The 110,694-nt window shown below is 73.5% G+C and carries 102 protein-coding genes and 2 pseudogenes (2 of these 104 only partly in view); 55 read left to right on the plus strand and 49 right to left on the minus strand.

All coding sequences use genetic code 11. The features are described 5' to 3' along the window. Both DEJ51_RS35455 and DEJ51_RS02465 read right to left on the minus strand, forming a co-directional pair. On the minus strand, positions 1 to 1,161 hold the beginning of the coding sequence (locus DEJ51_RS35455; RefSeq protein ID WP_263411694.1) for a discoidin domain-containing protein. 1,395 nt of this gene lie to the left of the window's left edge; 1,161 of the gene's 2,556 nt are visible here — the first part of the coding sequence; its start codon is at positions 1,159 to 1,161; its stop codon lies beyond the left edge, outside the window. A gap of 165 nt (positions 1,162 to 1,326) precedes the next feature. After that, a complete protein-coding gene (locus DEJ51_RS02465; RefSeq protein WP_150255857.1) occupies positions 1,327 to 1,890 on the minus strand; it encodes a DoxX family membrane protein in 564 nt (187 codons plus the stop codon). A 122-nt stretch (positions 1,891 to 2,012) separates the two neighbouring features. On the opposite strand from DEJ51_RS02465, the gene DEJ51_RS02470 reads away from it, so the two are divergent. Next, positions 2,013 to 2,477 (plus strand): MarR family winged helix-turn-helix transcriptional regulator, encoded by a 465-nt coding sequence (locus DEJ51_RS02470; RefSeq protein WP_150255859.1) that lies wholly within the window; start codon positions 2,013 to 2,015, stop codon positions 2,475 to 2,477. Positions 2,478 to 2,532: 55 nt separating this feature from the next. Then, positions 2,533 to 2,829: a YkvA family protein gene (locus tag DEJ51_RS02475; protein ID WP_150255861.1), complete on the plus strand. Its 297-nt coding sequence runs from the start codon at positions 2,533 to 2,535 to the stop codon at positions 2,827 to 2,829. A 104-nt stretch (positions 2,830 to 2,933) separates the two neighbouring features. Here DEJ51_RS02475 and DEJ51_RS02480 read toward each other — a convergent pair whose 3' ends face one another. From DEJ51_RS02480 to DEJ51_RS02490, 3 genes are all read right to left on the minus strand, one after another. Continuing rightward, positions 2,934 to 3,569: an alpha-ketoglutarate-dependent dioxygenase AlkB gene (locus tag DEJ51_RS02480; RefSeq protein ID WP_150255863.1), complete on the minus strand. Its 636-nt coding sequence runs from the start codon at positions 3,567 to 3,569 to the stop codon at positions 2,934 to 2,936. 68 nt (positions 3,570 to 3,637) lie between these two features. After that, positions 3,638 to 4,003, minus strand: a complete 366-nt coding sequence (locus DEJ51_RS02485; RefSeq protein ID WP_150255864.1) for a VOC family protein — start codon at positions 4,001 to 4,003, stop codon at positions 3,638 to 3,640. A 66-nt stretch (positions 4,004 to 4,069) separates the two neighbouring features. Next, positions 4,070 to 5,353, minus strand: coding sequence for an MFS transporter (locus tag DEJ51_RS02490; RefSeq protein WP_223835629.1), 1,284 nt, complete (start codon positions 5,351 to 5,353; stop codon positions 4,070 to 4,072). A 366-nt stretch (positions 5,354 to 5,719) separates the two neighbouring features. Here DEJ51_RS02490 and DEJ51_RS02495 point away from each other — a divergent pair, with 366 nt between their 5' ends. Beyond that, positions 5,720 to 5,947 (plus strand): CbtB domain-containing protein, encoded by a 228-nt coding sequence (locus tag DEJ51_RS02495; RefSeq protein WP_030384356.1) that lies wholly within the window; start codon positions 5,720 to 5,722, stop codon positions 5,945 to 5,947. A gap of 12 nt (positions 5,948 to 5,959) precedes the next feature. Beyond that, complete coding sequence (locus tag DEJ51_RS02500) at positions 5,960 to 6,793, plus strand: CbtA family protein (RefSeq protein ID WP_150255866.1); 834 nt, start codon at positions 5,960 to 5,962, stop codon at positions 6,791 to 6,793. 149 nt (positions 6,794 to 6,942) lie between these two features. On the opposite strand, the gene DEJ51_RS02505 is transcribed toward DEJ51_RS02500, so the two are convergent. Then, positions 6,943 to 8,970: a HelD family protein gene (locus DEJ51_RS02505; RefSeq protein ID WP_150255867.1), complete on the minus strand. Its 2,028-nt coding sequence runs from the start codon at positions 8,968 to 8,970 to the stop codon at positions 6,943 to 6,945. A 219-nt stretch (positions 8,971 to 9,189) separates the two neighbouring features. Here DEJ51_RS02505 and thpR point away from each other — a divergent pair, with 219 nt between their 5' ends. The 4 genes from thpR to DEJ51_RS02525 all read left to right on the plus strand — a co-directional run bounded on the left by thpR (position 9,190) and on the right by DEJ51_RS02525 (position 12,024). Next, positions 9,190 to 9,774 (plus strand): RNA 2',3'-cyclic phosphodiesterase, encoded by a 585-nt coding sequence (gene thpR / locus DEJ51_RS02510; RefSeq protein ID WP_150255869.1) that lies wholly within the window; start codon positions 9,190 to 9,192, stop codon positions 9,772 to 9,774. Positions 9,775 to 9,913: 139 nt separating this feature from the next. Next, positions 9,914 to 10,918: a dihydroxyacetone kinase subunit DhaK gene (gene dhaK / locus DEJ51_RS02515; RefSeq protein WP_150255871.1), complete on the plus strand. Its 1,005-nt coding sequence runs from the start codon at positions 9,914 to 9,916 to the stop codon at positions 10,916 to 10,918. A 51-nt stretch (positions 10,919 to 10,969) separates the two neighbouring features. Next, on the plus strand, positions 10,970 to 11,584 hold the full coding sequence (gene dhaL / locus DEJ51_RS02520) for a dihydroxyacetone kinase subunit DhaL (protein ID WP_190620148.1): 615 nt from the start codon (positions 10,970 to 10,972) through the stop codon (positions 11,582 to 11,584). Next, entirely contained in the window at positions 11,581 to 12,024 is a 444-nt protein-coding gene (locus DEJ51_RS02525) for a PTS-dependent dihydroxyacetone kinase phosphotransferase subunit DhaM (RefSeq protein WP_150255873.1), read from the plus strand. Before dhaL ends, DEJ51_RS02525 begins: the two co-directional genes overlap by 4 nt. Before the next feature lie 57 nt (positions 12,025 to 12,081). Here DEJ51_RS02525 and DEJ51_RS02530 read toward each other — a convergent pair whose 3' ends face one another. Then, entirely contained in the window at positions 12,082 to 12,468 is a 387-nt protein-coding gene (locus tag DEJ51_RS02530) for an RNA-binding S4 domain-containing protein (RefSeq protein WP_150255875.1), read from the minus strand. Between the two features lie 134 nt (positions 12,469 to 12,602). Between DEJ51_RS02530 and DEJ51_RS02535 the strand changes: the two genes are divergently transcribed. From DEJ51_RS02535 to DEJ51_RS02545, 3 genes are all read left to right on the plus strand, one after another. Continuing rightward, the gene (locus DEJ51_RS02535) at positions 12,603 to 12,998 is read left to right on the plus strand and encodes a molybdopterin-binding protein (protein WP_030772813.1); all 396 of its coding nucleotides are present in this window, start codon (positions 12,603 to 12,605) and stop codon (positions 12,996 to 12,998) included. A gap of 157 nt (positions 12,999 to 13,155) precedes the next feature. Continuing rightward, positions 13,156 to 13,950, plus strand: coding sequence for a molybdate ABC transporter substrate-binding protein (modA, locus tag DEJ51_RS02540; protein WP_150255877.1), 795 nt, complete (start codon positions 13,156 to 13,158; stop codon positions 13,948 to 13,950). A gap of 143 nt (positions 13,951 to 14,093) precedes the next feature. Then, positions 14,094 to 16,073, plus strand: a complete 1,980-nt coding sequence (locus tag DEJ51_RS02545; RefSeq protein ID WP_150255879.1) for an ABC transporter permease — start codon at positions 14,094 to 14,096, stop codon at positions 16,071 to 16,073. Between the two features lie 175 nt (positions 16,074 to 16,248). On the opposite strand, the gene DEJ51_RS02550 is transcribed toward DEJ51_RS02545, so the two are convergent. The 3 genes from DEJ51_RS02550 to DEJ51_RS02560 form a co-directional block, all read right to left on the minus strand. Continuing rightward, positions 16,249 to 18,246: a SpoIIE family protein phosphatase gene (locus tag DEJ51_RS02550; RefSeq protein ID WP_223835630.1), complete on the minus strand. Its 1,998-nt coding sequence runs from the start codon at positions 18,244 to 18,246 to the stop codon at positions 16,249 to 16,251. Positions 18,247 to 18,485: 239 nt separating this feature from the next. Continuing rightward, entirely contained in the window at positions 18,486 to 19,154 is a 669-nt protein-coding gene (locus tag DEJ51_RS02555) for a response regulator transcription factor (protein WP_150255883.1), read from the minus strand. Positions 19,155 to 19,176: 22 nt separating this feature from the next. Then, positions 19,177 to 20,352, minus strand: coding sequence for a sensor histidine kinase (locus DEJ51_RS02560; RefSeq protein WP_150255885.1), 1,176 nt, complete (start codon positions 20,350 to 20,352; stop codon positions 19,177 to 19,179). A gap of 126 nt (positions 20,353 to 20,478) precedes the next feature. Here DEJ51_RS02560 and DEJ51_RS02565 point away from each other — a divergent pair, with 126 nt between their 5' ends. Continuing rightward, complete coding sequence (locus DEJ51_RS02565; RefSeq protein WP_150255887.1) at positions 20,479 to 20,736, plus strand: hypothetical protein; 258 nt, start codon at positions 20,479 to 20,481, stop codon at positions 20,734 to 20,736. 474 nt (positions 20,737 to 21,210) lie between these two features. Here DEJ51_RS02565 and DEJ51_RS02570 read toward each other — a convergent pair. Then, positions 21,211 to 22,455 (minus strand): annotated as a pseudogene (locus tag DEJ51_RS02570) (DUF6777 domain-containing protein); the annotation flags it as partial. Between the two features lie 93 nt (positions 22,456 to 22,548). Here DEJ51_RS02570 and DEJ51_RS02575 point away from each other — a divergent pair. Then, positions 22,549 to 23,844, plus strand: a complete 1,296-nt coding sequence (locus DEJ51_RS02575; RefSeq protein ID WP_150255889.1) for a streptophobe family protein — start codon at positions 22,549 to 22,551, stop codon at positions 23,842 to 23,844. A 46-nt stretch (positions 23,845 to 23,890) separates the two neighbouring features. On the opposite strand, the gene DEJ51_RS02580 is transcribed toward DEJ51_RS02575, so the two are convergent. From DEJ51_RS02580 to DEJ51_RS02590, 3 genes are read right to left on the minus strand one after another with little or no spacing between them, the layout of a single operon-like run. After that, positions 23,891 to 24,928, minus strand: coding sequence for a serine/threonine-protein kinase (locus DEJ51_RS02580; protein ID WP_411757375.1), 1,038 nt, complete (start codon positions 24,926 to 24,928; stop codon positions 23,891 to 23,893). Further along, positions 24,925 to 25,638, minus strand: coding sequence for a hypothetical protein (locus tag DEJ51_RS02585; protein ID WP_150255891.1), 714 nt, complete (start codon positions 25,636 to 25,638; stop codon positions 24,925 to 24,927). Before DEJ51_RS02585 ends, DEJ51_RS02580 begins: the two co-directional genes overlap by 4 nt. Positions 25,639 to 25,643: 5 nt before the next feature. Next, on the minus strand, positions 25,644 to 28,025 hold the full coding sequence (locus tag DEJ51_RS02590; protein ID WP_150255892.1) for an FHA domain-containing protein: 2,382 nt from the start codon (positions 28,023 to 28,025) through the stop codon (positions 25,644 to 25,646). Positions 28,026 to 28,204: 179 nt separating this feature from the next. On the opposite strand from DEJ51_RS02590, the gene DEJ51_RS02595 reads away from it, so the two are divergent. The 5 genes from DEJ51_RS02595 to DEJ51_RS02615 all read left to right on the plus strand — a co-directional run bounded on the left by DEJ51_RS02595 (position 28,205) and on the right by DEJ51_RS02615 (position 33,585). Beyond that, complete coding sequence (locus DEJ51_RS02595) at positions 28,205 to 29,266, plus strand: cation diffusion facilitator family transporter (RefSeq protein ID WP_150255894.1); 1,062 nt, start codon at positions 28,205 to 28,207, stop codon at positions 29,264 to 29,266. Between the two features lie 57 nt (positions 29,267 to 29,323). Then, a complete protein-coding gene (locus DEJ51_RS02600; protein ID WP_150255896.1) occupies positions 29,324 to 29,803 on the plus strand; it encodes an NUDIX domain-containing protein in 480 nt (159 codons plus the stop codon). A gap of 59 nt (positions 29,804 to 29,862) precedes the next feature. Beyond that, complete coding sequence (locus tag DEJ51_RS02605) at positions 29,863 to 31,116, plus strand: Tm-1-like ATP-binding domain-containing protein (protein WP_150261654.1); 1,254 nt, start codon at positions 29,863 to 29,865, stop codon at positions 31,114 to 31,116. A 145-nt stretch (positions 31,117 to 31,261) separates the two neighbouring features. After that, positions 31,262 to 32,887 (plus strand): serine/threonine-protein kinase, encoded by a 1,626-nt coding sequence (locus tag DEJ51_RS02610; RefSeq protein WP_223835632.1) that lies wholly within the window; start codon positions 31,262 to 31,264, stop codon positions 32,885 to 32,887. Next, the gene (locus tag DEJ51_RS02615; RefSeq protein WP_150255899.1) at positions 32,884 to 33,585 is read left to right on the plus strand and encodes a hypothetical protein; all 702 of its coding nucleotides are present in this window, start codon (positions 32,884 to 32,886) and stop codon (positions 33,583 to 33,585) included. Before DEJ51_RS02610 ends, DEJ51_RS02615 begins: the two co-directional genes overlap by 4 nt. Here the strand turns inward: DEJ51_RS02615 and DEJ51_RS02620 are convergent. Further along, on the minus strand, positions 33,582 to 33,905 hold the full coding sequence (locus tag DEJ51_RS02620) for a DUF6191 domain-containing protein (protein WP_150255901.1): 324 nt from the start codon (positions 33,903 to 33,905) through the stop codon (positions 33,582 to 33,584). The two genes, DEJ51_RS02615 and DEJ51_RS02620, sit on opposite strands and share 4 nt — an antisense overlap. A gap of 146 nt (positions 33,906 to 34,051) precedes the next feature. Beyond that, entirely contained in the window at positions 34,052 to 35,341 is a 1,290-nt protein-coding gene (locus DEJ51_RS02625; RefSeq protein ID WP_150255903.1) for an ATP-binding protein, read from the minus strand. A gap of 159 nt (positions 35,342 to 35,500) precedes the next feature. Between DEJ51_RS02625 and DEJ51_RS02630 the strand changes: the two genes are divergently transcribed. The 3 genes from DEJ51_RS02630 to DEJ51_RS02640 all read left to right on the plus strand — a co-directional run bounded on the left by DEJ51_RS02630 (position 35,501) and on the right by DEJ51_RS02640 (position 39,440). Continuing rightward, a complete protein-coding gene (locus DEJ51_RS02630; RefSeq protein WP_150255905.1) occupies positions 35,501 to 36,976 on the plus strand; it encodes a glycosyltransferase family 39 protein in 1,476 nt (491 codons plus the stop codon). A gap of 140 nt (positions 36,977 to 37,116) precedes the next feature. Further along, complete coding sequence (locus tag DEJ51_RS02635) at positions 37,117 to 37,887, plus strand: trypsin-like serine peptidase (protein ID WP_150255906.1); 771 nt, start codon at positions 37,117 to 37,119, stop codon at positions 37,885 to 37,887. Between the two features lie 326 nt (positions 37,888 to 38,213). After that, positions 38,214 to 39,440 carry a cytochrome P450 gene (locus tag DEJ51_RS02640; RefSeq protein WP_150255908.1) on the plus strand — a complete coding sequence of 409 codons (1,227 nt, stop codon included), beginning with the start codon at positions 38,214 to 38,216 and terminating at the stop codon, positions 39,438 to 39,440. Positions 39,441 to 39,532: 92 nt separating this feature from the next. Here the strand turns inward: DEJ51_RS02640 and DEJ51_RS02645 are convergent, their stop codons facing one another. The 4 genes from DEJ51_RS02645 to DEJ51_RS02660 form a co-directional block, all read right to left on the minus strand. Next, entirely contained in the window at positions 39,533 to 40,717 is a 1,185-nt protein-coding gene (locus DEJ51_RS02645) for an acyltransferase family protein (RefSeq protein ID WP_223835633.1), read from the minus strand. A gap of 126 nt (positions 40,718 to 40,843) precedes the next feature. Next, positions 40,844 to 41,326 (minus strand): NUDIX hydrolase, encoded by a 483-nt coding sequence (locus DEJ51_RS02650; protein ID WP_150255915.1) that lies wholly within the window; start codon positions 41,324 to 41,326, stop codon positions 40,844 to 40,846. Positions 41,327 to 41,363: 37 nt separating this feature from the next. Further along, positions 41,364 to 42,989 (minus strand): apolipoprotein N-acyltransferase, encoded by a 1,626-nt coding sequence (gene lnt, locus DEJ51_RS02655; protein ID WP_150255917.1) that lies wholly within the window; start codon positions 42,987 to 42,989, stop codon positions 41,364 to 41,366. A gap of 111 nt (positions 42,990 to 43,100) precedes the next feature. Further along, positions 43,101 to 43,616, minus strand: a complete 516-nt coding sequence (locus DEJ51_RS02660; RefSeq protein ID WP_150255919.1) for a hypothetical protein — start codon at positions 43,614 to 43,616, stop codon at positions 43,101 to 43,103. A 222-nt stretch (positions 43,617 to 43,838) separates the two neighbouring features. Between DEJ51_RS02660 and DEJ51_RS02665 the strand changes: the two are divergent. Further along, positions 43,839 to 44,069, plus strand: a pseudogene (locus DEJ51_RS02665) (TetR/AcrR family transcriptional regulator); the annotation flags it as partial. A gap of 53 nt (positions 44,070 to 44,122) precedes the next feature. Then, positions 44,123 to 45,049 (plus strand): ADP-ribosylglycohydrolase family protein, encoded by a 927-nt coding sequence (locus DEJ51_RS02670; RefSeq protein WP_150255920.1) that lies wholly within the window; start codon positions 44,123 to 44,125, stop codon positions 45,047 to 45,049. A gap of 180 nt (positions 45,050 to 45,229) precedes the next feature. On the opposite strand, the gene DEJ51_RS02675 is transcribed toward DEJ51_RS02670, so the two are convergent. After that, on the minus strand, positions 45,230 to 46,021 hold the full coding sequence (locus DEJ51_RS02675; protein ID WP_190620155.1) for a glutamate racemase: 792 nt from the start codon (positions 46,019 to 46,021) through the stop codon (positions 45,230 to 45,232). A gap of 231 nt (positions 46,022 to 46,252) precedes the next feature. Here DEJ51_RS02675 and DEJ51_RS02680 point away from each other — a divergent pair, with 231 nt between their 5' ends. The 5 genes from DEJ51_RS02680 (at position 46,253) to DEJ51_RS02700 (ending at position 52,517) form a co-directional block, all read left to right on the plus strand. Then, complete coding sequence (locus DEJ51_RS02680; protein WP_150255922.1) at positions 46,253 to 47,431, plus strand: glycosyltransferase; 1,179 nt, start codon at positions 46,253 to 46,255, stop codon at positions 47,429 to 47,431. A 246-nt stretch (positions 47,432 to 47,677) separates the two neighbouring features. Then, positions 47,678 to 48,187 (plus strand): DUF6643 family protein, encoded by a 510-nt coding sequence (locus DEJ51_RS02685; RefSeq protein ID WP_150255924.1) that lies wholly within the window; start codon positions 47,678 to 47,680, stop codon positions 48,185 to 48,187. A 47-nt stretch (positions 48,188 to 48,234) separates the two neighbouring features. After that, positions 48,235 to 49,059 (plus strand): MOSC domain-containing protein, encoded by an 825-nt coding sequence (locus tag DEJ51_RS02690; RefSeq protein WP_150255926.1) that lies wholly within the window; start codon positions 48,235 to 48,237, stop codon positions 49,057 to 49,059. 198 nt (positions 49,060 to 49,257) lie between these two features. Beyond that, positions 49,258 to 49,905 (plus strand): hypothetical protein, encoded by a 648-nt coding sequence (locus tag DEJ51_RS02695; protein ID WP_190620157.1) that lies wholly within the window; start codon positions 49,258 to 49,260, stop codon positions 49,903 to 49,905. A 146-nt stretch (positions 49,906 to 50,051) separates the two neighbouring features. Then, the gene (locus DEJ51_RS02700) at positions 50,052 to 52,517 is read left to right on the plus strand and encodes a right-handed parallel beta-helix repeat-containing protein (protein ID WP_150255928.1); all 2,466 of its coding nucleotides are present in this window, start codon (positions 50,052 to 50,054) and stop codon (positions 52,515 to 52,517) included. On the opposite strand, the gene DEJ51_RS02705 is transcribed toward DEJ51_RS02700, so the two are convergent. After that, entirely contained in the window at positions 52,459 to 54,897 is a 2,439-nt protein-coding gene (locus DEJ51_RS02705) for a hypothetical protein (protein WP_190620160.1), read from the minus strand. The genes DEJ51_RS02700 and DEJ51_RS02705 overlap by 59 nt on opposite strands. A gap of 260 nt (positions 54,898 to 55,157) precedes the next feature. Between DEJ51_RS02705 and DEJ51_RS02710 the strand changes: the two genes are divergently transcribed. Then, the gene (locus DEJ51_RS02710) at positions 55,158 to 55,646 is read left to right on the plus strand and encodes an SRPBCC family protein (RefSeq protein WP_150255930.1); all 489 of its coding nucleotides are present in this window, start codon (positions 55,158 to 55,160) and stop codon (positions 55,644 to 55,646) included. Positions 55,647 to 55,740: 94 nt separating this feature from the next. On the opposite strand, the gene DEJ51_RS02715 is transcribed toward DEJ51_RS02710, so the two are convergent. After that, positions 55,741 to 56,895 (minus strand): PLP-dependent cysteine synthase family protein, encoded by a 1,155-nt coding sequence (locus DEJ51_RS02715; protein ID WP_150255932.1) that lies wholly within the window; start codon positions 56,893 to 56,895, stop codon positions 55,741 to 55,743. Positions 56,896 to 57,094: 199 nt separating this feature from the next. Between DEJ51_RS02715 and DEJ51_RS02720 the strand changes: the two genes are divergently transcribed. Further along, a complete protein-coding gene (locus DEJ51_RS02720; RefSeq protein ID WP_150255934.1) occupies positions 57,095 to 57,643 on the plus strand; it encodes an ATP-binding protein in 549 nt (182 codons plus the stop codon). 212 nt (positions 57,644 to 57,855) lie between these two features. Here DEJ51_RS02720 and DEJ51_RS02725 read toward each other — a convergent pair whose 3' ends face one another. Both DEJ51_RS02725 and DEJ51_RS02730 read right to left on the minus strand, forming a co-directional pair. Then, positions 57,856 to 59,133 (minus strand): ROK family protein, encoded by a 1,278-nt coding sequence (locus tag DEJ51_RS02725; protein WP_223835634.1) that lies wholly within the window; start codon positions 59,131 to 59,133, stop codon positions 57,856 to 57,858. Positions 59,134 to 59,176: 43 nt separating this feature from the next. Beyond that, positions 59,177 to 59,836, minus strand: a complete 660-nt coding sequence (locus DEJ51_RS02730; protein WP_150255936.1) for an alpha-ketoglutarate-dependent dioxygenase AlkB family protein — start codon at positions 59,834 to 59,836, stop codon at positions 59,177 to 59,179. A gap of 38 nt (positions 59,837 to 59,874) precedes the next feature. On the opposite strand from DEJ51_RS02730, the gene DEJ51_RS02735 reads away from it, so the two are divergent. From DEJ51_RS02735 to DEJ51_RS02750, 4 genes are all read left to right on the plus strand, one after another. Next, positions 59,875 to 60,618, plus strand: a complete 744-nt coding sequence (locus DEJ51_RS02735; RefSeq protein ID WP_150255938.1) for a maleylpyruvate isomerase family mycothiol-dependent enzyme — start codon at positions 59,875 to 59,877, stop codon at positions 60,616 to 60,618. Positions 60,619 to 60,684: 66 nt separating this feature from the next. Further along, positions 60,685 to 60,936, plus strand: coding sequence for a DUF6332 family protein (locus DEJ51_RS02740; protein WP_150255940.1), 252 nt, complete (start codon positions 60,685 to 60,687; stop codon positions 60,934 to 60,936). 142 nt (positions 60,937 to 61,078) lie between these two features. Beyond that, a complete protein-coding gene (locus DEJ51_RS02745; protein WP_150255941.1) occupies positions 61,079 to 61,876 on the plus strand; it encodes an SDR family oxidoreductase in 798 nt (265 codons plus the stop codon). A 197-nt stretch (positions 61,877 to 62,073) separates the two neighbouring features. Further along, positions 62,074 to 63,606 carry an FAD-dependent oxidoreductase gene (locus tag DEJ51_RS02750; protein WP_150255943.1) on the plus strand — a complete coding sequence of 511 codons (1,533 nt, stop codon included), beginning with the start codon at positions 62,074 to 62,076 and terminating at the stop codon, positions 63,604 to 63,606. An 88-nt stretch (positions 63,607 to 63,694) separates the two neighbouring features. On the opposite strand, the gene DEJ51_RS02755 is transcribed toward DEJ51_RS02750, so the two are convergent. From DEJ51_RS02755 to DEJ51_RS02770, 3 genes are all read right to left on the minus strand, one after another. Beyond that, entirely contained in the window at positions 63,695 to 64,642 is a 948-nt protein-coding gene (locus tag DEJ51_RS02755; protein ID WP_150255945.1) for a spherulation-specific family 4 protein, read from the minus strand. A 208-nt stretch (positions 64,643 to 64,850) separates the two neighbouring features. Continuing rightward, on the minus strand, positions 64,851 to 65,099 hold the full coding sequence (locus DEJ51_RS02765; RefSeq protein WP_150255947.1) for a hypothetical protein: 249 nt from the start codon (positions 65,097 to 65,099) through the stop codon (positions 64,851 to 64,853). 133 nt (positions 65,100 to 65,232) lie between these two features. After that, positions 65,233 to 66,435, minus strand: a complete 1,203-nt coding sequence (locus tag DEJ51_RS02770) for an IS110 family transposase (protein WP_150255949.1) — start codon at positions 66,433 to 66,435, stop codon at positions 65,233 to 65,235. A 529-nt stretch (positions 66,436 to 66,964) separates the two neighbouring features. Between DEJ51_RS02770 and DEJ51_RS02780 the strand changes: the two genes are divergently transcribed. After that, on the plus strand, positions 66,965 to 67,690 hold the full coding sequence (locus DEJ51_RS02780; RefSeq protein ID WP_150255951.1) for a dienelactone hydrolase family protein: 726 nt from the start codon (positions 66,965 to 66,967) through the stop codon (positions 67,688 to 67,690). Positions 67,691 to 67,747: 57 nt separating this feature from the next. On the opposite strand, the gene DEJ51_RS02785 is transcribed toward DEJ51_RS02780, so the two are convergent. Continuing rightward, a complete protein-coding gene (locus DEJ51_RS02785) occupies positions 67,748 to 68,446 on the minus strand; it encodes a TetR/AcrR family transcriptional regulator (protein ID WP_150255953.1) in 699 nt (232 codons plus the stop codon). 157 nt (positions 68,447 to 68,603) lie between these two features. On the opposite strand from DEJ51_RS02785, the gene DEJ51_RS02790 reads away from it, so the two are divergent. Beyond that, complete coding sequence (locus DEJ51_RS02790) at positions 68,604 to 69,062, plus strand: nitroreductase/quinone reductase family protein (protein WP_150255955.1); 459 nt, start codon at positions 68,604 to 68,606, stop codon at positions 69,060 to 69,062. Between the two features lie 651 nt (positions 69,063 to 69,713). Here DEJ51_RS02790 and DEJ51_RS02795 read toward each other — a convergent pair. Then, positions 69,714 to 70,913, minus strand: coding sequence for a geranylgeranyl reductase family protein (locus DEJ51_RS02795; protein WP_150261658.1), 1,200 nt, complete (start codon positions 70,911 to 70,913; stop codon positions 69,714 to 69,716). Between the two features lie 352 nt (positions 70,914 to 71,265). Between DEJ51_RS02795 and DEJ51_RS02800 the strand changes: the two genes are divergently transcribed. Together DEJ51_RS02800 and DEJ51_RS02805 are read left to right on the plus strand one after the other, a co-directional pair. After that, positions 71,266 to 72,630 (plus strand): dipeptidase, encoded by a 1,365-nt coding sequence (locus DEJ51_RS02800; RefSeq protein WP_150255957.1) that lies wholly within the window; start codon positions 71,266 to 71,268, stop codon positions 72,628 to 72,630. 121 nt (positions 72,631 to 72,751) lie between these two features. After that, positions 72,752 to 73,456, plus strand: a complete 705-nt coding sequence (locus DEJ51_RS02805) for an MBL fold metallo-hydrolase (protein ID WP_150255960.1) — start codon at positions 72,752 to 72,754, stop codon at positions 73,454 to 73,456. 253 nt (positions 73,457 to 73,709) lie between these two features. On the opposite strand, the gene DEJ51_RS02810 is transcribed toward DEJ51_RS02805, so the two are convergent. Further along, a complete protein-coding gene (locus DEJ51_RS02810) occupies positions 73,710 to 74,747 on the minus strand; it encodes an NUDIX hydrolase (RefSeq protein WP_190620162.1) in 1,038 nt (345 codons plus the stop codon). Positions 74,748 to 74,936: 189 nt separating this feature from the next. Here DEJ51_RS02810 and DEJ51_RS02815 point away from each other — a divergent pair, with 189 nt between their 5' ends. Both DEJ51_RS02815 and DEJ51_RS02820 read left to right on the plus strand, forming a co-directional pair. Next, positions 74,937 to 75,923 (plus strand): LacI family DNA-binding transcriptional regulator, encoded by a 987-nt coding sequence (locus DEJ51_RS02815; protein WP_223836129.1) that lies wholly within the window; start codon positions 74,937 to 74,939, stop codon positions 75,921 to 75,923. A gap of 271 nt (positions 75,924 to 76,194) precedes the next feature. Beyond that, positions 76,195 to 78,429: a hypothetical protein gene (locus tag DEJ51_RS02820; protein WP_223835635.1), complete on the plus strand. Its 2,235-nt coding sequence runs from the start codon at positions 76,195 to 76,197 to the stop codon at positions 78,427 to 78,429. A 61-nt stretch (positions 78,430 to 78,490) separates the two neighbouring features. On the opposite strand, the gene DEJ51_RS02825 is transcribed toward DEJ51_RS02820, so the two are convergent. The 6 genes from DEJ51_RS02825 to DEJ51_RS02850 form a co-directional block, all read right to left on the minus strand. Further along, positions 78,491 to 79,789 (minus strand): DUF6986 family protein, encoded by a 1,299-nt coding sequence (locus DEJ51_RS02825; RefSeq protein ID WP_150255968.1) that lies wholly within the window; start codon positions 79,787 to 79,789, stop codon positions 78,491 to 78,493. A 183-nt stretch (positions 79,790 to 79,972) separates the two neighbouring features. Then, complete coding sequence (locus DEJ51_RS02830; RefSeq protein ID WP_150255970.1) at positions 79,973 to 81,496, minus strand: protein kinase domain-containing protein; 1,524 nt, start codon at positions 81,494 to 81,496, stop codon at positions 79,973 to 79,975. A gap of 245 nt (positions 81,497 to 81,741) precedes the next feature. Further along, on the minus strand, positions 81,742 to 82,704 hold the full coding sequence (locus DEJ51_RS02835) for an electron transfer flavoprotein subunit alpha/FixB family protein (protein WP_150255972.1): 963 nt from the start codon (positions 82,702 to 82,704) through the stop codon (positions 81,742 to 81,744). 58 nt (positions 82,705 to 82,762) lie between these two features. Further along, positions 82,763 to 83,548, minus strand: a complete 786-nt coding sequence (locus DEJ51_RS02840; protein WP_030012969.1) for an electron transfer flavoprotein subunit beta/FixA family protein — start codon at positions 83,546 to 83,548, stop codon at positions 82,763 to 82,765. A gap of 200 nt (positions 83,549 to 83,748) precedes the next feature. Then, entirely contained in the window at positions 83,749 to 84,333 is a 585-nt protein-coding gene (locus DEJ51_RS02845; protein ID WP_150255974.1) for a flavin reductase family protein, read from the minus strand. 279 nt (positions 84,334 to 84,612) lie between these two features. After that, positions 84,613 to 84,948 carry a thioredoxin family protein gene (locus DEJ51_RS02850; protein WP_150255976.1) on the minus strand — a complete coding sequence of 112 codons (336 nt, stop codon included), beginning with the start codon at positions 84,946 to 84,948 and terminating at the stop codon, positions 84,613 to 84,615. Positions 84,949 to 85,176: 228 nt separating this feature from the next. Between DEJ51_RS02850 and DEJ51_RS02855 the strand changes: the two genes are divergently transcribed. Further along, positions 85,177 to 85,899, plus strand: a complete 723-nt coding sequence (locus DEJ51_RS02855) for a lysophospholipid acyltransferase family protein (protein ID WP_030713622.1) — start codon at positions 85,177 to 85,179, stop codon at positions 85,897 to 85,899. 70 nt (positions 85,900 to 85,969) lie between these two features. Here the strand turns inward: DEJ51_RS02855 and DEJ51_RS02860 are convergent, their stop codons facing one another. Together DEJ51_RS02860 and DEJ51_RS02865 are read right to left on the minus strand one after the other, a co-directional pair. Beyond that, positions 85,970 to 86,380, minus strand: coding sequence for a hypothetical protein (locus DEJ51_RS02860; protein WP_150255978.1), 411 nt, complete (start codon positions 86,378 to 86,380; stop codon positions 85,970 to 85,972). A gap of 150 nt (positions 86,381 to 86,530) precedes the next feature. Next, complete coding sequence (locus DEJ51_RS02865; RefSeq protein ID WP_150255980.1) at positions 86,531 to 87,094, minus strand: CGNR zinc finger domain-containing protein; 564 nt, start codon at positions 87,092 to 87,094, stop codon at positions 86,531 to 86,533. An 81-nt stretch (positions 87,095 to 87,175) separates the two neighbouring features. On the opposite strand from DEJ51_RS02865, the gene DEJ51_RS02870 reads away from it, so the two are divergent. Then, complete coding sequence (locus tag DEJ51_RS02870) at positions 87,176 to 88,429, plus strand: MFS transporter (RefSeq protein WP_150255982.1); 1,254 nt, start codon at positions 87,176 to 87,178, stop codon at positions 88,427 to 88,429. Here DEJ51_RS02870 and DEJ51_RS02875 read toward each other — a convergent pair. The 4 genes from DEJ51_RS02875 to DEJ51_RS02890 all read right to left on the minus strand — a co-directional run bounded on the left by DEJ51_RS02875 (position 88,365) and on the right by DEJ51_RS02890 (position 92,316). Then, positions 88,365 to 88,964, minus strand: a complete 600-nt coding sequence (locus DEJ51_RS02875; protein ID WP_150255984.1) for a transglutaminase-like domain-containing protein — start codon at positions 88,962 to 88,964, stop codon at positions 88,365 to 88,367. The genes DEJ51_RS02870 and DEJ51_RS02875 overlap by 65 nt on opposite strands. A gap of 84 nt (positions 88,965 to 89,048) precedes the next feature. Next, on the minus strand, positions 89,049 to 90,143 hold the full coding sequence (locus DEJ51_RS02880; RefSeq protein WP_051773584.1) for a threonine aldolase family protein: 1,095 nt from the start codon (positions 90,141 to 90,143) through the stop codon (positions 89,049 to 89,051). Beyond that, positions 90,122 to 90,883, minus strand: a complete 762-nt coding sequence (locus DEJ51_RS02885; RefSeq protein ID WP_150255986.1) for an SDR family NAD(P)-dependent oxidoreductase — start codon at positions 90,881 to 90,883, stop codon at positions 90,122 to 90,124. The genes DEJ51_RS02880 and DEJ51_RS02885 overlap by 22 nt, the downstream gene beginning before the upstream one ends. Before the next feature lie 26 nt (positions 90,884 to 90,909). Then, positions 90,910 to 92,316, minus strand: a complete 1,407-nt coding sequence (locus DEJ51_RS02890; protein WP_150255988.1) for a DUF6421 family protein — start codon at positions 92,314 to 92,316, stop codon at positions 90,910 to 90,912. Positions 92,317 to 92,848: 532 nt separating this feature from the next. On the opposite strand from DEJ51_RS02890, the gene DEJ51_RS02900 reads away from it, so the two are divergent. Then, positions 92,849 to 93,523, plus strand: a complete 675-nt coding sequence (locus tag DEJ51_RS02900; protein WP_223835636.1) for a PadR family transcriptional regulator — start codon at positions 92,849 to 92,851, stop codon at positions 93,521 to 93,523. A 190-nt stretch (positions 93,524 to 93,713) separates the two neighbouring features. Next, positions 93,714 to 94,406 carry a glycerophosphodiester phosphodiesterase gene (locus tag DEJ51_RS02905; RefSeq protein WP_150255989.1) on the plus strand — a complete coding sequence of 231 codons (693 nt, stop codon included), beginning with the start codon at positions 93,714 to 93,716 and terminating at the stop codon, positions 94,404 to 94,406. 60 nt (positions 94,407 to 94,466) lie between these two features. Here the strand turns inward: DEJ51_RS02905 and DEJ51_RS02910 are convergent, their stop codons facing one another. Further along, positions 94,467 to 95,006 carry a GNAT family N-acetyltransferase gene (locus DEJ51_RS02910; RefSeq protein ID WP_150255991.1) on the minus strand — a complete coding sequence of 180 codons (540 nt, stop codon included), beginning with the start codon at positions 95,004 to 95,006 and terminating at the stop codon, positions 94,467 to 94,469. Between the two features lie 131 nt (positions 95,007 to 95,137). Between DEJ51_RS02910 and DEJ51_RS02915 the strand changes: the two genes are divergently transcribed. The 4 genes from DEJ51_RS02915 (at position 95,138) to DEJ51_RS02930 (ending at position 98,191) form a co-directional block, all read left to right on the plus strand. Further along, positions 95,138 to 95,692: a DUF5134 domain-containing protein gene (locus DEJ51_RS02915; RefSeq protein ID WP_150255993.1), complete on the plus strand. Its 555-nt coding sequence runs from the start codon at positions 95,138 to 95,140 to the stop codon at positions 95,690 to 95,692. A gap of 81 nt (positions 95,693 to 95,773) precedes the next feature. Next, positions 95,774 to 96,715, plus strand: a complete 942-nt coding sequence (locus tag DEJ51_RS02920) for a M56 family metallopeptidase (RefSeq protein ID WP_150255995.1) — start codon at positions 95,774 to 95,776, stop codon at positions 96,713 to 96,715. Between the two features lie 66 nt (positions 96,716 to 96,781). Next, entirely contained in the window at positions 96,782 to 97,441 is a 660-nt protein-coding gene (locus tag DEJ51_RS02925; protein WP_150255996.1) for a phosphatase PAP2 family protein, read from the plus strand. Between the two features lie 102 nt (positions 97,442 to 97,543). After that, the gene (locus DEJ51_RS02930) at positions 97,544 to 98,191 is read left to right on the plus strand and encodes a TetR/AcrR family transcriptional regulator (RefSeq protein WP_150255997.1); all 648 of its coding nucleotides are present in this window, start codon (positions 97,544 to 97,546) and stop codon (positions 98,189 to 98,191) included. Between the two features lie 2 nt (positions 98,192 to 98,193). Here the strand turns inward: DEJ51_RS02930 and DEJ51_RS02935 are convergent, their stop codons facing one another. Continuing rightward, positions 98,194 to 99,678 carry an LVIVD repeat-containing protein gene (locus DEJ51_RS02935; RefSeq protein ID WP_150255999.1) on the minus strand — a complete coding sequence of 495 codons (1,485 nt, stop codon included), beginning with the start codon at positions 99,676 to 99,678 and terminating at the stop codon, positions 98,194 to 98,196. 76 nt (positions 99,679 to 99,754) lie between these two features. Here DEJ51_RS02935 and DEJ51_RS02940 point away from each other — a divergent pair, with 76 nt between their 5' ends. From DEJ51_RS02940 to DEJ51_RS02955, 4 genes are all read left to right on the plus strand, one after another. Then, positions 99,755 to 100,447: a DUF305 domain-containing protein gene (locus DEJ51_RS02940; protein ID WP_411757279.1), complete on the plus strand. Its 693-nt coding sequence runs from the start codon at positions 99,755 to 99,757 to the stop codon at positions 100,445 to 100,447. 52 nt (positions 100,448 to 100,499) lie between these two features. Next, complete coding sequence (locus DEJ51_RS02945; RefSeq protein ID WP_150256000.1) at positions 100,500 to 101,864, plus strand: FAD-dependent oxidoreductase; 1,365 nt, start codon at positions 100,500 to 100,502, stop codon at positions 101,862 to 101,864. Positions 101,865 to 102,083: 219 nt separating this feature from the next. Further along, positions 102,084 to 102,710 carry a prealbumin-like fold domain-containing protein gene (locus DEJ51_RS02950; RefSeq protein ID WP_150256002.1) on the plus strand — a complete coding sequence of 209 codons (627 nt, stop codon included), beginning with the start codon at positions 102,084 to 102,086 and terminating at the stop codon, positions 102,708 to 102,710. A 252-nt stretch (positions 102,711 to 102,962) separates the two neighbouring features. Next, positions 102,963 to 103,562 carry a hypothetical protein gene (locus DEJ51_RS02955; protein ID WP_150256004.1) on the plus strand — a complete coding sequence of 200 codons (600 nt, stop codon included), beginning with the start codon at positions 102,963 to 102,965 and terminating at the stop codon, positions 103,560 to 103,562. Between the two features lie 173 nt (positions 103,563 to 103,735). Here DEJ51_RS02955 and DEJ51_RS02960 read toward each other — a convergent pair whose 3' ends face one another. The 3 genes from DEJ51_RS02960 to DEJ51_RS02970 form a co-directional block, all read right to left on the minus strand. Next, positions 103,736 to 104,083 (minus strand): ArsR/SmtB family transcription factor, encoded by a 348-nt coding sequence (locus DEJ51_RS02960; RefSeq protein ID WP_150256006.1) that lies wholly within the window; start codon positions 104,081 to 104,083, stop codon positions 103,736 to 103,738. Between the two features lie 138 nt (positions 104,084 to 104,221). Next, positions 104,222 to 105,322 (minus strand): NADH:flavin oxidoreductase/NADH oxidase, encoded by a 1,101-nt coding sequence (locus tag DEJ51_RS02965; protein WP_150256008.1) that lies wholly within the window; start codon positions 105,320 to 105,322, stop codon positions 104,222 to 104,224. Between the two features lie 74 nt (positions 105,323 to 105,396). Then, positions 105,397 to 106,719 carry a wax ester/triacylglycerol synthase family O-acyltransferase gene (locus tag DEJ51_RS02970; protein WP_150256010.1) on the minus strand — a complete coding sequence of 441 codons (1,323 nt, stop codon included), beginning with the start codon at positions 106,717 to 106,719 and terminating at the stop codon, positions 105,397 to 105,399. Positions 106,720 to 106,944: 225 nt separating this feature from the next. Between DEJ51_RS02970 and DEJ51_RS02975 the strand changes: the two genes are divergently transcribed. The 3 genes from DEJ51_RS02975 to DEJ51_RS02985 all read left to right on the plus strand — a co-directional run bounded on the left by DEJ51_RS02975 (position 106,945) and on the right by DEJ51_RS02985 (position 109,745). After that, on the plus strand, positions 106,945 to 108,036 hold the full coding sequence (locus DEJ51_RS02975) for a WD40/YVTN/BNR-like repeat-containing protein (RefSeq protein WP_150256012.1): 1,092 nt from the start codon (positions 106,945 to 106,947) through the stop codon (positions 108,034 to 108,036). 11 nt (positions 108,037 to 108,047) lie between these two features. Further along, a complete protein-coding gene (locus DEJ51_RS02980) occupies positions 108,048 to 108,725 on the plus strand; it encodes a uracil-DNA glycosylase (protein ID WP_150256014.1) in 678 nt (225 codons plus the stop codon). Between the two features lie 105 nt (positions 108,726 to 108,830). After that, complete coding sequence (locus DEJ51_RS02985; protein WP_150256016.1) at positions 108,831 to 109,745, plus strand: sirohydrochlorin chelatase; 915 nt, start codon at positions 108,831 to 108,833, stop codon at positions 109,743 to 109,745. A gap of 98 nt (positions 109,746 to 109,843) precedes the next feature. On the opposite strand, the gene DEJ51_RS02990 is transcribed toward DEJ51_RS02985, so the two are convergent. After that, a protein-coding gene (locus DEJ51_RS02990; protein WP_150256017.1) for a lactonase family protein crosses the window boundary here: on the minus strand, positions 109,844 to 110,694 show its 3' portion. It continues 214 nt past the right edge of the window; only the last 851 of its 1,065 coding nucleotides appear in the window; its start codon lies beyond the right edge, outside the window; the stop codon is at positions 109,844 to 109,846.

Raw genomic sequence — 110,694 nt, forward strand, 5'->3', positions numbered from 1 at the left:
GATCCGGCCCCAGGAGCCGTGGACGGCCGGGCTGGCCGGGCCGCTGAGCCGGATCTCACCGGCCGAGGTCCAGGGTCCGCGGCCGCCGGCCTCGCCGGTCGCGGTCAGCCGGACGAAGCGGGCGGACGTGGCGCGGGTGAAGGTGGCGGTCTTGACGGTGTCGTCGTCCCGCCAGGTGCCCGAGGCCACCGGTGCCCCGTAGGTGACGCCGTCGGCGCTGGTGGCGACGGTGTACGCGCCCGCCCGCCCGTTGGGGCCGTCGGGACGGGGATGGTAGACGAGGGCGGAGACGACCTCGGTGCGGTGCATGTCGATGGTGATGCTGTGCGGCAGCGGGGTGGGGGTGGGAGCGTATTTGCTGTGCCAGATGGTGCTGTCCTTGCCGTCGAGGACGTTGGCCGCGCGGCCGTTCTCGGCGCCGGTCTCCTCGTCGCTCGCGGCGGCCGTCCACCCGGCGCGGGACAGGTCGATGGTGGCCGCCGGGGTGCCGGGGTCGCCCAGCAGTTCGATCTCGGCGGCGGAGGACCAGGGCCCGCGGCCGCCCGCCTCGGTGAGCGCGGTCAGCCGGACGAACCGGGCGCCCTGGGGGGCGAATCCGAGGGTCTTGGGGCTGGCGTCGTCCGCGAGCGTGCCGGTGGCGACCGGGGTCGCCCAGCCCAGCCCGTCGGTGCTGAGGCTGATGCTGTACTCGCCGACGCGCCCGTTGGGCCCGTTGGTGCGGGGGCGGTAGACGAGGGCGGAGACGACCTGGGTGCGGTGCATGTCGACGGTGATGACGTGCGGCAGCGGGGTGGGGGTGGGAGCCCACTTGCTGTGCCAGATGGTGGCGGTGTTCCCGTCGAGGACGTTGGCCGCGCGGCCGTTCTCGGCGCCGGTCTCCTCGTCGCTCGCCGTGGCCGTCCATCCCGCCCGGTCCAGGGTCGGAGCCGTCGGCTCCATCGCGTTCGCGGGGACGATGCCGTGGTGCGGCGACCGTTTCGCCGTCTGCTGGTCGAAGGGCACGGGGGCGGGACGGGGCGCCGGTGCGCGGCCGGCCGCCGCGGTGCTCGTGACCACGAACCACGGGGTCAGACCGACCAACAGGGAGCCCAGGCCGAGGGCGATGAGCAGGTGGGAACGGCGTATCGCGCGATGAAGGGCGAGGAAGCGCCTGGACTGCAATCTGACCTCCTGGGGCGGACTGATGTGCCCCGTAGAAGATAGGTGAGCACAGCAGCAACTCGCCTGAGGTCAAAGAGAGTTGGCGCAAAACTGTCTGGCTGGTCGGAACGCGCCGGCGCCGGGCGGGCCGCGGCGGCCCACCCGGCGTGCGCACCGGCCCCCGGATCAGTCGCGCACGAGGAGCAGTACGGCGCCGAGGACCAGGCCGAGGGTGACGGCGAGGGCGCCGTGGGCGAGGCGGTGGCCCCGCAGGACGGGCAGGAAGCGGTCGACGGCGTACCGTCCGGGCCCGGTGAGGGCGAGGGCCGCGGCGCCCGCGGTCAGCAGCAGCTCGTACTCGATGCCCTTCGGGGCGAAGAAGGCTCCGGCGCCGTGGACGGCGATCGCGTTGACGAGGGTGCCGACGATGGCGGCTCCGGCGAGGGGGGTGAGCAGCCCGAGGGCGAGGCCGAGCCCGCCGAGGGTCTCGGTGAGACCGGCGAGGACCGCCATGGCGTCACCCGCCGGGTAGCCGCTGGCGGTGAAGAACTGGCCGGTGCCGCTGATGCCGCCGCCCCCGAACCAGCCGAAGAGCTTCTGCGTGCCGTGCGCCGCCATGGTCAGACCGAGGACCAGGCGCAGCAGGAGCAGGCCGGTGTCGTGACCCGGGGTGGAGGGGGCGGAGGGCTCGGGGCGTGCGGCCGGCGCGGCGGCCTGCGGCTTCGTCGCGGTGACGGAGGGGCTGGTCATCGGTGGGTCCTTCCGGTCGAGCGGCCCGATGGGGAGGCAGGGAGGGTGTTGTTCAAATTCGAACCGCTAGCCCCGACCCTAACCATTGATTCAAATTGGAACAACCCGTGTAGTCTGGGGTCATGGCTGAACCGAGATGGTTGGACGACCGCGAGATGCGCGCCTGGAGCGGATTCCTGGCGGCTTCGGCCCTGGTGAACCGCCGCCTCGACCAACAGCTCAAGGACGACGCCGGGCTCTCGCACCCCCAGTACGAGATCCTCGTGCGGCTCGCCGCGGCGCCCGGGCGCGAACTGCGGATGACCGAGCTGGCCAACGGCCTGATCAACTCCAAGAGCGGGCTGACCTACCAGGTCACCCAGATGGAGAAGGCCGGTCTGGTCCGCCGCCGCAGCTGTCCCTCCGACGTCCGCGGCGTCTTCGCCGTCCTCACCGACGCCGGCCGGGCCAAGCTGGAGGAGGCCGCCCCCGGGCACGTGGCGACGGTCCGGGAGATCCTCGTCGACGTCCTCACCCCCGGACAGCTCGACGCCCTCGCCGACGGTCTGGGCGAGGTCGGCCGCCGGCTGCGCGGAGAGGGCGCCTGAGCGGATCTCGGCGCCGGCGGGGTAGCGCGACCCGGTATCGGGGTATAGGGCCGCCATGGACGGAAAGGTCTGGCTCGTTCTGGGCACCCTGGTCGCGGTGGGACTCGCCGTGCTCGCCGCCGTGCTGCTCACCCGGGTCTTCGCGGCCCGGCGACTGCTGGTCGACGCGGGGATCCCGCTGCAGGACAAGGCTCTGTTCTGGGTCGCGGTCGTCTACACGATCTCGCCGGTGGACCTGATCCCGGACCCGGTATACCTGGACGACATCGGGATCCTGCTGCTGGCGCTGCGCGCGCTGCACTCGGCGGCCGGAGCCGCCCGCTCCTCGAAGGAGCCCGGCGCCCCCGCCTGAGCCCTCCGGGTCGGACGTGCCGGCCGAAGAGGACCGGATTCCCGTCCGGGTCGACCACGACGGCGACGGCCGACGACGGGCTGCGACGGGCGGGAAGCGGGAGGTCAGCGGACTCCGCGGGGGCGGAACTGGATGCTCACACGAGGGCCGACGGCCCGGGCCGACTTGGGTACCGCGTGCTCCATGGTCCGCTGACAGGAGCCGCCCATGACCACGAGGTCGCCGTGCCCCAGCGTCAGCCGCAGCCGGGTGGACCCGCCGTCCCGGGAACGGAAGGCCAGGTCCCGCGGATCACCGACGGAGACGATGGCCACCATGGTGTCCTCGGCCGAGGAACGGCCGGTCCGGTCCCCGTGCCAGGCGACGCTGTCGCGGCCGTCGCGGTACAGACACAGGCCGGCGGTGGTGAAGGGCTCGCCGAGCTCCGCGGCGTAGTGGCCGGTCAGCGCCTCGCGGGCCTCGGCGAGCGAGGGGTGCGGCAGGGGCTCGCCCTCGGCGTAGAAGGCGAGCAGCCGGGGCACCTCCACCTCCCGCTCGTACATCTGCCGCCGCTCGGCGCGCCAGGGCACGTCGGCGGCCAGCCGCTCGAACAGCGCGTCGGCGCCGCTCAGCCAGCCGGGCAGGTGATCGACCCAGGCCCCGGCTCCCAGGTGGATCCGCCGCAGGTCCCCGAGGGGGCCGAGCCGGATCTCGTCACCTTGGTCGAAGAGGGAACCCTGAAGGCCCTGGGCTGCGTGCATGGAGCCAGCCTAACCCCGAAACCGAACACCTGCACGAATCCACCGGGGTACGTACGCACGCTCCGCGGTCATGCCCCGGGTGGCGGCTGGTGCAGGCCGAAGGGCGTGCCCTGGTCGTCGTGGCACAGCTGGAAGCGCCCGAACCGGGCGATCGACTCCTCGCCGCCGCCCAGCTCGACGTCGTCGACGGAGCCTCCGAGCTCGCGGACCTGTTCGAGGGCCGCCGCCATGTCGTCGACCGCGAAGAACAGGTACGGCCTCGCGCCCGGGTCGTCGCCGTGCAGTCCGCCACGGACGTTGGGCGTCCGGATCGCGAATCCGCCGCCGTCGCTCGGGCCCGGTTCGAAGGTCCAGCCGAACAGGCCCCCGAAGAAGGTGCGGGCCCGTTCCTCGTCCCCCGCGCCCAGCTCGAAGAAGGAAACCTCACCGGCCATCGCCGACTCCCGTCGCCCGTCACCCGCCGCTGCCGCCGCACGTCCCGCCGCACGTCCCGTCGCTCCTCACGCGTCCGGCGTCGGCCGTGCCGCAGCCGTGCTCCCACGGTAGGTCCGCCCCCGTACGGCCGCACCCGGCCCCGTCCGGAGCGACGGCCGGCACAGCACGGTGACGGCCACGGAGACGCCCGCGACGACGGCCATCGCGGTGCCTGGGGCGACGAACTGGGCCAGGCCGCCGGCGAGGGCGGCGCCGATGCCCTGACAGGTCATCCGGCCGGCCGACTCGACTCCCTGGACCTGGCCTCGGATGGCTTCGGGGGTCTGTTCGAGGAGCTGCTCCTGCAGGGGCAGGGTGGCCGCGAACCCGACCCCGGCGAGGCCCACGGCGACGGCCGCGACCAGGACGGGCGGGTGCGCGGCGAAGAGCAGGAAGGGGGCGGCGAGCAGCAACCGCAGCGCGAAGGCGACGCGGCGGCGTCGTTCGGCGTCGAGCAGCCGGCCGACGATCAGGTCCCCGAGGAGCATGCCCGCCGAGGCCGCGGCGAGGAGGGTGCCCGCCCCTTCCGGGTCGTAGGAGAGGAACAGCGCCTCGCAGCCGACGATCAGGCCGTTCGGGACCCACAGGTTCAACAGCAGCGTCCGGCGGCCGGGGTGGGCGAACAGCTCGGCGTTCGTCGTCCAGGTCCGGCGCAGGCCGGGCCGGCGGGTGAGCCGGATCGAGTGCTCCCGGACGGTGGCGGCCACTACCACCGTCCCGAGGGCGGTCAGGGCCGCGGCGACGGCGAAGAGTTCGTACGGGCTCAGGTACCGCAGCAGTACGGCGCCGACCGCGTAGCCGAGGATCGCCGTGCCACCGGAGGTGACGTTCATCAGCGAACGGGCGGGCGCGTAGGCGGAGACGGGCACGACCTCGGCGAGGAGCCCCAGCCGGGTGCCGGTGCCCAGGGACTGGAAGAAGCCCAGCGTCAGCAGCAGGGCGAACCGGGCCACGAGCGGGAGACCGGGGACGGCCTGGGCGGCGACGCCCGCCAGGGAGACGAGTTGGAGCAGGAGGAGGGTCCGGCAGGGCCGCTTCCCGTCCGCGACGGACATCAGCGTCAGCGCGCCGAGCACCGTCGCGAACGTGGCGCCGTACATGCTCACGGCCGTCAGGAACGGGGATCCGGTCCGGTGGTTGACCAGTGCGCCGAGCGCGAAGCCGGACAAAGTGCTCGCCGCGACGGTGAGGGTGAAGCTGATGTACAGGCCGCTGAACTCCCTGTTGCGGAGCAGGGAGCGATAGCCGGTGGGGGTGTCGCTCGGGGCGGTCGGAGACGGGGCGGGGGTGACGCGTCGGGATGAAGGCATGAAAAAAGCCTCCGGAACCGTGCACGGGGCACGCGAACCGAAGGCCGACGGGTTCATTCTAGCAGGCGTACCAGCCCAGTTGACGGACACTTCGGGTCCCTGGGGCCGCACCGAAGACGTATTACCGCAGCGTAGGCGTGTGATCAGGGACTCACGGTCTTGGCCGCAGGCGCTGCGCGCGGTACGGTCACGGCGACATTTCCACATAGCGACGACGGCGAGACGGAAGCCCGGTGTGAATCCGGCATGGTCGCGCCACTGTGTGCTGCGGCGGCATCTCCACGATGGCGCCGTGGCGAGTCAGACCCGAGGACCGTCGTCCTGCACCACCACATGGGACGCGTTGTTCCCCGAGGAGGTTCCATCATGGCCGAGGCTGTCGCTTCCGCTGCCATATCCACCCCCGCCGGCTCCCTGTCGGCTCCGCTGCCCGTGCGCGCGGTGCTGCCCTGGGCGCTCTTCGTCGGTCTCCTGATGCTCGTCGCCCTGTACTTCGTCGGTGCCGAGCAGGGCGCCACCGCCGTGTTCGCCGGCGAAGGCGTGCACGAGTGGGTGCACGACGGCCGTCATCTGCTCGGCTTCCCCTGCCACTGAGAGGCCACGCACATGTACGCCTCCACTGTCAGAGGACTACTGGTCCGCGGCATGCTCGCGGGCCTGATCGCGGGGCTGTTCGCCTTCGCGGTCGCCTACGTGGTCGGTGAGCCGCCGGTACGGGGTTCCATCGCCGTCGAGGAGGCCGCCGCCGCCAAGGAAGCGGCCCCCGCGGCCGGTCACGCCGGTCACGGCGGTGACGCCGCGCCGGGTGAGGCCGCGGAGGAGGAGGAAGAGCTGGTCAGCCGACCGGTTCAGTCGACCTTCGGCCTGGCCACCGGTGTCCTGGTCTACGGGGTCGCGCTGGGCGGCATCGCCTCGCTCGCGTTCTCGTTCGCCCTCGGCCGCGTCGGCGGGTTCAGCCCGCGGGCCACGGCCGCGCTCACCGGGGCCGGCGCGTTCGCCCTGGTCTACCTGGTGCCGTTCCTGAAGTACCCGGCCACCCCGCCGGCGGTCGGCAACCCGGACACGATCGGGCAGCGCACCACGCTGTTCTTCCTGATGATCCTGCTGAGCGTGCTGCTCGGCGTCGGCGCGATCATCCTCGGGCGCCGGCTGGCACCGCGCCTGGGCAACTGGAACGCGACGCTGGCCGCGGCGGGCGGTTTCGTCGTCGCCACCGCCCTGGCGTTCGCGGTCCTGCCGGACAACAGCGATGCCGTCCAGCCCGGTTTCCCCGCAGCCCTGCTGTGGGAGTTCCGGGTCGCCTCGCTGGCCGTCCAGCTCGTCCTGTGGGCCGTGTTCGCCGTCGTCTTCGGCGTCCTCGCCCAGCGGCTCCTGGCCGCCCGTGCCGACGGCGCGGACGTGCCGGCCCATGCTCAGCAGGAGGCGCCCGCGCTCGGCTGACACCGACCGCGCCGCCGATGCCCGGGCCCCGCCGACCCCGTGAGGGTGGCGGGGCCCGGGCACGTCCGCGTACGGGCGCCCTCCGGTGTGCGCGTGACCACGACCGCCACCGCCACCGCTCCCCGAGCCGGGCGGGGCCGACCGGGCGGTCAGGCCGGCCGGACGGTGAGGGTGCACAGACGCTTGGTGGCCCGGGTCAGGGCCACGTACAGGTCCCTTTCCCCACCGGGGCGGGCCGCGACGATGTCCTCGGGATCCATGACGACCACCCCGTCGAATTCCAGGCCGCGCGCTTCGGACGCCGGCACGATGCGTGCGTGGCGGGCGACCCCCCGGGCCGTCAGCTCGCCCACCCTGGTGTCCGCGCAGATCACGCCCAGCAACTCGCCCGGGTACGCGGCGCTCTGGGCGCGGAGTTCCGAGACGAGGGCGGTGACCAACCCTTCCGGAGGTGTGGTCACGGTGCGGGGCCTCTCACCGCTGCGCAGCGACCGTGTGGGTTTCCGGTCCGGGGCGATGCGCGTGAGCAGGTCCCGGACGCTTTCCAGGATCTCCTGCGTGGTGCGGTAGCTGACGGTCAGATCGTGCAGTTCGAACCGCGGTCCGACGTGGGGGCTCAGCGCCTCCTTCCAGTCGCGTGCCGTCGCGACGGGGCCCGCCTGGGCGAAGTCGCCCACCACGGTCATCGCCCTTGCCGGGCAGCGGCGGACGATCATCCGCCACTGCATGGCGGTCAGTTCCTGGGCCTCGTCGACGACGACGTGCCCGTACGTCCGCTCGGGAGGGCCGTCGACCAGGCTCGCCGCCTCGTCCAGCAGCGGCACGTCGGCGTCGGTCCACGGGTCGTCCCGGCCGCGCAGCAGCAGGGACCGCTCCTGCGCGGTCAGGTGCGGCAGGTGCTCGGCGAGGGCGCCCGGGTCCGTCAGGAGCGCCTTCACGAGGTCACCCGGTACCAGCCGCGGCCACAGCAGCTCGACCGCCCGGTCGACTCCGGCGTCGCCCCGGAGATCGGCCCGGAGGGCGTCCAGGTCCAGCTCGTGGACCGGCCCCGGGTCGGCCGCGCCTTCGGCACGGTGCCGGGCGGCTCCCGTGAACCGGTCGAGGTCGATCCCCGTCATCCTCTCGGCATCGGCGTCGATCTGCTCCAGGAGGTCGCTCATGTCCCGTTGCACCGCGTCGGTGACGGCATCGGCCAGGAGTTCCTTGAACACCTGGCGCGCCGGGTTGTGCCCCGGTGCGGCCGCCAGGGCGGCGTCGCGTGCCGTGGCCACCTCCTCGCCGGAGAGGTGAACCGGTTCCCGTCCGACCCGTACGGTGAAGTCACCGGCCGGGGCCTGACGGGCGCGCACCAGGCCGGCCAGGGCGTCGGCGAGGTCGGAGCCGCCCTTGAGGCGTGCCGTGCCGAACGGGTCCACCGATTCCGCGGCCACTCCGGCCAGTTCCGGGCAGGTCGCCAGAACGACGTCGTTCTCTCCGAGCGAGGGAAGGACCTGGGAGATGTAGTCGAGGAAGCGGGCGTTCGGGCCCACCACCAGGACGCCCTCCTGCGCGGCGCGCGGGAACGCGTACAGGACGTAGGCCGCCCGGTGCAGGGCGACCACCGTCTTGCCGGTGCCGGGCCCGCCCTGCACCACGGTCACCCCGCGGTGGGCGGAGCGGACGATCTCGTCCTGCTCGGCCTGCAGCGTGGCGACGGCCGCGTGCATCCTGCCCGTTCGCCGTGCGGCCAGGGCCTCGGTCAACGGGCCGTCCCCCACGACGTCCTCGTCGGTCGGAGCGGTTCCGTCCAGCAGTTCGTCGCTCACCGAGACGACCGTGCGCTCCTCGACGCGCAGGTGCCGGCGCCGCCGCAGGCCCATCGGGTGGAGCGGTGTCGCCTCGTAGAAGGGCCGCGCCGCGTTCGCGCGCCAGTCCACGAGCAGCGGCAGGTCGTCGTCCTCCGTGTGCAGTCCGATCCGCCCGATCCGCAGGGCCGTGCCGTCCGTCCGGTCGATCCGCCCGAAGACCAGGCCCTTTTCGGCGCCCTCCAGCCGACGGATTTCCTTGGTCAGACGATCGGCGGCGATTTCCCTCTCGTATTCCTCGCCGGCGCTTTCCGCCGGGGCCTTCAGTACATTCGCCCAGTGTGCTCGCGCCTCGGAAAGCCGCTCGGCAAGCAACTCGTATAAGGAGGACACACAATCCCGCTCCGATTCAACCGCACGCGCAGCAGGACCATTCGTTTTCGACAACAGGGGGCTCCTTCGATTCGAGCCAAACCATAGGGTCGAAGCGCCCTGAACATAAGCCTTGACTTGCCTGGTGAGCCATGGCCTCGTGCGGGGATACCCGACGGCCGGCCACGGCGTACCCCGCGGAAGATGACGGAACAGGGCCGGACAGGATAAGAATCCCCCGTGAACGAAAAGACCCGTACGGCGACCGTCCGCGTGTTCATAGCGCTGGCCCCGCCCGACGACGCGAAGGAAGAGCTGGAACAGCGGCTGCGGCCCGCCTACGCCGCGTACCCCCGCATGCGCTGGAACCGCATCGAGGACTGGCACATCACCCTGGCCTTTCTCGGCGAGCTCCCGGTCGCCGCCGTCGGCCTCCTGCGGCCGCCGCTCGCGGAGCTCGCCGCCGCCCGGCGGCCTCTGCGGCTCGCGCTGCGCGGCGGCGGGCACTTCGACGAGCGGGTCCTGTGGACCGGGATCGACGGAGACGTCGAAGGCCTGCACCTGCTCGCCTCCGAGGTGCGTACCGCGGTCACCGACTGCGGCATCCCCTTCCACGGCCGGCCCCTGCGCCCCCATCTGACCCTGGCGCGCGGCCGCCGCCACGACACCACCAGCGCGGTGGAGGCCGCCGAAGGACTGGACGGGTTCACCGGCCGCCCGTGGGAGACGCGCCGCCTCCACCTCGTCGGAAGCAACACCGGCCGCGGTCCCGGCCCCATCCACTACCGCGACATCCGGTCCTGGCCCTTCAAGGGCGGCGGCTGACACCGGCCCGGCTTCGTGCCCCGGCTTCCTCCCGGCGGGCCACCCGGCCTCGTATCGTGGCGACGGACGGACCGCTCCCGAGGGTCCGCCGGTGGTCCAGCCCGAGCCGAACACCCGCCGAAAGACCGGATGGAGTGGCATGAGGATGCTGATCAACAGTCCGCAGACCGTGGTCACCGACGCCCTGCGCGGGATGGCGGCCGCCCATCCCGAGCTGGACGTCGACGTGGAGCGGCGGGTCGTCGTACGGCGGGACGCGCGGGCCGGCGGGAGGGTCGGAGTGGTCTCCGGGGGCGGGTCCGGGCACGAGCCGCTGCACGCCGGGTTCGTGGGGCCCGGGATGCTGTCGGCCGCGTGTCCCGGGGAGGTGTTCACCTCACCGGTGCCCGACCAGATGGTGCGGGCGGCCGCGGCGGTGGACTGCGGCCAGGGGGTGCTGTTCGTCGTCAAGAACTACACCGGTGACGTACTGAACTTCGAGATGGCCGCCGAGCTCGCCGCGGAGGACGGCCTGCGGATCGAGCGCGTCCTGGTCGACGACGACGTCGCGGTGACCGACAGCCTGTTCACCGCCGGGCGCCGTGGCACCGGGGCCACCTTGTTCGTCGAGAAGATCGCCGGGGCGGCCGCCGAGGAGGGGGCGCCGCTGGAACGGGTGGCCGCGCTCGCCCGGCGGGTCGACGAGTGCTCGCGGAGCTTCGGGGTGGCGCTGAGCGCGTGCACCACCCCCGCGAAGGGCGCCCCGACCTTCGACCTGCCGGACGGGGAGCTGGAGTTGGGCATCGGCATCCACGGCGAACCGGGCCGGGAGCGGCGCCCGATGATGTCGGCGCGGGAGATCGCGGAGGTCGCGGTGGGAGCCGTACTGGAGGAACTGACGCAGATCGGTCCGGCCGACGGTCCGGTGCTGGCGTTGGTCAACGGGATGGGGGCGACCCCGCTGCTGGAGCTGTACGGGTTCCACGCGGAGGTGGCGCGGGTGCTGGCCGGGCACGGTGTGCCGGTGGCGCGGGCGCTCGTCGGCAACTACGTCACCTCGCTGGACATGGCGGGGTGTTCGGTGACGCTGTGCCGGGCCGACGAGGAGGTGCTGCGGCTGTGGGACGCGCCCGTGAGGACCGCGGCGCTGCGCTGGGGTCTGTGAACGTATGGTGTCGGTGGGACCGGCCAGGCGGGTGCGAGGCGAGGAGATCCGGTGCGTGACGCAGAGTTCTTCCGGCGCTGGATGGCGGCCGCCGCGGCCGCGGTGGAGCGGGAGGCGGACCGGCTGACCGAGCTCGACTCCCCCATCGGTGACGCCGACCACGGGAGCAACCTGCTGCGGGGTTTCACGGCCGTGCGCGCCGCCCTGGAGGCGGAGCCGGTGCCCGCGGCGCCGGGCGCCGTGCTGCAGTTGGCGGGACGGACGCTGATCTCCACGGTCGGCGGGGCGTCGGGACCGCTGTACGGGACGCTGCTGCGGCACACGGGCAAGGCGCTCGGGGAGTCGGCGCAGGTGTCGGACGCGGAGCTGCGCGAGGCCCTGTCCGAGGGGGTCGGCGCGGTGGCCCGGCTGGGCGGGGCGGCGCCGGGCGACAAGACGATGCTGGACGCGCTGGTGCCGGGGGTGGCCGCGCTGGGTACCTCGTACCGGGCGGCCGGGAGCGCGGCGGAGGACGGCGCGCTGGCGACCGTGCCGATGCGGGCGCGCAAGGGGCGGGCCAGTTATCTGGGCGAGCGGAGCATCGGCCACCAGGACCCGGGGGCGACCTCGTCGGCGCTGTTGCTGGGGGCGCTGGCGGACGTGGCGGAACCGGCGGGTGCGCGGTGACGGGCGGGCACCCGGAACCCGGCCCCGGCGTCGGCTCGGGCCCGGCCCTGGTCGGCATCGTGCTGGTGTCGCACAGCGCGCGGGTCGCGCAGGCGGTGGCGGAGCTGGCACGCGAGCTGGCGGCCGGCGGCCCCGTGGCCCCGGTGGCCGCGGCGGGCGGCACGGCCGTCGGCGGGCTCGGCACGAGCGCGGAACGGATCGTCGCGGCCGCCCGGGAGGTGGACCGGGGCGCCGGGGTCGCCCTGCTCGCCGACCTGGGGAGCTCGGTGCTGACGGTGAAGGCCCTGCTGATGGAGGACGAACTCCCGCCGGGGTCCCGGCTGCTGGACGCGCCCTTCGTCGAGGGCGCGGTGGCGGCGGTGGTGACCGCGTCCACCGGAGCCCCCCTGGCGGCGGTCGCGGCGTCCGCCGCCGACGCGTACACGTACCGCAAGGACTGACCGGACGGCCTGCCCGCGGGTGCCGCGGTCGGGCCGCAGGGGCTTTGCGGGCCTGGGCTACGGGCGTCCGCGCAGCACTTCGATCTCGCGGCGCTCGCGCTTCGTCGGGCGGCCCGCTCCCCGGTCGCGGATGCCGACGACGGCGGCCTCCACGGGCGTCGGCGGCGGCGGGCTGTTGTCGGTCAGGCACTCGGCGGCGGCCGGGGCGCCGACCCGCTTGGACACGGGCCGCTTGACGACGACGATGCGCTCGCGCCCCGCGTGGAAGAGCCGTACCTCGTCCCCCGCACGCACGGGCTGCGCCGGCTTGGCGCGTTCCCCGTTGACCTTCACGTGCCCCGCCCGGCAGGCGGTCGCCGCGATCGAGCGGGTCTTGGTCAGGCGCACGGACCAGATCCACGCGTCGACCCGTACCGTGCCCGTTCCCGTTACCTCTTCAGCCATGCCCCGACTCTAGCGAGCCGGGCGCGGCAGTACGGAACGAGTTTTGGTGGATGCGCCAAGAAGTATCGCATCTGCCATGGAGATCAGGCCGAATGAATTGCAAATGCGCCATACATGGCCCTACGTTGTCGCCCATGCAGTCCTACACCATCGGACAGGCGGCGCGTCTGCTGGGCGTCAGCCCGGACACCGCCCGCCGCTGGGCCGACGCCGGCCGGGTCGTGACCCATCGCGACGAGGGCGGCCGGCGCCTGATCGACGGACGCGACCTGGCCGCGTTCTCCGTCGAGGTGGGCCAAGGCGCCCACATCGAGGACGGGGAGCCGTACACCTCGGCGCGCAACGCCTTTCCCGGCATCGTCACGGCCGTCAAACTCGGCGACGTGGCCGCCCAGGTCGAGATCCAGGCAGGTCCCCACCGCCTGGTCTCCCTGCTCACCCGTGAGGCCGTCGAGGAGCTCGGGCTGGAGGTCGGCATGCAGGCCACCGCCCGCGTGAAGTCCACCAGCGTGCACATCGACCGCACCTGATCCGGGCGGCGCCACCCGCCGTCCCCTCGCGGTCCCCCGCACCAGCCGCTCTACACCACCGAACGTCCCCACCCGCTCCGCCCGTCACCGGCGCGGGTCACCACCGCGCGGTTCCGGCACCAGGCCGGCCGCCGACCCGACCGAGGAGCATCTGCTCATGTCCCCGACCATGATCCGTCGCCGTACCGCCGCAGCCGCGCTGACCGCCGCCCTGCTCGTGCCGCTGACCGCCTGCGGCAAGAGCGACGACAACAAGGCCGCCGCCGACCCGACCCCCGAGCCGAAGGCCGTGAACCTCACGGTGCTGGCCGCCTCCTCCCTCACCGACGTCTTCAAGACCGCGGGTGAGGAGTACCAGAAGACCCACCCCGGCACGAAGATCACCTTCTCCTTCGCCGGTTCGCAGGAGCTCGCGGCCCAGGTCAAGCAGGGTGCCCCGGCCGACGCGCTGGTCACCGCCGACACCAAGACCATGGACGGCCTGAAGGCCGAGACCGGCGACGCCACGGTCATCGCCAAGAACCGCCTGGTCATCGCGGCCGGCAAGGCCAACCCGTTCAAGATCGACGAGCTCAAGGACCTCGCCGACACCAAGATCAAGGTCGTGCTCGCCGCGCCCGAGGTCCCGGTCGGCCGCTACAGCAAGCAGATCCTCGACGCCCAGAAGATCGAGGTGAAGCCCGTATCCCAGGAGCCCAACGTCCGTGCCGTGCTGAGCAAGGTCGAGCTGGGTGAGGCCGACGCCGGTCTCGTCTACAAGACCGACTCCGCCAAGTCGGGCGACAAGGTCGTCACCGTGGAGATCCCGGACGACCAGAACGCCGTGGCCTCCTACCCGGCCGCCACGCTCAAGCAGTCCAAGAACGCCGCCGACGCGGCCGCCTTCGTGGCCTGGCTGAGCACCCCCGAGGCGCAGAAGATCCTCCAGGACGCGGGCTTCCAGAAGGCGTAACCGCCGTACGACCCACATCCCCTGAGGGGCTGCCTGGACCGGGGGGACAGGCAGCCCCTCTCGGCGTTCTCGCGGACGGGCCCCGCACGCGCCGCCGGCCGCCTACGCTTCCCCCTCAGCCGACACCCCAGCCAGGAACCCTGATGAGCAGACTCCGCAGCCGAACCGGTCCGCACAGCGGCGAACGCGCCGACGCCCGGGCCCGCGCCCGCACCCGGCCCCCGTTGGCGCTGGCGCTCCCCGCGCTGCTCGCCGTCGCGTTCCTGCTGCTGCCGCTCATCGGCATCCTCGTCCGTACGCAGTGGGGCGAGCTCGGCGCCCACCTCACCAGCCCCGGCGTGGTCGAGGCGCTGAAGCTCTCCCTCCTCGTGTCCCTGTGGGCCCTGGCCCTCTCGCTGCTCCTCGGTGTTCCGCTCGCCTGGCTGCTGGCGCGCGTGGAGTTCAAGGGCAAGGCCCTGGTCCGCTCCCTCGTCCTGCTCCCGATGGTGCTGCCGCCGACCGTCGGCGGTGTGGCCCTGCTCCTCGGCTTCGGCCGGCGCGGGCTGCTGGGTCCCTGGCTGGAGGGCACCTTCGGGATCACCCTGCCGTTCCACACCTCCGGCGCGGTCGTCGCGGCCACGTTCGTCGCCATGCCGTTCCTGGTGATCAGCCTCGAAGGCGCCCTCGGCGGTCTCCGGCAGAGCTACGAGCAGACCGCCGCCTCGCTCGGCGCCTCGCCGGTCCGGGTGTTCTTCACCGTGACGCTGCCCATGGTCGCCCCCGGCCTGATCGCCGGTGCGGCACTGACCTGGGCCCGCGCACTGGGCGAGTTCGGGGCGACCATCACCTTCGCCGGCAACCTGCCCGGCACCACCCAGACCCTGCCGTTGCAGGTGTACCTGCTGCTGCAGGACAAGCCCGAGGCCGCCACCTCCGTCTCGCTGCTGCTCCTCGCGATCGCCATGGGCGTACTGGTCGCCCTGCGCGGACGCTGGACGGGCACCCCGGTGGCCCGCGAGGCCGGTACCGCACCGGTCCCCGAGGAGCCGGCCACCACCGACGCCCGCACCACCGTCGGCGACGACGCCGTCCCGCCCCACGACGGCGGCCGCTGGCCCCTGCGCGCGGCCGTCACCGGCTTCAACGAGCTCACCCTCGACGCCGAACCCGGCACCACCATCGCCGTCGTCGGCGAGAACGGCGCCGGCAAGACCACCCTGCTGCGCGCCCTGCTCGGCCTCACCCCGCGCGCCCACGCCACCCTGCGCCTCGGCGACGACGACGTGACGGCCCTGCCCCCGCACCAGCGCCAGGTGGCCTGGGTGCCGCAGGACGGCGCACTGTTCCCGCACCTGACCGCCGTGGCCAACACCGCGTACGGGCTGCGCGCCCGCGGGGTGCCGCGTACGCGGGCCCGCCGCGAGGCCCTGGACTGGCTGGACCGGCTGGGTGTCCTGCACCTCGCCGACCGCAGGCCCGCGCAGTTGTCCGGCGGCCAGGCCCAGCGGGTGGCCCTCGCCCGGGCGCTGGCCGCCCGCCCCCGGCTCCTCCTCCTGGACGAACCGCTGGCCGCGCTCGACCAGACCACCCGGGCCCAGGTCCGGCACACCCTGCGCACCCACCTGGCCGGCTTCGGCGGCGTCTGCCTCATCGTCACCCACGATCCCGTCGAGGCCGTCTCCCTGGCCGACCGGGTCCTCGTACTGGCCGACGGCCGGGCCCTCCAGGACGCACCGCCCGCCGAGGTAACCCGGCACCCGCGGTCCCCGTGGGTGGCCCGCATGCTGGGGCGCAACGCCTGGCCGGGCACCGCGTCGGCCGACGGGCTCGCTCTCGCGGAGGGCGGCCGGCTGGTGGTCGCCGAGACCCTGCCCCAGGGCACGGAGGCGCTGGCGATCATCGGCCCGGAAGCGGTCTCGGTGCACCGGGACCGCCCGGCCGGCAGCCCCCGCAACGTCTGGCCGGGCACCGTACGGGAGATCACCGCGGTCGGCAGCCGGCTGCGCGTGCTGGTCGCCTCGGCCTCCGTACCCGATCTGGTCGCCGAGATCACCCCCGACGCGGCGGCCGAACTGGGCCTCGGGGACGGCGCTGCCGTGTGGACGAGCGTGAAGGCCACCGAGGTCACCCTCGTACGGCTCTGACGGCGCGGGTCCCGGACGGGCGCGGGTCCCGGCGACGGGCGCGGGTCCCGGACGGGCGCGGGTCCCGGACGGGCGCGGGTCCCGGCGACGGGCGCGGGTCCCGGACGGGCGCGGGTCCCGGACCCCGGGTCCCGGGCGCGGGGGCGCTCCGGGTCCGGGCGGCTCGCGCCGGCCCTCAGGCGGCGTCCTCCGGGGCGGCCAGGGCGAATTCGCACCACACGCACTTCCCACCGCCCCGGGGCTCCACGCCCCACTCGTCCGCGAGGCGGTCGACGAGCATCAGACCGCGCCCCGAGACGGCCCAGTCGCCCGCCTCGCGCCGCCTGGGCAGGGCGCTGCTGCCGTCCTCGACCTCGATCCGGATCCGGCCCTGGGCCGTCAGGCGCATGCTGACGTGGCCGCCGCCGTCCGTGTGCACCAGGGCATTGGTCATCAGCTCGTCCGCCGCCAGTTCGATCTCGTCGGCCCGGTGCCGTGCACCCCAGGCGGCCACCGCCGCCCGGATCAGGTGCCGGGCCAGCGCCGGGGCCTTCGTGTCCCCCGGTTCCAGCCGCTGCTGCAGCGGACCCCCGCCGCGCGGTACGGGGGTGCCGCGGCGGCGCAGCACGAGCATGGCCATGTCGTCCCCGCCGCCCGAGTCGCCGACCAGGTCGCACAGCACGTCGGCGAGTTCCTCCACGTCGGTCGGGCCGCTGTGGACCGCCGCCATGAGCTCGCGCATGCCGGTGTCCTGGTCGGTGCCGGGTCGGTCGATCAGGCCGTCGGTGCACAGCAGCAGGGTGTCCCCGGGGTGCAGTTCGAGGCTGGTGACGGGGTACCCGGAGCCGGAGCCCGGCTGCTCGCGGGGCGGCAGGCCGAGCGGCAGCCCGCCCGCCACCTGGACCCGGTGGACGCTGCCGTCGCCGCGCCGCACGACGGGGTCGAGGTGCCCGGCACGGACCAGGCGGGCCATCCCGGTGGTGAGGTCCACCTCGGCGTAGGTGCAGGTCGCGAACCGTTCGGTGGCCAGCTCGCGCAGGAAGGCCGAGGCCCGGGCCATGGCCGCGCCCGGCGTGTGCCCCTCGACGATGTAGGCGCGCATCACGATGCGCAGCTGTCCCATGACGGCGGCCGCGTCCGTGTCGTGCCCCTCCACGTCTCCGATCATCACCCCGACGCGGCCCTCGCCGAGCGGGACCACGTCGTACCAGTCGCCGCCGATGTCCCGGCCCATCCGCGCGGACCGGTACCGTACGGCGATCCGCGCGCCCGGCACGTCCGGGATCCGGCGAGGCAGCATGGCCCGCTGGAGCCCCTCGGCCAGATCGTGCTCCTGCTCGAAGAGGATGGCCCGCTGCAGGCTCTGCGCGACCCCGCTGCCGAGCGCCATCAGCAGGTTGCGTTCCTCGGCGGTGAACTCGCCGTCCCGCGTGTAGAGCAGCCCGAGCGTCCCGATCGGCCGCCCCTGGGCGATCAGCGGCAGGTAGACCCCGCTGCGGACGGACAGCGGCTCGATGTACGGCCACAGGTCCGGATACCTCTGCTGGAACTCGTCCCGGGAGACGAGGTAGACCGACTGCATGGTGCGGACCGCCTCGCTCATCGGGAGCTGTGCGTCGATCCGCGTGTACTCGATCTCGGGCACGTACGAGCCGAGCTGCCCCTCCGCGACCAGGTGGATGCGGCCGCCGTCGACGACGCCCAGCATCACGCTGACCGCACCGAGGTGCCCGAGGGCCTGCGGGTCCTTGAGGATGTCGGTCACGTCGTTGACGGTGCGGGCGTGGGCGAGGATCGCGGTGGTCCGCTCCACGACGCCGGTCATCCTGCGCCGCCCTTCGATCTCCTCCCCGGCGGCACCCGGCTCGTCGGGGTCGTGGGCGGCGTCGCGGAGGATCCCGATGACGCGGTACGAGCGGCCGGACGAGTCCCGCAGGATGTGCCCCTGGATGTGGGTCCAGGCCGGCGAACCGTCGCGCAGGCGGCTGCGGACGTAGGCCCCGTAGTGGCTTCGGCCGTCCTTGATCGCCTGCGCGACCCGGGTGTCGAGCCGGGCCTCCTCACCGGGGGCGAGGCGGCTGCGGAGTCCGCCGGGGGTCCCGTCGTACTCGTCCGGGCGCAGGTCCAGCACCTCGAGGGCGGTGGCATCGAGATGCATGCGACCGCTGTCGAGGTCCCAGTCGAATGTGCCCATGCGATTGAGCGCAAGGCTTGTGTCCGGCCGTGCGGGCCAGCCGACGTCGGGGTTCTCCGCCCTACGGGCCATGCAGCCAGGGTCTCACTCCCGCCCGCCGGTGTCCCCGCGGGAGGCCCGGACACCCTCCGTGCGCGGACCGGCACGGACCGGCACGGCCCGCGGGCGGGAACGGGCTGCGGCGGTGCGGTCGGCTGCGGGGACGCCGCGGGGGCGGTGGAAACCGGTGGCCGGGAGGTTCAGTGTCCTCCGCTGTCCGCCAGGGTCGCGTCATGGACCAGCAGGGCGATCTGTACCCGGTTGTTGAGGTCGAGCCGGGTCAGGATCCGGGACACGTGGGTCTTGACCGTGGGCAGCGCCAGGTGGAGCTCCCGTCCGATCTCCGCGTTGGACAGGCCCCTCCCGACCGCCAGGGCCACCTCCCGCTCGCGCCCGGCCAGCAGCTCCAGTCGCCTGCGGGCGGCGCTCGCCCGGGTGCCCTGGCCGAAGTCTCCGGTCACCTGGTCGATGAGCCGACGGGTGACGGCCGCGGAGAGCACCGGGTCCCCGGCGGCCACCGTCCGGATGGCCGTCACGATCTCCTGCGGCGGGGTGTCCTTCAGGAGGAATCCGGCCGCTCCGGCCCGCAGCGCCCGCAGCACGTGCGCGTCGGTGTGGAAGGTGGTCAGGACCAGCACCTCGGGGGCGCCCGGCCGCGCCCGGAGCCGCTCGGTGGCGGCCAGCCCGTCGACGCCGGGCATCCGGATGTCCATCAGCACCAGGTGGGGCGCGTGCGCCGCGACCAGCGCGGGCACCTCCGCGCCGTCCGCGGCCTCCGCGACCAGCTCGATGTCCGGGGCACCGCCCAGCATCAGACGCAGCCCCGCCCGGACGATCGCGTCGTCGTCGACCAGCAGTACGCGAATCACGCGTCGCTCCCCTTTCCCCCGGTCAGCCCTGCCAGGGTAGCCAGGCCCGTACCCGGAATCCGTCCCCGGCGGGAACGGCCGTCAGTTCCCCGCCGGCCAGCCGGGCACGTTCGGCCAGCCCGATCAGCCCCTGTCCGCCACCCTCGGCCGGCCCGGGGACCGTGCCGCGGGCCGGATCCGGGCCGGGCGGGCGGGTGTTGCGGACCTCGACCGTGAGGCCGTCGCCCGGGCCCCCGGTGACCCGCACGTCGGCGGCCGCGCCGGGCGCGTGCTTGCGTACGTTGGTCAGCGCCTCCTGCACGATCCGGTACGCCGTCCGTCCCACCAGGGGCGGCGGCGCGGCCCCTTCCGGCGGTCCGGCCAGCTCGATCCGGCCGCCAGCCGCCCTCGCCTCCGCCACCAGCCGGGGAAGGTCCGCCAGTTCCGGCTGCGGGCGTTCGCCGGCCTCCGAGGGGTCTGTGCCCGGACCCGCCCGGAGCACGCCGATCACCTCGCGCAGGTCGTGCAGCGCCAGGTGGGCGCTCTCGCGCATCACCCCGGCGGCCCGTTCGATCTCGGCCCGGGGGGCGCCGGGATTGAACTCCAGGGCACCCGCGTGCACGCTGAGCAGCGACAGCCGGTGGCCGAGCACGTCGTGCATCTCGCGGGCGATCTCCTCCCTGGCCTCCAGCCGGGCCCGCGCCGCCCGTGACTCCGCGTCCGCCTCGGCCAGCTCGGCGCGCTCGCGCAGCGAGGCGATGAGCTGCTGCCGGGACCGCCGGAACAGCCCCCAGCCGATGGCCCCGGCGATCAGCGCGAAGTACGTCACCGCCGAACCGGCCCGCTCCTCGGACATGTCGGGCAGCTGCCACAGGAAGAGCGGCAGCGGTCCGAAGGCGAGGGCCGCCAACCACGCCGTGGCCTTCCAGGGCCGGGCCGCGGCCACCGTGTACACCGCCACGATCGTCGGCCCGGTCAGGTAGTGCGCCACGCTGCCGGCCAGGAGCAGCGCCACGGCCAGCCGGACCGGCGCGCGCCGCCGCAGCAGGACCGCCGCGCAGCCCAGCCCGCCGGCCACCTGGTCGGCGGCCCGCCAGCCCGGGCCGAGGCCTTCCGCGACCGGGATGGACTGCGAGCTGACGGCGGCGAAGCAGGCGGCGAAGAGGAACAGGGCCAGGTCGGCGGCCCAGTCCCGGCGGGTGCGGGTGATACGGCGCATGTCCCGGGAATCTACGCGGACCGGCGCGTGAGCGGACGCCCGCGCCCCCTACCGGATACTTAAGTACGAGCGCGGGCAGTCCTTGGGCCGATGTCCGGCCCGGCACCCGGCTCGTAACGTCGGCGCATGACCTCTCCTTCTCCGAAGTCCCCGAAGTCCCCGAAGTCCCCGCTGGCCGGCGTCACGGGCGCGATCTGTTTCGTCCTGGTCGTCGGCGGCGCGAGCGGTCTGCTGCACGAGTGGCTCGGCTGGATCCACTTCATGGGCTTCGTCCGCTTCCTCGCCCCCGACGGATACGAGATCTACAGCTACATCGTCATGATCGCACTCGGCCTCGCGGTGGGCGCCGCGGGCGACGCGCTCACCCGCCGCGGCCGGGCCTGATCCCCGGTCCGCCGCCCCTCCCCGTGCCCGCGCCTCCTGCCCCGCACGGGGAGGAGGCGCGGTCACCCACCGTGCCGCGGGTCAGCTCTGCTGGGCCGGGCCCTCGGGCTCGGGCTGGGGAGCCGTCTGCGGCTGCTGCTCGGACGGGGCCGGAGCCGACGGCTTCGGAGCGGCCGAGGGCGGAGCGGACGGGCGCTCGGGGGCGGCCGAGGTCCGCGGCGCGGGAGACCCCGGGGTAGCCGGAGTCGCCGGAGCCTCGGGGGAGGCCGGAGTCGCGGGCGCGGACTTCGGCGTCGGTGACTGGACGGGCGGCTCGGAGGGCGGCGTCGAGGGCGACGCCGCCGGTGACTCCGCCGGGGTCGTCTTCGGTGACTCCGCCGGGGTCGTCTTCGGTGACTCCGCGGGGGTCGTCTTCGGTGACTCCGCGGGGGTCGTCTTCGGTGACTCCGCCGGAGTCGACTTCGGCGACTCGTCCGGGGACTTCTTGGGCGACTCCGACGGGGTCGGCGACGGCGTCTTCTTCGGCGACTCCGACGGGGACTCCGAGGGGGACTTCTTCGGTGACTCCGAGGGGGACTTCGAGGCAGACTCCGACGAGGACTTGGACGGCGTCGGCGTCGGCGTCGTCACGGAAGAGCTCGGGGTCGGCGAGGTCCCGGAGGAGGTGGGCCGCGGCGAGGTCCCGGACGGGTTCGGCGTCGTCACCGACGAGGTCGGGGTGACCGGACTCGGGGTGAGCGGCGGCGTCGGGACCGGCGGCGGCGGGATCGGCCGGTCGGGCCTGGGCTTGCCCTGCTGGCCGCCGTCACCCTTGGGGCGCTCGTACCACTGGTTTTCACGGTGGTCGTAGATCACGATCTTGTTGACGACGGTCGGCGCCGGCGCGATGGCCACCACCTTCGACGGCTGGTACGAGGGCCACGACTGCCCGAAACGCTTCGGGTCGGCCTTCAGCGGCACCGGCGGACCCAGCGGGTTGCCGCACGCACAGCGCACCCGCGGCACTCCCCGGTCGTCCACCAGCACGGCCGTCCCCGCCTGGAGCACGGCCTGATAGGGGACGAGCTTGCCGTCCCGGTAACTGTGGTTCGTCACCCGGGTGTCCATGCGCAGCTGCACCGAGGTGAGCGAGCGGAGGTAGCCGGGAACGGCGGCCGGCTGGATGCCCTGTGCCTGGGCGAAGGCCGCGTTCTTCGCGGGGTCCGCGCCCAGCGACCCGATCAGCTTCTCGACGTCACAGCTGGCGACGTTCCGGGTGCCGCCGTACACGCCCGGCGCGGAACCGCTGACGCTCCTGGTGCCCACCGGCCCGGTCGGGCTGGCGCTCGGGCCGACCGTGCCCTGCGGAGAGGGCGGCGGGCTCTCCGGCGGGGGCGGTGCGTCCTTGACCACCGTGGACTCCGTGAAGGGGTCGGGGCCGGAGGCGGCCACCGGCTGGAGGAACACCTCGCCGCCCGCGTTGTCGGCGGTCCCGCTGGGCCGGGTGAGGACCACGGCCAGGGCCACGACCGCCGCCACCGCGACCAGCGCGGTGACGAGCCGTGGCACGGAGCGCCACCAGGGACCTCCGGCCGGTCCCGGGGCCGGTCCTCCGGGCCCACCCGGCGGCGCCGGCGGCGGCGGAGGCGGTGGACCCTGCTGCCCGCCCGAGAGCGGGCCTGACGGCGGCCCGGTGGGGCGTCCTGAAGACGGCGGTCGGCCGGATGGCTGTGTGGTCACGGGCTCTTCTTCCCAGGAGGAGTGAGTTCCCCGGGGACCATTGTGTGCGCCGTCCGGGTGGTGCCCGCAAGCCGGGGATGTCACGGTGGCAGGGTGAGTCGGACGCCGGAATCGTCATCGTCGGGGGGCTCCGCGAGGGCATGGCGGGACGCCCTCGTCGCCGTCCTCGCGGGATTCGTGGTGATGGGCGTGGTCGCCGCCGCCGGGCTGCTGTGCGCGGGCGCCGACGGCCTTCCGGGCGGCGCGTTCCCGCATGTGGTCGCCGCGGTCGTGGTGATGGCGGCGGGCGGTTCGCTGGAGGTGTCGGGCGGTGCCGGTTCGCTGGCCGGGGCGGAGGTGAGCCTCTCGGTGGTCCCCCTCTCGGTGAGCCTGGCCGGCGCCCTCGTGACCGGCTACCTCTTCCTGCGGCCGCTGCACAACCGGGCCGTTGCCCGGCCCCTGGAACTCATCGGCCGCGCGGTCCCGTTGGTCGTGCTGTGGCTGCTGGCCCTGACCGGCGCCGCGTTCCTCGCCCGTGAGACCTTCGGCATCTCCACGGGCGACTCCCCCATCGGTACCATCACCGAACTCCTCGACTCGGCGCCCACGGTGGGCTTCCGGGCCGACCTGCCGGCCACCCTGCTGTACGGACTGCTGTGGATCCTCGGCCTGTTGCTGATCGCGCTGCTCGTCTCGCGCCGCGCCCCGCTCCCGGCCCGGCTGGTCCGCTTCCACACGGCGCTGCGGCCTGCGGCCTTCGCCACGATGCTGCTGCTCCTCGCCTACGTCGTCCTCGGCATCGGGGTCGGCCTGGTCGTGGCCGCCACCCAGGGCCATGCCGACCGGACCCTGGCCGTGATCCTGCTCGGGCTGCCGAACCTCGTCTGGCTGGCACTCACCCTGGGCTTCGGCGGCGCCTGGGAGGGCAATGTCGAGGGGCCTTTCGGGCTGCCGATGCCGCAGCTGCTGGACCAGGTCCTGCGCGGCTCCGACCCGTCCCGGATCGACGTGGCCGCGCTCGCGGAGCAGGACTCCCGGGCCTGGTGGCTGGTGGCGGTGGCCGCCGTCCTGCTGCTCGGCACGGGCGTACTGGCGGCCGTACGCTCCCCCGCCCACGTGCGCCCCTGGCAGCACGCCCTCCACCTGGGCGTGGCCCTGGCGCTGGCGACCCTGGCGGTCTGCCTGCTGGGCCGGATCCAGGCACAGTTCGGCCTCTCCCTGCTGGGGATCGGCGAGGTGGACGGCCTCAGCGGCCAGGTCCACCTGGAACCCGTGCTGTGGCGCAACGTCGGCCTCGGGCTCCTGTGGGGCGCGGTGGCCGGATTCCTGGGCGCGCTGCTGGCCCGTCCGCTGCACCGCGGCGGGCGGGTCGACGAACCGGCCGCCGCGACCCGCGCGGCGCCCGACTAGGCGGAGGCGGCCGGAACCCGAACGGGCGGTACGGGCCGGGAGGGGCTCAGGCCGTCCCCCTCGACATCCGCAGGCGGAAGACGGGCAACGCCCACGGGGGGACCGGCGGCGGGGCGGGCAGCTCGGGCGGCGCGGCGCCTTCCGCGCCGCCCTCCGCACCGTCCACCGGCTCGTCCGCCGCCCCCGTCGGGGGCCCGGCACCCTCCCCCGCCCGCCGCAGGGCACCGGTGAACTCCAGACAGCTGTCCCACCGGTCGTCCGGCGACTTGGCCAGCGCCTTCGCGAGTACGGCGTCCACCTCCTCCGGCAGCCCGGGGCGCCGCGAGCTCAGCGGTGGCGGGGCGTCGTACTGGTGGGCCCACAGCAGGGCGATGTCGTCGTCCCGCTGGAAGGGCGGTTCCCCGGCGAGGGCCTCGTAGACGACGCAGCCCAGGCTGTAGACGTCGCAGCGGCCGTCGACCGGCTTTCCGGAGATCTGTTCCGGCGCCACGTAGGTGACGGTCCCGACGAACTGCCCGTCGGTCGTGAACCCCGTCAGCGACAGCGACTTCTTCGTCAGCCCGAAGTCCGTGAGGTAGGCGTGCTCCGGGTGGTCCCGGTCCGTGCCCGGGGCGATGAGGATGTTGCCCGGTTTCACGTCCCGGTGGACCAGGTCGTGGGCGTGGGCGGCGTCCAGCGCGGAGGCCACCTGGCCCGCGATGCGCGCGGCCGTCTGCACCGGCAGCGAGCCCGTCCGGTCCAGCATCACCCGCAGGTCCGGTCCCTCGACGAGGCGCATGGCGATGTACAGCAGGCCGTCCGCCTCCCCCGCCTCGAAGACGGGCACGATGTGCGGGTGTTCGATGGTCGCGGCCACCTTCGACTCGTGGGCGAACCGCTGCCTGAAGGTGTCGTTCCGGGCCAGCTCGGGGGCGAGCAGCTTCAGGGCCACCCGCCGGTCGAGGCGCAGGTCCCGTGCCTCGTAGACCACGGCCATGCCGCCGCGCCCGATCTCGCTCTCCACGAGGTATCCGGCGATCTGCTTCCCGCGCAGGTCGGTGGGGGACCCGCCGACGGGCTCCGCCCGTTCCCCGTCCACCGTCAGCCGCCTCCGGGGTCGCGGGTCTCCACGATCCGCGTCGGGTCATGGGCCGCCGCCCGGCCGGGCCGGTCCGCGGGGTCCTCGCGCGGGACTGCGACCGCGTCGGTCGGGTCCCTGCGTACGGGGGCCCCGCCGCCCTGCTCCGTGGCCGCGGGTGGCGGCTGCGGCCCTGGTTCGGGCGCGGGCGCGGAGGGGCCGCCCGGGCCGGCGACGACCGCGTAGGTCGTCATGCGGTCGCCGTCGTCGTAGAGCCAGCGGCCCGACCGCTCGTCGTAGAGCCACACCGACTCCCCGTCGATGACCACTCCGGCCCGCAGCCCCCGTACGGACCGGCGGAAGGCGTCGGCGTCGATCCGTCCGGAGGCCAGTTCGTCCACGGCCCGCCGGTAGCGTTCCAGGGCCTCGGAGCCGCGTGTGAGCAGGGGCCTCGGGTCCTCGGAGCGGACCGGGGGCCGTCCCCCGGCCGTCGGCGGCGGGTGCGGAACGGCGACCAGCAGCCGTCCGTCCACCCAGGCGGACCACCCGTTGGCGCACAGGACCTCCCCCCACTCCCCGCGCCGGGACAGCAGCTGCACGGGCAGGAACGGGTCCAGGGGAACGGTCGGCCGGGTGACGTCCGGGGCCTCCCAGGCGGGCAGCCCCTCCTGGGGCACCACATGGGTCGGCCGGAAGTCCGCCACCTCGCCTCCGGGTTGTCCCAGCGGGCTGCTCATGAGGCCTACTTCCGCATGACGGTCGGCTCGTGGCGGCGCAGCAGCCGGGCGACCAGCACGCCGAACAGCACGGACAGGACGACGAGCATGCCCATTTCGAGGAGCCACAGGTGGGCCTCGTGGTCGAACAGCGGGTCCTGGGTGATCTTGCCGGGCACGATCGCGCCTAGGTCGATGGTGCCCGCCATCGCTCCCATGGCCCACCGGGCCGGCACGAACCACGCCAGCTGTTCGATGACGGGGACGCCGGTGAGTTTCAGCAGGGAACCGCAGAAGACGACCTGGACGATCGTGAGGAGGACCAGCAGCGGCATGGTGACCTCCTCCTTGGCCACCAGGGCGGAGATCAGCAGGCCGAGCACCATCGCCGTGAGGGACAGCAGGGCGACGGCGAGGGTGATCTCGATGAGCGGTGGCATGAAGAGGCCGCGGCCGCCCGGCGCGTTGATGGTGACGCCCGCGAGGCCGACGAGGGTGAGGACCACGGCCTGGGCGACGGTGATCGCGCCGAGGACCACGATCTTGGACATCAGGTAGGCCGACCGGGACAGGCCGACGGAACGCTCCCGCTGGTAGATGACGCGTTCCTTGACGAGTTCGCGCACCGCGTTGGCGGCGCCGATCAGGACTCCGCCCACGCACAGGATGAACAGGGCGTTCAGGGCCGTCTCGGCGTTGAGGGTGTTACCGGCCAGTGCGCGGGTCATGGCGCCCATGACGAAGGGCAGCGCGACCATGATGACCAGGAAGGTGCGGTCGGACCTGAGCACGGCAGCGTACCGGCGGATCAGGGTGGAGAGCTGGGAGCCCCAGCTCTGGGCCTTGGGCGGTGGCTGCGGCGGATGGCCGGAGGCATATGCGGCCTGTGCCGCGAGCGGGGCCCGGCCGGCGGCGACGTCGACGTGGCGGCGGTGCAGCGGCGAGGCCCGGTACTCCCCGGCCCAGTCGCGCTCCCGCTGGTTCTCGAAGGCTTCGAAGGCCTCGGGCCACTGCTCGAAGCCGAAGAAGTCGAGGGCCTCGCCGGGCGGGCCGTAGTAGGCGATGCGTCCGCCGGGCGCGAGGACGAGGAGACGGTCGCAGCCTTCGAGGTTGAGCACGCTGTGGGTGACGACGATGACCGTGCGGCCGTCGTCGGCGAGGTCGCGCAGCGTGTTCATCACCGAGCGGTCCATGCCGGGGTCGAGTCCGGAGGTGGGCTCGTCGAGGAAGAGCAGGGAGGGTTTGGTGAGCAGTTCCAGGGCGACGGAGACGCGTTTGCGCTGGCCGCCGGAGAGGCTGTGGATGGGCTGGTCGGCACGCTGTTCGAGGCCGAGTTCGGCGATCACCTCGTCGACCCGGGCCCGGCGTTCGGCCTGGGCGGTGTCCTGCGGGAAGCGCAGTTCGGCGGCGTAGGTGAGGGCGCGCCGGACGGTGAGCTGGGAGTGCAGGATGTCGTCCTGCGGGACGAGGCCGATGCGGCTGCGCAGTTCGGCGTAGTCGCGGTAGAGGTCGCGGCCGTCGTACAGGACGGTGCCCTGGTCGGCGGGGCGCAGGCCGGTCAGGGCGCCGAGGAGGGTGGACTTGCCGGCTCCGCTGGGGCCCACGACGGCGAGCAGGCATTTGGCGCCGACCGGGAAGGAGACCTGGTCGAGGAGGGTCTTGCGGCCGCGGTCGACGGCGACGGTGAGGCCCTGGACGTCGAGGGAGACCTCTCCGGTGTCCACGTATTCCTGGAGCTGGTCGCCGACGAGGCAGAAGACGGAGTGGCCGATGCCGACGAGGTCGCCCTCGGTGACGGGGGTGGCCCGGGTCACGGCTGCGCCGTTGAGGTAGGTGCCGTTGTGGCTGCCGAGGTCGACGATCTCGTAGCTGCCGTCGGCGAGGGCGTTCAGCTCGGCGTGCCGGCGGGACACGGTGAGGTCGTCGACGACGAGGTCGCTGTCGGGGGCGCGGCCGATCCGGACGGCGGTGCGGACGGGCAGCGGACGGACGGTCGTCGGCTGCCGGAAGGTACCGGTCATGGCCGGGTTGGCGACGTGCGAGGGGCGGCCGGTGCCGGGCGCGGGGGGTGGTGCGGGCGTGGGCGGCGCGGGGCCGACGACGGCGGCGCGCGGCCCGTCGTCGACGCTGCCGAAGCGCAGTTCGGTGCCGACGCCGACGCTCCACTCGTGGACGCGGTGGCCGTCGGCGTAGGTGCCGTTGGTGCTGCCCTCGTCCTCCAGCGTCCAGTGGTCGCCGTCGGGGCGCAGGATCGCGTGGTGCCAGGAGACTCGGGCGTCGTCGAGGCAGATCTCGCAGAGGGGGTCCCGACCGACGTGGTAGATCCGGTCGGGATCCATCTCGGTGGCGCCCCAGTCGGTCACCAGGACGAGCTGGGGCGCGGTCGGCACACCGGGGCGCTGGACCATGACCAGATTTTCCCACGATCCCGAAGGTCCGGCACCGGTCGGACATCGTCGCAGGTCAGAGCCCTCTTATGGGTAATGACAACGGTCCCCGTTGCAGCCTTTGCCGATCCCGCCGGGGTGCGCTTCACTTCACGCGACGGACCCGAACATGCGGGCGCCGTGAGGAGACGGGGGACGCCATGAGCGGGCACGACCAGGCGCACGACGGCCACGGGCACGGCGGGCACGGCGACGGGTCCGCGGGCCACGGCCACAGCCACAGCCACAGCCACGGTCCCGGAGGGCACAGCCACGGCGTGGCGGCGGATGCCGACCGGCGCTGGCTGGCGATCGCGCTGGCCCTGATCGGCGGGTTCATGGCCGTCGAGGTGGTCATCGGCGTCATGGCCAACTCGCTGGCCCTGATCTCCGACGCGGCCCACATGCTGACCGACGCGGTCTCGATCGTCCTGGCGCTGATCGCCATGCGGCTGGCCGCGCGCCCCGCCCGCGGCGGCTTCACGTACGGCCTCAAGCGGGCGGAGATACTCTCCGCGCAGGCGAACGGGCTGACGCTGATCCTGCTGGCGGTCTGGCTGGCGTACGAGGCGGTGCGGCGGCTGGCGGACCCGCCGCCGGTGGAGGGCGGGCTGGTCGTGGTGACGGCGCTCGCGGGCATCGCCGTCAACGTGGCCGCGGCCTGGTGCATCTCCCGGGCGAACCGTTCCACGCTCGTCGTCGAGGGCGCCTACCAGCACATCCTGAACGACCTCTTCGCCTTCATCGGCACCGCGGTCGCCGGTCTGATCGTACTGACCACCGGTTTCCGGCAGGCGGACGCGATCGCCACGCTGGTCGTGGTGGTGCTGATGCTCAAGGCGGGGTACGGGCTGGTCCGTGAGTCCGGCCGGATCCTCCTGGAGGCCGCCCCGGCCCATGTGGACCCGGACGCGGTCGGCGACCGCCTGGTCGGGCACCCGCCCGTCACCGAGGTGCACGACCTGCACATCTGGACGATCACCTCGGGGCAGGCGGCCCTCTCCGCGCACGTGCTGGTGGAGCCCGCGGGCGACTGCCACGCGGTCCGCCGGGACCTGGAGCGGCTGCTCGCCAAGGAGTACGGGATCACGCACACCACCCTCCAGGTCGACCACGCGCAGGACTCGCTGCTCACGGTCGGCCGCGCGGGCGGAGGGCCTTCCGACGCGCACTGCGCCGAAGCGCACGGCCCGGTCCACCGGCAGGGCCCGCACGACCACTGACGGCACATCGCGTACGCGCACCACTGGGCCGGGTGCGTACGGGGCATGGATGTACCCATGACACACAAACGCAGTGCCGGGCTGCTCCTCTTCCGGCGGACCGGTACGGAGCCGGGGTCCGGTGTCGAGGTACTCCTCGGACACATGGGCGGACCGCTCTGGGCCGGTCGGCTGACCGGTGACTGGGCCATCCCCAAGGGTGAATACGGACCGGAGGAGACTCCGAGGGACGCCGCCCGCCGCGAGTTCACCGAGGAGATCGGGCTGCCGCCGCCGGAGGGCGCGTACCTTCCGCTGGGCGACGTGCGTCTGACCAGCGGAAAGCTGGTGACCATCTGGGCGGTGGAGGCGGATCTCGACCCCGCGCTGATGGTTCCCGGGACCTTCTCGATGGAGTGGCCTCCGCACTCGGGAAACGTACAGGAGTTCCCCGAGCTGGACCGGGTGGCCTGGTTTGCTCCACCACTGGCGCAAAACGCGCTGATGCCTTCCCAACTCCCCTTTCTGGAAAGACTGTTGGAGCTCCTGAAGGCTTGACCCTGGTTTGACCCACACTTGCACTTGCCAACACCCTTACCTGCATGGACATTGCACACATGACGAGCGTCGTGCTGGTGGGGACCTTGGACACCAAGGGTGTGGAGTACGGCTGGCTGCGCGAGGGGCTGCTGCGCGCCGGGGTCGAAGTGGTACTGGTCGACACGGGCATCATGGGCGAACCCCGGGTACCCGCCGACGTACCGCGCGACGCGGTGGCCCGGGCCGCCGGTACGGAACTGTCGGAACTGCGCAGTGCCGCCGACCGGGGTGCGGCCGTGACCACCATGGCGGGGGGCGCGGAGGCGACCCTCTTACGCCTGCACGCCGAGGGCAGGCTGCACGGGGTGCTCGCCATCGGCGGGAGCGGCGGCACCTCCATCGCCACCCGGGCCATGCGCGCCCTGCCACTGGGCGTACCGAAACTGATGGTCTCGTCCATGGCGTCCGGGGACGTCCGCCCCTACGTGGGCTCCTCGGACATCACGATGATGTACAGCGTGGTGGACGTCGCGGGGATCAACAGCATCTCCGCACCGGTCCTGGCGAACGCCGTGGCGGCGATCACCGGGATGGCCCGGGCCTACGCCCGCACCTGCGCGGAGGGCCGTCGGCCCCGGCTGGGCGCGGGCGGCCGTCCCCTGGTCGCGGCGAGCATGGCGGGCGTGACCACGGCCGGGGTGGACGCGGCGCGCGAGCGGCTGACGGAGCTCGGCTACGAGGTGCTGGTCTTCCACGTCAGTGGCACCGGCGGCCGCACCCTGGAGACCCTGGCCGGCCAGGGGGTCTTCGCGGGCGTCCTCGACCTCACCCTCAGCGAGCTCGCCGACGACCTGTGCGGGGGGATCCTCACCGCGGGTCCGGACCGGCTCAGCGCGGCCGGGCGGGCCGGGATCCCGCAGGTGGTGAGCCTGGGGGCGCTGGACATGGTGAAGTTCGGCCCGCTGGAGAGCCTGCCCCGGCGGGTCCGCGACCGGGGCGTCCACGTCCACAATCCGTCCATCACGGTGACCCGTACGACCGCGGCCGAATGCGCGGAGCTGGGCCGCCGGGTCGCCGCGAAGCTGCGCGCGGCGAACGGCCCCACGGCGGTGTGCGTCCCGCTCCGTGGACTGTCCACGCTCGGCGCGCCGGGCGGGCCTTACCATGACGCCGACGCGGACCGGGCCTTGTTCTCGGCGCTGCGCGAGGGTCTGCGGGGCAGTGCCACGAGGCTCTACGACTACGACACGCACATCAACGATCCGGCCTTCGGCCGGGCGGCGGCCGACCGGCTGCACGCCATGATCGGCGCCATGTCGGCCGCGGCCTGACCGGTCCGCCGTGGTTGGGAACCGGCCACGGCGGAAACCACGTCCCATGGGGCGTCCGGTCCGGGGAGGGCCGGTGGAGGCCGGTCCGCCGACCGGTCTTCCCAGCGATGCGGCGAGACCGGACGGCAGGCAGGGGGCAGGAACGATGAAGGACACGCGGGCGGCATGGTCGGTCCCCGGTTACACCGAGGTCCGTGAGCTCGGTTCGGGCGGCAGCGGCCGCGTGGTGCTCGCCGTCCACGACGGCACGGGCACCCCGGTCGCGGTGAAGTACCTCAGCGACCGGCTGCGCCGGGATCCCGCGTTCGTCGGCGAGTTCCGGGCCGAGGCCCGCCTCCTGGGCGGGCTGGAGACCCCGTACGTGGTCAGGCTGTACGAGTACGTGGAGGCGTCCGGCGGCGCGGCCATCGTCATGGAACTGGTGGACGGCATCTCCCTGCGCGCGCTGCTGAAGCAGTCCGGGCGGGCGGATGCCGAGGCCGCGCTGGTGGTCCTCAAGGGTTCCCTGCTGGGGCTCGCGGCGGCGCACCGGGCGGGCGTCGTCCACCGGGACTACAAGCCGGAGAACGTGCTGGTCGCACCGGACGGCTCGTCGAAGCTGGTGGACTTCGGGATCGCGGCGAACCGGGGCAGCACACCCGGCGTGGCCGGAACCCCCGCCTACATGGCGCCCGAGCAGTGGCAGGGCCGGCCGGCCTCGCCCGCGGCCGACGTGTACGCGGCGACGGCCACCTTCTTCGAGTGCCTCACCGGCCGCAAGCCCTACGACGGGGAGAACTTCGCCGAGCTGGCCGTCCAGCACATCGAGGCGCCGGTACCGGAGACCGAGGCGCCCGAACCCGTACGTCCGCTGATCCGGCGCGGCCTCGCGAAGGCGCCCGAGCAGCGGCCGGAGAACGCCGAGGCGTTCGTGGCCGAGCTGGAGGGCGTGGCGCTGGCCGCGTACGGGCCCGGGTGGGAGGAGCGCGGGCAGCGGAAGCTGGCGGCGCTGGCCGCCCTGCTGCCACTGCTGTTCCCCTCGGCGGGCGGCCCGGCGGCGGGAACCACGGCGTTCGCCACGACCACGGTGCCCAGTGGTTCCGGCTGGGCGCCGGGGCGCCGCGGATGGCTCGCGGCGGGTGTGTCGCTGGTGCTGGGGACCGTACTCGTCCTGACGACGGACGCGATCGGGGCGGCCCCGGACGCGGCTTCGGCGGTGAGTGCCTTCGCCACGACGAGCGCGGCGCCGCCCGGCTCGGCCTCGCCGAGCCCGAGTCCGGTGGACTCCGCCTCCCCTTCGCCGACTCCGAGCCCCTCGGCGTCGGCGAGCCCCTCGCCGTCCGCGTCCGTGTCCGCGTCCACGTCTCCCACGGCCTCTCCGTCGTGGTCGACGAGTCCGACCCCGAAGCCGACCGTGAGCTGGCCGCCCACACCGACCCCGACACCGACGCCCACACCGACGCTGAAGGTCTCGGACGTCGCCGTGTCGCTCAGGACCGGGGTCTACCGGGGCGACGCGACCATCTCGGTCGCCACCGAGGGCACCGGTTCGGTGACCGTGACGGTGGAGTGGTTCCTGGGCAGGACACAGGGCTCCTACTCCGTCCGCGACGGCATGGAGTCGTTCGAGATGCAGGCGGGCTCGGCGCCCAGGACCCTGTCCCACCCCTTCACCAAGGGCAACGGCTGCTACGGCGGGGTCCGCGTCACCACCAGGCCCACCGCCGGGAACAAGTCCGCGTCGGCCTCGCAGTACCTGCTGCGCTGCACGGAGCAGGAGGTGCCCCGATGAGCGGTCCCAGCTCCCCCGAGGGCGACGACTACAGCGCCACCGTCCTCGGCAGTCACTGGTTCAGCGGCCCGCCGGCCGACGGCGAGGCCGTGACCGCGGTCCAGCCGACGGACCCGGGCGAGGCCGTGACCAAGGTCCAGGCGACGCCTCCGGGTGGGTCCGTGACCGTGGTCCAGCCGGTGGCCCCCGACCGGGTCGAGGGTTCCGTGCTCCGGTTCGGGCCCGGGGTCACCGCGGCCATGCCCGCGCCGTTCCCCGTCGACGCCTCGGGGGCCTTCGCGCCACCGCGCGGGCGCCGCCGGCTGGCCGGGCTGCGGCGGTACGCCCTCGCGGCGCTCGTCCTGGCCGGGGTCCTCGCGTACCTCGGGTGGCAGCGGCTGGGGCCCGGCATCGAGGTCCGGGACGTGGCCGTGAGCACCGATCCCGCAGGCCCGGCCTGTGACGCGGCGGCCGATGTGGTGGCCGTCGTGGCGACCAACGGGCGCCCGGGCATCCTCACCTACCGGTGGGTGCGCAGTGACGGCACCCGGTCCGAGCGGCTGACCGAACGGGTGCCGCGCGGACAGCGGGAGGCGCGGCTGCACCTGCTGTGGACCTTCCAGGGCAAGGGAAGCTACCCGGCGAAGGCGGAGCTGCAGCTGATGTCGCCCGGGCAGCGCACGGCCGCGGTGGACTTCACGTACAGCTGCGCCCGCTAGACGGCCTCACGCCTTCCGGGCAGCCGGATGACGGCGAGTCCGCCGTCGAGGTCGACCCGGGTACGCGGCGGTGCGCCGTCCTCCTCGTCGTCGCGCATGACCAGGGCGCTCTGCCGCTCCTTGAGCTCGTTCTGCTTGCCGGGCGAGAAGCTGGCGTGCAGCTGCTCGAAGCCGGTGGCGGACATCTGCCCCTGGCGGCCGTTCCAGCGCCAGGGCAGCAGCCCGGCGCGGCCCGCGCGGACCAGTGCCAGGTCGAGGAAGGCCATGGCGGTGAGCACCAGAGCCAGACCGGGAAGGGTCATGAAGACGACGAAGCCCATGCGGTGACGGTAGCCGAGCCGCCCTCCGGCGCGGTACCGGGTCCGCGCGGGGCGGTCCGCGGCCGCTCGGGGAGCGGCCGCGGACCGTTCCTCGTTCCGTCCCCCGCCGCAACCGGGGGACGGACGTCAGGGGGCTCCGGCCGGGGTCAGAACCGGGCGTGCGCGGTGATGTCCGCCTCGAACGCGCCCGTCATCGCCGGGGTCACCGTCGGCCGGCACTGCCGGACCGCCGCCAGGTGGTCCTCCGTGGTCGCACCCAGCTGCGCGGCCGCCGCGCCCCGCGCGCCGACCGCCTCCAGGTCCCGCTCGAAGGACGCCTGCGCCGCGATGCGCGCCGCGTGCTCGATGTCGGCCGGCGTGAACAGTTCGGTGGCCGCCACCAGGGCGTTCACGTCGACGTCCGGGCGGCGGGCCGTGTAGCGGGACCAGATGGCGGCGCGCGCGCCGGCGTCCGGGGTGCCGATCGGGATGAGGTAGTCGAAGCGCCCGGGCCGCAGGAAGGCCGGGTCGAGGGACCGGATGGAGTTGGTGGCGCACACGAGCAGCCGCTCGTCGCCCTCCCGGAAGCCCGGTATCAGCTTCAGCAGCTCGTTGGTCACCCCGTGGATCCCGCCGGGCTGCGCGGGCTCGGTGCGCACCGGTGCGATCTCCTCGACCTCGTCGATGAAGACCAGTACGCGCTCCAGTTCGGCGATCCGGGCGAACGCGTCGCGCAGCGCGGCGGCCAGGTTGCCCTCGTCGGCGAGGCGGGAGGGCAGCAGTTCCACGAAGGGCCAGCCGAGCCGGGAGGCGACGGCCCGGGCGAAGGTGGTCTTGCCGGTGCCGGGCGGGCCGAAGAGGGTGATGGCACGCGGCGGCCGCACTCCGTGCGAGGCGGCCCGCTCGGGCTCGGCGAGCGGCAGGACCACACGCCGTTCGATGAGGTCCTTCTCCTTCTCCATCCCGGCGACCTTGGCCCAGAGGTCGTTCGGGAGGAAGCGGCCACCGAGGTCGTCGAGGAGGCCCGCCGCGGGTCCGTGCAGCGGCTCGGTCTTCTCGAAGTAGGCGACGGCGGGCTGCCGGGTGTATCCGGCGTTCAGGAGGCCCTCGCCGAGCATGTCCTCCTCGGGCAGGACGTAGGCGATGCGGCCGACGCGCGCGGCGATGAGCCGTCGCTCCAGTTCCACGAGCAGGGCGCTGGCCAGGCCCCGGCCGCGCCAGCCGGCCGCGATCGCGATGCGCATGACCCAGGCCCGTTCGCCGGTGACGCAGGCGAGCGCGGCGCCGATGGGGACGCCCTGGTGGACGGCGACCACGCAGGGCTGGCGGTCGGTCAGCGCGCCGATGCACTCGGCGAGGGAGAAGACGGACTCCTGGCCGAGTTCGGCCGTGGTGTCGATCAGATGGACCACCGCTGCGAGATCGCTCTCGCGGTAGTCGTGGATGAGCCAGTTCACCGGGTACCGCCCCTCGTTCGTGCTCCTGCGGCGAGGCTAGGGGCGGGGGGCCGGACGATCACGCTCCGTGGTGCACAACACCCGGCCCGGAAACCGTCCGTGGCGTCCATAGACTGGTGCTTTCCGCCGACGCCCCGCACCGAGGATCCGCACTCCTTCATGCCTTCCGACATATCCGTCACGACCGAATCCCGAAGTCGGCGCGTTCTGGTGTGGCTGGTCCCCCTGCTGTGGTCTCTGGGGCTCGGTCTGTGGGGGCTCTCCCGCCAGGACAGCGTGTGGCGGGACGAGGCGGCGACCTGGCAGGTGGCCGGGCGGTCGGCGGGTGAGATATGGGCGATGCTCGGACACGTGGATGCCGTCCACGGGCTGTACTACCTGCTGATGCACTGCCTCTTCGAGGTCTTCGGGGCGAGTACGGCGACCTTGCGGCTGCCGTCGGTGCTGGCCGTGTCGGCCGCCGCCGCGTGTGTGGCGCTGATCGGGCGGCGCCTGGCCGGGTTCTGGGCGGGGCTCGGCGGCGGTCTGGCCCTCGGGCTGCTGCCGGCCGTCCAGTTCTACCTCCAGGAGGGCCGTCCGTACGCACTGGTCGCGGCGGGGGCCGGGCTGTCCACCCTGCTGCTGGTCTCGCTCCTGGAGCGCGGGCCCGGGCGGCGGGCCTGGCCGCGCTGGGCGGCGTACGGGATCACGGTGCTGGTGTGCGCCCTGCTGAACTGGCTGTCGCTGCTGGTCCTGCCCGCGCACGCGGCGACCCTGGGGTGGGTGCGGTCCGGGCGGCGGGTGTGGCTGCGCTGGGCGGCGTACGGCTCGGGTGCGGTCGCGGGGGCGCTGCCGCTGATCCTGTTCAGCCGCGGCCAGTCCGACCAGGTGTCCTGGATACCGCCGCTGACCTGGTCCATGCTGATCGGGCCGGGGATCCTCCTGGTGATCGGCGGGCTGGGTGCGTGGGCGGACCGGTCCGGACGGCCGGACCGCGGGGCGCTCTCGGTGGCGGCGGTCGGCCTGCCACTGCTGGCGGTGCCTCAGCTCGGGCTGATCGGGCTGTCCCTGGTGCAGCCGCTGTTCCAGGACCGGTACGTGCTGTTCAGCATGGTGGGGCTGGCGCTGCTGGTCGGCGCCGCCCTGGCCGCCGCCGTACGGGCCTGCGCGCCCCGCTTCCCGAGGGCGGCGGTCCTGCTGGTGCCGGGCCTGGCCGGGGTGTCGGTGCTCGCCCTGCTGCCGGTGGAACTGGACAAGCGGGCCCCGGCCAGCCGCATAGACGACGTGCTCGCGGTGGCCGGCGAGGTGGCCGGGCTGAAGCGGGACGGGGACGCGGTGCTGTTCGTCCCGGCCGCGCGACGGGACACGGCGCTGGTCTCGCCCGGCGCCTTCGGGGGCCTGGCCGATGTGGCGCTGGCGGCGTCCCCGGCGGCCTCGGCCACCTTGAAGGGCGAGGAGGCGGACCCCGCGCGGATCCGGGCGGCGCTGCTCGGGCAGCGGCGGGTGCTGCTGGTGACGGACGCGGAGGAGGTGGCGAAGCCGCCGTCGGCCGAGCGGGACAAGGCGAAGGAGGCGGTCCTGCGGGAGCACTTCGCGGTGGTGGCGGACCGGCAGGTGCGGGGGCGCCGGGTGACGGTCTACGAGCGGCGCGGATAGCCGCCGATCGGCTGCCGAGATCCGACAAAGCGGGGCCTGTCCGGGCATGCCCCGGCCTTCACATCTCCTTCACGAAATTCACAGGGGATTCATACGGAACACCGTCCTCCGGACATAGGTTCGGCGGGCAGGGTGGACGGATGATCCACTCCACGCTCCCCCGAACGGCCCGGCGCACCCGTGCGCGGCGGGCGTCCCGGATCCTGCTCGCACTGTCCGCGATGGCCGCGCTGATCGGCGTGGACCTGCCCGACGCGGCCGCCGGGCCGCCGCTCGGCGTGACCGCGTGGGCGCTGCCCGGCGCGACCGCCGACCGGGTGGGCGCGCTCTTCGCGGGCGGGCGGGACGGCGGGCACCACTGCACCGCCGCCGTGGTGCACAGCGAGGACGGCGATGTGATCGCGACCGCCGCGCACTGCCTGGAGAGCCCGTCCACGACGGTCTTCGCACCGGGCTACCGCGATGGCAAGGCCCCGTACGGATTCTGGAAGATCACCGGAGCCTACCTGACACCGGGCTGGACCGAGGGCCAGGACCCGGACGACGACATCGCCTTCGCGACGGTGGCTCCGGTGGACGGCGGGCGGACCGGATCCGTGGAGAAGGCCGTGGGCGGTTTCCCGGTCGCCGCCGAGCAGCCGGACGATCCCACGGTGACGGTCATCGGCTACCCGCGGACCCTGGAGGCCCCGGTCCGCTGCGCGAACACCACCGAGCTGCTCTCCGTGACCCAGCGCCGGATCGACTGCCCGGACCTGACCGGCGGCACCAGCGGGAGCCCGTGGCTGGTGAACGGGGCGCTGGCCGGGGTGCTCGGCGGCTACGAGGGCGGCGGGAACGTACCGGAGATCTCGTACAGCGCGGTGCTGGGCGACCGGGCGGTGGAGCTGTACCGGCAAGCACGGTCCTGAGGTCGTCGAACTCCCGGACCAAAGAGCCGAACAACCGTCCGGTGACCTTGTCCGGGGCGTCGCCGACGGACTCCCAGCAGTCCGTCGAACCTCATGGATCGCCTCGTGTCGCGGGCGGCGGGGACCTGTTCGGGCGCAGCTGCCGAAGCCCTGGCGACGGGGGTCGGTGTGGTGTTTCCTTGGAGGCGTTCAGCTGAACGGACACCACCGACCGGACCGCGATCCGCAGGCCTTCCCAGCGCGTCGGACCGGTGTCCGGCACACCGGGGCGAAGACGGAGCCGGCAGGGCCGGCGCGCCGGAGGCCGAGCTGATGGGGGGATCTCCATGACCGCCGCGCACAACGTCCCGGACATCCTGTCGCAGGAGTTCGCCGAGAACCCGTACCCGACGTACCGCGCCCTGCGCGAGAGCCCGGAGCTCGTGTGGCACGAGGCGACGCAGAGCTACCTCGTCGCGCGCTACGAGGACGTGGCGCGGGTGTTCAAGGACAAACAGTCGCAGTTCACCACGGACAACTACGCCTGGCAGGCGGAGCCCGTGCACGGGAAGACCCTGCTCCAGATGAGCGGCCGCGAGCACGCCACCCGGCGCGCCCTGGTGGCCCCCGCGTTCCGCGGCCACGAGCTCCGGGAGAAGGTCGTACCGCTCATCGAACGCAACGCCCGCGAGCTGATCGACGCCTTCCGCGGGACCGGGGCCGTCGACCTCGTCAGCGGCTTCGCCTCCCGCTTCCCCATCACGGTCATCGCCGACATGTTCGGGCTGGACCGGTCCGGCCACAAGCACATCGGCGGCTGGTACCGGGCCTTCGTGGCGTTCACCGGCAACCTGTCCGGCGACCCCGAGTGCGCCGCGGCCGGCAGCCGCGCCCAGGCCGAGTTCGCCGCGTACATGTTGCCGGTCATCCGGGAACGGCGGAGCCGCCTCGGCGACGACCTGCTCTCCGCTCTCTGCACCGCCGAGGTCGACGGCGTGAGCATGAGCGACGAGGACATCAAAGCCTTCTGCAGCCTGCTCCTGACCGCGGGCGCCGAGACCACGGACAAGGCCGTCGCCGCCCTCTTCGCGAACCTCCTGGCCGACCCACGACAGCTCGATGCCGTCCGTCAGGACCGCGGACTCATCGACCGGGCCTTCGCGGAGACCCTGCGCTACAGCCCACCGGTCCACATGATCATGCGTCAGGCCGGCACCGACGTTTCGATGAGCGCGGGCACCATCCCCGCCGGAGCCACCGTCACCTGCCTGATCGGAGCGGCCAATCGCGATCCGGAACGGTATGCCGACCCGGACCGGTTCGACATCCTCCGCGACGACCTGACGGCGACGACCGCCTTCTCGGCGGCCGCGGACCACCTGGCGTTCGCCCTCGGACGGCACTTCTGCGTGGGAGCGCTGCTGGCCAAGGCGGAGGTGGAGATCGCCACGAACCAGCTCCTCGACGCGATGCCGGACCTGCGCCCGGCCGACGGGTACGACCCGGCCGGGCAAGGGGTCTTCACCCGCGGACCGAAGTCCGTGCGCGTGGAGTTCACGCCGACCGTGGGCTGAGGCGATCTGGGGCGGTGCACTGCCTCCGCCCGGGTGATCCCGGCCCCGTCAGGGGCCGTCCGCACGGCTCGGCCGGCCGCTGCCCTCCGTCGTCATCGGGACCGGTGCCCGGCCGGGATGCGTTCCGCGTCGGGGGCGGAGGGCTGTGCGGGGAGCAGTTCGATCGACGGGCCGCGGGAGGTGTCCACCCGGATGTCGCGCACCCCGCGGCGCAGTACGTCGCGCAGCCGTCGGCCGAGCGGGCGTTCCACGAGCCGGTGGATCAGCCAGGCGAGCGCCAGCATCGTGGCGGTCACCCCGATGACCAGCGGTACGGGAGCCGCCTCGCCGCGGAAGTGATGGATGAGGGTGAGACCGGCCATCATGTGGATCAGGTAGAGCGGATAGGTGAGCGCTCCGGCGTGCGGGAGCCAGCGCCAGCGGACGCCGTCGAGGGCGCCGAGCGCGATGGCCGCCATCAGGGCGAAGCCGAGCGCGATGACCAGATGGGCGGGCCAGGCGGGCGTCCGTTCGGTGGCCGCCCGCCCCAGGCTGGAGATCATGCGGGCGTGCACGTAGTGCTGCGCGAGCAGGAACTGGACGCCTACGACGCCCCACAGGACGGCGTTCGGCCGGAAGCGGCGCATCAGGTAGAAGCCGATGCCTGCGATGAAGTAGGGGGACGAGGACGAGGACGCGAAGAAGGACAGCACGCCGCTGTCCGCGCCGGGGGCCACGACGCCGGCCAGCGTCCATACCGCGCAGAACAGGACGCAGTTGCGGTAGGTCACGCCGCGCATGACCACGATCGCGAAGAGGACGTAGAACTTGAGCTCGACGAAGAGCGTCCAGTAGGCGTCGTCGATGTTCGCGACCCCGACGCCGCCTTGGAGCATCGACAGGTTCACCATGACGTCGCTGAACCGCCCGAGCGCCCTGACCTCGGGCGAGAGGAACAGCACGAGGGAGGTGAAGGCCACGGCCGCCCAGTAGGCGGGGAAGAGCCGGGAGATCCGGGACACCGCGAAGTCGCCCACGCCGCGGCCCCAGGCGCTCATACAGATCACGAACCCGCTGACCAGGAAGAATATCTCGACGCCGAGCCAGCCGTAGACGGCGAGCCGGTGGGCGTGCGGGAAGACCTCAGCGGGCGCCTTCCCCCAGGCGCTCTCAAGGGCGAAGTAGTGGTAGAAGAGCACGCCGAGCGCGGCGAGGACCCTGATCCCGTCGAGGACCGCCAGGCGCCCACCGGGAGCCGCTCCGGCCGCTGCACGGCCCTGGCCACCCGTCTCGGACACACCGGTTGTACCGCGCGAGATCATCCCTCGACCGCCCCCTTTGTCTGTACGACTGTCCGATTACCGCTCTTGATCAGCGGAACCTTACAGCTCACGTACGCCCGGCTCACATCGCCGTCCGGGGAGTCAGTCGAGAGCGCCGGGAGCCTCGAACCAGGTCGGCTCGTCGCGCAGGGCCCGCTGGATCCGGTCCAGGCCGAAGGGATCCAGCGGAGGCAGGGCGTCCACCTCGAACCAGGCCACTTCGAGGGACTCGTGGTCGTTGGCCCGTGCCTCGCCGCCCGTCGCGCGGCAGCGGAAGGTGATGTCCTGGAACTGGCAGATGTCCCCGTTCGGGTAGGTCATCGGCTCCGTCATCTGGACCAGGACCACGCGCTCGACGACGCAGCGCACCGCCGTCTCCTCGTACACCTCGCGGACCGCGGTCTCGGCGGGCTGCTCGCCGGGCTCGGCGATTCCGCCGACGACCGCCCACTGCCCGGTGTCGGAGCGCCGGCCGAGCAGCACCCGGCCGAGGTCGTCGAAGACGATGGCCGTGACTCCGGGCAGCAGGAGCAGCTGGTGCCCGGCGGCGGCTCGGATCCGGCGGATGAAATCGGGTGTGGTCATGCCCCGACCCTACGAGGCCGGCGGACCGGATCCGGCCTCAGGCGGCGCGGCGCGAACGGATCCGGCGGTTCAGGATCCACCCGAGGCCGCCCGCAGCCAGCAGGAGCAGCGCGTACTCCGGAAGCGGGCCGACGACCGTGGCCGGGGTGCGGCCGGAACGCAGCGGGACCTCGGCGACCAGCGCGTCCGCGGTGAACATCTTCGTCTGCGAGACGACCTTCCCGTCGGGGCGGATGACGGCGCTGACCCCGCTGGTGACCGGGACGAGGACGGTCCGGCTGTGCTCGACGGCACGGATCCGGTCCATGGCGAGCTGCTGGTAGGTCATCTGGGTCCGGCCGAAGGTGGCGTTGTTGCTCGGGACGGCGATCACCTGGGCCCCGTCCTGGACGGTGGAGCGCACGGCGTCGTCGAAGGCGGCCTCGAAGCAGGTGACCATGCCGACGCCGGTGCCGGCCATGTCGAAGACGCCGGGGTCCTTGCCGGGTCCGAAGTCACGGCGTACCCGGTCCACGTCGGAGCTGAAGAGGCGGACGACGGAACGCATCGGGATGCGCTCGCCGAAGGGCTGGATCTTGCGCTTGTCGTAGGTCGCGGTGGGGCCCTTGACCGGGTCCCACAGGATCATCGTGTTGCGCAGCGGGCCGGTCTCGGGGGCCACCACCGCTCCGATGGCGACGGGCACGCCGATGGCCTTGACGGCCTGGTCGATGACGGCGTGGGCGTCGGGCTCGGCGTACGGGTCGAGGTCGGAGGAGTTCTCCGGCCAGACGACGAAGTCGGGCTTCGGGGCGCGGCCGGCCCTGACGTCCTCGGCGAGCTGGAGGGTGCGCTTGGCGTGGTTGTCGAGGACGGCCCGGCGCTGTGAGTTGAAGTCGAGGCCGAGGCGGGGCACGTTGCCCTGGATCACGGCGACGACGGCGGTGCCGTCCTCGGCCGTGTCGGAGACCAGCGGGCGGGCGGCGAGGCCCACGCCGATCGGGGCGACGACGGTGAGCGCGGTCAGCGCGGCGGTGGTGCGGCCGGGGTGGCGGCGGGCGGTGCGCAGGGCCTCGTAGAGGCCGAATCCGCAGAGGGCGACGCCGAAGGAGAGCAGCGGGGTGCCGCCGAGAGCGGCGAGCGGGGTGAAGACGCCGTCGGCCTGTCCGAAGGCGAGCTTGCCCCAGGGGAAGCCGCCGAAGGGGGCCCGGGCGCGCAGGGCCTCGCCCGCTACCCATACGGCGGCGGCGAACAGCGGCCAGGCCCGGAGCCGGCTGACCAGGGCGATGCCGAGGCCGGTGAGGCCGATGAAGACGGCTTCGAGGGTGCTCAGCGCCAGCCAGGGCACCGGGCCGACCTCCTCACCGGTCCAGACGAGGAGCGGCAGCAGGTAGCCGAGTCCGGCGAGGAGCCCCAGGCCGAAGCCGGCCCGCGCGCGGCGGCCGTGGAGGCAGCCGGCGAGCAGGGCGAGGGCGAAGGGGGCCAGCCACCAGAGCGGGCGGGGCGGGAAGCTCAGGTAGAGCAGCACGCCCGAGAGGGCGGCGAGCAGGGCGCGCAGCAGCCACAGCCCCTTCCGGTGCGCGTCGGACCGGGCGGCCGCAGGGGATGCGGCCGCCTTCGCCGGGGGCCCGTCGGCGGACTGCGAGGGCTCGTTCCCGGTCGTGCGGGTGACACTGCTGCTCATCTGGCGGAGTGTACGTCCCCGCGCCCGGCGGAACGGTAGGCACCCGGGCGCGCTCCGCAGGACACCTCTACCGGACCTACCAGGCGTACCGAACCCGGCGGGTCCACGGGTCTACCGGGCGAGGGCGCGCAGATGGGCGCGGATGACACGGACGGCGTTCTCGGCGTCGTCGACGGTGACGGTGAACCGCTTGCCGTCGACGAGGACGAGGGCCACGCCCTCGCCGCGCCGGACGATGATCGCGGTGCCCTTTTCGGGGCGCCAGCGGTGGCCCCAGCCTCCCCACTGCTGCGGGGTGATGCTGGGCACGAACTCGGCGGAGGTGACCTGCGTGAGCCGGATCCTGCGGCGGGGCACCCCCATGTGGCCGCAGCGCACCTCCAGGGCCTCGGCGTCGACGGTGACGGCGACGTGTACGAAGGCCAGGGTGCCGTAGAGGATGAGCAGCCCGACGGCGAGGCAGCCGATCACCGACATGAGCAGCGGGATGACGCCGGCGGTCCAGGCGTAGTCGACGGCGAGTTCCACCCCGAGCGCCAGACAGGCCGCACCGACAGCGGCGAGCAGCCACTGCACACGGTTGGAGGCGCGGCCCGCCCAGAGCGGACCCGGAGGGTGACCCGTCATGTGTAGCAGCGTACTCACGTTCCGCCCGCGCGCCACCGTCCCTCGCCCACTCGGTCCACGCGGCCCGGCACGGCGGCGAGCGCGTCATGCGGGGCCGGGGGGCCGCCGGTCACGAAGGCCGTCGTCGTTTCGCTCGTGGCCCGCCCCTGCGCCGAACGATCACGAACCACCACGACCGTGGTACTGCATCTGCGGTACCACGGTCGTGGTTAGGGTGGCACGGTGAACCGGGACCGGAGGGACCGGCTGCGGGACGCGGCCATCGCCGTACTGGCGCAGGAGGGCGGGCGCGGGCTGACCCGTCGGGCCGCCGACGCGGCCGCGGCCGTACCGACGGGTAGCGCCAAGAACTACTTCCCGACCCGCGACGCCCTGGTGCGGGGCGCGGCCGAACGGTGCGCGGAGCAGTACCGGGCCCTGGCGGAGAACCCGGCGGGGGCCGGCCTGGACGACCTGGACCGCTTCGCGCGCGAACTGCTGGCGGCCGTATGCGAGGAGGAGAGCCGATGACGACCCGACTGGACCGGGCCGTGGGCGCCGTCGTCGGCTCGGCCGCGGGCGACGCGCTGGGCGCGCCCTACGAGTTCGGGGCGGCGGGCGAACTGTCCGCACGCGGCGCGGAGATGGCCGGGGGCGGCGGCTGGGATCCCGGCGAGGCGACGGACGACACGCAGATGGCCGTCCTGGTCGCGGAGTCCCTGCTGGAGTGCGGTGGTCTCGAACTCCCCGACATCTTCGGCCGGTTCCAGCGCTGGGCGGCGGGTCAGCCGAAGGACATCGGGCTGCAGACCGAGGACGTGCTGACCAACGGCGAGCCCTGGGACCTCGCCGCCGCCCTGCACTTCCAGGTCAACGCGCGGGCCGCGGGCAACGGTTCCCTGATGCGGGCCGCCACCTCCGCGGTCTACTTCGCTCCCGCGGGGCAGGAGGGGACCATGGACGCCGCCCGGCGGATCGCGGCCCTGACGCACGGCGACCGGGCGGCCTGGGAGGGGACCGCGATCCTGCACGAGCTCGTGCGCGTCGCCCTGGAAGGGGCCGACCCGCTGGCCGCCCTCCCCGCGACGCTCGCCGAGGTGCATCCGGCCCACCGCGAGCGGTACGGTCGCGTGCTCGCCCCCGACTGGCATCCGGGGCTGGCCACCGAGTTCAACGGGGCGGTGTGGCCCTGCCTGGGCTCGGCCGTGTGGGCGCTGCGCACCACGAGCGGCTTCGCGCAGGCGGTCCGGGCGGCCGTGGACCTGGGCGGGGACACCGACACGGTGGCCGCGGTGACGGGGATCCTGGCGGGGGCCCGCTACGGCCAGGGGGCGGTCCCGGAGCGCTGGACGGCGGCCCTGCACGTGCCGCTGCCCGGTTTCGGGGACCGGGTCCTGGACGCGGGCGACCTGCGCGCGCTGGCTCAGCGGCTCGCGGCGGCCGGCTCCCGCTGAAGCTCCGGGCGCCGCCCCCGAAGGCCGCGCGCTGCCGCCGGTCGTGTGTGACAGGACGTTCGAGACGCACCGTTCCGTCTCACTGCGCGGCGGACCGTAGACCAGGCCCGGATCACACGCAAGACGATTCGTCTCGCCGGGGGCGCGAAGGGGGCGTGCGGCCGGGCCCCGGGGGCTGCGTCAGCCGACGGGTGCGCCCTGGCCCGCGAGCAGCCGGCCCTCGGCGTACGCGAGCGCGGCGGCTGGCAGGGTGCCCTCGCGCCCGCTGCGCAGCACGGTCAGCCCGCCCGTGCGCGGCAGGCCGGGCTCGGGCCGCAGGCCCACGCGGCGCAGCGCCTGGAACGCGACGGGCTCGGCGGAGCCGTGGTAGACCAGCTCCGCACCCCGGGTCCGCGCGGCGAGGGCGGCCCGGATGGGGCCCTCGACCAGTTCGTAGTGCGTGCAGCCGAGCACGACGTCGGTGACGTCGGCCGGAGTCAGCGCGGCGGCCGCGGCGATGGCGGCCGCCACGGCGGCGTCGTCGGCCGCCTCCACCGCGTCGGCGAGTCCGGGGCAGGGCACTTCGGTGACGCGGGCCCCGGTGGCGAAGTCACGGATCAGCCCGCGCTGGTAGGCGCTGCCGGTGGTGGCGGGGGTGGCCCAGATGGCCAGCCGGCCGCCGGCCGCCGCGGCGGGTTTGATCGCCGGCACGGTACCGATGACCGGGATGGCCGGTTCCAGTTCCGCCCGCACGGCGTCGAGGGCGTGCACGGTCGCGGTGTTGCAGGCGACGATCAGCGCGGCCGGCCGGTGCGCGGCGGCGGCCCGGGCGACGGCGAGCGCCCGCCCGGCGAGGTCGGCGGGGGTCCGGGGACCCCAGGGCATCCCGTCGGGGTCGGAGGAGACGACCAGATCCGCGTCCGGCCGCAGCCGTCGCACGGCGGCGGCCGCCGCGAGGAGGCCGATTCCGGAGTCCATGAGCGCGATCTTCACCCGGCCACCTTAGTCGACCCCCGCGCCGACACGGCTCTCCCGCCACCGCGGGCCGGGCCGGCCGCCCCGGCCCGGAAGACCTCCCCACCAGCCACCGCAGCCCCGGGAACCGCCGCACCCCCGCGGAAGGAACGCCGCGCCCCGCGCCGGGGGAACGCCGCGCCGGCAGGCCGCCGCACCCGGTGGGCCGGGGTGCGGGACAGGCCCGCCCGGGCCCGGCACACTGCCGCCATGGGCCTCCTCACCGCCGCCTGCGCGGCCTACGCCTCCCTCGCCGCCTGGCTCTGGCTCACCTTCGCCCAGGGCATGTTCTGGCGGACCGACGTCCGCCTCCCGCCGCGCACGGCCCCCGCCCGCTGGCCGTCCGTCGCGATCGTCGTCCCGGCCCGGGACGAGGCCGAGGTGCTGCCGCGGAGCCTGCCCTCGCTGATCGCGCAGGACTATCCCGGCGAGGCCGAGGTGATCCTCGTCGACGACGGCAGCACCGACGGCACGGGCGAGCTCGCGTGCCGGCTCGCGGCCGGGCAACCCGGGCTCCCGCTCACCGTCGCCTCCCCCGGCGACCCCGCACCCGGGTGGACCGGCAAGCTCTGGGCACTGCGGCACGGCATCGGGATCGCCCGCACCGCGCACGCGACCGAGCCCGACTTCCTCCTCCTCACCGACGCCGACATCGCGCACGAACCCGACAGTCTGCGCGAATTGGTCGCCGCCGCCACCTCCGCGGACCTCGACCTCGTCTCCCAGATGGCCCGCCTGCGGGTGGTCGGCCTGTGGGAGCGGCTCGTCGTACCGGCCTTCGTGTACTTCTTCGCCCAGCTCTACCCGTTCCGCCGGATCAACCGCCCCTCCGCCCGGACGGCCGCGGCCGCCGGCGGCTGCGTACTGCTGCGCACCACGGCCGCCGTGCGGGCCGGGGTCCCCGACTCCATCCGCCAGGCGGTCATCGACGACGTGTCCCTCGCCCGCGCGGTACAGCGCTCCGGCGGCCGGATCTGGCTGGGGCTCGCGGAGCGGGTGGACAGCGTGCGCCCGTACCCCGCGCTCGCGGACCTGTGGCGGATGGTCTCGCGCAGCGCCTACGCACAACTGCGCCACCAGCCCGTCCTGCTGGCCGGGACCGCCGCCGGACTGGCGCTCGTCTACCTCGTGCCGCCGGCCGCCCTGCTGACGGGCATCGCGGCCGACCGCCCGGACATCGCCTGGGCGGGCGGCCTGGCCTGGCTCCTGATGGCGGGCACCTACCTGCCGATGCTCCGGTACTACCGCCAGCCCGCCGCGCTCGCGCCGCTGCTTCCGTTCACCGCGCTGCTGTACCTCCTGATGACCGTCGACTCGGCCGTGCAGCACTACCGCGGCCGCGGGGCGTCCTGGAAGGGCCGGACCTATGCCCGCCCCAGTGACGCCTGAAACGGCGGACCGCCCCTCGGGGCGGAGTCTTCCGAGGTCACCGCATTGTGACGCTGCGTCAGCGCGAAGTCGGTGCAACACCCAACCGGTGGGCACGAGTACGAACAAGATGGGGCGGAAGTGGTGAATCGTGCACGTGAACGTCAAGTGAAAGGTGTGGCCCTGACCTGGGAATATGCAGGTCAGGGCGGGGTTGACGGCACCTCGCTATGGACCCGGTGAAGTCGTGGGCTTAACTTAGGTCCCATGACCTCCCCCCGCTCCACTTATGGCGGCGGTTACTACTCCGCGCCCTCCTTCCCGGACACCCCCATCTACGACTCCCTCGTCGCCGAACGCGGCACTCCGCAGATCGCCCCGATCCGCGTCCCGGCCGCCTATGAGTCCCCGAGTGCCGGATACTCGAGCGGCGGGTACCTGCCGGCTCTCGCGTCGTCGATGCCGGCGCTGCCGCCGGCCCAGCCCCAGCAACAACAGACCTCGGGATACGGATACCCGTACCAGCAGCAGTCGGCCCCGCAGCCGATGCCGCTGCAGCAGGCGCCGGCCCCGTACATCCCGCAGCAGCAGCCGATGGCGGCCCGCGGCGGGTACATGCCGCAGCCCCAGCCGCAGCAGCCCCGCCCGGTCGCCATGGCCACCGGGTACGAGGCGATGCGCCCGGCCGCGCCGCGTCCGGTCCAGGTGCCCGCACCGGTGCCGGCCGCCTCGTACGAGGACCCGTACGGCCGCCCCTACCAGGGGCGCGGCTACTGACGGGGCTCTGATACGCGGTGCGGCGCGGGGGCTGGCAGGATGCCCTCATGTCGAACTTGCACGTGCAGGCGCTCCACATCCATCCCGTCAAATCGGTAGCGGGGACCGCTCCCGACGAGGTGGCCGTGGAGCCCTGGGGTCTTTCCGGGGACCGGCGTTGGGCGCTGATCGATCCCGAGGGCGCGGTCGTCACCCAGCGCCGCCAGCCGCGCCTCGCCCTGGCCACCGCCCGTCCGGCGGACGGCGGCCGGATCGCCGTGACGGCGCCGGGCATGGCGGAGCTGTTCGTGGAGGTGCCCGAGCCGGGTCCGCTGGAACCGGCGATGCTGTTCGGGAAGAAGGTCGAGACCGTGGCCGCGGCGACCACCGCGGCCGACTGGTTCAGCGCGTACCTCGGGGAGCCGGTACGGCTGGTGCACATGGATGATCCGGCGGTACGCCGTCCCGTGGATCCGGACTACGCCCTGCCGGGCGAGATGGTGAGCCTCGCCGACGGCTATCCGCTGCTGATCACCACACTCGCCTCGCTGGACGCGCTCAACTCGCTCATCGCGCAGGGCGATCACCCTGAGGAAGGCCCCTTGCCGATGAACCGTTTCCGCCCCAATGTGGTGGTTTCCGGAGGCGAGGCATGGGCCGAGGACCAATGGCTGCGCATCGCGATCGGCGACGCCCTCTTCCGCGGGGTGCGCGAGTGCGGCCGGTGTGTCGTCACCACCACCGACCAGGAGACGGCGGAACGGGGCAAGGAGCCGCTGAAGACCCTGGCCAGGCACCGCCGGATCGGCCGGTCGCTCGCGTTCGGGCGGCAGCTGGTGCCGGTGCGGCTGGGTACGGTGCGCGTCGGTGACGAGGTCCGGGTCCTTCAGTGACACCGCCGGCGCCCTCCCGGGGCAGGTGGGACACGAGGGGCGGGCGGGTGGTCGCGGACCGGCGACCGGCCGTCCGGATTGACACCTTCGAGGGGCTCGGCGCCCGGGCTGGAACCAACTGGCACGACCAGGCCGTTGGATCAGTCAGGACAGAGGCGCAGACAGGCGGAGACTGGCACAAGTTGGGGGAGCCGGACCGTGCGGACAGCAATGGGTGTGTGGCGGTGGCGGCGCAATCCGCTGCGCCGGCCGACCGATCTTTTCGAGGCGTGGGTGGCTTTCGCCGCGCTGGTGTGCGTCCTGGTGGTGGCTCCGGCCGTCGGCTGGGTCGCGGGACTGCGGGTGGACGGTACCCTTCAGCAGGCCGCGCACGAGCAGCGGCAGGAGCGTCATCTCGTCCCGGCGGTGGTCCTGCGGCCCGCGCCGGAGTCGGCCACGGTCTCCGCGGCGGACGCGGATGCGGATGCCGCGGCGAGCGCCGCCGCCGACACGTCGGCGCAGCGGACGGCCCCGCACCGTACGCAGATCGTGGCCTCGTGGACCGCGCCGGACGGCAGCAGCCACCAGGGCACGGTGCCGGCCGCGGAGGAACCGCCGCGGCCCGGCGACCGGTTCCGGATCTGGACCGATGCGCGCGGCCGGCTGGTGGGGCAGCCGCTCGACCCGGCGGCGGCGGCGTTCCACGCGGGGATGGCGGGGCTGGCCGCCGCGATCTGCGTGGCCACACTGGTGGAGACGGTCCGGCGGCTGGTCGTACGACGGCTCATGCATCGGCGGTACATACGTCTGGACCGGGCCTGGGCGGCGGCCGGACCGGACTGGGGCCGAGCGGGCGCGGGCAGCTGACCTGGCAGCTCATCTGCTCCCCGCGCGCTACGGTGGGGCGGCCGGATGGGTCGCTCCAGTGACTTCGGTGGCTGCGGTGACTCCGGGCTTCAGTGGCATCGGTCGTATCGGCAGCGCGAGTACGAGGGTGGGGGCACGACAGCACCATGGTTCAGGGCACGGTCCAGGTGACGCACGGCGGAACGTCGCGGTGGCGGCGCCGCTCCGGTGAGTATCCGACGCTGACCGCCGCGCTCGCCGTCGCGGGCGACGGGGACGTCCTGACGATCGCCCCCGGCACCTACCGCGAGAACCTGGTGCTGGACCATGCCGTCACCCTGCGCGGGCCCGAGGGCGGGGCGGGGTCGGTGCGGATCGCCCCGCTCGACGGGGTCGCGCTGACCCTGCGCGCCTCGGCCGTCGTCCAGGACCTGTATCTGGAGGGCCAGGACCGGGCGACGCCCGCCCTGCTGGTGGAGGACGGCTGCCCGGAGCTCACCGACCTGCGGGTGAGCACCCACTCCGCCGCCGGCATCGAGGTACGCGGCGCCGGGGCCCGGCCCCTGGTGCGGCGGTGCACGGTGGAGAATCCGGCCGGCGTCGGCATCGCCGTACTGGACGGCGGCGGCGGGGTGTTCGAGGAGTGCGAGGTCGTGGCCGCCGGTCAGAACGGCGTCTCGGTGCGCGGCGGCGGCCGGCCCCGGCTGGAGCGCTGCCGGATCCACCACGCCACGGGTGCGGGCATCGGGGTCACCGGCGAGGGCTCGGGCCTGGAGGCCCTGGGCTGCGAGGTGTACGAGGTCAAGGGCTCCGGGGTGCAGATCGCCGCGCGCGCCACGGCCCGCCTCACCGACTGCTCGGTGCACCGCACCTCCGCCGACGGGGTCACGCTCGACACCGACGCGGTGCTCACCCTGGCCGGCTGCGACATCCACGACATCCCCGAGAACGCGGTCGATCTGCGGTCCCGTTCGGTGCTCGCCCTCAGCCGCACCACCGTGCGGCGGTTCGGCCGCAACGGCCTGTCCGTATGGGACCCCGGGACCCGGGTGGACGCCGAGTCCTGCGAGATCCACGACAGTACGGGTGACTATCCGGCGGTGTGGATCAGTGACGGCGCCACCGTCTCCCTCGACTCCTGCAGGGTGCACGACGTACCGGACGCGCTGTTCGTGCTGGACCGCGGATCGCGCGTCGACGTCGTCGACAGCGATCTGTCCCAGGTGCGCAACACCGCCGTGTCCGTGAGCGACGGGGCCACCGCGCAGCTCGACGACTGCCGGATCCGCGAGGCGGCGACCGGAGCCTGGTTCCGCGACCACGGCAGCGGCGGCACGCTCGCCGGCTGCACCGTCGACGCCGTGCAGACCGGTGTGATCGTCACCAAGGGCGCCGACCCCACGCTGGAGCGGTGCACGGTCACCTCCCCCGCCGAGGCCGGTTTCTACGTGTCGGCGGGCGGCCGGGGCACCTTCACGGCGTGCCGGGTGACCGGCAGTTCCGGCTTCGGCTTCCACGTCATGGACGGCTGCCGCACCACGCTGACGCGCTGCCACACCGAGCGCTGCGCCCGCGGGGGCTACGAGTTCCCCGAGGACGGGCCGACCGCCGAGGAGTGCACCGGCGACGAGTCCGGCGCCCGGCTCGCGGACCGGTCCGCGCCGGGCGGCGTGCCCGCCAGGGCCGGGGCGGGCATCCTTACGGCCACCGGGACGCAGGGCCCCGTGGACCGGCCGGCGCAGACGCCTCCGCCTGCCGTACCGCGGCCCGCCGACGGGGCGCAGGGCGCTCCGGCCGCCCCCGCGCGGGATTCCGGCGAGATGCTGGGCCGGCTCGACGCGCTGGTGGGCCTGGACAGCGTCAAACGCGAGGTGCGGGCGCTCACCGACATGATCGAGGTGGGCCGGCGGCGGCAGCAGGCGGGCCTGAAGGCCGCCTCGGTGCGCCGGCACCTGGTCTTCACCGGCTCCCCCGGCACCGGCAAGACCACGGTCGCCCGGCTGTACGGGGAGATCCTGGCGTCGCTCGGGGTGCTGGAGCGCGGGCACCTGGTCGAGGTGTCCCGGGTGGACCTGGTCGGCGAGCACATCGGCTCCACCGCGATCCGTACGCAGGAGGCGTTCGAGCGGGCGCGCGGCGGGGTGCTGTTCATCGACGAGGCGTACGCGCTGGCGCCGGAGGACTCGGGCCGGGACTTCGGGCGCGAGGCGATCGACACGCTGGTGAAGCTGATGGAGGACCACCGGGACGCGGTGGTGGTGATCGTCGCCGGGTACACGGCCGAGATGGAGCGCTTCCTGACGGTGAATCCGGGGGTGGCCTCGCGGTTCTCCCGGACCATCACGTTCGGCGACTACGGGCCCGGGGAACTGCTGCGGATCGTCGAGCAGCAGGCGGAGGAGCACGAGTACCGGCTCGGGGACGGTACGTCGCAGGCGCTGCTGACCTACTTCGCGGAGCTGCCCAAAGGCCCCGCCTTCGGCAACGGCCGTACGGCCCGCCAGACCTTCGAGTCGATGGTGGAGCGGCACGCGGGCCGGGTCGCGCAGCTCGCGGAGCCCAGCACGGACGAGCTCACCCTGCTGTTCCCGGCGGATCTGCCGGCGCTTCCGGTCCAGCCCGCTCCTTGCTGACCGCGATCCGCTGACCCGGGACCTCCCCGCCCGCAGCGGGTCGGGGCGGCTCCGGGGCCCGTACGGCGGCGTCCAACCGGGCGAGCAGGGCGTCGCGTTCGGCGGCGAAGGCCGGGTCGGCCTGGTAGTCGCCGTGGCCCAGGATCGGGGCGGGCAGCGGATGGCGGGCGCTGCGCCCGTAGGCGAGCGGGTCGGCGAGCGGGCCGCGGTCCACGTCGGGCTCCGCGCCGGGCAGGGCCGGCCCGCCGATGGGGTCGGTGGCCCGCCACAGGTTGCGCCAGCAGTCGACCTCGCGGTGCAGGGCGGTGAGCGGCCCCGGGCCGAAGTAGGCGGGGAACCAGCGGCCGTAGAGGCGGCCGAGCGGGGAGCCGTAGGTGAGTAGGGCGACCCGGCGGCGGGCGGGCGGCGGCAGCTGCCAGACGGCCGCCGCGGCCAGCACGCTGCCCTGGGAGTGGCCGGAGATGACCAGGCGGCCACCGGTGCGGCCGGTCCAGCCGGCCATCCGCCAGGTCAGGTCGGGTACGGCCCGCTCGGCGTAGCAGGGCGGTGCGAAGGGGTGGGCGGCGCGCGGCCAGAAGGTGCCGACGTCCCACAGGATCCCTATGGTCCGGCGGGCTGCGGGATCGCGGTAGGCGCGGCGGCCCCAGGCGATGAACGCGGCGATGCCCAGGCCGATGAGCCAGGACCCAGCGTCTTGGGCGGCGCGGGCGGCGGCTGCGAGCAGCGGCACGGTCCCCCGGGCCGCCTCGCCCGGGACCTTTCCGCTGAACCAGGCTCCGGCCAGCGCGCCCGCGCCGAGTACCAGAGTGATCCCGGAGACGGCCGCCACGAACCAGGGCGCGGAGTCGGTGAGCGCAGCCGCGGTCCGCGCCCCGGCGATCTTGCGGCTGCGGTCGAGGTCGGGGGTCTCCCCCGGGTACTCGGCGGCCACCACGGCGGCGAGCCGGCCCCGCGCCCGGGCTCCGAGCACCGCGAACCAGCCCGCGAGCAGCGCCAGTACGAGGAGCAGCGGGGGCAGTACGGCGGCCTGCCAGGACAGCAGCACGGGCGGCCCCGGCAGTGGTGCGCCGGGGGTCCCGGGGGTGGCACCGCCGTCCAGCCAGTCGGCGACGCGCTGGGCGACCCCGCCGGTCATCACCCCGCCGAGCGCGCAGCCGAGCATGGCGACGGCGGGCCCGCCGAGGCCGCGCAGGGCGGCTGCCGGGTCGGGCGCCCTGCGGTACAGGTGGCGGGCGACGGCGGCGAGGGCGAGCGCGCAGAGCCCCTGGCCCAGCATGAGCACGCCGAAGGCCAGGTCCCCGGGGAGCCGTCCGGTGGAGGTCCAGCCCGGGCGCGACCAGCAGGCGTGCACGAGGACGGCGGCGAGCAGGGCGAGGGCGGCGCCGGGCAGCAGGGTGACGGCCGCCCGGTCGAGCCGGTGGTCGGCCCGGTCCTCGGTGCGGCCGCGGCGGCAGACGACCCAGGCCACGGTGACGGCCCCGGCGACGAGCAGGAGCTGCATGGCGGAGCCGAGGGCTTCGAGGACGGGGGCCCCGGCCCGGCGGTCGTGGCGGACGGTCGGTACGGAGACGGCCACCGCCACGGTGAGCAGCCCGGCGGCGGTGTGCGCGGCGCGCAGCCGGGCCACGAGCCGGCGGCCGTACCAGAACCCGGGGCGCCCGAGCGCGGGCACGGGGTCCGACGCGGTGTCCGGGTCGGCGGCTCCGGCGGGCGGGGGCTGGGACTCGTAGGCGCTCCAGGTGCGGTTCGACAGGTACCAGAGCAGCCCGGTCAACGCGGCCGGGACCAGGGCCCCGAGGGCGAGGCGCCGCCCGGGCTGCGCCCACCAGCCCCCTCCGGGTGCGAGGAAGCCCAGCCAGGAGCGGAACCGGGAGCCGGCGCAGTTCCCGGAGCCCGCGCACTGCCAGGCGAGGAGGTCGAGCGCGACCTCGCAGGCGGCGGCGACGAGCAGCACGGTCAGGCTGAGGGCGAGGATCCGCACGAGGACCCCGTACGAGCGCACGGCGCGCGGGGCGGGGTCGGCGGCGGGTGTGGCCGGCCGGGCCCAGTGGGCGAGGTTGGCCACCATGAAGGGCAGGAGCAGCAGCCACAGGGCGCGGGCGCCGTTGCCGGAGGTGAGCCGGGACCAGCAGTAGGCCTCGGGGACGGGCCGCCCGGCGTACCGCTCGGGGTGGGCCTCGGCGTCGGCGTCCTCGGTGCGGCGGAACACGGCGGCGGTGGAGTCGCCGGTGACGCGGACGGTGCGCGGGTCGCCGAGCAGTTCGCCGGGGGCGGCCCCGGCGACTCCGTGGACCAGGAGTTCGAGGGCGAGGGGGGTGTGGGGCGGTGCGGGTGGCGGGGCGGTGGACGGCGAGGTGTCGGGCTGGGGGCGGTCGGGCACGGCGGCCTCCGCTCGCGGGGCGGGATCGGCGGGACCGCCGCGGCTCCAGCATCCCGCGTGACCGGGCCGCTGCCCAGGTCCCGCGCGGGGAACGGCGCAGATCGGACGAGGCCGGACGGAGTCGGGCGGCGGCGGACGGAGTCGGGCGGCTTCGCTCGGGATCGGTCGACATCGGTCGGGATCACTGGGGACTTCTCACGGGGACGGGGCTATGGTGGCGCGCACGCCCGTCCAGAACCTCACCCCAGGGGGTATCGCCCATGGCTCGCCGACTCCGACCGGTGGGGCTCGACTTCATCGACGACGCGCCGGTCCGGCTGGTCTTCGCGGCCGACACCGCGGCGCCGCCGGAGGCCGTGTACCGAGCGCTCGCCACGGAAGTGGAAGGCTGGCCCTCCTGGTTCGGCGCGGTGACCCTGGCCCGCCCCACGCACGGGGGCGCGGGCCGCGAGGTCAGGCTGAAGGGCGGGGTGCGCTTCCAGGAGACCGTCATGGCCGCGGATCCCGAACGGCGTTACGCGTACCGGGTCGACACCACCAACGCCCCGGGGGTGCGGGCCTTGCTGGAGGAGTGGTGGCTGACCCCCGCCGGCTCCGGCACGCACGTCCGCTGGACCTTCGCGGCGGACGGACCGGCCCCGTTCCGCCTCGGCCTGACCGCCGCCCGCCCGGGCCTGGGCCACTCCTTCCGCACGGCGGTCCGCGCCCTGGACCGCCGGCTCACCGCCCGGCGCGCAGCGGGGCACTAGGCCGTCTCTTCCGCATCGTGCCGGGCCCGCGACGCCCGGCACCGCACCCGTACGCGATGCCCGCCACCCGGGCTGGCCGGGACCCGCCGGACCGTCAGGCGGCGGGCTCGCGCCAGGCCCCGGTCGTCAGCAGCGTGTCGATGGTCTTCGCGAAGGGGGCGATGTCGAGCCGCTGCGCCGCCAGCCACTCGTCGGAGTAGTACTTGTCCAGGTACCGGTCGCCCGGGTCGCACAGCAGGGTGACGACACTGCCCGTGCGGCCCTCCGCCACCATCTCCGAGATGATCTTCAGCGCGCTCCACAGGCCGGTACCGGTCGAGCCTCCCGCCTTGCGCCCTATGGCCGTCTCCAGCGCGCGGCAGGCGGCGATGCTCGCCGCGTCCGGGACCTTCATCATCCGGTCGATGGCCCCGGGCACGAAGCTCGGCTCCATCCGGGGCCGGCCGATGCCCTCGATGCGCGATCCGCAGTCGCTGCTCGCGTCCGGGTCGTTGTCGGTCCATCCGTCGAAGAAACAGGAGTTCTCCGGGTCGGGGACGCAGATGCGCGTGTCGTGCTGCATGTAGTGCACGTAGCGCGCGATGGTCGCCGAGGTGCCGCCGGTGCCGGCGGTCGCCACGATCCAGGCGGGCTCGGGGTACCGCTCCAGGCGCAGCTGCTGGTACATCGATTCGGCGATGTTGTTGTTGCCGCGCCAGTCGGTGGCCCGCTCGGCGTACGTGAACTGGTCCATGTAGTGGCCGCCCGTCCGGGCGGCGAGCTCGGCCGACTCCTCGTACATCTTCATCGGGTCGTCCACGAAGTGGCATTCTCCGCCGTGGAATTCGATGAGGCGGCACTTCTCCGGGCTGGTGGTGCGCGGCATGACCGCGATGAAGGGGACACCGATCAGCTTGGCGAAGTACGCCTCGGAGACGGCGGTGGAGCCGGAGGAGGCCTCGATGACCGGGCGGCCGGGGCGGATCCAGCCGTTGCAGAGCCCGTAGAGGAACAGCGAGCGCGCGAGGCGGTGCTTGAGGGAGCCCGTCGGGTGCGTGGACTCGTCCTTGAGGTAGAGGTCGATGCCCCACGCCTCGGGGAGCGGGAAGCGCAGCAGGTGGGTGTCGGCGGAGCGGTTGGCGTCGGCCTGCACCTTGCGGACGGCCTCCTTCAGCCAGGCCCGGTAGTCGGCGTCACTGCGATCGACGTCGACGGTCGTGGCCGTCGTACCGGTGGTACCGGTGGCTCTGGTGGTGCCGGTGGTGCTCATGTGCCGCGCTCCTTCGTGGGTGAACTTCTCCCCCCTCCTTCGTAATGTACCCCTCCCACCTGCACAAACGTTCACTTTGGGGTTCCATGCGAATCCCTTTCGATCGCGTTCGGTTGCACTGCGCGGCACCGTGGGTGACCCTGGTGGAGCATTACCGAGGGTGCAGCACCCGTAACACTCATTTCGGGGAGTCGCAGCCGTGATCACTCATTCCCGCAGGCACTGCGTCGTCGAACTGCAGGCCTTGCCGTCGCGGATCGGCCAAATCCGCAGAATCGTTTCTGCGCAACTGCGTCACTGGGAACTCGACCCGCTCATAGACCGGGCTGCGCTCGGTGTGACGGAACTTCTCAGCAACGTCCACCGCCACGCGCAGCCGGACAAGACCTGCACCGTGGAGATCGAACTGCGCCTCGGGCGGCTCACGGTCTCGGTCATCGACAGCGATCCGCGGCTGCCGGTCGTCCACAGGACGCGCGCGGAGACGCTGGAGACCTGCGGACGCGGGCTCGCCCTGGTGGAGGCGCTCAGCGAGGCCTGGGGGGCGCGCGAGCGGCCCGACGGCCCCGGGAAGGCGGTGTGGTTCTCGCTCACGGCGGCCCCCGCCAGGGCGCTGCCGGTACGGCCGGTCCCCCTCAGGGCCACGCCCGTACGAGAACCCGCGCGTGCGGTGCTGCTGGCCGTCGATCCGGCGGCGGTCGCGACCGGCCCGCCGGTGGCATCGCCGGTCGGCGCCGGGCCGGTGTGACCCGTCGCCGGCCCACACCGGCCCGGCTCGATCGGCCGCACGGCCCGGCCCGAGGCGTCCTGGCCCAGGCCGAGGCAGTGGCCGCGGCGCCGGCAGCGGTTCACCGCCGCCCTGCACGGACGTACTCGGGCGGCCCGGACGGCGCGCCCGGACACGGCACCGCACGCGGCGGGCCCGGCACGATCCGCAGGAGACCGCCTGGCGGACACCCCCTAGGCCAAGGCCCCCAGCGGGTCGTCGAGCACCGGCTGCCAGGCCAGCTCCGCCGCGCCGACCAGGCTGTTGTGGTCCAGCGTGCAGGGCAGGATCGGCACCCCGCCGCTGCGCCCCCACAGGCTGCGGTCCGCGACCACCGCGCGCAGCCGCTCCGGGTCGGCGTGCAGCAGCTCCCGGTGCAGCCCGCCGAGGATGATCCGGTCCGGGTTGAGGATGTTCACCAGGCCCGCGAGGCCCAGCCCGAGCCGGTCGATCAGCTCCTCCGTGGCCGCCCGTACCGCCGGTTCCGCGGGCTCGTCCCGCAGCAGGTCGCGGGCCTGCTGGAGCAGCGACACCTCGGGGCCGGGGCTGCGGCCCGCCGCGGTGAGGAAGGCCAGCGGATCCGCCTCCACGTCCAGGCAGCCGCGGCTGCCGCAGTGGCAGGCCCGCCCCTCGGGGTTCACCGTGAGGTGGCCGACCTCCAGGGCCAGGCCCGAACTCCCGCTGTGCAGACGGCCGTCCAGTACCAGCGCCCCGCCGACCCCGCGGTGCCCGGTGGCGACGCACAGCAGGTGCTGGGCGCTGCGCCCCGCGCCGTGCCGGTGCTCGGCCAGGGCGGCGAGGTTGACGTCGTTGCCCGTCAGGGCCGGGCCGTCGATCCCGGCCGCCTTCACGCACTCCGCGAAGATGGCCCGGACCGGAGAGCCCGCCGGCCAGGCGAGGTGCAGCGGGTTCAGGGCCGTACCGTCCGGTTCCGCGACCGCCGAGGGTACCGCGAGCCCCGCGCCGACGCAGCGGCGGCCGCTCTGCACGAGCAGCTCGGCGCCCGCCTCCACGACCGCGCCGAGCACCTGCGCCGGATCGGCGGAGACGGTGACCTTGCCGGGGGCGGTGGCCACGATGCGGCCGCCGAGGCCGACCAGGGCGGCGCGGAAGCCGTCCGAGTGCACCTGGGCGGCCAGCGCCACCGGGCCGTCCTCGGCCACGGAGAGCCGGTGCGAGGGGCGGCCCTGGGCCCCACCACTCCCACCGGTCCCACCGGTCCCGCCCGGGCGGGAATCGACGCGGATCAGCCCGAGGGCCTCCAGCTCGGCGGCGACCGCTCCGGCGGTGGCGCGGGTGACCCCGAGCTCGGCCGTCAGCACGGCGCGGGTCGGAGCACGGCCGGTGTGGACGAGCTCCAGTGCCGGTCCGAGCGCGCCGCGACCGCGTTCCAGCCTGGTCCGCGCTGCCGCACCGGACGCGGAAGGCGTGGTCACATCCCCCACCCGCGGCGGGGCCCCGTTGCCGTTCATGGCATCGATCCTCGCATGATCGGAGGGTGCCGGGTGCCGCCGCTCAGCCCAGCCCGCCGACCCGCAGTGTGATGTTCAGCCGCCCGGTCAGCCCGAGCTCCCGCGGGCCCGTGCCCGGCAGGACCTTCGGCACCCCGTGATAGGCCAGCCGGCTCGCCCCGCCGAAGACGAACAGATCCCCGCTGCGCAGCTCGACGTCCTGGTACGGGCGCCCGCGCGAGGCGGTGTTCCCGAAGCGGAAGACACAGGTGTCACCGAGGCTGAGCGAGACCACCGGCGCGGTGGACCTCTCCTCGGCGTCGCGGTGCATGCCCATGCGGGAGTCGCCGTCGTAGAAGTTGACCAGCGCGATGTCGTAGGCCGACTCCGGTCCGGGCTCCGGCGGGTCGCCGTAGGCCGCGGTCACCGCTTCCCGTCCGAGCTCGGCGAGCCAGGGCGGCATCGGCTTGACCGGTGCCCCGTCTCCGTCGACGGCGGAGCGCGCATACCCGTACGGGTACCAGTGCAGGCCGAGGCAGACCTGGCGGGCGGTCATCACCCCACCGCCCGGGGTACGTACGGTGCGCAGGCCGGCGGGCGGCCGGGCCCACGCGCGGCAGGCCGCCAGCAACCGGCCCTGGCGCCCGGCACCGAGCCAGTCCGGCACGTGCACGGCGCCGGGAGCGATCACGGTCCGCTCGCGCGGGAAGAGTGCCCCGTCCATCTCTCCATTGTCGCGGGCGGGCTGATAGGACTCGCGGTATGGAGATCACCGAACATGTGAAGACCCTCGCGCGCGAAGGCGAGCTGCTCGCCGAGGTGGCCGAACGCGCCGGTACGGACGCCGCGGTCCCGACCTGTCCGGGGTGGCGCGTGACCGACCTGCTGCGGCACACCGGCTCGGTGCACCGCTGGGCCACCGCGTACGTCGCGGAGCGGCGGCTGGAGCCGGTGGGCTTCCCGGACGCGCCGGAGCTGGTCGGCGGCGAGCTTCTGGCCTGGTTCCGGGAGGGCCACGCGGACCTGGTGCGGACCCTGAACGAGGCTCCGGCCGACGTACAGTGCTGGACCTTCCTGCCGACGGCTCCGCCCTCGCCGGTGGCGTTCTGGGCCCGGCGGCAGGCGCACGAGACCACCGTGCACCGGATGGACGCGGAGGCCGCGCTGGGCGTGCTGTTCTCAGCGCTGGAGCCGGGGTTCGCGGAGGACGGGGTGGACGAGCTGCTGACCGGTTTCCACGCGCGGCCGCGCAGCCGGGTGCGGTCCGCCGAACCGAAGGTGGTGCGGGTACGGGCCGCCGACACGGGCGCGGTGTGGACCGTACACCTGTCGGCGGCGCCGGCCCGGACGGTGCGGGGTGACACGGGTGAGGCGGCCGACTGCGAACTGACCGGCGAGGCGGCCTGGCTGTACGAGGCCCTGTGGAACCGGCTCCCGCTGGCGGGCCCGGGGGTGACGGGCGACCTGGAGCTGGCCCGGCTGTGGACGGATACGGCCGGGATCTGACGCGCCTGCGGGCGGGGGCGGCGCGGGGGGCTTGTGACGGGCCGTGCGCGCTGTGACACTCCACGCATGGGGCGACGTACGCAGGCGGACCGGGACGCGATCACCATCGAGATCGGCTACGCGTTCGTGAGTGCCTCTTTCGCGGCCGTTCTCGCCTTCGGCGCGGTGTACGGGCCCGCGCTCGCGTTCTCCCTCTCCCCGTCGACGCGCCGCACTCTGGCCGTGGCGAGCGGGATCCTGGCGGCGGCGGTGTTCCTGCTCCGGATCACCCACGTACTGCTCGGATTCGCCCGCCGCCCGGAGAACGACGGGCGCTGACCGGTCAGGGGTCCACCTCCGGCCTGTGGGCCCGGCCCATGGGTCCCGGGCCATGGGTCCGGCCCATGGATCCGGACGCCCTCCGATGGCCGATTCGGCATGCGGGTGCCGTGTCCGGGGCGGACCCGCCAGGATGGCAGGCATGACCGGTGAAACGCGTGTGGGGAGTCGGCAGGGTGGGGGCGAGGCGGGGCGTCCGCTCGCCCTGGTCACGGGGGCGGGGCGGTCGGCGGGGATCGCGTCGTCCGTCGTGCTGAACCTGGCGCGGGCCGGGTGGGACGTGGCCTTCACCTACTGGACCCCGTACGACGCGCGGATGCGGTGGGGCACGGAGCCGGGTGCGCCCGAAGAACTGCGGGCGAAGGTGGAGTCGTCGGGCGCGCGGGCGCATGCGGTCGAGGCGGACCTGAGCGACCCGGCCGTGCCGGCGCGGCTCTTCGACGGCGTCGAGGCGGCACTGGGGAACGTCACCGCGCTGGTGCTCTGCCATTGCGAGTCGGTCGACTCGGGCCTCCTGGACACCACGGTGGAAAGCTTCGACCTGCACTTCGCGGTGAACGCACGGGCCACCTGGCTGCTGATCCGGGAGTACGGGCTGCGGTTCCGCGGACGGCACGGCAGCGGCCGGATCGTCAGCCTGACCAGCGGCCACACCGTCGGCAACCTGCCGTACGGGGCGAGCAAGGGTGCGCTGGACCGGATCACGACGGCCGCCGCCCACGAGCTCGCCCACCTGGGGGTGACCTGCAACGCCGTCGATCCGGGACCCACCGACACCGGGTGGATGGGCGAGGAGCAGCAGGCGGACCTGATCCGTTCGACTCCCCTGGGACGCCTCGGTGTTCCGCAGGACTGTGCGAACCTCGTCGCGTTCCTCTGCTCCCCCGAAGGGGGCTGGATCAACGCGCAGCTGCTCCGGAGCGACGGCGGCCTGGGCTAGGCCGTCTCTTGCGGATCTTTCCGGGCCCGCGGCGTCCGGCACCGCACCTGGCCGCCTTGTCGGTGCCGTGTCGGTGGGCTGTCGGACCGGAGGCGACGCCGGGCCCGGGCTGTCGGCCCGGTGTCGGTGGGGTCCGGCACCTTTCGAGGGGTCCGGCCGGTGCCCGTCCGGCCGTGGCTTCGGAAAGGGGAACCCTCATGCATGACGTAGTGATCGTCGGAGCAGGCCCGGTCGGTCTCTTACTCGCCTGCGAGCTCGGCCTGGCAGGCTGCTCCGTCCTGGTACTCGAACGGGAGGCGGAGTCCGGCTCCCCCTGGCGGGCGGCCCCGCTCGGGATGCGCGGGCTGTCCGCCACATCGGTCGAGGCGTTCTACCGCCGTGGCATGCTGCACCCTCTGCTGAAGGCGTCGGGTGTCGCCGCGGACACCGGCCCGGACACCGACGCGGACGAACCGTCACCTCCCCGTGGCGTGGGCCACTTCGCCGGCCTGATGCTGGATCCGGCCGGGGTGGACCTCGCCGCCCTGCCGTACCGGCTCCCCGGACCGGCCGCGGACGGCATGCTGACGAACCTCGAAGCGGTGGAGTCGGTGCTGTCCGAGCGGGCTGCCGGGCTCGGCGTCGACATCAGGCGCGGTGTCACGGTCTCGGGCATCGCGCAGGACGACGAGGGCGTGGTCGCGTACGCCGGTGAGGACGCGTACCCGGCGCGCTGGCTCGTCGGCTGCGACGGCGGGCGCAGCGCGGTGCGCGGGCTCGCGGGCTTCGAGTTCACCGGCACCGAGCCGCTCTTCACCGGATACGTCATGCTCGCCACGCTCTCCGACCCCGACGCGCTGAGCCCGGGCTTCCATCTGACGCCGACCGGCATGTACCTCCGGCTGGGCACCGAAGGGCACATCGGCATGATGGACTTCGACGGCGGCGCGTTCGACCGCTCGCGTCAGCCGTCGCGCGAGCACCTCCAGGCGGTTCTGCGCCGGGTGTCCGGCACCGACGTGGCGCTGGACGACGTACGCCTCGTCTCGACCTTCACCGATCGCGCGATGCAGACGACGCACTACCGGCGGGCGCGCGTTCTGCTCGCCGGCGACGCCGCCCACATCCACTCCCCTCTGGGCGGGCAGGGACTCAACACGGGCATCGGGGACGCCGTGAACCTGGGGTGGAAGCTCGCGGCGACCGTGCACGGACACGCACCGGACGGACTGCTCGACACCTATGCGCGCGAGCGCCGTCCGATCGCCGCCCAGGTGCTCGACTGGTCGCGCGCCCAGGTGGCGGTCATGCAGCCGGGACCGCACGCCCACGCGCTCCAAGGAGTGGTCGGTGACCTGCTCGGGACGCGGGGCGGGACGACCTACGCGTTCGAGAGGCTGTCGGGATCGTGGATCCGACACGACCTCGGCAGCGAGCAGCCGCTGGTCGGCCGCAGCGCGCCGGACTTCCGGCTCGAAGACGGCACGCGCCTGGGCGACCTGGCACAGGACGGACGCGGTGTCCTGCTGGACTTCACCGCCGACCGCCGCCTGCGTGGATCGGCGGCGGGCCGGGAGAGCCTGCTGCGGTACGCCGCCGGGGCGGCGAGGAACGACCTCGGGCTGGGCGCCGTACTGGTACGGCCGGACGGCATCGTCGCCTGGGCGGGCGACCCCGGCTTCGCACGCGAGGCGTGCGAGCGGGCCGTCGGCCGGTGGTTCGGCCTTCCGGGCCGGGGAGTGCCCGCATGAGCCTCACCCTGCGGCCCCTGCGCCTGCTGGAGTGAGCGGGCGGGGTCCCGCGAGCGCCCGTGGCACCGGCCGGGTGCCCGCAGGGCCCTCAGCCGAGGGTGGCCGCGTACGTGGTCTGGGTGCGGTACTTCCACGTCGGGCTCGCGTTCCAGGGGTTGGGCATGACCGTGCTGGTCGCGTACGCGTAGCCCGCGCCGCGGTCGAAGGCCGTGCGCAGGGTGGCGCGCATCGCCTCGGGGCCGGGGACGTCGTGGACCAGGTGCCAGAACGCCGTTCCGTCCGGGTCGAGTTCGGCGCCGGAGCGGTAGCCGGAGAGGTGGTCGAAGACGTTGCCGCCGAGCCAGCCGGCGCCGGTGTACGCGGCGTACGTGTCCTCGAACGTGACGAAGACGTCCGCGGTGCGGTGGCCGGGCTCCAGGTAGCAGTCGGCTATGGCGGTGCCGGGGTTGTTGACGACGAGGTCGGGGGCGGCGGGGTCGATGGCGTCCATCCGCTCCTGGACGTGGCGGCGCAGCTCGGCGTAGTAGTCGCGGGTGGAGTTGGCGGGGCCGCAGTCGCGGCTGACGACGTCGAAGAAGATGCCGTCGACGTGGAGGCGGCCGTCGGGGGGCTGCAGGTAGTTGTCGACGGAGGCCTTGACCGCGGCGATGTCGCGGTTGCCGTGGTCGGTGTGGACGTAGCCGAGCACCCGGGTCTTCTCGCCGGTGGAGGTGGTACGGGCGCGCAGGGCGTCGGCGCGGGAGCGCCAGGGGCCGTCGAACGGGGAGTCGCCGTTGCCCGGGTTCAGTACGACCACCGAGGGGGCCGGAGCGGTGGTGGTGAGGTCGGTCAGCATGGGGTCGTTGGCCCAGACGTACGCGGGGACGCCGATCTCCAGGCCCCGGACGCCCGGCGGGCGGGGGATGACGGGCGGGTCGGCGGCCGGCGGGGCGGCCTGCCGGGGGGCGTCACGTGCCGCGGCGATGATGGCGGGCGCCGACACGGCCAACAAGGCAGTGGCCAGGGCGGCGTACAAGGCCTTCACAGCGCGAGGCATGAACGTTCCTTCGGCGGCGGCTGGGGGGGCGACCCGAGGAACACTAGACGGGCGGCCCGTCGTGCAAGGCCGAACCGGGCGCATTCGTATGAGGAACAGAAGAGCGAGTCGTCGCCTCATCATGTGAATCTCCCGGATCCCCAGGACCGGTGACAGGTGCGGGCCGGTCGGGCCGGTCGGGCCGGTCGGGCCGGTCGGGCCGGTGTGGTCAAGTCAGTGCGGTCGTGTGGTCGGGGTGGTGGGCGGCGACGACGTCGTGGGCGGCTCGGACGAGAGCCGCGACGGCTGCGGATCGCGAGGTCTCCGGCCGGGCGACCATGACCGCGCTGGGGCCGAGGCCGGTGACCGGCCGGTATGCGATGTCCGGGCGCTGGTGCCCTTCGGTGGTGGAACGGGACGGGATCGCCACCCCCTGCCCCAGCGCGACCACCTCCAGGAGCTGCTCGACGCCGGCCACGTGCGGCCCCTCAGGAGGTGGTGGAGGGGTCGGCCCCCTTCCCGCGCGGGATCGGTTCGCCCGTGAGGCCGGTCAGCCGCAGTCGCCGGCGTCCGGCCAGGCGGTGCGCGGGGGGGTGCCCCTATGGGTTTCGTCAACCTGTGGGGGCGGGTTGGGGTTCGTAGAAGGTGCCGTCGCGGAGCATCGCGAAGAGCACGTCGGCTCGTCGTCTCGCGAGGCAGAGGAGGGCCTGGGTGTGGTGCTTGCCCTGGCTGATCTTCTTGTCGTAGTAGGTGCGGGATGCCGGGTCGGCCAAAGCGGCGAACGCGGAGAGGAAGAAGGCGCGTTTGAGCTGCTTGTTTCCGCGCCGGGACGGTTGTTCACCGCGGATCGAGGAGCCCGAACTGCGGGTCGCTGGGGCGAGGCCTGCGTAGGCGGCGAGGTGGGCGGCGGATGGGAAGCTGGATCCGTCGCCGACGTCGATGAGGATGCGGGCTCCGGTCCTGACGCCGATCCCCGGCATGGACGTCAGGACCTTGGAAAGAGGGTGTGCCTCCAGCAGTTCCTCGATCCTTGTGGCGAGGAGTCTGCGCTGGTCAAGCACCGCTTGGAGCGAGGTGGCGAGGCTGGGGACGATCAGCGCGGCCGCGTCCGTTCCGGGCACCACGACGGTCTGTTCGTCCAGGGCGGTGAAGATGTCCTCGACCAGCCGCTCGGCCATCCGTGGTGCCTTCGGACGTATCGATGTGATCAGACGGCGGCGTCCGGCCTTGCGGATCTGGGCCGGGGAACCGAACTGGTCCAGGAGTTTGAGCACGGCCGGATGCTGCACTCGCGGCCCCAGGACCCGCTCCAGTGATGGATGGATCTGCGTGAGCAGGCCCCGGAGCCGGTTGCTGATGCGAGTGGCTTCGCCGGCCAGGTCGTCGTCGAAGCCGACGATCATCTCCAGCTCGGCGATGGTCTCGTCCTCGAGGTCGACCGAGCGGAGCGTATGGGGCATGACGCGGGCGGCGTCCGCGATGACGAACGCGTCGCGGGCATCGGTCTTGGCCTCCCCTGGATAAAGATCGGCGATTCGCCGCATCGTCAGCCCCGGCAGATAGGCGACCGGGCAGCCCATGTCCCGGGCTACCGCCAGGGGCAGGGCGCCGATCGAGGCCGGCTGGTCGACGACCACGAGCACCGTTCCGTGCTTGGCCTGCAGCTTTCCGAAGACCTCGCGGAGCCTGGGTTCGCTGTTGGGCAGCCGTTTGTCGAAGGCCTTCTTCCCGGCCGGGGTGACGGCGGTGGCATGGTGTTCGCCCTTGCCGACGTCCAGGCCGAGGAAGGCGCCGATGTCGCTGATGTCGATCACGTGCGTCCTCCGGTCGTCCTCGCCCGGCCGTCCCTCGGCACCGATCGCCACATCCACATTACGAAGAGCCTCCCGACCTGCGGAAAGGCCGGTGGTCATGCCCCTAATCAGCGGTCTGTCGATGCCTCCGGAGCTGGTGACACCACCCCCCAGGCCATGCGATCGACAGGGGGAGAAAGTCATGCCAACTCCGGAGGCCGGGCGCCCCATTGCGGGGCCACCAAGAAGGTAATGGGGAGGAGGACGGCCCGTCGCGGCTCGACCAGGAGCGTCTGGGAGTCCGGCCCCCGGCCGTCGAACGGGCTGCGCACGGCGGAGGGGGGCGCGGCGGTGGCGGTCGGCCTGGCAACGGCGGGCGAGGACGGCCCGACGGGCGCCTTCTGTGCCGAGGACGGGCCGATTCCCCGGTGAGGCCGTCTGCCGACAGGGGTGGAGGTGGACGGGTCCGCGTGGCGTGCTCGGGACGGACTGCTCTGCCGTCGACGAACACCACCCCGATCGGGCGCAACGGTCATTACCGTCCTGTCGTATGACGACGATCACGACCCGTACGGTCGAATACCCGGCCGACGACCTGACGATGACCGGATACCTCGCACTCCCGGCCGGTGCCGGGCGCCGACCCGCGGTCCTGATCGGACCCGAGGGGATGGGGCTCAGCGATGCCGAGCGCCGACGGGCCGACGCTCTCGCCGAACTGGGCTACGTGGCGCTGGCCTTCGACCTCCACGGCGGACGGTACCTGGCGGACCCGGAGGCAATGCTGGCCCGTTGCATGCCGCTGCTCGCCGACCCCGACCGGATGCGGGGAATCGGTCACGCCGCACTCGACGTGTTGCGTGCCGAACCGCGGGCCGACCCCGACCGGACCGCCGCCATCGGCTACGGCACCGGGGGCGCGATCGCACTGGAACTCGGTCGTGACGGCGTCGACCTGCGCGCGATCGGGACGGTCAACGCGCTGACCACGGGCCGACCGGGCGAGGCGGCACGCATTCGCTGCCCCGTATGGGCCGGGGTCGGATCGGAAGACCCGATCATGCCGCCCGCGCAACGGGTGGCGTTCGCCGAAGAGATGCAGGCCGCAGGGGTCGACTGGCGCCTGGTGGTCTACGGCGGCGCCTTGCACGCCTTCCACCACCCGCCGGTCGACCACACCACGGTCCCGGGCGTCGGCCACCACCCGCGGCACGCACAACGAGCCTGGCGTGACGTCGTCGCCCTGCTCGCCGAGTGCCTGCCCGTCACGGATTGATCCGACCGGCTCCTGACACCGCTCCGGCCCGCCGCCGTACGCGCGTGCGGCCTCCCGTCACACGGCCGGCAGTCCGACCCCGTGCGCGAGCTGGTCCGCGGCGTGCGCGAAGAAGGTGGCGCGGTCCTCGACGACCCGGTTGAACTGGCCGAACAGTTCGGAGGACACCAGCCCCACCAGCTGCGCCCAGGAGGCGACCAGAGCGGCGGTGACCGCCGGGGGCAGGCCCTCGGCGAAGTCTGCGGTCATCCGGTCGGCCTCGGGGCGCAGGGCGGGCGGCAGCGGCGGGAGGGCGAGGCCGGGGCCCTCGTACGCGGCGCGGAGGATGCCGATGAGGGTGTTGGCGACGCGGGAGGCCGGGCCCACGGTGTCGACGGGGGCGCTGTAGCCGGGAACCGGGGAACCGTAGATGAGGGCGTACTCGTGCGGGTGCTCCAGTGCCCAGGAGCGGACGGCCTCGCAGACGCCGATCCAGCGGGTGCGGGGCGGCGCCCCGGCGGCGCGGGCGCCGGCGTCGGCCGCCTCGGCGGCCGCGCCGATGCTGTCGTACGCGTCGATGATGAGGGCGGTGAGCAGGTCGTCCCGGCTGGGGAAGTACCGGTAGAGGGCGGAGGAGACCATGCCCAGTTCACGGGCGACGGCGCGCAGGGAGAGCTTCGCGGCGCCCTCGGCCGCGAGCATGCGGCGGGCCTCGTCCTTGATGGCGGCGGTGACCTCGATGCGGGCCCGCTCCCTGGCCCCTCGCACGGTGTTCATGCGGGTCAGTCTGCCACGGGAACGGAGCACTGCCCAGAAAACGGACCGCCGCTCCACTGCGAGAGCACTGCTCTTGTTTTGGCGCACCGATCCGTGCACACTGCTCTCAGGCGAGAGCAGTGCTCTCACATTGAGGAAAGCGGCCCCGGAGGTCACGATGAACGCGCCCACCCCGTACTACGCCCAGGCCACCCGGTTCGAGACCCGCTTCAACGCGCTCTTCGGCAGGCTGGCCCGCTTCGGCATCAGCCTGGCGGGCACCGCCGAGCTGTCGGTACGCGGCCGCACGTCCGGCGAGATGCAGCGGATCCCGGTCAACCCGCACACCTACGAGGGCGCCCAGTACCTGGTCTCTGCCCGCGGCCACTCCCAGTGGGTCCGCAACATGCGGGTGGCGGGCGGCGGCCAGCTGCGCGTGGGGCGCAAGGTGCGCGCGTTCACCGTCACCGAGATCACCGACCCGGCGCAGAAGGCCGACATCCTGCGCGCCTACCTGGAGAAGTGGGGCTGGGAGGTCAACCGGTTCTTCCAGGGAGTCACCGCCACGTCCTCCGGCGCCGAACTGCGGGCGGCCGCCGACGACCACCCGGTCTTCCGGATCACGGTGACCGGCTGACCCGGCTGACCCGGCTGACCCGCTGCCCGGGCGACGGCAACCGTCCGCGCGACAGCGCCCGTCCGCGCGACAGCGCCCGTCCGCACGGCGGCGCGCCGTCCGCACGGCGACGGGCCCGTCCGCACGGCCACAGGCCCGTCCCGACGGCGACGGCTCGGTCCGGACCGGTTCGGGCGCAGCCCGTCCACCAGCCGCTCCCACGCGTGATGCCGCCACAGCCAGAGCGGCAGCTCCCGGTGCGGAACGAACGACCACAGGTCGTCGTCGGCCCCGTTGCCGCGTGGACAGCGACGCAGCAGTTCCAGACAGCGCCGGTCCACCGTGCGGTGGAGCCTCGCCACATGTGCCGGGGCGATGACCCCCTGTCGGCGGACCTCCCGGTCCGCCGACTCCAACGCCCGCGCGACCAAGGGGAGCACAGCCCCCGGGTCGGCGTGGTTGAGGGCGAGCCCGATCACCACCACCCCGGCGTTCGGCTCGCCGCGCTCGAACGCGGCGAGGACGGCATCCGGCCGGTCCACCCCCAGCAGGTTCCTGCCGCCCCGCCGGTCGTCGCCACCGTCGCCGCCGGCCGGGCGGGTACCCGTACCGCTGTCCGGGCCCGGGCCGTCGGCCTCGGCTTCGCCGATCCCGCCCACGACGGACGGGGCCTCAGCCCTTGCCGCCGCTGCGGGCCGCCGCCTGCCGGGCGTCCATCATGTGCAGTGCCTTGCGCGCCAGCGGGTACGTACGCACCAGCTCGGCCAGCGTCGTCGAGCCCCGCGTGATCCGGGCGAACGCCCGCCACGCCGGACCGAAGCCGGTGATCGCCGCGTGCAGCAGCCGCGGCTTCGCCTCGAAGAGGTTCAGCATCCGCGTGCCGACCCCCATCTCCACGCCCAGCCCGGCCTTCACCGCGAAGGCGTAGTTGAGGGCCTGGCGGCGCGCGTCCACGGCGTCCTGCGCCTCGGAGATCTTCACCGCCCACTCCCCCGCCAGCCGCCCGGAACGCAGCGCGAAGGAGATGCCCTCCCGGGTCCACGGCTCCAGCAGTCCGGCCGCGTCGCCCGCCACCAGCACCCGGCCGCGCGAGAGCGGCGAATCGGGCTTGCGGCAGCGGGTCAGGTGCCCGGAGGAGACGGCCGGTTCGAAGCCGGCGAGTCCGAGCCTGGCGATGAAGTCGTCCAGGTAGCGCTTGGTCGCGGCGCCCTCGCCCTTGGCCGAGATGACCCCGACGGTCAGGGTGTCGCCCTTGGGGAAGACCCAGCCGTAACTGCCGGGCAGCGGGCCCCAGTCGATCAGCACCCGCCCCTTCCAGTCCTCCGCGACCGTCTCGGGGACGGGGATCTCCGCTTCCAGCCCGAGGTCCACCTGGTCCATCTCCACCCCGACGTGCGCGCCGATCCGGCTCGCACTGCCGTCCGCGCCGACCACCGCGCGGGCCAGCACGGTCTCGCCGTCGGCGAGCACCACGGCGACGGTGCGCCGGTCGGGAACGGCCGCCCCGTGCTGCTCGACGCGGGCCACGGCCGTACCCGTACGGACGGTGGCGCCGGCCTTCTCCGCCTCGGCGACCAGCCCGGCGTCGAACTCCGGGCGGTTGATGAGCCCGAACAGCATGTGCTTCGAGCGGCGGGTACGGGTCAGCTTCCCGTCCATCGAGAAGGTGACCGCGTGGATACGGTCCTTGAGGGGCAGCACGAAGCCCGGGGGCAGGGCGTCGCGCGAGGGGCCGATGATGCCGCCGCCGCAGGTCTTGTAGCGGGGCAGCTCGGCCTTCTCCAGCAGCAGGACGCGCCGCCCGGCCGTCGCCGCCGCGTACGCGGCCGAGGACCCGGCAGGTCCCGCCCCGACCACGACCACGTCCCACACCTCGCTGGTCTCCCCGGCCGCCTCGTCGCCCGCCCGCCGGGCGTCCTGCCCCGCGCCCACGCCCTCGCCCGGGCCCATGCCTGCGTCCGCGCCCGCGTCCATGCCCGCTCCTGCGTCTGCGCCCGCTCCTGCGTCCGTGCCTGCGTCGCGTACGTCGTCGTCGCTGCTCACGATGTGTTGCTGCTCCTGATCACCCGGTTGCTCCGATGCCGGGGAAATCCTACGGCGAGACACCGCCCCGTCCCGCTGTGCGAGGATCAAGACTGTCTTTCGCCGTACCCGGCATACGCACACCCCGCGGATGCGGGCGGCGTACACGGAGAACAACGTCGCACCCAAAAGGAGCGTGCCCATGTCCCAGAATCCGATCGCCGAGACCGTCGCCTCGCTGATGCCCCGCGCCAAGCAGGAGCTGACCGAGCTGGTGGCCTTCCAGTCGGTGGCGGACTGGGCGCAGTTCCCCAAGAGCGAGAGCGAGGCCGCCGCGAACTGGGTGGCCGACGCCCTGCGCGTCGAGGGCTTCCAGGACGTGGCACTGCTCGACACCCCCGACGGCACCCAGTCGGTCTACGGTTTCCTGCCCGGCCCCGAGGGCGCGCCGACCGTGCTGCTGTACGCGCACTACGACGTCCAGCCGCCGCTCGACGACGCGGCCTGGACCTCGCCGGCCTTCGAGCTGACCGAGCGCGACGGCCGCTGGTACGGGCGCGGCTCGGCCGACTGCAAGGGCGGGTTCATCATGCACCTGCTGGCGCTGCGCGCGCTGAAGGCCAACGGCGGTGTGCCGGTGAGCGTGAAGGTGATCGTCGAGGGCTCGGAGGAGCAGGGCACCGGCGGCCTCCAGCAGTACGCCGAGGCGCACCCGGAGCTCCTGGCCGCCGACACCATCGTCATCGGCGACGCGGGCAACTTCCGCCTCGGCCTGCCGACGGTGACGGCCACGCTGCGCGGCATGTGCCTGGTCAAGGTGAAGATCGACACGCTCGGCGGCAACCTGCACTCGGGCATGTTCGGCGGCGCCGCTCCCGACGCGCTGGCCGCGCTGATCCGCGTACTCGACTCGCTGCGCGCGGAGAACGGTTCGACGACCGTGGACGGGCTCGCTTCGGACGAGGTGTGGGACGGCCTGCAGTACCCGGAGGCCGCTTTCCGTGCCGACGCGAAGGTGCTGGACGGTGTCGAGCTCATCGGTGAGGGTTCGATCGCGGACCGGCTGTGGGCGCGCCCGGCCGTCACGGTGCTCGGCATCGACTGCCCGCCGGTGGTCGGCGCCACTCCGTCGGTGCACGCGAGCGCCGGCGCGCTGATCAGCCTGCGGATGCCGCCGGGCATGGACACCGCCGCGGCCGTCAAGCTGCTGCAGGCCCACCTTGAGGCGCACACCCCGTGGAAGGCACGCCTCGAACTGGAGGTCGTCGGCCAGGGTCAGCCGTTCCAGGCGGACACCGACAGTCCGGCGTACGCGTCGATGCGCGCGGCCCTGGAGGCCGCCTACCCCGGCCAGGAGATGCAGATCAGCGGCATGGGCGGGTCGATCCCGCTGTGCAACACGCTGACCTCCCTGTACCCGGAGGCGGAGATGCTGCTGATCGGGCTGAGCGAGCCGGAGGCGCAGATCCACGCGGTCAACGAGAGCGTGTCGCCGCAGGAGCTGGAGCGTCTGTCGGTGGCGGAGGCCCTCTTCCTCGTCAACTACGCGGAGTCCAAGCGCGCCTGACCCCTGCTCAGCGGGCGGTGCCGGCCGTCGTGTGTACGCCCAGGGCGCAGTGCGCCCTGGGCGTACTGCGCTCCCGGTGAACTCCGCGCCCGCGGGGCCCCGTCGTCCCTACGTTGACCGTATGGATCTCGTAGAAGTGCTCCCGAACCAGCTGCACATGCTCCGCTTCTCCCTCGGCCAGGCCTATCTCTGGCAGGACGGGGAAGCCCTCACCCTGATCGACGCCGGCCATGCCGGATCGGCGGAGGAGATCGAGGGGGCGATGCGCTCCCTCGGTGCGACGCCGGAACGGCTGGAGCGGATCGTCCTCACCCACTGCCACGACGACCATGTCGGTGCGGCCGGTGAGCTCGCCGCCCGCTGGGGCGCACAGGTGCTGGCGCACCGCCTGGACGCGCCGGTGATCCGGGGCGAGCAGCCCGTTCCCGAACCGGTGCTGCTCGACTGGGAGATCCCGCTGCACACGCACGCCCTGGCCACCGTCCCCCAGGCTCCGCCCACCCAGGTCGACCGGGAGCTGGAGGACGGGGACGTGCTGGGGTTCGGGGACGGGGCGTACGTCGTCCACGCGCCGGGCCACACGGACGGCAGCATCGGCATCCACCTCCCGCGCCACGGTGTGCTGTTCACGGGGGACTGCGTCGCCGCCGTGGGCCCGCTGATGCTGGGCGTCTTCAACGTGGACCGGCCCCGGGCGATCACCACCTTCACGCGCCTGGCCTCGCTCGCCCCGTCGGTCGCCTGCTTCGGCCATGGCGATCCGCTGACGGAGAACACGGCCGGGGCCCTCGCGAAGGCGGCGCTGGAAACGGCCGCTTCCGGCTGAGACCCCGCGCCGGTCCGCTCCGGCCCGGCCCCTCGGGCCCCCCGGGCCCCTCGGGCCCCTCGGGCCCCGGCACGGCCCAGCGGCGGTGGTTCCCCGGGCGTGGTGCCGGAGGATCGTGCGCACGGCAGTGCGGTCGTGTCGAGCAGGGCGGGGCGGGGCGGGGACGGGGCGCGCCAGTGGTGGACCAGCGGCGCACCTCGGCCAGGGGGTCGGCGAACCCCGTCCCGGCCCTGCGTCCGCCGGAGCGGCCGGATCAGCCGGTGGGGACGCCCGCCTCCAGGTAGAGGGGGCGGCCGCGTTCGCGGGCGCGCAGGGCCCAGCGCAGGCGTTCGTAGCGGTGCGGCGGGAGCAGAGCGGCGGCCTCGTCCTCCGTGACGAAGCGCCAGGCACGCAGTTCCGGACCGGGCAGCCGGAGCGCGGCCGTCGCCTCGTCCGAGAGACGGCCGCCGTCGAAGAGCAGGCGCAGCCCGCCGTAACCGGGCGGCTGGGGCGGCTCCCAGTCGACCACGAGCAGCCCGGGGGCCCGCTCCAGTACGACGCCCAGTTCCTCCGCGACCTCCCGTACTCCCGCGTTCGCGGGTGCCTCGCCCGCTTCGACGACTCCCCCCGGGAACTCCCAGCCCGCCTTGTACGTCGGGTCCACCAGCAGCACCCGGTCCTGCTCGTCGAAGAGCAGCACCCCGGACGCCACGGTCTCACGGGTGGGCTCCGGTGTCTGGACGATGTCGCAGACCTTCGCCTCCTCCGAGCGGACGGCCTCGGCGATGCGCTCCGCCGTCTCCCGCGGGGTCAGCGCCCCGTTGTCGACGACGTGCGCGTCACCGGTGAGCCAGCCGAGGGCCTGCTGGTAGACCGGTAGGTGGTCGTACGCCCACTGGCGGACCCGGAGGTCGACCTCGGCGGGTTCCCCGGCTTCCCGCCGTGTCGCGATCCGCTCCCGAAGGATCGTTTCTGCAGGAGCCAGCAGCACATGCCTCACGGGGATCCGCCGGGCCGCCAGCCCGCCGAAGATCTCGTCCCGGTACTCCTGGCGCAGCAGCGTCATCGGTACGACGAGCACCCCGCCCAGTTCGGCGAGCATGGCCGCGGCCGTGTCCACCACCAACCGGCGCCAGCTCGGCAGGTCCTGGTAGTCGGTGACCTCCGCCAGTCGCTTGGGCGGCAGCAGCACGCGCAGCGCGTCGCCGACGAGCTCCGGGTCGAACAGGGTGCTGTCCGGGAGGAGTCCGGTCAGTTCGCGGGCCGTGCTGGTCTTTCCGGCGCTGAACGTGCCGTTGATCCAGACAATCACGTCTACCCCTTTCCCCATGGCTCGTCCGGAGCCCCCAGTGGCTTGCCCGCCCCACCCTGCCACGGAAACCTCACGATCGGCCCAGTGCTTATGCTCAAGGTCACAGCCCTGCACGTGAGCCCCGGAGGATTCGCCACCGTGCCCCACAACCGCCGCCCGTCCGAGCCCCGCTACGGCAACCGGCCGACCATGAAGGACGTGGCGTCCCAGGCGGGCGTCGGCCTGAAGACGGTGTCGCGCGTGGTCAACGGTGAGCCGGGGGTGACCCCCGAGACCGAACGACGGGTCCAGGCGGCCATCGAGGCCCTCGGCTTCCGCCGCAACGACAGTGCCCGGGTGCTGCGCAAGGGCCGTACCGCCACCGTGGGCCTGGTCCTGGAGGATCTCGCCGACCCCTTCTACGGCCCGCTGAACCGGGCGGTGGAGGAGGTGGCCCGCGCGCACGGGGCACTGCTCATCAACGGCTCCAGCGCCGAGGACCCGGACCGGGAGCGGGAGTTGGCACTCGCGCTGTGCGCCCGCCGGGTGGACGGGCTGATCGTGATCCCCGCAGGCGACGACCACCGCTATCTGGAGCCGGAGATGCGGGCCGGGGTGTCCACGGTGTTCGTGGACCGGCCGGCGGGGCGGATCGACGCGGACGTGGTGCTGTCGGACAGCTTCGGCGGTGCCCGGGGCGGGGTGGCCCACCTGATCGCGGGGGGCCACCGCCGGATCGGTTTCATCGGCGACCACCCCCGCATCCACACGGTGGCCGAGCGGCTGCGCGGCTACCGCTCGGCGATGGCCGACGCGGGCCTGCCGGTCTCCGACTCCTGGATCTCGCTCGGGTCCACGGCCCCGGAACGGGTCGCGGCGGCGGCCGGGGCGATGCTCACGGGCCCCGACCCGGTGACCGCCGTCTTCGCCGGCAACAACCGGGTGACGGTGACCGTCGTACGGGTCCTCGCGGCGTACGCCCGGCCGGTGGCGCTGGTCGGCTTCGACGACTTCGAGCTGGCCGATCTGCTCCGCCCGGGCGTCACCGTGGTCGCCCAGGACCCGGCGGCCCTGGGCCGGGTGGCCACGGACCGCCTCTTCCAGCGCCTCGCGGGCGCGGACCTGGCCCCGGCCCGCATCGAACTCCCCACCCGGCTGATCCCCCGCGGCTCGGGCGAGATCCCTCCCACGAACTGAGGTTCGACCACGGCGGGGGCGCCGCCAGGCGCGCGAACGCGCACCGCACCACGCGCACGCAGCGCTTTCGTACGCGCAGGCGCCCACCCGGTGGGGGACGGCCGAACACCTGAATCGCGCACCCATTCGCCTTGCCCCGCAAGGGATTTGACGCTCCGTCGGCCGTCTGCCAGCGTCATCGGTCCCGGAACAACGGGGAACAACCGGAGGCGCCATGGGCCCGCAGTACACCGCACAGAAGAGCCGGAGCCAGGGGCGCGAGGGGTGGTCCGTGATCTTCCGCCACCCGGTGCGCCTGGACCCTTCCACGGGCCGCCCGGGCAGAAGGGTGCGGCGCGGACTGGGCACGGCGGTGGACGCCGAGGCGGACGCACTGGTCGACCAGCTCAACGAGATCCTGCGCACGCAGTCCCTCTGGGAGCCGCACCTGCGCCAGCAGGCCGCGAAGCTCTTCGACAGCCGTGTGGTGGACGTGTTCTACGAGGACCTGGAATCCACCCGGACCGACTTCCGGAAGATCCGGGACGACCTCCTCGCGCTGCCCACCGCCTCCGAGGGCTACAAGCACGTCCTGCTCGTCGGCACGACCGGCGCCGGCAAGACCACCGTCGTACGACAGCTCCTCGGTACGGACCCCGAGACGGAGCGGTTCCCCTCCACGTCGACCGCCAAGACCACCGTGGCCGACACCGAGATCGTGCTGACCGAAGCCGGGCCGTACCGCGCCGCCATCACCTTCGCCGGCCGTGACGAGGTCATCGACCACCTCACGGAGAACGTCTCGGCCGCCGCGCTCGCCCTCTTCCAGGGCAAATCCGAAGAAGACGCCCTCCGGCGCCTCGTGGACCACGTGAACCAGCGTTTCCGCTTCAGCTACGTCCTGGGACGGCCCGAGGTCCCGACGGACGGCGACCACCTCGGCGATGACGACGAGGACGAGTTCGACGAGGACGAGTTCGACGACGCCGGAGAGGGCGGGGCCGAGGACGTACTCGGCCCCGCCGACCTGAAGGTCATCGACCCGGCCGCCACGGTGGCCCTGCTCGTCCAGACCCTGCCCCGGCTGCGCGCCATGGTCGAGAAGTGCACCGTCAGCGCACGCGAGGAGCTGGGGGCCACCGACAAGGACGCCAGGGTCGTCGAGGAGGTCGTGGAGGAGACGCTCGACACCTCCCTTCGCGCCCTGGAGGAGTTCCACGCCGTCGTCGACGGCCTGCTGCACGAGATCGAGCTCAGGTTCTCCCTGCTGACGGAGGGCGAGCTGCGCCGCACCCGTCAGGGATGGCCGCTCAGCTGGACGCTGGAGACCGAGGACCGCGCCGCGTTCCTGAAGACCGTGATGCGGTTCTCCAGCAACTACGCGCCCCTGTTCGGCAGGTTGCTGACACCGCTGGTGAACGGGATCCGGGTCGCCGGACCGTTCGTCCCGACCTGGGCGGAGGCGAGCGACCGCCTCGTCCTGATCGACGTCGAAGGCCTGGGCCACACGCCGAAGTCGGCGGCCTCGGTCTCCACCGATCTGGCGAAGCGCATCGACGAGGTGGACGCGATCCTCGTCGTCGACAACGCGACCGCTCCCATGCAGGCGGCTCCGGTCTCCGCCCTCAAGGCCGTCGCGGTGTCGGGCAACTCCGGGAAGCTGCATTTCCTCTTCACGCACTTCGACCACATGCGGGCCGACAACCTCCCCCGCTTCGCGGACCGCAAGCAGCATGTCCTCGCGTCGGTCGAGAACGTCCTGAACGCCATGGGGAAGGAACTCGGCCCGGTCGGCGAACGCGCCGTCCGCACCCAGCTCGAACGGCACTGCTACTTCGTCGGAGGCATGCACAGGCCGCTGGACGACTGCGGGAGGGAAGGGAAACGGACGGCCGGCCAGATGCGCTCCCTCAGTGCGGACCTGTCCGCCGACGAGGCGGCGCCGGACACCGGGCCGGCCCGGCCGGTCTTCGACCGCATGAACCTCTCCATCGCGGTCAGTGAGGCCTCCCGCAACTTCCACACCCGGTGGCGCGGGCTGCTCGGCCTGACGCACAACCCGGACGCCCCCAAGGAGCACTGGACACGGGTGAAGGCCCTCTCGCGGAGGCTGGCCGAGGGCCGCGACGAGTACGACTCCCTGCGGCCGGTCGCCGACCTGCGCACGGAACTCCAGGTGCAGATCTTCCTCCTGCTTCAGCGTCCGGTCCGCTGGGAAGGGGGCGCGCCGACCGAGGAGGAGCAGGGGGCGGTGATCGACGAGATCTCCAGTGCCGTGACCGGGAAGCTGTACGCACTGATCGACCAGCGTCTCAGGACCGACGTCCAGAACGCGTGGCTCGACGCCTACCGGCAGCACGGACCGAGGTCGACCTTCGCCCGGGCGCGCATCATCGACGCCGACGTGTTCGGCCGCGGGGCGCCCGTTCCGACCGCCGCCGCGTCCCCCGACCAGAACAGCTTCCTGAAGGCCGTGGCGGACATCGTGACCGAGGTGGCGGACCAGAACACGTTCGTCCTCGACTGAGGCCGGCACGCCACCGAGGCCCGTCCGGGAACGCCCCGGGCGGGCCTCGGTGGCGCCGTGATCAGTTGGTGGCCGTCAGGGTCGCCGAGCGGCGCGGGATGGCGAAGGCGTCCAGCTCCGCGCGGGTCAGGCCGGTGAGGGCGGTGACCTCGTCGGTGCCGACCGCGCCGCAGTCGAGGCCGCGGACCAGGTAGCCGGCCAGGGCCTTGGCAGTGGCCGGCTCGTCCATCACGTCGCCCTCGATCTTGGCGACGTACGCCTTCAGCCGCGCGGCGGCGGCCTGAAGGCCCTCGCGGTAGAAGGTGAAGACGGCCGCATAGCGGGTCGGCAGGTGGCCCGGGTGCATGTCCCAGCCCTGGTAGTAGGCACGGGCCAGGGCGCGGCGGGTCAGGCCGTAGTGCAGCTTCCAGGCCTCGTGGACGTGCTCGGTGGTGCCGATCGGCAGGACGTTGGTCGAGCCGTCCGAGACGCGCACGCCGGTGCCGGCGGCCGCGACCTGCATGATCGCCTTCGCGTGGTCGGCGGCGGGGTGGTCGCTGGACTGGTACGCGGCGGAGACGCCGACGCAGGCGCTGTAGTCGAAGGTGCCGTAGTGCAGGCCGGTGGCACGGCCCTTGGAGGCCTCGATCATCCGCGCGACCGTGGCGGTGCCGTCGGAGGCGACGATGGACTGGCTGGTCTCGATCTGGATCTCGAAGCCGATCCGGCCCGGGCGCAGGCCCCGGGCGGTCTCGAAGGCCTCAAGCAGCTTCACGAAGGCACTGACCTGCTCGGCGTAGGTGACCTTCGGCAGGGTCAGGACGAGGCCCTCGGGCAGGCCGCCGTGCTCCAGCAGGCCGGAGAGGAAGATGTCCGTGGTGCGGATCCCGCGGTCGCGGACGTTGGACTCCATGCACTTCATGCGGATGCCCATGTACGGCGCGTTGGTGCCGTTGGAGAAGGCCTCCGAGACGAGGCGGGCGGCGCGGGCCGCGGCCTGGTCCTCCTCCTCGTCGGAGCGGACGCCGAAGCCGTCCTCGAAGTCGACGCGGAGGTCCTCGACGGGCTCGCTGAGCAGCTTGGCGCGGACACGGTCGTAGACGGGTACGGCCAGGTCGTCGGAGATGCCGAGCACCTTGGCGAAGGTGGCGGCGTCCGGGGCGTGCTCGTCGAGGGCGGCGAGGGCCTGGTCCCCCCAGGAGCGGATGGTGTCCGCGGCGAACACGTCACCGGGTACGTAGACCGTGTGGATGGGCTGCCGGGTGCCGGGGTCGCCCGGGTAGTGGCGCGCGAGTTCCGCGTCCACCGGCGCGAGGGAGGCGCTGATGCCCTCGCTGACCGCGCCTGCGAGGCTCGTCGCCACCTTCTCCTGCTGACCCATCGTGCACTCTCCTCTTTTCCACTTCACGGAAGCTTAGATCCGCATAGCAGAATTTAGTCACGGGGTTCCGCTCCGTCAATGGTCCCCCCGCCGTCCGGGACAAACGACCCGGGGCTGCGCGGTGACAAACACCACACAGCCCCTTGGTCGGAGAGTACGCAGGTCAACGGCTACGGAGCCGGATCAGGCCGGGGCCGGGGCCGCCCGCAGGCGGGGAACGAACAGGGCCGTGACGAGGGCCGCGGCCGGCCACGCCGCCAGCCCCCAGCCCACCGCGGCGTAGACGGCTCTGCCGTCGGCCACCAGGAGGGCGGCGAACACCACGGCGTTGAACAGCCCGGACTCCGTACCGAGCCAGGCCACCCAGGGGTCCCGCCGGGCGACCGCGCCCACCAGCCCCCGGACGAAGTGGGCCAGGAACAGCAGCACGAACCCCGACAGGAGCAGGACCGGCACCCCCACCCACCACGGGGCCGGCGGCCAGTACAGCAGCAGCACCCCGATGAGGGCTCCGGCCGTCACCGCCGCCGCAACACCCCGGCTCTCCTCCTCGGCCACGTCGGCGGAACTCTTGGAGACGAGGAAGGCCAGCAGGCAGGCGAGGAGTGCGGCACCGAGCGTCCCGAAGGTCAGCGACCCCCATGCGCCCAGGACCACGAGCTGGGTGTACACCCCGGCGGCCGCGAGCACCGAGCCCCACAGGAGCCTCGGCCGTGTTCCGGGCACCGACGAGGCCGGAACCGGATGGCGGGACCCGGCACGCACGCGGGGGCCCGGCGCGGGCGCGTCGGAACCCAGGGCGCTCTCGGTGTCACGCCGGGGCGCCGGATCGGCGGCGGTCCGGGAGCGGGGCCCGGACCGGGCACCGCGCGCCGCCTTGCCCAACCGGTCGATCACCTGCTGCGCGTCGGCCGGTCGCGCCGCGGGCTCCTTGGCCAGCAGTTCCAGCACCAGCCGTTCCAGTCCCTCGGGCACTGCGGGCCGGAGGTCCCTGATGGGGGCGGGCTCGTCGGTGAGGTGCTGCGAGAGCACCGACAGCCCCGAGCCGGTGAACGGCGGCCTGCCCGCCAGCAGCTCGTACAGCATGCAGCCGAGGGAGTACAGGTCGCTGCGGCCGTCGATGCGGCCGTCGCCGCGCGCCTGTTCCGGGGACATGTAGGTCGGCGTGCCGATGGCCGCGCCGGTGGCCGTCAGAGCGGTCCCGGTCTCCTCGGCGAGGCGGGCGATGCCGAAGTCGCAGATGGTGACGTCGGCCTCGGCGGGCCCGTGGACCATGATGTTGGCCGGTTTGATGTCCCGGTGGACCACGCCGGCCCGGTGTGCCGCGGCCAGGCCCTCGCAGATCTGGACCGCCCACCGGATCACGGTGCCCGGGTCCACACCCGAGCGGTGGTCGTGCAGCACGGCGGTCAGGGGCCGCCCCCGCACCAGTTCCATCACGAGGAAGAGCACCGGGGTGCCGTCGACCTCGACCTCGCCGTGGTCGTGGACGGTCACGATCCGGGGATGGGCCAGGCTCGCGGCCATGCGGGCCTCTTTGCGGAACCGCTCCTCCAGGAGGCGGTCACCGGCCACGCCGCGGGAGATCACCTTGACCGCGACCTCCCGGTCGAGCCGCAGGTCCCGGGCCTGCCACACCTCGCCCATCCCACCGGCCCCGAGCCTGCGCCCCAGCCGGTAACGCCCCTCAAGTAACGCGCCCCGCATCGGACGAACTCCTCCCCGTTCCCGCGCCCTCCCCGGGCTGATCGCAGCCTACGCTCCTGGCCCGACCGCACGAGAGGGGTTCGGGGAGCACCCCCGCCCCGGGGGACGAGGAGGCCCGGCGCGAGACCCGGATACGACGAGGGCCTCCCGGTCCGGTGCGGACGTCACCGTCCGCACCGGCCCCGGAAGGCCCTCACTCGTTCGTGCACCCGGTACGCGTCGTGTTGCCGTCCCGGGGCGGGCGACTAGCCCTTGCGCGCCTTGATCTCCGCGGTCAGCTGCGGGACGACCGTGAAGAGGTCGCCGACGACGCCGTAGTCGACGAGGTCGAAGATCGGGGCCTCGGCGTCCTTGTTGACGGCCACGATGGTCTTCGAGGTCTGCATGCCGGCCCGGTGCTGGATCGCGCCCGAGATGCCGGAGGCGATGTACAGCTGCGGGGAGACCGACTTGCCGGTCTGGCCGACCTGGTTGGTGTGCGGGTACCAGCCGGCGTCGACGGCGGCACGCGAGGCGCCGACGGCCGCGCCGAGGGAGTCCGCGAGCTCCTCGATGATGCCGAAGTTCTCGGCACCGTTGACGCCACGGCCGCCGGAGACGACGATCGCGGCCTCGGTCAGCTCGGGGCGGCCGGTCGACTCGCGGGGGGTGCGGCCGGTGACCTTGGTGCCGGTGGCCAGGGCGCCGAAGGTGACGGCGAGCGCCTCGACGGCGCCGGCGGCCGGAGCGGCCTCGACCGGGGCCGAGTTCGGCTTCACGGTGATGACCGGGGTGCCCTTGGAGACGCGGGACTTGGTGGTGAACGACGCGGCGAAGGCGGACTGCGTCGCGACCGGACCCTCGTCACCCGCCTCCAGGTCGATGGCGTCGGTGATGATGCCCGAACCGATGCGGACGGCCAGGCGCGCGGCGATCTCCTTGCCCTCGGCGGAGGACGGGACGAGCACGGCGGCCGGGGACACGGCCTCGTACGCGGCCTGGAGCGCGTCCACCTTCGGCACCACGAGGTACTCGGTGAACTCGGGGGCGTCGGCGGTGAGGACCTTGACCGCGCCGTGCTCGGCGAGCACCGCGGCGGTGGCGTCGGCACCGGCGCCCAGCGCGACGGCGACGGGCTCGCCGATGCGGCGGGCCAGCGTCAGCAGCTCAAGGGTGGGCTTGCGGACGGCGCCGTCCACGTGGTCGACGTAGACGAGAACTTCAGCCATGGGACTGCTCTCCTGCGATTGCGAAGTGTCTGGGGGCTAAGAGGGGTGGCCGAGGTTCTTAGATGAACTTCTGGCCGGCCAGGAACTCGGCCAGCTGCTTGCCGCCCTCGCCCTCGTCCTTGACGATCGTGCCGGCGGTGCGGGCCGGGCGCTGCGCCGCGGAGTCGACCGCGGTCCAGGAGCCCTCGAGGCCGACCTCGTCGGACTCCAGGTCCAGGTCGGACAGGTCCCAGGACTCGACCGGCTTCTTCTTGGCGGCCATGATGCCCTTGAAGGACGGGTAGCGGGCCTCGCCCGACTGGTCCGTCACCGAGACGAGCGCGGGGAGGGAGGCCTCCAGCTGCTCGCTCGCGGTGTCGCCGTCACGGCGGCCGGTCACGGTGCCGTCCTCGACCTTGACCTCGGAGAGCAGGGTGACCTGCGGGACGCCCAGGCGCTCGGCCAGGATCGCCGGCAGGACGCCCATGGTGCCGTCGGTCGACGCCATGCCGGTGATGACCAGGTCGTAGCCGGCCTTCTCGATCGCCTTGGCGAGCACCAGCGAGGTGCCCATGACGTCGCTGCCGTGCAGGTCGTCGTCCTCGACGTGGATGGCCTTGTCGGCGCCCATCGACAGCGCCTTGCGCAGCGCGTCCTTGGCGTCCTCGGGGCCCACCGTCAGAACGGTGATCTCGGCATCGTCGGCCTCGTCGGCGATCTGCAGCGCCTGCTCGACGGCGTACTCGTCGAGCTCCGACAGCAGGCCGTCGACGTCGTCACGGTTGACGGTCAAGTCCTCGGTGAACTGCCGGTCGCCCGTGGCGTCGGGCACGTACTTCACACAGACAACGATCCTCAGGCTCACGCCGGCTCTCCTACCGCATCGTCTTTTCTGGTACCGCCTTATGCAGGCAGCATAGGCGCCTTGTCGGGCGGATCCCGGTCGGGGCGGCCCGCGCTCCGAAGGGAATGTTACTCGTCAGTACACCGTGGGTCCCGCCAAGTCGCAAGGCTGCCGAGCTGTGATCTGCCCAACGCCGTCCGACCCTTCCAAGCAGGGACGATTCAGTCGCGCAACGCGTTGAAGCGTCCCTGGTGGTACAGCAGCGGGCGGCCTTCCCCGGCCGGATCCCCGACGAGCGCCTCAGCGATGATCACACGATGTTCGCCGGCCGGCACACGCGCGGCCACCCTGCAGACCAGCCACGCCAGTACGCCGTCCAGCACCGGCACCCCGTGCGGACCGGTGACCCAGCCGGTCGGCGGACCGAAGCGGTCGGCTCCGCTGCGGGCGAACAGACCCGCCAGTTCCCGCTGGTGCTCGCCGAGTATGTGGACACCGAGGTACTCGCTGTCGCGCACCGCGGGCCAGCTGGAGGCCCCGGTGGAGATCGTGAAGGACAGCAGCGGCGGATCGGCGGAGACGGAGTTGAGCGAGGTGGCGGTGAACCCCACCGGCCGGCCGCCGTCCTGGGCGGTGATCACGGCGACCCCCGCGGCGTGCTGCCGGAAGACCGAGCGCAACAGGTCGGGTGAGCCGGCGCGGGTCGTTCCGGTGGCCGTTGCGCCGCCGGACCGGGGGGAAAGGGGGGAACGGGGGGACGGGGCCGTGGGGACCACGGGGGCCGTCGGGACTGTCGGAGCAGTCATCAGGGTTCTGCCTTCTGCCGCGGGACACGCGGGCACGGTCGGGGATCGGGGGCCGGGCTGTTCAGTGGCCCCGACAGCGCGCGCTCGCGTGGCGGACGAGGTCCACATGGACCCGCCCGTAGAGCAGGAGTTCATACCGCATACCGCCAGCGTGGCGATCTCCCGTGGACCCAGTCAAGCGGGATCGGGCAGATGTCAGGCGCGTCACTCTGTGTGCGGGCGCGCGCACCGGCGCCCCGACCCCCGCCGCATCGGGCCGCCCCGCGGCCTGGCCGCGCGTCACACCGCGGCCCCGAGGGCGGCGATCACGTCCGCCTTGCGCGGCATCCCGGCCGCCCGCCGCACGATCCGGCCACCGGAGTCCAGGACCAGCACGGTCGGGGTCTTCTCGATGCCGAGGGCCCGCACCAGTTCGAGCCGCTCCTCCGCGTCGATCTCGATGTGCGTCACCCCGTCCACCATCGCGGCGACGTCCGCGAGGATCCGCCGCGTGGCCCGGCAGGGCTGGCAGAAGGCGCTGGAGAACTGCACCAGGCTGGCCCGCTCCCCCGGCTCCGCACCCAGTTCGGCCGCACCCAGCCTGGTCCGCACGTCTTCCCGCCCCGGCACCCGCACTCCCCTCTCGGCATTCGTCCGCGTACGTCATCCTCGTACGCTCGTCCGTGGATCGGAGCGCCCCAGGGGGCCGCGGCATTCCCGGCGTGATGAGAATCTCCCCTGGCAGGGGCTTCTGGACTGGCCAGCGGGCCGCGTATGGGGCACGATCCCCATGGTCGCGTACCTACGCTTCCGTAACTTCCGGCCGGGAGCACCTCCCCAGGCAGAAAGCGGGGTCTCCCCACCATGGCTGAGCTCGTCTACCCTCCCGTGATCGGCGCCGCGCACGGACTCTTCCGCGCCCTGGACATCCGTATCGACATGAAGGGCACCGAGAACATCCCCCGCAAGGGCGGTGCGGTCCTGGTGTCGAACCACATCGGATACCTCGACTTCATCTTCGCCGGCCTGACGGCGCGGCCGCAGAAGCGCCTGGTCCGCTTCATGGCCAAGGAGTCGGTGTTCCGGCACAAGGTGTCCGGTCCGCTGATGCGCGCGATGAAGCACATCCCCGTCGACCGCAAGCAGGGCGAGGCGGCCTACCAGCACGCCCTGGACTCGCTGCGGGCCGGCGAGATCATCGGTGTCTTCCCCGAGGCGACGATCTCCCAGTCCTTCACGCTCAAGAGCTTCAAGTCGGGGGCGGCGCGCATGGCGCAGGAGGCCGGGGTCCCGCTGATCCCGGTGGCGCTGTGGGGCACCCAGCGGCTGTGGACCAAGGGCCGCCCGAAGAACCTCAAGCGCAGCCACATCCCGGTGACGATGCGCGTGGGCGAGCCCGTGGAGGCCCCGGCCGACCAGTACGCCGGCGCCATCACCCGCCGGCTGCGCGAGCGCGTGCAGGAGCTGCTGGACGCCGCGCAGCGCGCCTACCCGGACAAGCCGAAGGGCGCCGACGACTCGTGGTGGCTCCCGGCCCACCTGGGCGGTACCGCGCCGACGGCGGCCGAGGTCCGCGAGGCCGGCTGACCCCGCGTCCGGAACTCCGGCCTCCCGGACCGCAGAAGGTCCCGGAGTCCGGAGCACGGGTGGCCCGCCTTCAGTGCCGGGCACCGGTGGGGGGCTCGCACGGGGCGGCGAAGCACTGCCACTGCTGTCCCCGGTCCGGGACGTGCACCCCGCCGTCGTCGTTCCGGCCGGGACGGTGGCCGCCCCACTTGTCATGGCGGTCCCCCTTGCCGTGGTCCGGCTTGCCGTGGTGGTCCCCGTCCTCATGGCCGTCCGTCATCGGGCGGGTGCCGCCGGGGGGTTCGCACGGGGCGGCGAAGCACTGCCACTGCGGCCCCCCGTCCGGGACGTGCACGCCGCCACCGGTGCCGTCCGCCACGGCCCCGTGCGGCGCCGCCGGGGTGGCGGCGAAGCTGGTCGTGGGGACGAGCAGGCCTCCCGCCGCCATGGCGGTGGAGGCTACGAGCAGGGCGAGGCGTCGGGATCGAAAGCGGTGGGTCATGGCCGTTCTCCTCGTGAAGGAAGCCGGAATGGATCCCTCCAGTACGCCTCGCCGACCGCGTCCCGTCATGCCGCTGGATCTCGTGGCTTGACGCATCCGGGAGCCCGTGACCTCACGGCGACCCCGTCGGGATCCGGACGGCCCCCGCGGTCACCCCGGACCGCCGCCCTCCCGCTTCCGGCGGCGGTGGGCGGCGACCCGCGCCCGCGTGGCGCAGCCGCCGGAGCAGTAGCGGCGCGCGCTCCCCGGCCCGGTGGCGAGGAAGAACCGCCCGCAGCCCGCCGCGGCGCAGGCACCCCAGGCGATCCGCCCGTACTCCGTGAGCAGTTGGGCGAGCGCGAGGGCGCCCGAGGCGAGGAACCAGTCGCCCCAGCCGGCCTCCTCGCCCCGGTCGACGTGCAGGTGCCAGGGGTGGCCGTCGTGCCGGGTCAGCCGGGGGCGGGTGCCGTACTGCGCGAACAGCGCGTTGAGGGCCTCCGCTGCGCGGCCCTCGTCGCCCTCCCCGAGCACCTCCCCCATCCGCCGTGCCGCGGCGCGCAGTTCGGCCGCGCCCGCCTCGGGGAACGCCTCCTCCGTGAGGTCGGCGGGCCGCTCCCCGTGCCGGGCCAGCAGCTCCGCGAGGTCGGCGCGCGGCAGTTCGGGAGCCGCCCGGACCGCCTCGGCGAGGTCGATCAGCCGCCGGGCCGCCGAGAAGCCGTCCCGCGAGTCACCCATCCCCACATCCTTTCGCCCTACACCCACATGACGTAACGTCTTGAGCGTCTATCGCGTTACACCATACCGGGGAGGGGTTCCATGGGCGGTTTCGGGCGGTACCTGGCGGCGGCACTGGCCGCGCGCATCGCCTCGGAGGGCATGGGCATGGCGGTGGTGATGCTGGCCCTGGAGCGCACCGGGAGCGCGGCGCACGGGGCGTTCGTGCTGACGGCCTGGCTGGCCCCGCACGTGCTGGCGGCCCCGCTCGCGGGCGTGGCGGCGGCCCGCGCCCGCCGGCCGCGGCTGTTCCACGCCGGCGCCCTGGCCGGCTTCGCGACGGCCGTCGCGACACTGACCGTCCTGCTCGGCCGGGCTCCCGTACCGCTCGTACTGGCCGTGGCGGTGCTCGGCGGGTCCTGCGGGCCGATGGTGACGGGAGGACTCTCCAGCCTGATCACCGGCCTGGTTCCGGCGGGACCGGGCCGTGACCGGGCGTACGGCTGGGACGCCGCGACCTACAACGCGGCGGCCGTCACCGCGCCGGCCGCGGTCGGCCTGGTCGCCGCGTTGGGCTCGGCGGGGCCCGCCATGGCCGCCCTGGCGGCGTCCGGCGCCCTGGCGGCCATCCTGGCGGCCACCCTCCCGTACGAGGAGCAGGGCGCGGGCCAGGGCCCGGGCGCACCCCGGGCCGGGCTGGGCGCGGGGCTCGCGGCCCTGTGGCGGGTCCGCGAGCTGCGGGCGGTCACCTCGGCCACGACCCTGGGCTTCGTGGGCATCGGTTCGCTCACCACCGTCTCGGTGCTGCTGGCCACGGAGCTCGGCACCCCGGGCGGCGGGGGCGTGCTGATGACGGCGTTCGCGGTGGGCGCTCTCGGCGGGTCGCTCACGCTGGGCCGTGTCACGTCCGTGGAGTCCGGCCGGCTGGCGCGGTGGGCGCTGGCCGGGACCGGGGCCGCCCTCGCGGCGGCCGCGTGCGCCCCGTCGACGGCCGTGGCGGCGGCCCTGTTCGCGCTCGCCGGGGTGTGCGACGGGCCGCTGCTCACGGCGACGCTGCGGATCCGCGCGCAGTACGCGCCGGACGGGGCGCGGACCCAGGTGTTCACCCTGGGCGCGGGCCTGAAGATGACGGCGGCGTCGACCGGGGCGGCCCTGGTGGGGGTCGCGGCCGACGTACCCGCGGCGGCGCTGCTGACCGGGATCGCCGGACTGCTGCTCGCGGCGGCGCTCCTGCACACCCTCATGGCGGCGCCGAAGCCCGGACGGCCCGACCGGCCCGACCACGAGGGAGCTACAGGGACGTCGGGAGGCTCCGCCACGACCGCGGCCGGTCCGCGGACTCCTGAAGGGCCCTGAGCACGGCCGGGTGCGGGGCGGCGTAGAGCTCGGGGTAGTCGGTCTCACCGAGTTCCGGGCGTACGGGGAAGGCCAGTCGTTCCCGGTCGAGGTCGAACCGGGCGTCCACGCCGGGCTTGTTGCCGCGCGGATCGAGGCGGGACCAGCGCGCGGCGCCCGGCAGCCGCAGGGCGACGAGGCCGTGCACGACGGGGTTCGTGCCGTCGTCTTCGGTGAGGCGCTGGTAGCACAGGGCCCCCGGGATGCCCTGGGCGCGCAGCAGGGCGACGAGCGCATGGGACTTCGCGTGGCAGATGCCGTTGCGCGCGGTGAGGACGTCGGACGCGCGCCAGGTGACGCGCGGATCGCCGGAGTCGCCCGAGTGGGCGAGGGTGTCGCGGACGAACTCAAAGGCGGTCTTGGCGTATGAGTATGCGTCGCCGCTGGACGACCAGAGCGTGTCGGAGGTTTCCTGCACGACCGGATGCCAGTGGTCGATCGCCTCACTGGATGCCAGATAGGCGTGAATCTCAGGGATCTGCTGGATCAGCTGCATGGCCGGAGCATAGGAATACCCTCGACCGTGAATCAATAGATTTACGGTCGAGGGAATTCTTATGCAGTTCTGCAGGCGCGTCGGCTAGCGCGCCAGCTCTTCCTTCAGGGCCTGGAGGAAGCCGTCCACGTCTTCTTCCTGGGTGTCGAAACCGCACATCCAGCGGACGTCGCCCGCGGCCTCGTCCCAGAAGTAGAAGCGGTAACGCTTCTGCAGCCGCCGCGAGACCTCGTGGGGCAGCCGCGCGAACACCGCGTTCGCCTGCACCGGGTAGAGGATCTCCACGCCGTCCGTCTCGCGCACACCGGCGGCGAGCCGCTGCGCCATCGCGTTGGCGTGCCGGGCGTTGCGCAGCCACAGGTCCTTGGCGAGCAAGGCCTCCAGCTGCACCGACACGAAGCGCATCTTCGACGCGAGCTGCATCGACATCTTGCGGATGTGCTTCATCTGCCGGACCGCGTCGGGGTTGAGCACCACGACCGCCTCGCCGAACATCATGCCGTTCTTGGTGCCGCCGTACGACAGCACGTCCACGCCGACCGCGTTCGTGAAGGCGCGCATCGGCACGTCGAGGGAGGCCGCGGCGTTGGCTATCCGGGCACCGTCGAGGTGGACCTTCATGCCGAGGCCGTGGGCGTGCTCGCAGATCGCCCGGATCTCGTCCGGGGTGTAGACCGTACCCAGCTCGGTGTTCTGGGTGATCGACACGACCTGCGGCATCGCCCGGTGCTCGTCCTCGAAGCCCCAGGCCTCCTGGTCGATCAGCTCGGGGGTGAGCTTGCCGTCCGGGGTCGGTACGGCGAGCAGCTTGAGCCCCGCCATCCGCTCCGGCGCGCCGCCCTCGTCCACGTTGATGTGGGCACTCTTGGCGCAGATCACCGCGCCCCAGCGGTCCGTCATCGCCTGGAGGGCGGTGACGTTCGCGCCGGTGCCGTTGAAGACCGGGAAGGCTTCCGCGTACGGCCCGAAGTGGCTGCGTATGACCTTCTGCAGGTGTTCGGTGTAGTCGTCCTCGCCGTAGGCGACCTGGTGGCCGCCGTTGGCGAGCGCGACGGCGGCCAGGACCTCCGGATGCACTCCCGCGTAGTTGTCGCTCGCGAAACCTCGCACCGCCGGGTCATGGTGGCGCCGGGCGTCGGTCTTTCCTGCCTCGGTCCTCACGGTTGCGGAGTGAGCCACAGACGCTGTCCGTTCACATCGATGGCGGGCCGCTCCCAGACGCCGGCGATGGCCTCGGCCAGCTCCGTCACGTCGGTGAAGCCCGCGAACTTCGCATTGGGACGCTCGGCGCGCATCGCCTCGTGCACCAGTGCCTTGATGACCAGGATCGCAGCTGCCGCTCCGGGGCCCTCGTCACCCCCCGCCTTGCGGAAGGAGTCCGCCATGGCCAGGGTCCAGGCCTCGGCCGCCGCCTTGCCCGCGTTGTACGCGGCGTTGTTGGCGACCGGCTTGTGCGCCCCGGACTGGCTGATCAGCACGTAGCGCCCGCGGTCGCTGCGCAGCAGCCCGTCGTGGAAGGCCAGCGAGGTGTGCTGGACCGTGCGGATGAGGAGCTTCTCCAGGAAGGTCCAGTCCGCGAGGTCCGCATCGGTGAAGGTCTTGCTGCCGCGCCAGCCGCCGACGAGGTGCACCAGGCCGTCGATCCGGCCGAACTCCTTCTCGGTCTGCTCGGCCCAGGCCTTGGTGGCGTCCAGGTCCAGCAGGTCCACGGTGTCACCGGTGATGGTGGCACCGCCGTGGGCGTAGCGTGCCGCGTCGACGGCCTCGGCGAGCCGCGCCGGATCGGCGTCGGACGCGATGACCACCGCACCCGCCTCGGCGAGGCGGAGCAGGGTGGCGCGGCCGGCGGGCCCGCCGGCCCCGGCCACCGCCACCACCGCTCCGTGCAGCTTTCCGTTGCCGTTCCCGGAGCCGTTCATCTGTGCAGCCTCCTGTGGGCGAGTGCTCACGCGGCGACCCGCTCGGCCTGATCCGCGTTCAGGGCCGTGATGCCCTTGGTCGCCGCGATCGTGCCCTTGAGCTTCTTGGCGAGCGCCTCAAAGAACATGCTGAGCGGAAACTCGTCCGGAAGCACGTCGTCCACGAGCTTGCGCGGCGGCTGCGTCATGTCCAGGGCGTCGGGGCCCTTGGCCCACTTGGAGCCCGGGTGCGGGGCGAGGTAGGTGGAGACCAGCTCGTACGCCTTGAACCAGTGCACGAGCTTCGGGCGGTCGATGCCGGCCCGGTACAGGTCCTCGATCTCGGCGCACAGCTGGTTGGTGACCTGCGGGGCGCGCATCCAGTCGATCTTCAGCTTGTTGTCCGTCCAGCGCACGACGTCGTGCTTGTGGAGGTAGGCGAAGAGCAGCTGGCCGCCGAGGCCGTCGTAGTTGCGGTTGCGGTCGCCGGAGACCGGGAAGCGGAACATCCGGTCGAAGAGGACGGCGTACTGCACGTCACGGCCGTGCTCGTTGCCCTCGGACTCCAGCTTCACGGCCTCCTTGAAGGCGGTGAGGTCGCAGCGCAGCTCCTCCAGGCCGTACATCCAGAACGGCTGGCGCTGCTTGATCATGAAGGGGTCGAACGGCAGGTCGCCGTGGCTGTGGGTGCGGTCGTGGACCATGTCCCACAGGACGAAGGCCTTCTCGCAGCGCTCCTGGTCCTCGACCATGCGGGCGATGTCCTCGGGCAGGTCGATGCCCAGGATGTCGACGGCGGCCTCGGTGACCTTGCGGTAGCGGGCGGCCTCGCGGTCGCAGAAGATGCCGCCCCAGGTGAAGCGCTCGGGGGCCTCGCGCACGGCGATGGTCTCCGGGAAGAGCACGGCGGAGTGGGTGTCGTAGCCCGGGGTGAAGTCCTCGAAGGTGATGCCGAGGAAGAGCGGGTTGTCGTACCGGGTGCGCTCCAGCTCGGCGAGCCACTCGGGCCACACCATCTTGAGCACGACGGCTTCCAGGTTGCGGTCCAGGTTGCCGTTCTGGGTGTACATGGGGAAGACGACGAGGTGCTGGAGCCCGTCGGCGCGCTCCGCGGCCGGGTGGAAGGCCAGCAGGGAGTCGAGGAAGTCCGGCACCTTGAAGTCGTCCGCGGCCCACTTGCGCAGGTCGGCGACGAGGGCCTTGTGGTACGCGGCCCCGTGCGGGAGCAGCGGCGACAGCGTCTCGACCCCCGTGATCACGCGTTCCACCGCGGCCAGGACGGTGGCACGGCCGTGCGCGCCCTCGACCTCGAAGTCGATGGAGCCGTCCTTGGCCTGCCAGGGCCGGATCTCCTCCACGGCGGCCTTGAGCTCGGGCCACGCGGGGTGGTCGACCACCCGCGCTCCAGCGGTTATCACGGCGCCGCCGGTACCGGGCACAAGAGTTTCCGTCATGTCACTTCCTCCACAGGAGAACCTCACGTATGGGCAGAGTATGCGCGCGAGGCTCTCCCCCTCAAGAGGGAACTCCGGAAATTATCCTGCCGCACCCCCCATTTCACCGGAAGTCTTCCCGTTCGTCGGCGCGGAACTGATCACTCCGCCCAATCGCGCCAAGGCCTGTCCGCCTTTCGGCCACCCTCCGGCCGGGCCGTGGCGGGCGCGGCCCGACGGGCGACAGAGGCGCACATCACACACGCCGGAAGGCCGGAATGCCCCTTTCGCCCTCCCGCCGACCGCTGCCGGTGATCCGCATGGCCCGCCCGGCGGCCCGCACCGGGCGGTCGGATTCAGAGGGCACGCACACGACGCCCCGGCCGGTGCGTATGGTGTTCGTCCTGGCCGCGACCCAGGTCAGGGAGGACTCGGGGGAGGTCATGTGCGCGTACCACTTGAGCGCGTGGTGCCCGACCGCCCGGATCCGGTCGAATCCCTCGCGTCCGTCGGGTCGGCAAGCCGAGCCTCGAAGATCACGGAGAATTCCACTGTGCCTCCAGGGTTGCGCCGCGTACCCGGTCTCACTTCCCTCGGGAACACGACCGGCCGTCAGGAGCCGAAGCGGCAGGAGCTGCCGCCGACCGCGTGGGCCGTTCTGGGTCTGCTCTCCTTCCCCGGCGAGCGGACCGGCTACGAGCTGAAGAAGTGGGCGGACTCCTCCCTGCGCTTCTTCTACTGGTCACCGGCCATCAGCCAGATCTACGCGGAGCTGCGCCGTCTGGAGGAACTGGGCTACGCGGCCTCCGTGCGCTCGGGGCCCGAGGAGGCACGGGCCAAGCGGCGCTACGCCATCACCGACGCGGGGCGCGAGGCGCTGGCCGGCTGGGCCGCCGACACCGGCGAGGCCGGTCCCCCCGTGCTCAAGCACGGGCTGCTGCTGCGGATCTGGCTCGGCCATCTGGCCGAGCCGGAGCGGCTGCGTGCCATGGTCGGCGAGCACCTGGAGCGGACCCGGGGCGAGCTGGCCGCCGTACGGGAAGCCATGGAGCATGCGGCCGGCGTACCGGAATGGACCTTCCCGGCCCTCGCGCTGCGCTGGAGCGAGCGGCAGCACCTGGCCGAACTGGAGCTCTCCGAGGCCCTGCTCGCCGACCTGGAGGAGCTCGCCGCGGCCCGGCAGGACCCGGGCCGTCAAGGCGGTGGGGACGCGCCCACGCCCGGGTGACGCGTCAGGCACGGCACCGGTGCCGGTGGGGCGCACAACCCCGGCGGGAAGCGGCCGGGGCGCTCCTCGGGGGCCTTGCACGCCCGGTCCCTTCGCACCCGCGGCGCACTAGCATGCGACCTCATCGCGCGCGGCCGGTCGGGACACCGAAGCCGCGCGGGGAGCCGCCGTCGACGGAAGCGAGAGAACCTTGACTTTCCTCACCATCGGTCACCGCGGGGTCATGGGTGTCGAACCGGAGAACACCCTGCGGTCGTACCTCCGAGCGGAACGTTGCGGAATGGACGTCATCGCTCTGGATCTGCGTCTGAGCAAGGACGGAGCCCTCGTCGCCGTGCACGACCCCGAGGTGGACCGGACCACCGACGGCTCGGGGGCCGTCGCCGATCTGACCCTGGCCGAGCTGCGCGGGCTGGACGCCGGCCAGGGCGAGCACGTGCCGGTTCTGGAGGAGGTGCTGGACGCGGTCCGGGTGCCGCTCCAGGCCGTCGTCGCCGACCTGGCCACCGCCGCGGTGCTCGCGGCGCTGATCCTGCGCCACGACCTCACCTCCCGGGCGGAGGTGGCCTCCGCCCAGGAGGCGGTGCTCGCCGAGACGGCCCGGCTGGTGCCGGGCGTACGGACCGTCCTGTACGCGGCCTCCCCCCACGGCGAAGCCGGGTCCGCCGTGGACCGGGCGCTGGCCGCCGGCGCCGCGACGATCGCCGTGGACATCCGCCGGCTGAGCCTGGAGACCGTGGACTCGGCACATGCGGCGGGCCTGCGCGTGACCGGCCGGGCGGTCGACTCGCTGGACCTGCTGCGGCTCGCCCGGGCCCTCGGACTGGACGGCGCGGCCACGGACTTCCCGGAGGTCCGCAGCACCGGCCGCTTCACCGCCTGACGGCGGCGGCCCGGCCCCGGTCCGTGCTCCTCGGGGTCCGGCCCCGGCCGGGGCCCCGGCTCAGAGCGACTTGACCAGCAGCTCGAAGGCCAGGTCGTCGCGGAGCGGGACGCCGAAGCGCTCGTCACCGTAGGGGAAGGGGCTCAGCTCGCCGGTGCGCCGGTAGCCGCGGCGCACGTAGTACGCGATGAGCTCCTCGCGTACGTGCACCACCGTCATCCGCATCTCCTTGGCGCCCCAGGTCTCGCGGGCGCGGCGCTCGGCCTCGGCCAGGATCTCCTTGCCGAGGCCCGCGCCCTGGAGGCCGGGGCGGACGGCGAACATCCCGAAGTAGACGTGGTCGTCGCGGTGTTCGAGCTGGCAGCAGGCGACGAGCTCGCCCGCGCGCTCGACGACGAGCAGGACCCCGTCCGGGGCGGCGATGACGGCGCGGACCCCGTCCTGGTCGGTGCGCTGCCCGTCCAGGTAGTCGGCCTCGGTGGTCCAGCCGGCCCGGCTCGCGTCCCCGCGGTAGGCGGACTCGACGAGTTCCACCAGTTCCGGCACGTCCGCCTCGACGGCGCTTCGGAAACTCAGGGCGGCGGGCTGGGCGGTCGACATCGGGGCGCTCCGTTCAGTGCGGCGGCATATGACATGCCTGGAAGGCAGGGAGAGCGTATCCCGGAGCCGCGTGAGGGTGGTGTGAGAGGGGCATCTCTCCCCGTGACGCCGACGAACCGGGAGGTTCCGCCGTGCACGGTTCCGCCACTTCCCCCACCACGTCCCTCTCCTCCTGGCTGCTGGTGCTGCTGTGCACGGTGAGCGGGGCGTACTGCCTGCGGCGGGCGCGGGGTTCGGACGCCGGCGCCGCCGGGGAGGCCGTGATGGGGTTCGGGATGGCCCTGATGGCCGTGCCCCTCGGCGGGCGCGGTGACGGCTGGCGGACGCCGGTGCTGGGTGTGGTCTTCTGCGGAGCGGCCCTGCACGCCCTGTGGCTGCTGCGGGGCGGACCGCACCACGCGCACCACCTGGTGGGTTCACTGACGATGGCCTACCTGACCCTGATGACCGGGCCCGGGTCGGAACACGGGCAGGCGCATGCCCAGGCCGCCGGGCCGCCCTTGCTGACGGGCGCGCTGCTCCTCTACTACGCCGGGTACGTGATGCTCGGCGGAACCAGGCTGATCACCGCGGGCGACGCCGTCTCCGCGCGCCCGGCACCCGGCCGGGGCGGACCGGCCGAACTCGTCCGCGCCTGCCGACTCGCCATGGGAATCGGGATGTTGGCCATGCTCCTCATGATGTGACGGCGCCGGCGGACGTGTCCTGCGTCACCAATGGCCCGAGGGCGTACCCGCAGGTAGTCCCCCGCTCATAGGCTGGCGCACATGATGGTCCCCGCCGTTCTCCTGTTGCTCGGCGCCCTGACCGCGGTGCTCGCCCCCCGTCTGCTGGCCCGGGCCCGATGGCCCGAGCGTGAGCCGGTCGTCGCCCTGTGGGTGTGGCAGTGCGTGGTCGGCGCCGTGCTCCTGTGCTTCGGACTGTCGATGCTGCTCAGCGCGGCGGCCGCCTGGCAGGCGGTACGGGGCCGGCTGTTCGCCTCCGCCCCGCACGGGGTGGTCGACGCCTACGCGCTGGGAGCGGCCGGCGGGCCCTGGGCGGCCTTCACCGCGCTCGCGCTGGCGGGCGGCGGGCTGTGGACCGGGGCGATGCTGGCCGGCGAGGTGCTGCGGGCGCGGGCCCGGCGGCGTGCGCAGGGCAGCGAACTGCTGGTACGGGCCCCGCTGCTGCCCGGCGAGGACCCGGCGGGCGCGCGGCTCGTCGTACTGGAGGGACCCCGGCCGGACGCCTGGTGGCTGCCGGGGGCGGCCCCGCAGCTGGTGGTCACGACGGCGGCGCTGGGCCGGCTGAAGGGCAGCCAGCTGGACGCCGTCATGGCGCACGAGCAGGGGCACGCGGCGGCCCGGCACGACTGGCTGCTGCACTGTTCGCGGGCGCTGGCCCGGGGCTTCCCGCAGGTTCCGGTCTTCGCGGCCTTCGAGGCGGAGATGCACCGGCTGGTGGAACTGGCCGCCGACGACATGGCCTCCCGGCGGTTCGGACGGCTGACGGTCGCGCTGGCGCTGGTCGGACTGAACGAGGACCGGGGGGTGTTCGGGGTCTCCTCGCCCGAGCACGCGCACGTTCCGCAGCGGGTGCGCAGGCTGCTTTCGGCGGTCCCCCGGCTGTCGCCGGGACGGCGGCTGTGGTTGACGGCGCTGGCCACGCTGGTCCCCGCGATCCCGCTGGCCGTGGCTTTCGTACCGGGTCTGAGCGCCCTCGCCCTCTAGATACGCCCCGGCCCCGCCCGGCGCTGCCCACCGCCGCCGGGTGGGCAGCGGTGCGAGGATCGCAGCATGCGGAACGATCACTTTCGGTGGACGGGCGTCGGCTGCGCGCTGCTCGGAGCGGCCCTGACGGCGCTGGTGGTCGCGCAGTGGCAGCCACTGCTCGCCTACGACGAACGGGTCGCCCGCGACCTCCACGCCCACGCCGTCGCCCACCCCGGGGTCACCCGGCTGATGCGGGTGCTCAGCGACTGGGTGTGGGACCCCTGGACCATGCGGGCGCTGGCGGCCGCCGCGTGCGCGCTGCTGTGGTGGCGGGGCGACCGGGGCCGGGCGCTGACGGTGGCCCTGGTGACGGTGGCGGCCTCGGTACTGCAGCAGGGGCTGAAGGCCCTGGTGGGGCGGGAGCGCCCGGTATGGCCGGATCCGGTGGACTCGGCGCACTACGCGGCCTACCCGTCCGGCCACGCCCTGACGGCGACGGTGGTGTGCGGACTGCTCCTGTGGCTGCTCCACCGGCCCGCCCGGGGCGTGGTGCCGGTGGCCTGGGTGGTCACCGCCTGGGTGGTGGCCGTGGTCTCGGTGCTCGGGGTCGGCTTCACCCGGGTGTACCTCGGGGTGCACTGGCCGTCTGACGTGCTGGCGGGCTGGCTCCTGGGAGTGGCCCTGGTGGCTGTCGCGGCCTCCGTGCCCGTCCGGGAACGCGGCTGCGACCCTGTGGAGCGGTGAGGGTACGGCGTGCCTGCCCTGGATGATCCCCCGTGTCACCCAGAGCAGGCGACCCCGTGCGCTGAGTATATTGGCCAAGAGCCAGTCAACGCAGGAGTAAGCATGTCCCCGCGCAGCGCATCGGTCAATGAAGAATTGCGCAGACGTTCCCGGGAGCGGCTGCTGCAGTCCGCGGTCGAACTCGTGGCCGAGCGCGGCTACGAAGCCACGACCCTCGGCGACGTCGCCGAACGGGCGGGCGCGGCGCGCGGCCTGGTCTCGTACTACTTCCCGGGCAAACGGCAGTTGCTGCAGTCCGCGGTGCACCGGCTGATGCACCTCACCCTGTACGCCGCTCTGGAGCGGGAGCCCCGCAGCGAGTGCGGGCGGGAGCGGCTCGCACGTGCCGTCGACGCGATCCTGGGACTCGCCCGGGACGAACCCCTGCTGATGCGCACCCACATGGCGGGCATCCTCACGGCCGAGGGCTTCGTGCAGTGCCCCGAGCAGCAACGACTGGCGGAGCTGCTGCGGGACACCGTCGTCCGCTACGGCTCGGCGGACCCCGAGGCGGACTATCCGCTGCTGCGGGCCCTGTTGATGGGCGCGGTGGTGGCGATCCTGCTGCCCGGCGCCCCGATGCCGGCCCGGCGGCTGCGGGCCGAACTGTTCCAGCGCTACGGGCTGGACTGGGAGCTCGGTGTTCCGCCGGACGGCGGGCCGCCCGGCGGAACCTTCCCCTCACAGCCTTCGCACCCCGCGCACAGCTGAGGTCAGTGGTACTCGGGCTGGGTCTGCACGTTGAGCCGCTCCATCCGCACCCGCTCGGCGCTCTTGGTGCGCCGGTCGTCGAGCCGCAGCACGTCGAGGCCCTTGGCGATGTCGTTCGAGTAGATGTGCCCGTTGTAGTAGTACGCCGACCAGGACCCGCCGAGTCCGAGCTGGTCCGTCGTCAGCGGTCCGCGTTCGAAGTAGGCGATCTCCCGGGGCCGGGCGGAGTCGGTGAACTCCCATACGGAGACGCCGCCCTGGTACCAGGCCTGCACCATGATGTCGCGGCCGCCGCCGACCGGGACCAGTGAGCCGTTGTGGGCCACGCAGTTCTCGGTGTCGGCCTGGTGGCGCGGGATCTTGAAGTATCCGCGGAAGGTGAGTTTGCGCTGGTCCCCGCGGCCGGTGATGTCGTAGATCCCGTCGGCGCCGCGGTCGGGACCGGTCGCCTCGTTGCAGGTGGCGCCGGTGCCGCCGCCGAGCTCGTCGGTGAACACCACCTTGTTCGCACGCTCGTTGAAGGTGGCCGAGTGCCAGAACGCGAAGTTCACGTTGTCCTGGACCCGGTCGATGACCCGCGGCCGTTCGGGCCTGCTGATGTCGAAGAGGATGCCGTCACCCATGCAGGCCCCGGCGGCCAGGTCCTTGGACGGCAGCACGGTGATGTCGTGGCAGCCCGTGGTCTTGGAGACGCCCGGGTTGGTGGGCGCGCCCGGGTTTCCGCCGTCGGGGAAGAGGACCGGGAAGGCGACGACCGCGGCCTTCGTCGGCGCCTTCTTCGGGACCTTCACGACCGAGATGCCGTCGTGCGGCGGCTTGCAGTCGGGGAAGGCCTCGTTCGGGGAGTACGAGGCGACGTAGAGGTAGAGGTCGCGGTCACCGGGCACCAGGGTGTGGGTGTGTGAACCGCAGGCGGTCTCCACGGACTTGATGTACCTGGGGTTCTTCTTGTCCTTGATGTCGAAGATCTTGATGCCCTCCCACGAGGACTTCTCCGTGGCGGGCTGCGAGACGCTGTTGCAGGAGTCGTCGCTGCGCGAGGAGTCGGTGGAGAGGAAGAGCAGGTCACCGTGGACGGAGACGTCGTTCTGACCGCCGGGGCAGAGCACCTGGGTGACCGTCTTCGGCGCCTTCGGGTTCGCGATGTCGTAGATGGTGAAGCCGCTGTAGCTGCCCGCGTAGGCGTACCTGCCCTGGAAGGCCAGGTCGGTGTTGATTCCCGTGGGGTCGCTGCTGGGGATGTTGGCCAGGTGTTCGATGTTGGCGCTGTGCACGATCTCGTCCTGGCCGGGGATGTCGCCCGGGGCGAGTCCCCGGCCCTCGGCGAGGCCCGTGCCGTGCTGATGCGCGCTGCCGGGTGCTAAGTCGCCCGGGTCGGGGGTGGCGGCGGCCGGTCCGGCCGCCAGGAGCGTGGCGAGGAGCCCGGCCGCCGCGACGGCCGCCCCCACCCTCCTGTTCCGTACCCGCCTGGTGTGGAGCGAGGTCACTGTGCCCTCCCTTGAGAGCCCGATCGGCTCCGCCCGTGAGGGAGCGGAACCTGGACCCCGGCAGTATCTTCCCTTCATGGACATGGCAAAAGACCTCAGGGGCCGCCCCCGGGCCTTACCGGCGCCGCCCGTCCGGTTCGCCGCGGTGGTGGCGATGGCCGCCGGCCTGCTGCTGACGCTCTCCGGCTGCCAGGGGGACCGGGCACAGGACCGGGCCGACGACGGGCGGGCCACGGTCGTCGCGCCGGGCAGACCGGGCGAGAAGGCCCGCCACCTCACCCCCGAAGAGGCGGCCCGGGCGAAGCCGGACGACAGCCCGAACGCCGCCGACCAGGCGTACGTGTCGCGCATGATCGAACACCACCGGCAGGCGCTGACGATGAGCGCACTGGCGCCGGAGCGGGCGGCCGCCGACCCGGTCAAACGGCTGGCGGAGCGGATCACGGCGGCCCAGAAGCCGGAAGTGGGCGCGATGGAGAAGTGGTTGGCCCTGCACCCCGCGGCGGGTGCCGGAGGGCACGCGGCGGGCCACGACCACGGCGCGATGCCGGGCATGGCCACCGACGAGCAGCTGCGGGAACTGACCGGGGCCCACGGGACCGACTTCGACCGGCTCTTCCTCGCCCTGATGACCGCCCACCACGAGGGAGCCGTGAAGATGGCCGGCGAGGTCCTGGCGGGCGGGAACAACGTCGCGGTGGAGGAGATGGCCACCGAGGTGGTGGCCACGCAGAGCGCCGAGATCCACCGGATGCGCACGATGGGCTGACGCCCCGGGGGGCCGGTGTCATGCTGGGACCACCTGCGGGAGGAGCTCCGCCGTGCTTCGAGTCGCCGTTGTCGGATCGGGCCCCAGCGGGGTCTACGCGGCCCAGACGCTGGTGCAGCAGCGCGAGGTGCCCGGGGTACGGGTGGACGTGCTGGACCGGCTCCCCGCCCCCTACGGGCTCGTCCGGTACGGGGTCGCCCCGGACCACGAGAAGATCAAGTCGCTCCAGGGCAGCCTGCGCACCGTGCTGGAGGACGAGCGGATCCGCTTCCTCGGCAACGTCGAGGTCGGCGGGAACGCACTGCCCACGGAACGGCTGCTGGAGCTGTACCACGCGGTCGTGTACTGCGTGGGCGCGGCCCGCGACCGGATGCTGGGGATCCCCGGGGAGGAACTGACCGGGGTGCACTCCGCCACGGCCTTCGTGTCCTGGTACAGCGGGCACCCGGACGCCGCCGCACAGACCTTCGGCCTGCCCGGCGTGGACACGGCGGTGGTGGTCGGCGCGGGCAACGTCGCCGTGGACGTGACGCGGATCCTCGCCCGGGGCACGGCCGAACTGACGCCGACGGACATGCCGCAGCCGGCGCTCGGCGCGCTCGCGGAGAGCAGGGTGCGCACGGTGTCGATGGTCGCCCGGCGCGGTCCCTCGCAGGGCCGGTTCACCACCAAGGAGCTCCGCGAACTGGGCACGCTGCCGGAGGTGGACGTCCGGGCCGATCCGGCCGAACTGGCCCTCGACCCCGTGTACGGCGACCCGGCTGCGGCCGCCGCCCTGCCCGCGGTGGCCCGGCGGAACCTGGAGGTGCTGCGCGGCTGGGCGCAGGCGGATCCGGCCGGGCGGCCGCGCCGCGTCGCACTGCGGTTCTACCTGCGGCCGGTGGAGGTCCTGGGCGGGCCGGACGGCCGCGTCACCGGGATGCGCTTCGAGCGCACCGCCCCGGACGGCCGGGGCGGGGTGACCGGAACGGGTGTGTACGAGGACGTCGAGGCGCAGCTGGTGCTGCGCTCGGTGGGGTACAGGGGCGTTCCGCTCGCCGGGCTGCCCTTCGACCCCGCGAAGGGCACGGTCCCGCACGCGGCGGGCCGGGTGGTGCGCGCGGGCCGGGCCTCGCTCGGCGAGTACGTGGCGGGCTGGATCAAGCGCGGCCCGACCGGGGTGATCGGCACGAACCGGCCCTGCGCCAAGGAGACCGTGTCCTCGCTGCTCCAGGACGCGGGGGCACTGGTCCGGCGCGACCTCCCGGACGACCCGCTGAACGCCCTGCGGGCGGCGGGTCTGCGCCCGGTCCGGTGGCCGGGCTGGCTGGCCATCGAGGCGGCCGAGGCCGCTCTCGGCCGCTCCCTGGGCCGACGCTCCGTCAAGATCCCCGATTGGGCCGGCCTGCTGGCCGCGGCTGACCCGGACCGGTCGTAGGCCGGTTCCCGCGGGGCGGGGGTCCGGCAGCCCCCCGACCGGTCGGTGCCGCGCGGGACCGACGGCCGCGGGTGACGGCCCCGCCCGTCGCGGAGGTGCTTACGGGTGGTCATCCGGCCGCGATGCCCTCGTGCGGGGAGTGTCGCCGGGCCCGCCGGCACGCGCGGGCCGACCATGTCGCGGGAGCGAAACCCCGAAACGGCAAGCGGATGGAGCGTCATGGCACCGAACGGATTCCGCCGATCACGGGACGGATGGCGGGCCCGGGTCCTCGGAACGGCGACGGTGGCGCTGCTGCTGTCGACCCCCTCGTACGCGGCGGCGGCCGGGGCGGACCCGGCCGTGCGGAACCGGCCGGGCATCGCGAGCCCGGCCGCCGGGGGTGCCGCCCGGTGCCCGGACCACTGCGAGGGCCCCGGTCTGCCGCTCGGTGACGTCACGGTGGTCAAGGAGGACGCGATGACCGGCAACCCCCTGGGAGGCGCCGTCTTCCAGCTCTGGGAGGAGACCAACGGCATCCCGGGACTCCAGACCACCGGCAGCGACCCGGACACCTCCATCGGCGACACCTGTACCACCGCGGCGGACGGAACGTGCACCCGCACCCTGCCGACCGGCGTCTACTACTGGCAGGAGAGCCAGGCCCCGCCCGGCTACGACCTGCCCGTCAACCCGGTGTTCGGTGCCCTGGTGCTGACGCCGGAGAACATCGCCGAAGGCGTGACGGTGACCGCCGAAAACACGGCCACGCCGGTGACCGTCGGCGGGGTCGCACCGCCCGCCCGCACGGACCGGGTCGGGGAGGTGGGCAGGGCTTCGTGCCGCTCGACCGTGTCGGCCCGCTGAGGCCTCCATCGGAGCTCTCGGACATCGAGGCCACGTCGGGTCGCGTCGCGTCGGGTCGGTCAGGTCGGGTCGGGTCGGTCCAACTGCCATCTGCGACGACACTGTTCGCGTTCCGGTCGATCTGCCAGGTGGCCTTGGCGGGGTGTCACCCGTGCGAGCCACGTTGCCTGAATCGGCGTTTCCCTCCCCTCGCGGCGTCATCCCGGTCGGGCAAGATCCTTCCCTCGGTACACCCCTACGGAAAGGAAGCCCGTGACGCACCACATGCTGACCGGCGTCAAGCGCCTGGCACGGCACCGCAACCGGATCGCCCTGGTCTCAGCGACCGCCGTCCTGGGAACCCTGCTCGCCGGCGGCCCGGCATCGGCCGCGACAGGACCGGACATCGCCGTCTCCCTGGCCCTGGACTCGCCGCGGCAATGGGAGCCGAACACCGTCCTCGGGGGGTCCGGCCGCGGCTGGATCACGAACACCGGGGACACCGCCATCCCCGCGGGCGTCAAGGTGTACTTCACTGTCCGCAATCTCGCCGTACCCCCCTTGATCTGCGCACACAACGACTCCAGCAGGATGTGCAGCGAAATCCACGCCACCGGTGTGCTCGGCGGGGAAGGCACCACCGCGGTGCCCGCCCCCGTCATCGACAATGCCGTCCCTCCATGGATGATCATCACCACCAGAGACCTCGCCCCCGGCGAAGCGGTCACGTACCGCTGGACCGTCGGCCACTACGCGCCGTGGCACCGTGTGGCAGGGGTCGCATCGGTGAACTCCTTGCCCCCGGGGATCACCGACGTCGACGAGAGCAACAACACCGCCACCGTCGCGAGGCAGAACGGCACCGGCTTCTGACCGTCGAGGACGGCCGATCCGGGACAGAGGCCCCGCGCAAGCGCTCGGGGAGCGGTCACCGTACCCGCTCCCCGAACGGGAGCCTCTGCGGCCGACGCGGCCCGCGGGGAGGGTGCGACGCATGCGCGCCTCGACCGCGGCCGGCGGTTCGCACCGGCAAGGGGCACGGACCTCTAGGCGGTGAGCCGGGCCGCCTCGGCCGCAGCCGCCGCCAGGACGCTGTCGAGGAGCCCGGGGAAGAGCGCTTCCAGCTCCTCCCGGCGCAGGGCGTTGAGCTTGGTGGTGCCGCGGTAGGCCTGGTGCACGACGCCGCTCTCGCGCAGGACGCGGAAGTGGTGGGTGGTCGTGGACTTGGTGACCGGCAGGTCGAAGGACGAGCAGGCCAGGTCCTCGGCCGAGGCGGCCAGGTCCAGGACGATGGACAGCCGGACCGGGTCGGAGAGCGCGTGCAGCACGCCCTCCAGGCGGATCTCGCCCGCCTCGGGGTGGGCGAGGGCGCGGGAGGCGTCCCGTTCCGTCATGTCCCTGCTCCACTCACTCGATCGGTCCTCTCCGGATGCCACGGGCCCCATCGTACGAGAGTCGTCGAAGGAGGCGGGCGGGTCGTGGAGACCGGCGGTACGGCTCCGGGGCGGGCCCGCCCCGGAGCCGTGGCCGCGTCACCAGGAACGGTGGTACTGCTCGGGCGTACGGACCTCCCCGCCCAGTTCCTTGGCGGCGCGGCGGGCCCAGTACGGGTCGCGGAGCAGTTCCCGGCCCAGCAGAACGGCGTCGGCCTCCCCGTTGGCCAGGATCTTCTCGGCCTGCTCCGGTTCGGTGATCAGGCCGACGGCGGCCACCGGGAGGGCGGTCCCGGCCTTGACCTGCGCCGCGAACGGGACCTGGAAGCCCGGGCCGACGGGGATCCGCGCGTGCGGCGCGAGGCCGCCGGTGGAGACGTCGAGCAGGTCCACCCCGTGCGCCAGCAGGAGGTCCGCCAGCCGGACGGTCTCCTCGGCGGTCCAGCCCTCCTGCTCCAGCCAGTCGGTGGCGGAGATCCGGAAGAACAGCGGGAGCTCCTCGGGCCACACCGCCCGTACGGCGTCCACGACTTCGAGGGCGAAGCGGGTGCGGTTCTCGAAGGAGCCGCCGTACTCGTCGGTGCGCCGGTTGCTGAACGGGGAGAGGAACTCGCCGATGAGGTAGCCGTGGGCGCCGTGGATCTCCACGACCTCGTAGCCCGCGGCCAGCGAGCGCTCCGCGGCGGCCGCGAACTGGCCGGTGATCCCCCGGATCTCCTCGACCGTCAGCTCGTGCGGCACCGGGTGGTCCTCGGAGAACGGCAGCGCGCTCGGCGCGAGCGGCTGCCAGCCGTGTGCCTCGGGCCCGACCGGCCGCCCGCCCTTCCAGGTGCGGTCGGTGGAGGCCTTGCGGCCGGCGTGCGCGATCTGGATGCCGGGGACGGCGCCCTGGGCCTTGACGAAGGCGGTGATCCGGCGCAGCGCCTCCACCTGGGTGTCGTTCCAGATGCCGAGGTCGTAGGGGGAGATCCGGCCTTCCGGGGAGACGGCGGTGGCCTCCTGGACGATCAGCCCGGTGCCGCCGGTGGCGCGGGCGGCGTAGTGCGCGAAGTGCCAGTCGCCGGCCACGCCCGCGTTCGGGCCGAAGGCCTCGGCGCTGTACTGGCACATCGGGGCCATCCACACCCGGTTCGGGATGGTGACGGAGCGGAGCGTGTAGGGCGCGAACAGGGCGGCGAAGGCGGCGGGTGCAGCACTCATCGGGCTCTCCAGATACGACCGGGCATGCCGGGGCGACTAAGTACGAGAGACACCGTACTACGAATTTCCTCGTACTACGAGACCTCTCGTACAAGCTCGTCGAGTTCCGTGCGCAGCGCCGCGGCGAGGGCCGCCAGATCCGGCACGGCCGCCGCGTCGGCGACCAGTCCGTAGTGGACCGTCCCCTTGTACGTGGAGACCGCGACGGCCAGTGACTGCCCCCGGGCCAGCGGCGCGAGCGGGTACACCTCGCGGACCGGGCTGCCGCCGAGGGTGAAGGTGAAGCCCGGCAGCGGCACGCTGGTGACCAGGATGTCGAACAGCAGCCGGGCGGCCTGGGCCACGAGCGGGCCGCCGAGCCGGTGGCCGAGGGGGTGGACGTGATCGGCGAGCAGGGCCACGGCCCCCGCGCCGCGGGCGGGTCCGGCGTCCTTGTTGCGGTCCATCGCGGCGCGCACGCTGTCCAGCCGGCGCAGCGGATCGGATTCGGCGAGCGGCAGCCGGAGCAGATAGCCGGAGAGCCGGTTCCCCGCACCTCCCGAGCCACCGGGACCGCGGCGGCGGGACACCGGGATCAGCGCGCGCGGACCGGCGCCCCACGGTTCGGGGTCGCCCCGCTCCGCGAGCCAGCGTCGCAGCGCCCCCGCGACCAGGGCGATCAGCACGTCGTTGACGGTGCCGCCGGCTCCCTTGCGGACGAGGTTCACCTCGTCCAGGTCGAGGGCGAGGCCGGCGACCGCGCGGGCGCCGGAGCCCGCCGAGTCCGCGGTGAGGGCGGACGGCACTCCGAGCGGCAGTCCGGCGCGCGCCACGGCGGCGCCGATCTCCAGGGCCTGGCCGACGTCCTGGACCCGGGCCGCCAGCACCCCGGGGAGCCGGCGCAGGACCGAGCCGCCCCGCTGCTCGGGGACCGGGCGCGCGGGCGGCCGCGGGGCCGTCGCCTCGTCGAACAGGGTGGCCGCGAGGGCGAGCGCGCCCAGGCCGTCGGCGAGGGCGTGGTGGAACTTGAAGAGCACCGCGAAGGAGTCCGGATCGGGTCCGGCCAGCACGTGCGCCTCCCACGGCGGCAGGGCCCGGTCCAGCGGCCGGGCCATCAGCGGTCCGGCCGCGGCGTGCGGGACCCTCTCGTCAGTGCGGACGAGGAACACGTGCCGGGCGGGATCGAAGCCGGGGTCCGGCGACCAGGCGGCCGCGCCGACCGGCAGCAGCACGTCGCGGATCCGGCGGCGCAGGCGCGGCACGGCCGCGCAGCGGGCGGTGAGCAGGCGTGCGGCCCGCTCCGCGGCACCGGGTCCGGCGGCCCGGAAGACCGCGAGGGCACCCAGGTGCATGGGGTGGTCGGCGGATTCGATCCGCCAGAAGGCGAGGTCGAGCGGGGACAGGTGCTCGGTGGCCACATATGTCCTCTCGCGTGCGGCGGTAGTGACCTGAAGTCAACCCAGTGCGGACACCCGCATGCAAGCAGCAACCATTTCCAGGCGGTAAACGATCGGTATTGATCTGTCCATCAGCAGCTCCGCGCCGTCCGCCGGGTGACTGTCGCCGGGCAGGTGCAGACTGGCCGAAAAGATACTCCGCAAGGAACGCCCGCCGAGGGCGACGAGGTCCGGAGGTGCCCGGCCATGGCCGACGCAGTGCTGCTCGTGGGAACCCGCAAGGGACTCTTCATCGGCCGTCGCCGGGGCGATGGGCCCTGGGAGTTCGACGGGCCCCATTTCAACGCCCAGGCGGTCTACGCGGTCGCCGTCGACCGGCGGGGTCCGGCGCCCCGGCTGCTGGTCGGCGGGGACAGCGCGCACTGGGGGCCGTCCGTCTTCAGCTCCGACGACCTCGGAGCGACCTGGCGGGAGCCCTCCGCGCCCGCGGTGAAGTTCCCGAAGGACACCGGCGCCTCCCTGGAGCGGGTCTGGCAGCTGCAGCCGGCCGGCCCCGAGGCCCCGGGCGTGGTGTATGCGGGCACGGAACCGGCCGCGCTGTTCCGCTCGACCGACCGGGGCGACTCCTTCGAGCTGGTCCGCCCGCTCTGGGAACACCCGAGCCGCGGCAAGTGGGTACCGGGCGGCGGCGGCGAGGGCCTGCACACGGTGATCACCGACCCGCGGGATCCGGACGCCGTGACCGTGGCCGTGTCCACCGCCGGGGTGTTCCGGACCCGGGACGGCGGGGCCAGCTGGGCGCCGTCCAACCACGGGGTCTCGGCGGTGTTCCTGCCGGACCCGGACCCGGAGTTCGGCCAGTGCGTGCACAAGATCGCCCAGGACGCAGGGGACACGGACCGGCTGTACCTGCAGAACCACTGGGGCGTCTACCGCAGCGACGACGCGGGCGGCCGGTGGACCGACATCGGCGGCGGACTGCCCTCCGACTTCGGCTTCGCCGTCGCGGCCCATCCCCACCGGCCGGACACCGCCTACGTCTTCCCGCTCAACGCCGACTCCGACCGGGTCCCGGCCGAGCACCGGTGCCGGGTCTTCCGCACCCGGGACGCGGGCGCCACGTGGGAGCCGCTGGAGCGCGGACTCCCGGCCGGGGACCACTACGGCACGGTGCTCCGGGACGCCCTGTGCACGGACGACGCGGACCCGGCGGGCATCTACTTCGGCAACCGCAACGGGGAGCTGTACGCCAGCCACGACGACGGCGAGAGCTGGGAACTCCTCGCCGGGCACCTTCCCGACGTCCTGTGTGTCCGGGCGGCCACGTTGGGCCAGTAGAGTGATCCACCGTGGCAGCACGACCTTTGAACGAAATCGTCGAGCCGGGCTGGGCCCGCGCTCTGGAGCCGGTGGCGGGGCAGATCGCCGCCATGGGCGACTTCCTGCGGGCCGAGATCGCGGCGGGGAGGACGTACGTACCGGCCGGGGCCAATGTGCTGCGCGCCTTCCAACAGCCCTTCGACGAGGTCAAGGTGCTGATCGTCGGGCAGGATCCCTATCCCACGCCGGGACATGCCGTGGGCCTGTCCTTCTCGGTCGCCCCTGACGTACGGCCGGTACCGCCGAGCCTCGACAACATCTTCCTGGAGATGCACCGGGACATCGGCACCGGCCGCCCGGCGAACGGCGACCTGACCCCGTGGACCCGGCAGGGCGTCCTGCTGCTCAACAGGTCGCTCACGACCGCGCCCCGGCGCTCCAACGCGCACCAGGGCAAGGGCTGGGAGGCCGTCACCGACCAGGCCATCCGGGCGCTGGCCGCGCGCGGGAAGCCGCTGGTCTCCATCCTCTGGGGCCGGGCGGCCCGCAACCTGCGGCCGCTGCTCGGCGACCTGCCCGTCGTGGAGTCCTCGCACCCCTCCCCGAAGTCGGCCGACTACGGCTTCTTCGGCTCCCGGCCGTTCAGCCGGACGAACGACCTGCTGGTGGGCCAGGGTTCACAGCCTGTGGACTGGCGCTTGCCGTGAGTCAGTTGAACGTATCTGATATTCACCGGATAAATACGGACAGATGCCCCACTGGAAGGCCCTGCCCGAACACCTTGTTCCGATAAGCCAGTAGCATGCGGCGCCATGAGCTCCCCCACTGGGCCCGCAAATGGCCTGCCCGTACGAATGCCGCGACCCCGCCAGACCGGACGGCACCGCCGGCCCGAGCCCGCGGTGGCGCCCGAGGGCGCGCCCGCGCTGGTGCTCGCCGTGCCCGGTGCCCCCTCGGCCGCCTCGCGAGGGCTCGCGGAAGAGATCATCAGCATCGGCCGCTCCGAGCTGCCGGGCCTCGACGCCCGGATCGGCTTCCTCGAAGGTGACGACGACACCGAGTTCCCGTCCCTGTCCGGCGTGCTGACCGCCGTCGCGACGGAGCGCGTCGCGCGCGCGGAGTTCGCCCGCGCGGCTGGCCACGAGGTTCCCGCGCCGACCGGCCCGGACGCCGTGGTCGTACCGCTGCTGGCCGGCCCGGACAGCGACCTGCTGCGCCGGATGCGCCAGGCACTGATGGACTCCTCGGCGGCGGCCGAGCTGGCCGACGCGCTCGGCCCGCACCCGCTGCTCGCCGAGGGCCTGCACGTGCGCCTGTCCGAGGCGGGCCTGGCCCGCGCCGACCGCGCCCGGCTCTTCACCGTGACCACCGCCGCCGACGGCATCGTCCTGGCGACCACCGGCGGCGAGGAGGCCGTGCAGGCCGCCGGGATCACCGGCATGCTGCTGGCCGCCCGGCTCGCGGTGCCGGTCAAGGCCGCCGCGCTCGACCAGGAGGGTTCGGTGGCCGCGGTCGCCGAGCAGCTGCGCCGCGAGGGTTCCACGCTGCTCGCGCTCGCCCCGTACCTGATCGGCCCGGAGGCCGCCGACGGGCTCCTCGACACCGCCTGCAAGGAGGCGGACTGCGCCACCGCCGAGGTGCTCGGCGCCTACGGCGCGCTCGGCAAGCTGGCCGTCGCGCAGTACGCCGCGGCGCTCGGGATCGCCCAGGACGCCGCCGCACACTGACCCGGCCGTACGACGGGAAGGGCCCCCGGCGGCCACGGGAGACCGTGGCTCGCCGGGGGCCCTTCCGCATGCCCCGCGGCACGCGCCGCGCGCCCGCCTCAGCCGAGCACCACGCAGGTGGCCGCGGGGACGGCGAGCGAGCCGGCCCGGTGCGGCTGCCCGGTCAGCGGGTCCACCTCGAACCAGGTGACGTCCCCCGAACGCTCGTTGGCCGCGTAGAGCCGGTTCCCGGAGGGGGCGACGGCAAGATCGCGCGGCCACGCGCCACCGCAGTCCACGGCGCCGGTGAGCCGCGGCTTCCCGGGCCCGTCGGCGAGGGAGAGGGTCACGAGCGTGTCGGCCCCCCGGACGGCGGCCCAGACGAAGCGGCCGTCGGGCGAGGCGACGACGGCCGAGGGGTAGGCCCGTACGGCGCCTGAGGCGCCCCCGGAGGCCACCAGAACCTCGCCGACCGGTTCCAGTCGCCCGGACGTCCCGTTCCAGCGGCAGACGGTCACCTGCGGCTCCAGCTCGTGCAGTACGTAGGCCACGGCCCCCTCCGGATGGAAGGCGAGGTGGCGGGGACCGGTGCCGGCGCGCAGCGCGGTCTCGGAATGCACCCGCAGCACCCCTGTGGCCGGGTCGAGTGCGCAGACCCGTACCGAGTCGGTGCCGAGGTCCACGCTGAGCACCCAGCGGCCGGTCGGGTCGGGCAGCACCTGATGGGCGTGCGGGCCGTCCTGCCGGGAGGTGTCGGGGCCGGAACCCCGGTGCGGCAGGACGTGGGAGGGCCCGCCCGGGCGGCCGTCGGCGGCGAGCGGGAGGCTGCTGACGCTGCCGGAGGTGTAGTTGGCGGTGAGCAGTCCGCGTCCGGCCAGGCTGAGGTGGGTGGGACCGGAGCCTCCGACGCGCACGGGTGCGCCGAGGGGGTCGAGGCCCGTCGCGGTGGGCCGGAAGGCGGCGACGGCGC

It is taken from the genome of Streptomyces venezuelae (assembly GCF_008642275.1).
GTDB lineage: Bacteria > Actinomycetota > Actinomycetes > Streptomycetales > Streptomycetaceae > Streptomyces > Streptomyces venezuelae_E.

What these genes read in the sequence shown, in the direction of transcription:
- DEJ51_RS02950 (WP_150256002.1), top strand. Translation starts at nt 102,084, where the DNA reads ATGGCACCGAACGGATTCCGCCGATCACGGGACGGATGGCGGGCCCGG.
- DEJ51_RS02605 (WP_150261654.1), top strand. Translation starts at nt 29,863, where the DNA reads ATGACGAGCGTCGTGCTGGTGGGGACCTTGGACACCAAGGGTGTGGAG.
- DEJ51_RS02845 (WP_150255974.1), bottom strand. Translation starts at nt 84,333, where the DNA reads ATGACTGCTCCGACAGTCCCGACGGCCCCCGTGGTCCCCACGGCCCCG.
- DEJ51_RS02470 (WP_150255859.1), top strand. Translation starts at nt 2,013, where the DNA reads ATGGCTGAACCGAGATGGTTGGACGACCGCGAGATGCGCGCCTGGAGC.
- DEJ51_RS02480 (WP_150255863.1), bottom strand. Translation starts at nt 3,569, where the DNA reads ATGCACGCAGCCCAGGGCCTTCAGGGTTCCCTCTTCGACCAAGGTGAC.
- DEJ51_RS02910 (WP_150255991.1), bottom strand. Translation starts at nt 95,006, where the DNA reads ATGTCGACCGCCCAGCCCGCCGCCCTGAGTTTCCGAAGCGCCGTCGAG.
- DEJ51_RS02745 (WP_150255941.1), top strand. Translation starts at nt 61,079, where the DNA reads ATGACCGGTGAAACGCGTGTGGGGAGTCGGCAGGGTGGGGGCGAGGCG.
- DEJ51_RS02650 (WP_150255915.1), bottom strand. Translation starts at nt 41,326, where the DNA reads ATGACCACACCCGATTTCATCCGCCGGATCCGAGCCGCCGCCGGGCAC.
- DEJ51_RS02780 (WP_150255951.1), top strand. Translation starts at nt 66,965, where the DNA reads ATGACGACGATCACGACCCGTACGGTCGAATACCCGGCCGACGACCTG.
- DEJ51_RS02595 (WP_150255894.1), top strand. Translation starts at nt 28,205, where the DNA reads ATGAGCGGGCACGACCAGGCGCACGACGGCCACGGGCACGGCGGGCAC.
- DEJ51_RS02620 (WP_150255901.1), bottom strand. Translation starts at nt 33,905, where the DNA reads ATGGGCTTCGTCGTCTTCATGACCCTTCCCGGTCTGGCTCTGGTGCTC.
- DEJ51_RS02885 (WP_150255986.1), bottom strand. Translation starts at nt 90,883, where the DNA reads ATGAACGGCTCCGGGAACGGCAACGGAAAGCTGCACGGAGCGGTGGTG.
- DEJ51_RS02925 (WP_150255996.1), top strand. Translation starts at nt 96,782, where the DNA reads ATGCGGAACGATCACTTTCGGTGGACGGGCGTCGGCTGCGCGCTGCTC.
- DEJ51_RS02870 (WP_150255982.1), top strand. Translation starts at nt 87,176, where the DNA reads ATGGGCGGTTTCGGGCGGTACCTGGCGGCGGCACTGGCCGCGCGCATC.
- DEJ51_RS02465 (WP_150255857.1), bottom strand. Translation starts at nt 1,890, where the DNA reads ATGACCAGCCCCTCCGTCACCGCGACGAAGCCGCAGGCCGCCGCGCCG.
- DEJ51_RS02550 (WP_223835630.1), bottom strand. Translation starts at nt 18,246, where the DNA reads ATGGGCACATTCGACTGGGACCTCGACAGCGGTCGCATGCATCTCGAT.
- lnt (WP_150255917.1), bottom strand. Translation starts at nt 42,989, where the DNA reads ATGAGCAGCAGTGTCACCCGCACGACCGGGAACGAGCCCTCGCAGTCC.
- DEJ51_RS02740 (WP_150255940.1), top strand. Translation starts at nt 60,685, where the DNA reads ATGGGGCGACGTACGCAGGCGGACCGGGACGCGATCACCATCGAGATC.
- modA (WP_150255877.1), top strand. Translation starts at nt 13,156, where the DNA reads ATGTCCCCGACCATGATCCGTCGCCGTACCGCCGCAGCCGCGCTGACC.
- DEJ51_RS02600 (WP_150255896.1), top strand. Translation starts at nt 29,324, where the DNA reads ATGACACACAAACGCAGTGCCGGGCTGCTCCTCTTCCGGCGGACCGGT.
- DEJ51_RS02660 (WP_150255919.1), bottom strand. Translation starts at nt 43,616, where the DNA reads ATGACGGGTCACCCTCCGGGTCCGCTCTGGGCGGGCCGCGCCTCCAAC.
- DEJ51_RS02920 (WP_150255995.1), top strand. Translation starts at nt 95,774, where the DNA reads ATGATGGTCCCCGCCGTTCTCCTGTTGCTCGGCGCCCTGACCGCGGTG.
- DEJ51_RS02635 (WP_150255906.1), top strand. Translation starts at nt 37,117, where the DNA reads ATGATCCACTCCACGCTCCCCCGAACGGCCCGGCGCACCCGTGCGCGG.
- DEJ51_RS02825 (WP_150255968.1), bottom strand. Translation starts at nt 79,789, where the DNA reads ATGGGTCAGCAGGAGAAGGTGGCGACGAGCCTCGCAGGCGCGGTCAGC.
- DEJ51_RS02965 (WP_150256008.1), bottom strand. Translation starts at nt 105,322, where the DNA reads ATGAGTGCTGCACCCGCCGCCTTCGCCGCCCTGTTCGCGCCCTACACG.
- DEJ51_RS02565 (WP_150255887.1), top strand. Translation starts at nt 20,479, where the DNA reads ATGACCTCTCCTTCTCCGAAGTCCCCGAAGTCCCCGAAGTCCCCGCTG.
- DEJ51_RS02940 (WP_411757279.1), top strand. Translation starts at nt 99,755, where the DNA reads ATGGACATGGCAAAAGACCTCAGGGGCCGCCCCCGGGCCTTACCGGCG.
- DEJ51_RS02610 (WP_223835632.1), top strand. Translation starts at nt 31,262, where the DNA reads ATGAAGGACACGCGGGCGGCATGGTCGGTCCCCGGTTACACCGAGGTC.
- DEJ51_RS02615 (WP_150255899.1), top strand. Translation starts at nt 32,884, where the DNA reads ATGAGCGGTCCCAGCTCCCCCGAGGGCGACGACTACAGCGCCACCGTC.
- DEJ51_RS02860 (WP_150255978.1), bottom strand. Translation starts at nt 86,380, where the DNA reads ATGACCCACCGCTTTCGATCCCGACGCCTCGCCCTGCTCGTAGCCTCC.
- DEJ51_RS02790 (WP_150255955.1), top strand. Translation starts at nt 68,604, where the DNA reads ATGAACGCGCCCACCCCGTACTACGCCCAGGCCACCCGGTTCGAGACC.
- DEJ51_RS02700 (WP_150255928.1), top strand. Translation starts at nt 50,052, where the DNA reads ATGGTTCAGGGCACGGTCCAGGTGACGCACGGCGGAACGTCGCGGTGG.
- DEJ51_RS02670 (WP_150255920.1), top strand. Translation starts at nt 44,123, where the DNA reads ATGACGACCCGACTGGACCGGGCCGTGGGCGCCGTCGTCGGCTCGGCC.
- DEJ51_RS02730 (WP_150255936.1), bottom strand. Translation starts at nt 59,836, where the DNA reads ATGGACGGGGCACTCTTCCCGCGCGAGCGGACCGTGATCGCTCCCGGC.
- DEJ51_RS02960 (WP_150256006.1), bottom strand. Translation starts at nt 104,083, where the DNA reads ATGACGGAACGGGACGCCTCCCGCGCCCTCGCCCACCCCGAGGCGGGC.
- DEJ51_RS02875 (WP_150255984.1), bottom strand. Translation starts at nt 88,964, where the DNA reads ATGCAGCTGATCCAGCAGATCCCTGAGATTCACGCCTATCTGGCATCC.
- DEJ51_RS02630 (WP_150255905.1), top strand. Translation starts at nt 35,501, where the DNA reads ATGCCTTCCGACATATCCGTCACGACCGAATCCCGAAGTCGGCGCGTT.
- DEJ51_RS02590 (WP_150255892.1), bottom strand. Translation starts at nt 28,025, where the DNA reads ATGGTCCAGCGCCCCGGTGTGCCGACCGCGCCCCAGCTCGTCCTGGTG.
- DEJ51_RS02800 (WP_150255957.1), top strand. Translation starts at nt 71,266, where the DNA reads ATGTCCCAGAATCCGATCGCCGAGACCGTCGCCTCGCTGATGCCCCGC.
- DEJ51_RS02560 (WP_150255885.1), bottom strand. Translation starts at nt 20,352, where the DNA reads ATGCGCCGTATCACCCGCACCCGCCGGGACTGGGCCGCCGACCTGGCC.
- DEJ51_RS02755 (WP_150255945.1), bottom strand. Translation starts at nt 64,642, where the DNA reads ATGCCTCGCGCTGTGAAGGCCTTGTACGCCGCCCTGGCCACTGCCTTG.
- DEJ51_RS02975 (WP_150256012.1), top strand. Translation starts at nt 106,945, where the DNA reads ATGGCCGACGCAGTGCTGCTCGTGGGAACCCGCAAGGGACTCTTCATC.
- DEJ51_RS02495 (WP_030384356.1), top strand. Translation starts at nt 5,720, where the DNA reads ATGGCCGAGGCTGTCGCTTCCGCTGCCATATCCACCCCCGCCGGCTCC.
- DEJ51_RS02815 (WP_223836129.1), top strand. Translation starts at nt 74,937, where the DNA reads ATGAAGGACGTGGCGTCCCAGGCGGGCGTCGGCCTGAAGACGGTGTCG.
- DEJ51_RS02785 (WP_150255953.1), bottom strand. Translation starts at nt 68,446, where the DNA reads ATGAACACCGTGCGAGGGGCCAGGGAGCGGGCCCGCATCGAGGTCACC.
- DEJ51_RS02930 (WP_150255997.1), top strand. Translation starts at nt 97,544, where the DNA reads ATGTCCCCGCGCAGCGCATCGGTCAATGAAGAATTGCGCAGACGTTCC.
- DEJ51_RS02500 (WP_150255866.1), top strand. Translation starts at nt 5,960, where the DNA reads ATGTACGCCTCCACTGTCAGAGGACTACTGGTCCGCGGCATGCTCGCG.
- DEJ51_RS02725 (WP_223835634.1), bottom strand. Translation starts at nt 59,133, where the DNA reads ATGAACGGCAACGGGGCCCCGCCGCGGGTGGGGGATGTGACCACGCCT.
- DEJ51_RS02865 (WP_150255980.1), bottom strand. Translation starts at nt 87,094, where the DNA reads ATGGGTGACTCGCGGGACGGCTTCTCGGCGGCCCGGCGGCTGATCGAC.
- dhaK (WP_150255871.1), top strand. Translation starts at nt 9,914, where the DNA reads ATGAGGATGCTGATCAACAGTCCGCAGACCGTGGTCACCGACGCCCTG.
- DEJ51_RS02715 (WP_150255932.1), bottom strand. Translation starts at nt 56,895, where the DNA reads ATGAGCACCACCGGCACCACCAGAGCCACCGGTACCACCGGTACGACG.
- DEJ51_RS02490 (WP_223835629.1), bottom strand. Translation starts at nt 5,353, where the DNA reads ATGCCTTCATCCCGACGCGTCACCCCCGCCCCGTCTCCGACCGCCCCG.
- DEJ51_RS02530 (WP_150255875.1), bottom strand. Translation starts at nt 12,468, where the DNA reads ATGGCTGAAGAGGTAACGGGAACGGGCACGGTACGGGTCGACGCGTGG.
- DEJ51_RS02690 (WP_150255926.1), top strand. Translation starts at nt 48,235, where the DNA reads ATGTCGAACTTGCACGTGCAGGCGCTCCACATCCATCCCGTCAAATCG.
- DEJ51_RS02680 (WP_150255922.1), top strand. Translation starts at nt 46,253, where the DNA reads ATGGGCCTCCTCACCGCCGCCTGCGCGGCCTACGCCTCCCTCGCCGCC.
- DEJ51_RS02835 (WP_150255972.1), bottom strand. Translation starts at nt 82,704, where the DNA reads ATGGCTGAAGTTCTCGTCTACGTCGACCACGTGGACGGCGCCGTCCGC.
- DEJ51_RS02750 (WP_150255943.1), top strand. Translation starts at nt 62,074, where the DNA reads ATGCATGACGTAGTGATCGTCGGAGCAGGCCCGGTCGGTCTCTTACTC.
- DEJ51_RS02535 (WP_030772813.1), top strand. Translation starts at nt 12,603, where the DNA reads ATGCAGTCCTACACCATCGGACAGGCGGCGCGTCTGCTGGGCGTCAGC.
- DEJ51_RS02985 (WP_150256016.1), top strand. Translation starts at nt 108,831, where the DNA reads ATGAGCTCCCCCACTGGGCCCGCAAATGGCCTGCCCGTACGAATGCCG.
- DEJ51_RS02685 (WP_150255924.1), top strand. Translation starts at nt 47,678, where the DNA reads ATGACCTCCCCCCGCTCCACTTATGGCGGCGGTTACTACTCCGCGCCC.
- DEJ51_RS02855 (WP_030713622.1), top strand. Translation starts at nt 85,177, where the DNA reads ATGGCTGAGCTCGTCTACCCTCCCGTGATCGGCGCCGCGCACGGACTC.
- DEJ51_RS02640 (WP_150255908.1), top strand. Translation starts at nt 38,214, where the DNA reads ATGACCGCCGCGCACAACGTCCCGGACATCCTGTCGCAGGAGTTCGCC.
- DEJ51_RS02585 (WP_150255891.1), bottom strand. Translation starts at nt 25,638, where the DNA reads ATGAGCAGCCCGCTGGGACAACCCGGAGGCGAGGTGGCGGACTTCCGG.
- DEJ51_RS02735 (WP_150255938.1), top strand. Translation starts at nt 59,875, where the DNA reads ATGGAGATCACCGAACATGTGAAGACCCTCGCGCGCGAAGGCGAGCTG.
- DEJ51_RS02475 (WP_150255861.1), top strand. Translation starts at nt 2,533, where the DNA reads ATGGACGGAAAGGTCTGGCTCGTTCTGGGCACCCTGGTCGCGGTGGGA.
- DEJ51_RS02805 (WP_150255960.1), top strand. Translation starts at nt 72,752, where the DNA reads ATGGATCTCGTAGAAGTGCTCCCGAACCAGCTGCACATGCTCCGCTTC.
- DEJ51_RS02485 (WP_150255864.1), bottom strand. Translation starts at nt 4,003, where the DNA reads ATGGCCGGTGAGGTTTCCTTCTTCGAGCTGGGCGCGGGGGACGAGGAA.
- DEJ51_RS02545 (WP_150255879.1), top strand. Translation starts at nt 14,094, where the DNA reads ATGAGCAGACTCCGCAGCCGAACCGGTCCGCACAGCGGCGAACGCGCC.
- DEJ51_RS02830 (WP_150255970.1), bottom strand. Translation starts at nt 81,496, where the DNA reads ATGCGGGGCGCGTTACTTGAGGGGCGTTACCGGCTGGGGCGCAGGCTC.
- DEJ51_RS02710 (WP_150255930.1), top strand. Translation starts at nt 55,158, where the DNA reads ATGGCTCGCCGACTCCGACCGGTGGGGCTCGACTTCATCGACGACGCG.
- DEJ51_RS02890 (WP_150255988.1), bottom strand. Translation starts at nt 92,316, where the DNA reads ATGACGGAAACTCTTGTGCCCGGTACCGGCGGCGCCGTGATAACCGCT.